The sequence below is a fragment of the Sulfurihydrogenibium subterraneum DSM 15120 genome, from assembly GCF_000619805.1.
GTDB classification, from domain to species: Bacteria; Aquificota; Aquificia; order Aquificales; family Hydrogenothermaceae; genus Sulfurihydrogenibium; species Sulfurihydrogenibium subterraneum.
This window is the reverse complement of record NZ_JHUV01000008.1, coordinates 1-115343: the sequence shown is the minus strand read 5'-3', so window position 1 is coordinate 115343 and position 115343 is coordinate 1. Positions and strand designations below refer to the sequence as shown.

Below are 115343 nucleotides of genomic sequence, written 5' to 3'. Positions count from 1 at the left end.
CTTCAACTATTTCACTGATTTCCTCTTCTGAAAGAGGTTGAGGTAAAAACTCTTGTACTACTTCTACCTCCTTAAGTTCTTTGTTAGCTAAATCTTCTCTTCCTGCTTGTGAGTATTGCTGATAAGCTTCCTTTCTCTGTTTTACGTACTTTTGAAGAATTGATATAATCTCTTCATCGGAAAGTTCTTTTTTTGAATCTATCTGAACTTTTTTAATCTCTGAGATTAACATTCTGATAGTAGATAATCTATCTTTATCGCCGCTTTTCATAGCGGCTTTCATTTCTTCTTGAAGCTTTTTGAAAAGCTCAGCCATTTACAGCAATCCCTTTTTCTTTAATGCCTTTATTAATCTTTTTCTTGCAGCTCTTTCTTTTCTTTTTCTTTTAACAGATGGTTTTTCGTAAAACTCTCTTCTTTTATATTCTGTTAAGATACCTTCTTTTTCAATAATCTTTTTGAATTTCTTTAATGCTTTTTCAAAATCTCCTTCTACTACGACTGTTGCCATTAACTTTCATACCTCCTAAAATTTAATTAATACAGAATATTTTAACCTTTTTAAAAACAAATTGCAACACAAATATTAAAATGATAAAATTTTTTAACAAAAATCAGGAGGAATTGTATGGGTATAGTTTACTTTGAAAATAAATTTGTGGAAGAAGAAGAGGCAAAAATCAGCATTAAAACAAACTCTTTTCACTATGGAACAGCTGTATTTGAAGGGATAAGAGCTTACTACAACAAAGAAAATGATACTATGTACGGTCTATTTTTCAAAGAACATTACCAAAGACTTTTTAAAAATATGAGAATATTGAATATGGAAATAGAAGAGAGTATAGATGAATTAGTGGAGATAACAAAAGAGTTAGTAAAAAGAAACAACCATAAAGAAGATGTTTATATTAGACCAATAGTTTACTTCTCTGACCTTGCAATAGGTCCAAAGTTAATCGGTTATACTGCAAAGATTGCCATATACACACTCCCACTTGGAGACTACATAGATACAGACAAAGGTATTAAAGCAAAAGTCTCATCTTGGGTAAGACTTAACGATAATATGATTCCACCGAGACTGAAAGTTACAGGAGCCTACGTAAACAGCGCTTTAGCAAAAACAGAAGCATTGTTGGCTGGTGCAGAAGAAGCAATTGTCTTAAATAAAAACGGTTTTGTATCTGAAGGAAGTGCAGAGAATATATTTATAGTAAGAGATGGAAAACTTATAACTCCGCCTGTTAGTGATGATATTTTAGAAGGTATAACAAGAAAAGCTGTGATTGATATTGCATCTGACTTAGGAATTTCTGTTATAGAAAGAAGTCTTGCAAGAACAGAGCTTTATGTGGCTGATGAGGTGTTTTTCTGTGGAACAGGAGCTCAAATATCACCTGTGATAGAGATAGACGGTAGAAAAATAGGAAGTGGAACTGTTGGAGAGATAACTAAAAAGATAAAAGATATCTACTTTGACGCAGTAAGAGGAAAGGTAGAAAAGTATAAAAATTGGATTGTTGAGATAAAGTGAAAAAGGTTTTAGATGTTTTTGAAAATATTATAAATTTTAAAGAAGTTAAAAAAGATATTTACTACTGTGATATTGGGTATGGGGAAAAATTTACAACCATCTCCATGCCTGTATCTAATCCAGATAACCTTATAGAGTACTCCTCTTTACAGCTACTTAAAGAGATAATAAATAGATTCTTAAACATTAGAATGCCAAAAGGATTTAGAATTAGAGTATTTATTTACTCTGAAAACGCAAGAGATTACTTTTTAGATTTTTATAACTCTTCTATTGACTTAAATAATATTCTTTACAACATTGATTTAAAAAATGCTGGATCTGGATACAATTATGTAGGTTTATATAAGTTTTTGCATGAAGATTTTAAAAAAGTTATAAAATCTTCTAAAAGTTCTGGTGTAGATGTAATAATAAAAAACGTTAAAACTAAATATAAACCTGATATAAAAACTATCCTTTTTTTGATAGATGATAATTATGCATTTACAGATAGAATGGATAAAACCTTTTTTACTCCTCATCTGATAAATAAGCCTTTAGCGTTTTTGATGGATTTTACAAATAGGGTATTATAATGATATATAAATTAAACTTTATTATAAAACTTTTAATATCATTAACTTTAGTCGGATATGTCTATTTTTTTAACTATGATTACAAATATCCTCTTTTATTTTTAATTTTGGCTTATACGGTTGGATCTTTTTTAATCAGTCCACTTTTACAACATAAATTTTTAAAATTTTTCGTTTATACCTCTGATCTTGTTATGCTTACTTACTTTTCATATGCGACAGGAAACATTTATTTTTTATTATTTTACTATCTTCTTTTGATTCCTGAAAATAACTTAAAACATATTTTATTCTTAAGTTTAATAACTATGCCCGTTGTTGTTTATAATTTTTACCAAACGAACTTCTATGATTTTTTCTATGTATCTTTTGTTATCGGTGTAAATTTGTTTCTTATTAAAAACGTTTATTTAAATAAAAATTTAAATGAATTAGTATCAAAAAAAATTTCTACTGCCCAAGAGAGTTTTTTAAACTTCCTAAAATGTAAATCTAAATCAGAGTTTTATAAAAAATACTACGAAGTTTCAACAACATTAAACCTTTTTAAAAAAGGTAAAATATCTCCTATGTTTTTTGGTAAGTTTTTGTACGATATATTAAACGCTGACTGTATAATAGTGTATGATTTGGAAAAAAATGATTATTTTAAGTATGGTTGTGAGTTGGATTATAGTTTTATTACTGAAAAATTATGTGATGATAAACTTTATGTAAATAATGAAATAAATAAAGAATTAGGTTTTAAATATATTTTTAGTAAAAAATTTGGTAATTTTTGTTTAGTTATTTTCTATAAAGAATTTGTTCTTGACGAAGATGATATACTAAACCTTATTATGATGCAATAAGTTTATCTTTTAGAAAGTCTACTATCAACTTAAATTTTCTATCTTTATCAATTAAATCTTCTACTTTATTGCAAGCACTTATAATAGTCGAGTGATTTTTCTTTTTAAAGTATGTAGATAGTGAGGACAATGACTCTTCTGTAAGGGTCTTTGATAAATACATAGCTATTTGCCTTGCAATGACCAAGTTTTTATTTTTCTTATCACTAAGTAAATCTTTTTTATCAATTTTGAAGTAATTGCAAACTTCATCTATAATAGTTTCTACAGAAATAGGTTTAATTTCTTTCAGCTCTACAATATCTTTTAAAACTGTTTTTGCTGTTTCAAGGTTTAATGGTCTTCCCATTATCTCACAGTATGCCTTTAATCTTTTAACAGCTCCTTCAAGTTCTCTAACACTTGAGTTTACTATTTTTGATAAAAAGATTGCAACTTCTCGGGGTATTGCTATGTTGTATTCACTTGCCTTTTTATTTATTATACTGATTTTTGTTTCTAAGTCTGGCTTTGTTATTTCCACGATTAAGCCGCTATTAAATCTACTTATTAATCTTTTTTCTATACCTCTAAGACTATTTGGTGGCTGATCTGATGATAGTATAATCTGTTTTCCTGTAGTATAAAGAATGTTAAATATGTGATAAAACTCAATTTGAGTTCTCTCTTTACCAACAAGAAATTGAATATCATCCATCAGTAGTAAATCAACATCTTTGTATCTCTTTCTAAACTCTAAAATCATTCCTTTTTGGATATAAGAAAACATCTCAGATGCGAACGTGTCTGCTGTTGTATATATTATTTTTGCATTTTGATTTCTTTTTAGTAAATGGTATGCAGTAGCATGTAACATATGAGTTTTTCCAAGACCAACATCTCCATAAATAAAAAGTGGATTAAATATTTTTCCGGGATTTTCTGCCACTGCTATACATGATTGGTATGCAACCTTATTGTTATTTCCTATGACCAAGTTTTTAAAAGTTAACTTTGGATTTAAAGTTAGATATCCGTAAAAGTTTTTGTCTTCTTGTTTTTTTTCTTCCTCTTTTTTTTGGTTTTTTATCTCTTTTAATGAAATAACTTTGATATTAACATCTTGTCCTATCACTTTTTTAGCAGATGAAGTTATATCTTCTAACAAATCTGCTAAAATCCATGTTTTATATACATTATCTGGTGTATATATATATAAACTGTTGTTTTTGATTTCTACATTATCTAATCCAGAAAGTAAGGAATATGTGTTTTCATCCACTTTTTCCTTCAAATCAGCAAGGACATTAACCCATATTTTGTTTGTGAAAATTTCCTTGCTTTCCATTTTAACCCTTTTATTTTATTTTGGGGTTTTCATTATATTAAAAATTTTTAATAGATAATAGAAAAAAATTTTTGACAATAAAAAATTTTGTGGTAGAATTAATAGGATAAATTTAAGAAAAAAATACTTGAATTTTAATAACTTATATAATATATTTAGTTTTTACATACTCTTTTAACTCTTCTCTTTTATCTGTAATAACAAACACTTCTTGAACAGTTGAACCTTTTTTTATTAGTAGTTTTGCTCCCGATTCTGTATCATACTGGTAAGTTATTACCTTTCTACCGCTTTGTGCTTTCGGACTTGTGTATATTCTACCAGGAATTGCTGATTTTATAAGACCCTCTTCGACGAGGGTCTGTAGGTCTTTCTCAAAATCTTCTATTATTGAATGCTCTCTTTTTATACCTTTTTTTCGGTACTTCATCTTTAAAAAGGTTTTTCTGGTACACTTTCCCAGTCTTTTAAAAATCTTTCTAATCCTATATCTGTTAATGGATGTTTTGCAAGTTGAGATATTACATTGTAAGGTATTGTTGCTATATCTGCTCCTATTATTGCAGATTCAAGAACATGTATCGGATTTCTCACAGATGCTACGATTATTTCTGATTTAAAACAGTAGTTTTCTTTTATTGTCTTTATCTGCCTTATTAAATCCATTCCTGTATGGCTTATATCGTCTAAACGACCTACAAAAGGTGATATGTAAGAAGCTCCTAACTTCATAGCAAGCAGTGCTTGTGCAGGTGAAAAAACAAGTGTTACATTTGTTTTTATTCCTTTGCTTTCAAAATATTTTACAGCTTTTAATCCTTCTACAGTCATTGGTATTTTTATTACTACGTTTTTTCCAAGTTCTGCTAATTTTTCACCTTCTCTTACCATTCCTTGAAAGTCTGTGCTTGCAACTTCAAGGCTCACAGGTTTATCAGGAATTTCACTTAGAATTTCTTTAACAACTTCCATAAATGGTCTTTTTGTTTTTGCTATCAATGTAGGGTTTGTGGTAACTCCGTCTAAAAATCCTAAACTGTTGGCTTTTCTTATCTCTTCTATATCTGCTGTGTCAATGAAAAACTTCATCTACTTTTCACCTCCTATTGTTTTGTATGTATCGTAGAATCTTGTGTTTAGCCATTTTATATCAAACCATTCTACAGGGTTTACTTCTATACCGTTTACTAAAACACCATAGTGTAAGTGGTCTCCCACGGCTAAACCAGTAGCTCCTGTTTTTCCGATAAGTTGTCCCTTGACTACTTTTTGTCCTTCTTTAACATTAATCTGGCTTAAGTGAGAGTAAAGAGTATAGACACATAAACCATGGTCTATTATTACACTGTTTCCGTATATGCCTAAAAATCCTGCAAAAACAACTTCTCCATTGTTAGAAGCTTTAACATTGGCATTTTTTACAGAAGCAAAATCAAATCCTTTGTGATATGCGTCTGCTCCTTCTATTATTTGACCGTTATACCTGTATTTTCTATAGTCTGCAAAACCACCCAGTTTGGCTGAGTTTTCCAAATATATAAATTCTCCTTCAAACATAGGTTTTAAGTTTTTACATTCTGATGATTTTTTGTGTATTAAATCTTCGTTTCTTTTTCTAATTTCTACGTTTACATACCTAAAAAGGTCAACTGGATTGTTAAAGTTTTTATCTGACAATGGTTTTACTTTATTTTCTATAAAGTTATCATCTATATCTAAAATAGATTTTGCATAAGTTATCCATTTTATATTTATTCCTAAACCTTGCTTTATATCATTTCCTGCATAATCAGATACGTTCAAGATTATAGGTTTTACACTATCAAAGTAGTATGGAATGCTAAAAGGACAGATATAAGTCTGATTTATCTTTAAACATTTAAAGTTAACCTCACCTACATTAACATTTGCATCTTTTAGTTCTTCATTAGATTGGAAAAATACAAATCCAGTTCCACCATTTATCATATTTTGAGTGTAATTTACTATTGAGATGGTAGGTGGCGTAAAATCAAAGTTAATTTCTTTTTCTAATATAGCTTTGTTTTTAAGTAAGGATTTATCTGTTGCTTCTACTATTATGCTTCCTTTACCTTCTAAAAATCCATAACTTTTTGGATTTACTTTAATTTTTATCTCTTCCTCTTTTTTACCGTCTAAATTAGTGCTGTATATTTTTACAATTTGATTTCCTTGTTTTAAAAACACCTCTACGCTGTTTAGACCCGGTTTTTCATCTTTTACATTAACATCAATAATACCTTCACTACCTAAAGAGTTTAAACCTTTGTACTCTACTATTGGTTTTGAAAAGTTTAGAATTCCGCTAAAATAAGCTAAACCGAAAATTAAAATAAAAAATAAGAGTACAAATAGCTTTCTCATTTACACTCCTTCTGATATCCTTTTTTGTAAAAATGCCTTTCTTGCAGTGTATTTATTGTAAGCATCAACGTAAGCTTTTAAACTTGCTTCTATAATGTCTGTTGATGTTCCTTTTCCAGAGGCAACATAATCTGTATCATCAAATCTAACCAATACTCTAACTTCTCCCATAGCATCTTTACCTGAAGATAAAGATCTTATAGTGTAATCTAAGAGCTTTCCTTTTATATCCAAGGCTTTCTCTACTGCATTAATTACGCTATCTATCGGTCCATCGCCTGAAGCTGTGGATACAATTTCTTCTCCGTCTTTTTCTATTTTCACTGTTGCTGAAGGTATAACGTTATCTCCACTTACGACGTGGAAGTAGTTTACTTTTACTTTATTTTCAAAGAAAGAAAACTCTTCTAATATCAATGCTTCTATATCTTCATCAAAAACTTCTTTTTTCTTGTCTGCAAGTTTTTTAAACTTTATAAATAGTGAGTCTATCTCTGCATCTGTTAGATTGGTGTATCCCAACTCCTGAAGTCTTGTTTTAAATGCGTGTCTTCCTGAGTGTTTTCCCAATACTATTTTTGATTTAGGAACTCCAACATCTTCAGCTCTCATTATTTCGTAAGTTTCTCTATGCGCCAATATTCCGTGTTGGTGTATACCAGCTTCATGGGCAAAGGCGTTATCTCCTACGATTGCCTTGTTTGGCTGGACAAAACTTCCAGTGATTCTACAAAGTAATCTGCTTGTCTTATATATCTCTTTTGTGTTTACAGTTGTGTAAATACCTTTAAAGTAGTCGTGTCTGACTTTTATAGCCATTACTACTTCTTCTACAGCTGCATTTCCTGCTCTTTCTCCAATACCGTTAACTGTAGCGTGAACCTGCCTTGCTCCGTTTTTTACAGCTGATAGAGAGTTTGCCACTGCTAAACCAAGGTCGTTATGACAGTGAACACTTATAACAGCTTTGTCTATATTTGGAACGTTGTTTTTTATATCTGCTATAAGCTGTCCAAACTCTTCTGGAATGGCATAACCTACAGTATCTGGAACGTTTATAGTTTTAGCTCCAGCTTTTATAACAGCTTCAAAAACTCTGTATAAAAACTCTCTTTCCGACCTAAAAGCGTCCTCTGCTGAAAACTCAACGTCGTCTGTGTATTTTAAAGCGTACTTTACAGCTGCAATAGCCCTCTCTACAACTTCATCTGGTGACATTTTTAATTTATACTGCATATGGATTGGAGATGTTGCTATAAATGTATGTATTCTTCTATTTTCAGCTGGTGTAAGTGCTTCTCCTGCTTTATCTATATCAGACTGTAATGCTCGTGCCAACGAACAAACTTTAGCATTTTTTATCTCTTCTGCTACTCTTTTTACAGCTTCAAAATCTCCTTCTGAAGCTGCAGCAAATCCTGCCTCAATAACATCTACTCCTAACTTTTCAAGTTGTAAAGCCATTTTTACTTTTTCTTCAACTGTCATAGAAAATCCGGGAGCTTGCTCTCCATCTCTTAAAGTTGTATCAAATATAATCAACTTCTCCATAGTATCCTCCAATAATTTAAAAACAATTCTCAATAAGAAAAATATGATACCATAAAAACATTTATCAAGAAATTTGCTTTTTTTTTGCTTTGTGTTAAAATTTTTAATTAACAGATAGAAATTAAAGGAGAATAAACATGGCAGAAATAATCCAAAATTTTGAGCTACTTAATGCAGAAGACAAAAAAGTTTCTTTAAATCAACTTTTAGGGAATGGCAAACCTATTTTCATATACATATATCCAACAGATGAAAAATTTAGATGTAACAGATCTGAATGCCCATTTAAGGAAAACTTGGAAAAAATCTCATCTTTAGGAGTAATTGTTGTTGGGATAAGTGAAGACCCTGTTGAAGTTCATAGAAAATTTAAATCAGATCACAACATAACATTTGAGCTTTTATCAGATCCAACTTTAACTGTTATAAAAGGATTAGGTGCGTATGAAAAGGTTAATGTAAATGGAATAGAGAAGGAAAAGATAGTAAGGACAGGAATACTTGTTAACGAAAAAGGCTATATTGTGAAAATTTGGAAACCAGAAAGAATAGAAGAATCTATTGATGAAGTATTAGAAGAGATTAAAAAGCTTAAAAAAATTTAATTAGGAGGTTTATGATGGGTTCAATAGGATTACCAGAGTTACTTATTATATTTGGAATACTTGTTTTGCTCTTTGGAGCAAAAAAACTTCCCGAGATAGGTAGAGGTTTAGGGGAAGGTATAAGAAGTTTCAAACAAGCTTTTTCAGGTGAAGAAAAGAAAGAAGAAGAAAAAGTAGTTAAGCCAAAAGAAATAGAAGCAGAGGTAGTAAAAAAGGAAAAAGTTGAAGAAAAGATTTAAAAATTTGTTTAAGCTGTCATCAGTTTTATTTTTTTTATTTTCAATAGCTTTTTCCTTAAAAGCTGAAAGTAAAAATTCTTTTTCTGGCTTAATAGATAAAGATGTTGAAATTTTGTATCAACTCAACGAGAATAAACCTTTTTGGGAAGAGAGCGAAAAAGTAGAAAACTTCCTTGCTCTTTTACAAGCAAGCTATCTTAACGGCTTAAATCCCGATGATTATAATGTGAATCTAAAGTCTGATAAAAAGCTAGATGATATAATCCTTACAAAAACACTAATTAAATACTGTAAAGATTTATATTACGGTAATGTAAATCCAAGAGAAATTTTTAACACATGGAATACCGTTGTTAAAAAAGATTTTCCTTACAATGATATTGTAAAAATCTTAAAAACATCTGATATCGCTAAAATCGAAGAGGTTTGCGAACCTAAATTTCAGCAGTATAAAGAATTAAAAAAAATTTTAAGAGAGTATTACCTTATTAAAAATGAGTTACCTAAAATAAGAAGCAAACTTCATCTTAACTCAAAACGTCAAGAAGTAAAGAATTTGAAAAAGATTCTTTTTGTGTATGGAGATTATAAAAACCAGAAAAATTTAGAATCAGACCTTTTTGATGAAGAAGTGTTAGAAGCCGTTAAATCTTTTCAGGAAAGACATCTGTTAGATCCTGATGGAGTAGTTGGTCCTAAAACAAGATATGAACTAAATAGATCTGTCCAGGAAAGAATAGAAATTATAAAAGTCAATCTTGAAAAGTATAGATGGCTACCAGAAACCTTAGCTCCAGAAAGGATAGAAATAAACATTCCATCTTTTTATCTTAAGTATTATCAGAATAATAAAAAAATTTTAGAAATGAAAGTGATTGTCGGGAAAAATTATATTGAAGATTTTAGACCAACTCCAATATATTTTGGGAAGGTAACTGAAGTTATATTAAATCCTTTTTGGTATGTTCCTAAAAAGATAGCGGTAAAAGACCTGCTTCCAAAAATTAAAAAAAATCCAAACTATCTTGAAGAATACAATTTCAAAGTATTGTATGAAGGGAAGTATATAGATTACAAAAAGATAAACTGGTATCTTTATAATGAATACTTTTTCCCTTTTAACCTAGTTCAGCTTCCAGGTGATAAAAACTCTCTTGGAAGAATAAAAATATTTTTTAAAAATCCATTTGGTGTATATCTACATGATACACCCTATAAAGATTTGTTCTTAAAGGTAAAACGTGCTTTTAGTTCTGGATGTATTAGGTTGGAAAATGCATTACTTTTAGCTTCCTACCTTTTAAATGAAGAAGAAAAAAATATTTTAGATATCATTAATTCTGGTAAAACGATGCAATTAAAAATAAATAAGGATGTTATTATTTACATCTTTTACTTTACTACTGAGGTTAAAAATGATAAAATTTTTTTCTATGAAGACATATATAGATTTGATAAAAAAATTCTTGAAAAGTTAAAGAAGGATGATGAATAGAAGAGATTTTTTTAAGTATATGGGTTGTTTTGGAGTATTTTCTTTTTTCCCAAAAAGTTCTTTAGCCAGAGTGATTAATAGTATCTATGATGAAGAAAGATTATTATATTTTTATAATATTCATACTGGAGAGTATTTAAAAGAAGTTTATTGCTTCAGGGGAAATTATAACGAAGAATCTTTAAAAAAAATTTTTTATATTTTAAGAGATTTTAGAGTTAATGAGATTAAACCTATTGATGTAAAACTTTTAGATACTATATATGTATTAAGAAAAGTTTTGGAAGTAGAAAACAAACCAATAAATATAATTTCAGGATATAGATCTCCAAAAACTAACAACCTTTTAAGAGAAAAAAGTTCTGGTGTGGCAAAACATAGCTTACATTTAGAAGGAAGAGCTATAGATATTAATATAGAAGGAATTCCACTTTCTACCCTTAGAGATGCAGCAAAATCTTTAAAAGCAGGAGGAGTGGGATATTACCCATCCTCTGGATTTGTTCATATAGACACAGGCAGGATAAGATACTGGTAGTTATTCTCCTTCAGCCATTTCCTCAGGGATAGGAGTACACATTTCTATAAATCCACATCTTAAACATTTATAACATTCATGAGAATTACCAAGTTCATCAATGATTTCGCTACTTCTTGCAATCCATCCACACTGTAAACATCTTTTTGCATCAGTAAGCAAATCTCCATTTGCATATTCAAAGTCTTTTCCATTAAAATAAATGAAATTTACATTTTCTTTAATAAATGAACCGTCAAAAGCTTGCTCTGGAAGTTCAAAGTTATTTAAAATCGCATATTTAACAGCTTCTGAAACAGTGTTAAACTGACCTTTAATTTCATTTGTTAATGGATTTAAAAGTAAAATTTTTGATTTTTCACGAATTACAATTACTCTTTCCATGACATAAACCCTCCTCTAAATTTTATTCTAATATAGATATAATGACAAAATTATTTTTTGACAAGTGAAATGGTCGGTAGAGGACTTGAACCTCTGACCCCCTGCGTGTCGAGCAGGTGCTCTGCCAACTGAGCTAACCGACCAAAAGAGGATTATCAAAGATTTATATAGAAGATGACCCCAACGGGATTCGAACCCGTGTCGCCGGCGTGAAAGGCCGGTGTCCTAGGCCAGGCTAGACGATGGGGCCATATTCGTTTTGAAGTGAGTCGCCTGGGAATCGAACCCAGGACCACCGGTTTAAAAGACCGGTGCTCTACCGACTGAGCTAGCGACTCACATTAGAGATAAATAATATACCATATCAGTTGATTATGTGCAACTGTTTTATTACAATAAAAGGAAAACTTTTGTGAGGTTGCTTTATGAAAATAATAGATAAGTTAAAAAAAGAAAAAATATCTATATCTTTCGAATTTTTTCCTCCAAAAACAAAAGAATTAGAAGATGCGTTGTTTAAAACTATTGAGGAATTAAAACCTGTCAATCCTACTTTTGTTTCTGTTACTTATGGAGCTGGAGGAAGTACAAGAGAAAAAACAAGAGATACAGTAAAAAAAATTCATGAAGAAACAGGTCTAACAGTTATGGCACATTTAACCTGTGTAGGACATTCAAGAGAAGAAATTAGACAGATACTTGAAGATTATAAAAACATTGGCATTGAAAATATATTAGCTTTGAGGGGAGATATACCTATGTCTTTTGATAAAAAAGATATTCCTTTTGACGGTTGCAAGTATGCATCTGAGTTAGTATCTTTTATTAAATATAATTTCCAAGATTACTTTTGTATAGCTGTAGCATCTTATCCAGAGGGGCATCCAGAGAGTCCAAACCTTGAAAGGGATATTTACTACTTTAAGCAGAAAGTAGAAGCCGGAGCTAGTTTTTCCATTACTCAGATGTTTTTTGACAATGTTTACTTTTACGATTTTTTAGACAGATGTGAAAAAGCAGGTATAAAAATTCCCATTATTCCGGGTATTATGCCAATTACAAACTTTAACCAGATAAGGAAGTTTGCATCTTTATGTGGTGCTACTATACCAGAAGAAGTAGTAAAACTTTTTGAAAAGTATGCAGATAATCCAGAAGAGACTAAAAAAACAGGTATAGAATTTGCTACCAAGCAGTGTGAAGACTTATTGAAAAATGGTGTAAAAGGTTTACATTTTTATACATTAAACAAGTCGGATGCAACTATCCAAATTTATAATAATATAAAAGGTCTGTTATAATTATTTATACTTTTTATATAGGAGGTATTTATTATGGGAATGACAATAACTGAGAAGATAATAGCAGCTCATGCAGGAAAAGATTACGTTGAACCTGGTGAGTTAGTAACAGTAAAAGTGGACTTGGCAATCGCAAACGACATTACAGCTCCACTTGCTATAAAACAACTTGAAAAGTATGGTATAGACAGGGTTTTTGACCCAAATAAAATAGCTTTAGTTATGGATCACTTTTTCCCACCAAAAGATATTCTATCAGCTCAGCAGATTAAGATATCAAGAGACTTTGCAAAAAAAATGGGTATAAAAAACTACTTTGAAGGTCAAGACAGTGGAGTAATGCACACTTTACTTCCGGAAAAAGGTTTTGTTGTTCCGGGAGACCTTGTGATAGGAGCTGACTCTCATACTTGTACATACGGAGGAATAGGTGCTTTTTCTACAGGGGTAGGTTCTACTGATATAGCTTATATATGGGCTACAGGAGAAACATGGCTTAGAGTGCCAGAAACTATGAAATTTACCTTTTACGGAAAACCTCAAAAATGGGTTGGTGGTAAAGATTTTGTTCTTACTGTTATTGGAAAGATTGGTGTTGACGGAGCTCTTTACAAAGCAATGGAGTATCATGGAGAGGCTATAAAAGCTTTAGATATTGATAATAGACTTACAATTGCCAATATGGCAATAGAAGCTGGTGGAAAGAATGCAGTAATAGAAGCTGATGAAAAAACTATAGAATGGGTTAGAAAAAGGGCAAACAGAGAATTTAAAATATACAAATCAGACCCAGATGCAAAGTACTGCTGTGAGTATGAATTTGACGCAAATAAAATAGAGCCTGTTGTAGCTTGTCCAAATCTTCCTTCTAACGTAAAACCTGTTAGCGAAGTTGCGGGAACACATATAGATCAAGTATTTATAGGCTCTTGTACAAACGGGAGACTTTCTGATTTAAGAATAGCAGCAGCTATATTAAAAGGAAAGAAAGTTCATCCTGAAGTTAGATGTATAGTTATACCTGCTTCTGACCAAATATACAAACAAGCACTTCATGAAGGTTTACTCGAGATTCTTGCAGATGCAGGATGTTTAATAAGTACTTCTACATGTGGTCCTTGTCTTGGAGGACATATGGGAATACTTGCAGAAGGAGAGGTATGTTTATCTACTTCTAATAGAAACTTTGTAGGAAGAATGGGTCATCCAAAGAGTCAAGTTTACCTTTCAAGCCCTGCAGTAGCTGCAGCATCTGCAGTACTTGGAAGAATTGCCCATCCTGATGAAGTTGCCAGATACGAAGACGTTGAGACTTTAATTACTTTATAAAGGGGGATAAACAATGGCTTTATGGGATGTTTTAGTAAGAGTTTTAGTAGGAACGATGTTGGTATACCTCGGTGTAGAAAAAGGTGGAATATTTGTTGTTGCTACTTTTGTAGGTGTAGTTTTACTACTTACCGCAATAACAGGTTTTTGTCCGCTTTATAAAATAGCTGGAATATCCTCAAAGGAAGAAACTACAGCATCTTGAGTAGAATCCTAGCTTTAGATATAGGAACAAAAAGAATTGGGGTTGCTGTAAGCGACCCCCTTGGTATAACTGCCAAACCTTTAGATTACATTAAAAATGATGAAAATGTTTTTCAAAATATAAAATCCTTAATTGAAAGTCAGAATATATCTACTGTAGTTATAGGACTTCCAATAACCCTAAAAGGTTTACAAGGTCAACAAGTAGAGTATACAAAAGATTTTGCAGAAAAGCTAAAACAGTACATTCCTAACATAAATATAGTATTCATTGATGAAAGATTTACAACATCTTTAGCAGAAAAACATCTTTCCCAAACTAAAAAGAAGAAAAATATGAAAGAGTATATAGATAGCCTATCAGCTGTTTTCATTCTTCAAACATATTTAGACAGTCTTTTTTTTGGTAAATGAAAAAGGTATTAATTTCATCTTTTATAGTAGTTCTAATTCTTATTTTGTTTTCGTTAACTCTTTTAAACAAAAAGGTCTATATAAACAAAGAAATCACTATTCCAAAAGGTTCATCTACACTTGAAATAGGAGAAATTTTAGAAAAAGAAGGATTAATAATCAACAAGTACTTATTTTTTATCTATACTAAACTTCATAAAGATAAAACTTTAAAAGCTGGAACTTACCAGTTTAAAGGAGAATATTCATTAAAAGATATTTACGAAAAGTTAGCTAAAGGGGAAGTAAAGCTAAGACTTTTTACTATAATACCTGGGGATAATCTTCTTGACATCGCAGAAAAGTTAGAAAAAGAGAAAATAATAAAAAAAGAAGATTTTATAAAGTTTGTCTTTAATAAGGAAAATGTTAAAAAATACGGACTTGTGGGAGATTCTTTTGAAGGGTACTTTCCTCCTGAGAGTTATAGAGTAGATGAAAATGAAACGGCAGAAACGCTTACTGCCAAATTTTTAGAGGTCTTTAAAAAAAAGTACTTACCTTATAAAGAAAAAGTAGAATCAAAAGATTATTCAGAATTTTATAAAAAGAGAATAACTTTTTATGAAGCTATGATAATAGCTTCTTTAATAGAAAAAGAGACCTATTTACCTGAAGAAAAACCAATTATAGCATCTGTGATATTCAACCGTTTAAAAGCTAACATGAAATTAGATATAGACCCAACAGTTATATACGCTTTAAGGTTGAAAAACATTTACTCTGGCAATCTAACGAAAGAAAATATGAAAATTGACTCACCTTTTAATACTTATAAATACAAAGGTTTACCCCCTACTCCTATCTGTAATTTTAGTATCTCATCACTGAAAGCTACACTCAATCCTCGAAAGACAGATTATTTTTATTACGTTTTGTCAAATGATAAAAAAAGGCACATATTTTCAGATAATTACCAAGAACACTTAAAGAATGTTGAAGAAAATATAAAAAACTATTGACAGCATCGTTAAAATGTAGTATTATATTTACCTGTTATTGCTTGGGCGGTTAGCTCAGCTGGCCAGAGCACCTCCCTTACAAGGAGGGGGTCAGAGGTTCGAATCCTCTACCGCCCACTAAATAAAAGAAGACGGAGCCGTAGTTCAGCTCGGCCCAGAACGCCTGCCTGTCACGCAGGAGGTCGCGGGTTCGAATCCCGTCGGCTCCGCTTAATAATACATTAGAGTTGAAAATGCATCGTAAAAGAGAAAAGTCAGATTATATAGTACACAATGTAGATTTAGCTTTTGATGTACTTTTTTATGTTGCAAGAAGACAATCTGTAAGAATCAAAGACTTAGAAGAAAAATTCAATATATCTCCTACAACCTTAGAAAAAATACTAGAAACATTAGTCATAAGAGGATATTTAGACCTTAATAAAAGGAAAAAAATATACTCTCTTGGAATAAAAAATTTTGAACTTGGTCATTCTTATCTGTCTCACTCTGAAATCAGAAGACAAGCAAGGCCATTTTTACAAAGACTTGCAGAAGAATTTCAAGAAAATGTTTATCTTGCTACAAGAAGTGGATTTGAAATAGTTTATATAGATGTTTATGAAGTTGAAAAAAATGTCGTGGTTAAATCTAGGGTAGGAAGATTACTTCCTATGTATGCCTCTGCATCTGGAAAAGTTCATCTTGCATTTATGGAGAAAGAAGAGATTGAAGAGTTTTTTAAAGAAGTAAAATTAGAAAAATTCACAGAAAATACAATTACAGATAAAGATATGCTTTTGAAAGAGGTGGAAGAAGTTAGAAAAAAAGGTTATGCAATTGATAACGAAGAGTGGGAAAAAGAAGTTAGATGTTTATCCGTTCCTATTAGAGATTATAGTGGAGATGTAGTAGCTGCTTTAACCCTATCAGCTCCCTCTTTTAGGTTATCATTTAATCTTTTACACGGTAAGATAAAAGAAAGCTTCTTAAAAGCAAGTGAAGAGTTATCAGAAAAATTAGGATACTCAAAAGAAATTCAATTATGAAAGAAAAACTCGTAAAATACACCATAGACCTTGTTAACATTCCCTCTGTAATAGATAATGAAGAGGAAATAGCAGATTTTGTAGAAAATTTTTTAAAAAGATTCTTAAAAAACATCATAAGACACAACAACTCTATAATTGCTTACAACGATTTAAATTCTGATAAAAAAACTATAACTCTACTTGGACATTTAGATACAGTTCCTGGAATAAATGAATTTACAGGGCAGATTATTGATGGCAAGATATACGGACTTGGCGCAAGTGATATGAAGGGTGGACTTGCCGTTATGATGGTACTGGCTGAATTATTTTCAAAAAAAGAGAGTAAGTATAATCTTATATACGTTTTTTATGAAAAAGAAGAAGGTCCTTATGAAACAAACGGTTTAGAACCTCTTTTAAAGAGATATAATATTATCCAAAAATCTGACCTTGCCTTTGCTTTAGAGCCTACAAATAACAAGATACAGATGGGCTGTCTTGGGACGATGCATGCTTGGGTTAAGTTTAAAGGAAAGAGGGCACACTCTGCAAGACCTTGGGAAGGAGACAACGCAATACATAAAGCTTACAAACTTTTAGAAAAGCTTTACAACTTTGGTAGAAAAGAGTATGACTTTGAAGGTTTAAAGTACTATGAAGTTTTAAACGCTACTATGGTAGAGTATAGTGGAGGTAGAAACATAATTCCAGATGAGTTTAAAATAAATCTAAATTACAGATTTGCACCTGGTAAGACGATAGACCAAGCAAAAAAAGAACTTATAGACTTTGTAGAAGGACAGGCAGAAGTAGAGTTTACAGATGTATCTCCCGCAGGAAAAGTTTGTAAAGATAACCCTATTTTAAAAGAGATGATAAATAGATTTAATTTGGAAGTAGAAGCAAAACAGGCTTGGACTGATGTTGGAAGGTTAAGTATGTATGGGATAGATGCTGTAAACTTTGGTCCTGGAGATACAGCACAAGCACACCAAAAAAATGAGTACATTCCAATTGAAAATCTTGAAAAAAACTTTGAGATTTTTTCTAACTTTTTGTCAGGTACAGAAAAATTAGGTCTTAGACACTAAATGCATCCAAATGACCTAACTTTTCCATCCACCCTGCAAGAGCTAATACCTCTCGCTTACTACCCCCTATCCACATGGACTCGGAGGATACTTTGTAGAAGAAGTCAATCAGTTTAAGTCTTACAGGATTACAGAGCTTTACAAAGAAAATCTTAAGACTTTCATAAAAACCAAGTTTTAGGAGCTTTGCTCCCACCCTCATTATGTTGAGTGCTCCTACAAGGTCTGCATGAAAGACCTTATTCAAGACATTGTCCTTAAATGTGTTTCCCTTTCTCTCACCCTGACACAGTGTTTTATCCTTTGTCTTTCTCACTTTAAATATATCTGCAAAAGGAGAAGTCTTTGAGGTATAACTTTCATCTACCTCCACAACTTCTATTCCAAGTTCCTTAGCTTTATATTTGATTATCTCCGCAAGTCTCCTGAAGGGAATAAAGACAAAGTTTTGATTGGTTTTCTTTCCAAGATTTATTCCATTTTTACTTTCAAGTGCATTCTTACCTATGTAAATGACTTTGTGTCCTGTTTCATAGAGTAAATCTACAAGTTTTCTTGAGAGTTTATGCAAATTGTTCTCTAACCACCTTTTCCTGTGCGCAGATAATACTTTCTCCTTTATCTCAAGTTCTTTTAACTTTCTCTCAAGCCTTTCAGTGTTTTCATAGCTCTCACTCTTTATCTCATTCTTCAGGTAATCTATTTGAGTTCTTAGCTTTGCTCTTTCCTTGTTAAACCACTGATTGAAAGCCTTTATCTCTTTTCCTGAAACAATGAAACTTTTTAGTCTGGGATTTTCACTTACTACAGATAACATTTCATCAAGTCCTATGTCTATGCCTGCTGTGTATTGTCCTTTAGGTTCTATTCTTTTTACTTCTTGCTCATAGACCACATCTACATAAAGGTCATCTCCAAAAAGCTTGAGCCTTATAGAAGAAACTCTATATGAGAAATTTCTGGGAAGTTTAACTTTAAGATATGCACCTTTTTTAAGTCTTATTACTAATTTATCTTTTTCCTGCCTGAAAGTGTTAATGTTTCCTTCAACTGATAAGTTTATCAGATATCTCATTTTCTTAGGTTTAGGGGGTTTAGGTGTTTCTTTGAATTTATGAGGGCTTTCTTTATAACTTTTAAAAGACTTGAAAAAGCTCGTGAAGTCTTTTATTACCTGGCGGATAAGATATTGAATATAGTGAGAGTTATCTATCCTCTCTTTCTGCACCTTCAAGCTCTCAAGAAGGTCTCTTAGTCCTTCCTTTTGGTGGATGTTTCTTAAAACCTCTTCAAACTCTTGTTTATATTTACCTGTATAAACTTTAGCAATAAGCCCATAAAGGATAGACTGATGAAGTGGATATGTTCCATAAAACTCTTTGTATTTCCTGATAAGGATTATTAGCAGGTTTCTGAAGTGGGCAAGATCTAAAAGCAAAGTCCTTACCTTTTTCTTTCTCTCTTTTCCACTTACTCTTACTGTCAGAACTCTTTTACCCGATAACATCCTTTATTGCCTTTTGGTAAACGGATTGCTTTATTTTCCCCTCTTTCCTGAGCCTTCTTAAAGTACTTTGGGATATTCTCAAAGTTTCCATCACTTCCTGTGGTTTCATACAATTAGATATAATCATTTGGCTATATTTTGTCAAGAGGTATTAAAAAATATTAGTCATATTAAGCTGTCTAAATCCATCATAAGTGTAAGTCAAAGTTGACAATACCATAAATAAAAGCGTAATTCCCAGTATAGTATCGTAAAAAACTTCGTTATAAATATTGATATTAATATTTGATAAGAGGGTGTATATTACTGTTGTAATCTGAAAAAAGGTTGTAGCTTTACCAAAAACTGAAGGACTTACTTTTAGGTATCCCTTTATAAAGTAAATTAAAAGACTTCCTGCTAATATATACAAATCTCTTGATATAACTAAAACGACAAACCAAAAAGGAAATTTTATTGGAAGTTGAGAGTTAAATATGAATATAAATGCAGATACAAGCAGAGTTTTGTCTGCTATAGGGTCAACAATTTTCCCAAACTGTGAAACTTGATTAAACTTTCTTGCTATGTAGCCATCAATAGCATCGGTTATTCCTGCAACTGTAAATATAACAAAAGCGATAAAAGGTTTTTGATACCATAAAGCAATTATAAAGACAGGTACAAGTATAAGCCTTATCAATGTTAAGATGTTTGCAAGATTACTTTTAAGCAACGGTTTTAAAAACCTCTAAAAAAACTTAATGTTGATAATATTATTACATACCATTTAATTTTTTGGTGAAAAAAACAGTTAAATAAAATCCTTGTAATTAACATAGAGATTTTGTAATAATTAAAAATTATGAAAAGATACTTGACCATATTTATGCTTTTTTATAAGTTGTGTTTCGCCAGTCAGTTAGATGACATACTTAATTTTGCAGAAAAAAACTCTCCAAAATTAAAAGAATTTAATCACCAAAGAAATATAATCTCTTTGCAACAATCCTACGTTTTATCTTTACCTAATCCTAAATTATATGTCGGATTTAGTAATTTTGAGATTAACAAACCTTATTTATCTTCTAACAACCCTATGGGTAGTTTTTTGATAGGCTTATCTCAGGAGTATCCATTACCTATTAAGAGAAATCTTGACAGTAAGATAGTTGCAAAAGAAAGGGAGCTGATAGATTTAAATAGGACTATTTTTGAAAAGCAGTTAAAAAGACAAATAAAAGAGAATTATGCAGATTTTGTCTATTCTTTTAGAAAAGAAGAAGTTGTAAACCAGCAGATAGATTTATACAGGAAATACAAAAAAATTTTTGAAGAGAATTACAAGTATGGAAAATTACAGCTTAAAGACTTATTAAGTTTGGATGTAAAAATGTTAGAAGCACAAAAAATTTTAGAAGAGATAAGTAAAGAAAGAGAAGTTGTTAAGAATAAGATTTTTTATCTAATAGGGGGAGAGTATCCTTTAAGGGATGATAAAACTTTAGATTTTGAACCTATTCCTGAAAAATCTTACATGGATGAAAGTGTATACCTAAAACAGATTCAAACTGATATAGAAAAAACAGTCCAAGAGATACAAAGGTCTAAAGTTGAGTACTTACCAGATGTTGAGTTTATGGGAGAGTATATGTATAGAAAAGGTTTACCTGATATGTTTACTTTAAAAGTAGGTGTAAGCTTGCCAATTTTTAAATCAAAGAAAGAAGACTTAATCATACTTCAAAAGAAAGAAGAAAAACTGTTAAAACAGCTCCAGCTAGAAAATGAAAAGTTAAGAATCAAAAATGTTTTTCATACTGTAGACATAACTTATAAGAAAAACAAAGAGATTCTTAATATCTATGAAAAAATGCTTCAAGAAAAAGGAAATCAGTTAAATGCGATAGAACTGTCTTTAAAGTATGGAAAGTCAGAATCAGGTGAAATTTTAAAAACTCTTGAAGAGATTTTTCAGATTAAGCTAATGATTTTAGATTTAAAGTTAGAAAATATAAAGTTAAGATTTCATTTAGAGGAAATTTTATGAAAAAGCATTTGATAATTAAGTATTTGATAATTGGCTTTTTAGTGTTGTTAGTTGGTGTTTTACTATATAACCTTTTTTATAAAAAACAAAGTATAAAATTAGAAAACAACGAAAACTATCTTTTTTCTATAAAAGATACAGAAACAGAAATTATCGTGTACGGTACTAAAATATCGTTAGATGTAGGCATAAATAAAATTTTTATAAAGTCTAACAAAAATATAAAAGAAGTTTACTTTTATATGCCTCCTATGCCAGGAATGGGTGAGATGAGGGAAGATGCTCAGCTAAAAAAGACAGGAGAAAATATTTATGAAGCTACAGTAAATATATCTATGGCAGGGGGGTGGCAGGTAATTTTTGTTTTAGATGATAAAAAGTTAACATACAGCCTTAATATTCCATTTTATCCTGGTGGTGAAAAACAAACACAAAATGGTAGTATACAGTTAGATAAACAAAAAATAGGCGTTGAAGTGGCAGAGGTTGGCTATAAAGATTTGACAGAGAGTTTTAACGTCGTTGGTTATGTATCCTACGATTTACCAAAGATAAAGAGTATAACATTAAGGTCTGATGGTTGGGTGATAGATACATTTGAAAGATTTGAAGGAGAAGAGATAAAAAAGGGAACTCCACTTTTAAAAGTTCTTAGTCCTGACTTAGAGATAGTAAAAGAGGAGTTAAAACTTGCTAAAAGCTTAAACAGGGAAGATTTAGAGAAAGCGGTTTTGGAAAAATTAAGGTATCTTGGAAAAGGTGAGGTAATTGTATCTCCAGTAAATGGTGTAATAACTAAAAAAGGAGTTTACGACGGTGGATTTATAAAATCAGGAGAGGTTGCGTATGAAATAGTAGATACTTCTACTTTGTGGATTATAGCAGAAATTCCATACATTTATATATCTTCTGTAAAGAAAAATATGGAAGTTTTAATAACTCCTGTTGGGTCTGAAGACAGTATAACGGGAAAGATAGATTATATTTTCCCTGAGGCGAACAAAGAATCTAAAACGTTTAAATGTAGAATAAAGGTTATAAAACCTAAAGACTTAAAGATAAATCAGCTGGTAGATATTTTAATAGAAAAACCGTTAGGAAAGATTTTAGCTGTTCCAGAATCGGCTGTTGTTGATACTGGTGATAGACAGATTGTATTCTTAGAGACTTCTGATGGAAGCTATGTTCTAAAGAAAGTAAAAATTGGAAGATGTGTTCAAGATTACTGTCAAGTCTTAGAAGGACTTAAAGAAGGAGATAAAGTTGTGGTAAAAGGAAACTTTTTGTTAGACTCAGAAGCTCAAATTAAAAATCTTTACTAAGGAGGTATATAGGTATGAGATGGATTTTAGCTCTTATTTTAGTTGTTATTACTACTTCCTTTGGGCAACCAAAGGATCTTCAGAAAGAAGAAAGATGCCCTATATGTGGCATGAGTGTAAGTCCTAAAGATAAACTTCTATCTCAGGTGAAGCTAAAAGATGGTTCTTACAAATTTGCAGAAAGTCCAAAGCACATTTTGAAATTCTACTTTTTAAATCAAGATAAAGCATCAGAGATTTGGGTAAAAGATTACAATACTGGAAAGTGGATTGATGGAAGATTAGCCTATTACGTAATTATTCAAGATGGACCTATGGGACCTGATTTAGCTCCATTCTCTACAAAACTATCTGCCACAAAATTTTCTAAAAAAGAAAAAGTTTACTCTTTTAAAGACATAACAAGAGATTTAATTGAAAAATTAGATACTCATACTCACTAAAAAAATGGATAGATTAATAGACATTTTAATTAAGTATAGGCTTGTAATCTTATCTTTATGTATTTTTATATTTTTTTACGGGTTATACTCTATTAAAAAAATGCCTGTAGATGCGATTCCAGATTTAACCGATACTCAGGTTATTGTGTATTCAAAATGGATAGGTCAATCGCCTTCAGTAATAGAAAATCAAATTACTTATCCTATTGTTTCAAACTTAATGGGTCTTGCAAAGGTTAAATCTGTTAGAGGCTATTCTATGCCTAACTACTCTATAGTTTATATAATTTTTCAAGATGGAGTTGACCTATACTGGGCAAGAAGTAGAGTTTTAGAGAAGCTGTCTTCTATAAAGGATAGTTTACCACCTCAAGCTAGCATAGAACTCTCTCCAGATGCTACAGGTGTAGGATGGATATATCAGTATGTGTTAGTTTCAAAAAGTATGTCTTTAGATAAACTTTGGTCTATTCAAAACTTTTATCTTAAGTATGGACTGCTTTCAGTTGAAAATGTTGCTGATGTTGTATCAGTTGGAGGCTTTGAAAAAGAGTTTAGAGTTATTTTAGACCCAAAAAAATGTTTACAGTTTAATGTGTCTTTAGAAGAAATAATAAATGCCTTAAAAGAAACAAATAAAGAAACAGGTGGAAAGTATATAGAATATAACTCCAGAGAGTTTATAGTTAGGTCTAAAGGTTATGTATCATCTATGGATGATATGAAAAATACTGTAGTAAAAGTAAAAGATTCAGTTCCAATAAAAATTGGAGATTTTGCTAAGGTTATTGAAACTCCAGCTTTAAGAATGGGTACTGCTGATTTTAATGGTCTTGGAAATACTGTTGGCACAGTTGTTATTATGAGGTCAAATGCAAACGCTTATAAAACAATCCAGCAGGTAAAAGAAAAATTAAATATTCTAAAAAGTGGTCTGCCATCAGATGTAGAAATTATACCTGTTTACGACAGGTCAAAATTTATAGAAGACTCTATAAATCACTTAAAAAAGGTTTTAATTGAGGAATCTTTTGTTGTTGTAGTTGTAATAGGACTGTTTTTGTTGAGTATAACGCTGGGTATTGTAGTTGTAATCTTTTTAGTTTTATCTGTTTTATCTACTTTTATCTTTATGGACTTTTTTAATGTAAGTTCAAACATAATGTCCTTAGGTGGAATAGCTATTGCAATAGGTACAATGGTAGATGCATCAATCGTTTTAATAGAATCATTTGTTAAAAGAAGAGAAGAAGGTAAATCAGTAGTAGAAGCAATAAAAGAATCTTTTTCTGAGGTAGGAAAACCTATATTTTTAGCTTTACTGATTGTTGCTGTTTCGTTTGTTCCTTTATTATCTTTGAAAGGACAGGCTGGAAAGTTATTCGAGCCACTGATTTTAACAAAAACTTTCTCAATGCTTACAGCTTCTGTTTTTTCTTTGATAGTTGTTCCTGTTTTAATCTATTACTTAGGTAAAGGAAAGTTTATTCCAGAAGAAAGACATCCTGTAGTTAGGTTTTTTATAAAAATCTACACTCCTTTATTTTTTCTTGCATTAAAATACAGATATCTAATATTAATGCTGATACCTGTATCCATAGTAGGAAACTATCTTATATATAAAAATTTACAAAAAGAGTTTATGCCTCAGCTAAATGAAGGTGTAATAATGTATATGCCTATTACATCAGCAGGTATATCTATTCAAGAAGCTCAAAGATTACTTACTCTACAAGATAAAATAATAAAAAGTTTTCCAGAAGTTGAGACTGTTTTTGGTAAAGCAGGGAGAGCTGATACACCAACAGACCCTGCACCCTTATCTATGATAGAGACTATTATAGCTCTTAAGCCTACTGAAAAGTGGCGTGATGGAATGACATATGAAAATTTAATTACACAGCTGGATACAGCATTACAAATTACTGGTGTTGTAAACAGCTGGACTATGCCAATTAGAGGAAGAATTGATATGATATCTACAGGTATAAGAACTCCTCTTGGAATAAAAATTTATGGCTCTGATATTAACCAAACCCTCGAATTAGCAAAAAATGTAGAAATGGCTTTAACTGGTATGGAAGGGGTTATTAGTGTCTTTGCAGAAAGAAGCTCTTACTCTACTTATTTAGATATTGCTCCAGATAGAGAAAAATTAGGACTATACGGTTTAAGAGTAGAAGATGTAGCAAAAACTGTTGAGTATTTATTTGGTAATACTCCTGTGTCTGTGTACATATATGGTAGAGAAAGATATAACATCACTCTTGGTATTCCAAGAGATTTAAGACAAAATCCAGAAGAAGTTTTATTACCATTAAATGATAAATTTATTCCTTTGAAAGCCGTTGCAGAGATAAAAAAAACATCATCTCCAGCTGAGATTAAATCAGAAAATGGTCTGTTTGTGTCATATGTGTATATAACACCAAAACAAAATGCAGATATTACTAAAATAGTACAGACCGCTACAGAAAAGATTAATAAAGAGGTAAATTTTCCAACAGGATACTATTATCAATTTAGCGGACAATTTGAGTACTGGCAAGAAGCTTTAAATGACTTAAAGTTAATAATACCTTTAGTGTTAATAACAATTTTTGTTTTAGTTTATTTAAGTTTCGAAAGATTATTTGAAACACTTTTAGTTATAATCACATTACCTGTTTCTGTATTTGGAGGATTCTTAGCAATGTATATACTTGGATACAAATTAAGTATTGCAAGTATTACAGGATTTTTAGCACTCCTTGGTATAGCTGCAGAGATGACAATAGTTATGATTATTTATATAGTTAACGCATTAAAAGAATCTAAAATCGTCAATAAAGAAGAATTTATAAGTAAAATATATTCTGGTTCTGTTAAAAGAGTTAGACCAAAAACTATGACTATGATAACAATCTTAGCAAGCTTAATCCCAGCTGTTTTACTAAAAGGCTCAGGTTATGAGGTTATATCTGTTGTGGCACTTCCAATGCTTGGAGGAATATTAACTTCCTTTATAACATCTTTATTCTTAATCCCTGCTCTGTACAGTTTAAAAATGAGAAATTAAATAAAATCCTGCTACCGCAGATAAAATTCCTATAGTATAACCAGTAATTACATCTAAAGGAAAGTGAGCTCCCATATAAACTCTACCATAACCAACTAAAATCATTAAAATAAATAGTATTACAGATAATGGCAAACTTCCATAAAATAAAGATACTCCAAATATAGTAGCAACGTATCCACTGTCAGCTGAAGGAAAACTTTTTAAACTTACAGGCTCAAGTAGATACACATTTTCAAGTAGTGAAGAAGGTCTTTTATGTCTGAAGATATACTTTAATGTAGGCATAAGTATTCCTGTTATAATAAGGCTTACTATAAGATGTTTGAAGGCAGTTGTATCTGTAAAAATATAAAAAAGTAGAAAGTATAGGGGTAGTGAGTAAGTCTTTCCCATATAAAAAAAGTACTTGTAAAAATTGTCTAAAAATTTAAACCTTTTTTGATTTATCAGATAAAACAGTTTTACATTCCACTTTATAGATACTTCCCAGTCTTTTCTCAATTTATCACCTTAAATTTGTTTGTTAATACTACAGGTCTAAATCCAAAGTAAAGGTTGAAAATTTTAAAATCATACTCGTAAACTTCCAAGTGATAATCCCCTTCTTTCTCAACTTTAAAAGAAAATTCTGAAGTGTCTGTTTTCAAAATTGGAACACAGTTGTGATAGATAATATTAACTGCTTTTTTTAGGGATTTTATGTTTATCTTGCCACCTGATTTTAAACTTTCTCCTAAAATCTTTACTCCTTCTTCATCTTCTCCGTATATATCTATAAAGTTTTGATTGATTGATAGATAAAGATTTCCATCTTCAAGGGCTTTTAAAATCTCTTGTTTTGTCCTTATTGGTTGTTTTGAGTAAACTTTGTTTATTAGCCATTTAAATCCAGCTTTGTAAGAAGGTATTAAAAGTCCGTGAGTTCTCTCTTGATAAACAACTTTTACGTGAAGGTCAAGTCCGCCTATTATGTTTAGATGTTTAGCCCTATCCCAATAAAGTTTTCTCCATTTGTCTATGGGTATAAGACTGTTCCACTTATGGACTATATTCCTTGTAAGAGGATATATTGATATATTTTTTATAAGTGCTAATCCAGTTATAAACTTATTCCACACAACTATATCTTTAATGTCTATAAACTCGTAAAGATGTCCTTCTTTAAACTCTCCTTTCCATCTGTAATGTTCAAAATCAAAGTTGTGAGGATGAGATATAACTGGAAGTGTATTGCCAAGGAGCAGTAATCTTCCGTCAGGGGTGTTTTTTTCTATTCCCGAAAAAATTCTATCATCTTCAAATAGGCTGTAATCTGTATTGTCGTGGTCTGTTATAAAAACAAAGTCTATGCTATTTTCTTCCATAGCTTTTTTTATATCAGAGGGTTTGCCTAATGAATCAAAAGAAAACTGGGTATGGACGTGGGCTATAACGTTGTATTTGTATAAGTTTATTTCTTTAAAGTCTGTTTTTGAAACTTTATCAAGATTTATAATTCTAACTGGTCTAAATTCAAAATATATTATGTATAAAAATAGTAGTAGTAAGAGTAATTCCATTCTTCTCCTAAAGATGAAATTAAACAGAAAGATTATAGCATAAAACAAGTGTGTTATAATAATTGCAAATAATTTGCATTTGCATAAGGAGGAGAATTTTGAAAAGATTACTGGTTATGGCTTTACTTACTTCAAAGTTTGTAATGGCACAGGAAGAGGTAAATATAGTGTCTTCTTACGGGACAGGGTCATCTTTAACTCAAACAACTTCCCCTGTAAATATTATTACCCAAGAGGAGCTTCAAGAGATAAAACCTAAAACGTTAACAGAGGTTATAACTAAAATATCTGATATTTCTTTTGTATCAAATGGTGGATACGGACAAACTACATCTTTATATTTAAGAGGTTTTGGACCAATAAGAACTTTAATTTTATTAGACGGTATAAGACTAAATGATATAACTGGTTTAAATGGGGCTATGATTGAACACATTCTTGCTACAGACATTCAACAGATAGAGATTATAAAAGGGACTCAGTCTGGTGTATGGGGAGCTGACGCAACGGCAGGAGTGATAAACATAATCACGAAAAAACCAAAGAAAGGTTTTTCTTCAAATGCTTACTTTGAATACGGTAGTTATATAACAAGAAGATACGGAACAACTTTTTCTTTTGCAAACGATAAAATATACCTACTTTTTGGCTTACATAGATTAGATTCTCAATCTATATCAGCTGTTGAACCATATGGGAAAAAGTGGAAAGATTTAAAAATGGAACCAGACCCTTACAAAAATGATACTGTAAACTTGAAAATAGGGTTAAATATAACTGAGAATGATAATGTAGAGTCTACAATGAGATTTATTGACGCAATAGTTAACTATGATGGATTTGATTCTATAACGTTTAAACCTGCAGATGCAGAGAATAAAGCTCATATAAATGAAAAGTTTTACACTTTTAAGTACACAAAAACGATAAAAAATTATCAAGCACAAATATATTACAATCAATCAGATTTTTACAGGCAGTATAATGAACCTAAAGGCTGGATAAAAAGTTATGGTTATGAAGGTAGAGTAAAAGAGTTAGGATTTAAGTATAGGTTAGATTATGTAAAAAACTCATTTTTAAATTTAGGATTTGTAAGACAAGACTTTGTAGAAAATGATTCAAATCTTAATAATAGATACCACAACACAGGATACTTTATTACAAACATACTAATGATAAAAGACTTGGTTTTATCCCAGTCTGTAAGGTCAGATAACTACAGTAAATTTTCTGATAAAATTACTTACAAGTTTGGTGGAAAGTACATTTTTAACAAAGATTTTTACATTCTTGCAAACTACGGCACAGCTTACAACGTCCCAACTCTTTATCAACTTTTCAGTCGTGACGGTAATCCTAACTTAAAACCAGAGAATACAAAAAGCTACGATTTAGGCTTTTCTTATAAAGGTTTTTCTTTTGATTACTTTCACTATAAAATTACTGATATGATAGATTTTAATTTAAATACATTTAAGTATGCTAACATATCAGGTGATTCAAAGATAAAAGGTTATGAAATGTCTTACAGGTATATTTTTAAAAACTTTAATATAGATGTTTACATAGGATATACAAACCTTTCTGCAAAAGACAAAAATGATAAAGACCTACCAAGAAGACCTAAAGAAAAGATAGATTTTAACATTACAACCTTCCCTGTAGATAGTATCTCTATAAACTTTAACGGACAGTATATAGGAAAAAGAAAAGATACTAACAATGTTCAAACTGGCTACTATACTATACTTAACACAACTTTAAACATCAAGTTAAACAAATATCTATCCGCATATTTAAAGATTGACAATATTACAAATAAGTACTATCAAACAGTTTATGGTTATGCGTCGTTTGGAAGGTCTATATATGCAGGATTAAACGGAAGTTTTTAAAATATGGACGTTAAAAGTTATATCAGATACAAGTTTTTAAACTCTTTATTTGCAGGGCTGTCTATCGGCTCAGTGTTTTCTATTTACTCTCCTTTACAACCTTCTGTATTTTCTATCGGCGGTATTTTACTTGCATTAGGAATGTTGATAGTAGCAAAGTTTTACGAAAAACTTATGAATGTTAGGCTATTTTTCCTAATATCTCTATTTGTAGAGATTGTAATGTTTTTTGTAATAACAGCTTTTTTATTAAAGCCCTTTTCCTACTCTACAGCCTTGTTTATATACTCAGGTTATCAAATAACCTTTATGTTTGGTTCTTATCTTGTAAGGACTGAAACGATTATTTTAAAAAAGAAAAAACTTTTGTCTATACTTGATGTTTATAAACAGTCAGGATACCTTTTAGGTCTTGGAGCTTCTTTTGCCTTTTATAAATCTTTAGAGTACTTTTTTAACATTACTCAAAATCAACAGCAGGTTTACTATCTTCACTATTTACTTATTGTTTTAGAGCTCTTAATTATTTATTTTCTTGTAAAAGCTTTTCGTCGTTTTTGATTTTTTCTTTACATTCTGGACAGATTCCATAGACTTCTATACTATGTCCTAAAATGTCAAATCCGTGGACTTCTATAAGCTCTTCTTTAAATTTTTCAAAAGGACAGTTATCTATTATCACTATCTTTTTACACTCTTGACAGATTAAGTAATTCTTTTTTGAAGAAAGTCCAAACCTTGCTTTATCTTCGTTTAACATGTAAGCTTTAACAACTAAACCTTGTTTTTGAAGCATATCAAGATTTCTGTATATAGTTGAAAGGCTTATATCTATTCCTTTTTCTTTAAGTTTAAAGTATATTTCTTCTGCATGCATAGGTGTAATATTTTCTTCTAAAACTTCTAAGATAGCCTTTCTCTGTTTTGTAGTTTTATATCCTTGGGGTATTACTAACTTTTTCATAATGTCTCCATATCTAAAATATCTAAAGTGAGTAAATATTATATCATTTAAAGTATTTTGCAAGGTTTTTGCAAATGATTTGCATTTGAATTTAAATTATGGTATACTTTTGCAAATAATTTGCATTTGCAGGAGGTAAAAAATGAAAACAACTGTTTTTGGTTATCCCAAGATAGGTGAAAATAGAGAGTTAAAAAAAGTGGTAGAATCTTACTGGAAGGGTGAGATTACAAAAAGCCAGCTCTTTGAAAAAGCTCATGAGATTAATATAAACAGAATAAAAAAAGTTTTAGAAGCTGGTATAGATATAGTTCCTTCTAATGACTTTTCACTTTACGACTTTGTCCTTGATACAGCTACTATGTTTAACGTTATCCCTGAAAGGTTTAAAAAGATTGAAGACTCCCTTGACCTATATTTTTCAATGGCAAGGGGAAGTGATGATGCTATTGCCTGTGAAATGACAAAGTGGTTTGATACAAACTATCACTACATAGTTCCAGAGCTTGCAGGAGATATAAAACTTGAAAAAAATAGACCATTAGAATCTTACAAAAGTATCAAAGAAAGTCTATCAATAGAAACAAAACCTGTGATAGTAGGACCTTTTACATTTGTTTATCTGTCAAAAGTCTATCAAAGACAGGAAGGCTCTATTTTAATGGAGATGGTAAAAGCTCCAGAAAGTGAGAAGTTTGAGTACTTTTTAGATTACTTTGCAGATCTTTACAACCAAGTTTTAAGACAGCTCCAAGATGAAGGAGTTAAAATAGTTCAACTTGACGAGCCTGCCTTTGTCCTTGATTTATCAGATAAAGAAGTAGACCTTGCATTAAAAATCTATAAAAAAGTAGTTGAAGGTATTGATAAATTAGATGTTATAGTTCAAACTTACTACGAAAGCCTATCTTCGTATGAAAAACTTGTTAACCTTCCTGTAAAAGGTATAGGACTTGATTTTGTGTCAAACACAGAAAACTTTGAAAACATTAAAAGGTATGGATTTCCAAAAGATAAGTTATTAGTAGCAGGGGTTGTATCAGGAAGAGACCCTTGGAAAACAGATTTGAGACAAACAGCAGAGTTTATAAAATCTTTATTTGACTACGTATCTCAAGAAAATATAATCATTTCAAACGCAGCTCCTTTATTCCACCTTCCTGTTAGCCTTAAACCAGAAGTAGGACATTTAAGTGAAGATTTAATAAATCTTCTATCCTTTGCAGATGAGAGATTACAGGAGCTTACAACATTAAAACAGCATTTTACAGAAGGAAAAGAGCTCCCAAAACAAAACCTACAAGATATAAGGGACAAATACAAAAACGAAGAAGTTAGAAAGTTAGTAAACCAGTATAAAAACCAAGGAGTTGGAAGAAAAAAACCGTTTAAAGAAAGATACAAAAAACAGATGGACATATTAAAACTACCACTTTTCCCTACAACGACTATAGGAAGTTTCCCACAAACACAAGAAGTTAGAAAGGTTAGAGCTGACTACAAAGCAGGAAGAATAACAGAAAAAGAGTATAAAGAGTTTATAAAATCTCAAATAGCAAACGTTATAAAAATACAAGAAGATCTTGATTTAGACGTTTTAGTTCACGGTGAGTTTGAAAGAACTGATATGGTTGAGTTTTTTGGTGAAAAGTTAGAAGGTTTTGCATTTACAAAAAACGGATGGGTTCAATCCTACGGAACAAGATGTGTAAGACCCCCTATTATTTATGGTGATGTATCAAGGCCAAACCCTATGACATTAGAAGAGATTACGTATGCTCAATCTCTTACAAACAGACCTGTAAAAGGAATGTTGACAGGACCTGTGACTATCCTAAACTGGTCTTTTTATAGAAAAGATATTCCAAAAGAGGACATTGCTTATCAGATAGCTTTAGCTTTAAGACAAGAGGTGATAGACTTAGAAAAAGCTGGAATAAAAATAATACAGATAGATGAGCCAGCATTTAGAGAAGGACTCCCACTTAAAAAGTCAAAACAAGAACACTACCTAAACTGGGCTGTAAACGCATTTAAACTATCCCACGACACTGTAAAAGACGAAACCCAGATTCATACTCATATGTGTTATTCAGAGTTTAACGAGATAATAGAGTACATATACAAAATGGACGCAGATGTTATATCCATAGAAGCTTCAAGAAGTAAAGGTGAAATACTCACTGCTTTTGAAAAGTTCAACTATGACCACGGTATAGGTATAGGTGTTTACGATATTCACTCTCCAAGAGTCCCAAGGGAAGAAGAGATAGAAGAGATTGTAAGAAGATCTTTGAGATATATTGATAAAAACCTTATATGGATTAATCCAGACTGTGGTTTAAAAACAAGAGGCTGGGATGAAACTATAAAATCTTTGAAAAATATGGTAAACGTTGCGAAAAAGCTAAGAAGTGAAATACAATAGTTTAAATTCTTTTTGAAAGGGGGAAAATGAGAAAGTATTTAGTTGCTACTGGATTATTAGTTCCTTTTGTAGTGAATGCTATGGAGCTTGAATTTTCTGTTGGAGCTGTCCAGCAAAAACCAAGTGGTTATGTTTCTTACAAACCTATAACAGATACTGACAAAATAGACCTTAAAAACGATGCCCACATATCGGACAAAACAAAACCTTGGGTAAGATTGAAAGTAGAGCATCCTTTACCTTTACTCCCAAACGTAAAGCTCAGTTATATGCCCATGAAATTTGACGGAAATGGGACTCTAACAAGAGATATAAAGTGGGGTAATTATACTTTTCAAGCAAATGCTGATTACAACTTATCAGTTAAACTTGATAGACTTGATACAACTTTATACTTTAACGCTCCTTTAGTAAAAACATTAAGCAACGGTGTTTTAGACATTGAGCTTGGACTTAACATAAGGACTGTTTTCTTTGACGGAAAGTTAAACGGTACAGATAAAACCACAGGTCAAAAGGTTAGTGAAAGTAAATCTATCACTTTGCCAGTTCCTATGCTACACTTAGCCACAGAAATCAAACCTATACCTTACTTTTCAGCTGTTGGGTCTGTAAACTACATAAGTTATAACAAAGATACTTATTACGATTACACTGCTGGTGCGAGGTTGTATGCTGCAAATTTAATACCTATAGGAATTTTAAAACCATTTATTGAAGCTGGATATAGATACGAAAAACTAAAAATAGACGAAAAAGACGTTAAAACTGACATTAAGATAAAAGGCGGGTACGCTTTAGTTGGATTAGCTTTTTAACTATTATAAAAGCCACCTGATAAACAGGTGGTTTTTGTGAGTTTTATCATGATTTATATATAAAAATTTTTTTATACTTTTATACATAAAAAAATTTTGAGGTGAAGTTAGATATGGAAAAGAAAAAGCTAAAAGAAATTAGCCAAATAGTTGAAACAGAAGAAGGTATCAAAATCCAAGTTCAAGAAAATGTAAACATAGAAGATGTAAAAGAGATAGTGGATAATTGTAAAACGGGAAAGTGTGATTGTATGTCCCAAGAAATAAAAGCCAAGATTAGTTTTATGAATTTTAGAGTAGAAAATGGAAAGCCTGTGATAGAGATAAGGGGAGATGTAAAAGAAGAGGATATTAGTCAGGCTATGGAGAAATCTCAAAAATTTATAGAAGTAAAACAAAAATGACAGAAAAGGAGCTTCAGCTACTTTTTCATGCACTATCAGACCCTATAAGGCTAAAGATGGTTAAGATGGTTTTAAAACACGGAGAGTTATGTGTATGCAACTTTTTAGATTACTTTAACCTGTCTCAACCGAGAATATCATTTCACCTTAGGATTTTAAGAGAATCAAAGATTTTTAAAGCAAGAAAAGACGGAAGATGGGTTTACTACTCTTTAAATAAAGATAATGAAGGTTTAAATAGAGTTTTACCTCTTATAGATAAAGCTATAAGTGAAAATCTTGATAAAATCTCCTGTGAGGTAAAAGATGGTTAAGATAGCTTTTATTTGTACTGGAAACTCTGCAAGAAGTCAGATGGCAGAAGGATATGCCAAATTTTTTGCTAAAAAGTATGGAAAAAATATTGAATTTTACTCGGCAGGCTCTAACCCATCAGGATACATTCACCCAAAAGCTATTGAGGTAATGAAAGAAGAAGGTATAGATATATCTGACCAATATTCAAAACATATAGATGAAATACCTATAAATCAGATGGATTATGTGATTACGCTCTGTGGTGATGCTGCAGAAAGCTGTCCAGTTGTTCCTGGTGCAAACACTCAACATTGGGGTTTACCAGACCCAGCAAGAGTAATAGGACTAACTGAAGATGCAAAGTTAAACGCTTTTAGAAACGTTAGAGATGAAATAAAAAAACGTGTGGAACAGCTTATCAAAAACTTGTAAAAAAGGATGGAAAAAATAATAGCTTTATTAATTTTTATCTTAACTCTTTTTCTGGTAATAAAAAAGCCAAAAGGTATAGATATAGGTTGGAGTGCCACTTTTGGAGCTGCAGTTTCTCTCTTATTTGGAGTTGTGTCTATAGATGACGTTTATAAAGTAGTTGAGATAGTTTGGGATCCGACACTTGCGTTTATAGGTATCATCTTTATATCTTTAATTCTTGATAAAATCGGATTTTTTGAATGGGCTGCCCTTCATATAATAGATTTTTCTAAAGGAGATGGAGTAAAACTTTTTATATACTTAGTCCTTTTAGGTGCGGGAATATCAGCCTTTTTTGCCAATGACGGTGCAGCTTTAATCCTTACCCCTATTGTGTATCAAAAAATAAAACATCTTGGATTAAGTCAAAGGTATATGCTTCCTTATATTATGGGTAGTGGTTTTGTAGCAGATACAACAAGCCTTCCTCTGATTATATCTAACTTGGTAAATATCCTTACAGCTGACATCTTTAAGATAGGTTTTTTTGAGTATGCCTCTGTTATGGTGTTTGTTAACTTTTTTTCTTTGATTGCAACTATCGTTGTTCTTTACTTTTATTTTAGAAAAGACCTTTTAAAAAGAGTAGATTTAGAAGCTATTGAAGATAAACCACCAAAATACGCTATAAAAGATTGGTTTATCTTTAAGTTAAGCTGGTTTGTATTTTTAATACTGCTTATAGGATTTTTTGTAGGGGAGTATTATCACATTCCTGTTTCTATTATCATAGGTATAGGTGCTTTTATTCTTGGTGTAGCTACTTACAAAGAAGAAATAGTAGATATGAAATCTCTTGTTATTAAAGAAACTCCTTGGAAAATAGTTGTTTTTTCTATAGGTATGTATGTAGTTGTTTACGGTTTGAAAAATACAGGATTTACTGATTTTATCACTTACTTAATAAAACAATCAACATTAATATCTTTAGATTTAGGTATTATAGCAACCGGATTTTTAGCAGCATTTTTATCTTCAATTATGAATAACTTACCTTCTGTGATGGTAGTAAACCTGTCTATATTAGATACTGGATTTGATTTACCAACTATGAAGTATTTGGCTTATGCAAACGTTATAGGCTGTGATTTAGGACCAAAAATGACTCCTATTGGTTCTCTGGCAACTTTACTATGGCTTTACGTCTTAAATCAAAAAGGTATACATATCTCGTGGGGATACTACTTTAAAGTCGGTATTGTCTTAACACTTCCTACTCTTCTTTTTACACTCATCGGGCTTATTCTTACAAGGTTGATATAAATACAAGTTGTATATATAATAATCTTTAAGATTAAGTTGGAGGCTTTAGTATGAAAAAGTTTTTGGCTATTTTATCAGTAATAGCTTTAACAATGCTATTAATAGATGATTCATTTGCAAGAGCAGGAAAAGGCTCTTCATCAGGTTTTAGGTCTTATAAATCATACCAGTTTAACAAACCAAGTAAAGAGACAAACCAACCTTCTTACTATCAACAAAGACAAAATACACAAAATCCTGCATATCAGCAACCTCAACCTAAACCATCTTTCTTCTCAAATCCTATCTTTAAATGGTTAATTGGTGGAATGATATTTGGAGCTCTACTTTCTTTACTGATGGGACATGGTCTTCAGTTTGGAATGCCGGGACTACTTGAGATATTACTTATCATCGGTATTGTGTACTTAATGTTTAAAGTTTTTTTAAAGAAAAGAGAAGAAGAGCCAGCCTACGCTACACCTACAAACGCTAATATACAAAACCTATCTGATTATTACAGTGATTCTACTTTATCAACAGCTTCTTACATAAATGAAGAGCTTATACTAAACCTTGCTAAAAATGCGTTTATAGATATCCAAAAGGCGTGGAGTGAAGGAAATCTATCATCAGTTAGAAATTTTTTAACAGATAGAATGTACGTTTATCTAAACTCTCAGCTGCAAGACTTAAAATCAAAAGGTTTGAGAAACATAGTGGAAGATGTAAAAATTTTAAACGCAGAGATAGTCCACGTTGAAGAAGAAGGGGATAATAAAGTAGCAATATTAGAAATTGAAGCACAGGCAAAAGATTATACAGTTGACAGTAATGGAAACGTTGTAGAAGGAGATAAAGATAATCCAGTGGTATTCAAAGAGTACTGGGCGTTTGTAGGTAAAGCTTTAAACTGGAAACTTGACGACATAAGACAGGTTCAAGATGTATAAAAAAATACTAATTATATGGAGTTTATTAATGGCGTTAGCTATAGCAAAAGCAGAAAGTAAAGAAAAAATTACTATTAAAAAGTTAAAAAACGGTGTGTCTGTAATAATCAAAGAAAGAAAAGACACTCAAGCAGTGGCAGTTCAAGTTTGGTTTGGTGTAGGGTCTGTTTACGAAAAAGACAACGAAAGAGGTCTGTCCCACTTTTTAGAGCATATGTTATTTAACGGTACAAAGTACACAAAACCGGGAGAGATAGAGTTTGAGGTAGAGAAAAAAGGTGGAAGTATAAACGCAGCTACAAGCTTTGATTTTACCTACTACCACATAGAAATTGGAAATCTCTTCTGGAAAGACGCTTTAAAGTATCTTTACTACATGACAACCCAGCCATCTTTATCTGATGAAATGATTGCAAAAGAAAAACCAATCGTTTTAGAAGAGCTAAATAGACATTTAGATAATCCTAAGAGCTACCTTTGGGATACTTACTACAAACTTGCCTATAAAAAGACAAATTACAAACATCCAGTTATTGGGTACAGAGAAACCATCGAAAACTATACTCCTGAATTAGTAAGAAACTACTTTTACTCCCACTATACCTCTTCAAACACTACTGTTGTTGTCGTAGGTAATGTTAACGCCGAAGAAGTTTTAAAAGAGATAAACAATACCTTTTCAACTGTAAAAGGGCAGTACTACAAACCACCGAAAGTAGATTTAGAAGACCCTCAAACAGAGGTTAGAAGAGAAGACATTTACAAACCTCAGATAACAAGGGCTTATGTGGCAATAGGTTGGCAAGCTCCATCTATAAGAGATAAAATCTCTCCTGCTTTAACTGTACTTGAAGAGATACTGTTAAACGGAAAAAGTTCTGTAATGTATCAAGAGTTAAAAGAAAAAGGTTATGTCCAGTCTATAATGGGTGGATACATGGCTCACGTTGGAACAAGTCAGTTTTTATTTTACTTTGTTGCTGACCCAGACAAAGTAGAAACAGCAAAAGCTAAAATTTTTGAAATAATAAAAAACTATCAAGAAAACGGTATTCCAGAAGAAGTTATTGAAAATGCTAAAAAGAGAATAATAAATAGAGAAGTTTTTTCAAGGGAAGAAGTTGAAAACGATGCAGAGTCAGCTGGATACGCTATTACAACAACAGGAGACATAAAGTACGACTTAGAGTTTATACAAAGAATTAAAAAAGTTAGAAAAGAAGATATAGAGAACTATCTTAAAACCTTAAAAGATAATAACTACACAGAAGTAAGATTACTGCCAGAAAAAAACAGTGTCCCTGTAGCTCAGTAGGACAGAGCACTGGATTCCTAATCCGGAGGTCGGCGGTTCAAGTCCGCCCAGGGACACTATTATGGAGAATTTATTAATGGTTGAAAACTTAGAAAGCTTTCTGTCTTCTTACGGTTATTTTGCTGTTTTTTTGGGAACGTTTATAGAAGGAGAGCTGTTTTTATTAGTGGCTGGATTTTTTATTAAACACGGTTTTTTACAGCCTTTGCCAACCTTTATATTTTCGATTTTTGGAGCTCTAACCCACGAGCTTATCTACTTTTTCTTAGGAAGATGGAAAGGAAGGCATATTCTACTTGGAAATAAATACACTAAAAAAAGGTACAGAAAAGCTAAGAAATTGGTAGAAAAGTATGGAATATACTCTTTATTTATAATAAGATTTTTGTATGGAATGAGAGTTGTTCCAATGATGCTTATGGGTGCAACTGGGTTTAACGTTTATAAGTTTCTTTTTTTTAATATTTTATCGTTGATACTCTGGGCTTCAATATTCTTGACAATTGGCTATCTACTGGGACATACAGCTACAGCAATTTTTGGAGACTTAAAGCATTATTACTTTATATTTGGATTATCTATTGTTGTCATTGGATTAATCTTTTACTTTTTATACTTAACTATAACAAGGTTAAAGAAAATTTACTAAATTGTAAAGTGTCCTATATGTTAAAATTTTACATAGCAGTTTTAAATAAGGAAGATATAAAACCGTTAAATGATAAATATTCTAAGTAGTGAGGTTTAATAATGAAAGACCTTTACTCTGTAAACCAACTTGAAAAAAAAGACATTCAAAAAATTTTTCAATTAGCAAAGGATTACAAAAGTAGATTTTTAAAAGGAGAAAAGAAGTTTAACGATTTAAGAGGATATTCCGTTTTACTTGTGTTTTTCGAAAATTCTACAAGAACCAGAACTTCCTTTGAACTTGCCGGAAAAATATTGGGAGCTGATACTATAAACATATCAGCATCTTCAAGCTCTGTAAAAAAAGGAGAGACTCTTTATGATACGGTAAAAACTTTAGAAGCGTTGAACTCTGACTTTATAGTAATAAGACACTATATGTCAGGAGCTGCAAAAATAGTAGCAGACAGTGTAAAAAGTCATGTTATAAATGCCGGTGATGGGACAAATGAACATCCTACTCAGGGATTATTAGATGCATTCACTGTTTTAGAAAAAAAAGGAAGTCTAGAAGGTCTTAAAATAGCCATTGTAGGAGATATACAACACAGTAGAGTTGCAAGGTCTGACGTAAAACTGTTTAAGAAGTTAGGGTCAGAAATTACGTTATGTGCTCCTATGACAATGCTACCAAGGCACTACGAAGCCTTAGGAGCAGATTACATTACAACAGATATTAAAGAAGCAGTAAAAGATAAAGATGTTGTTATATTTCTTAGAATACAGTTAGAAAGACAAGATAAACCTTTTTTCTCTACACTTAGAGAATACTCTATAAAGTATGGATTAAATCAGGAACTGCTAAAAATTATGAAGCCAGATGCTGTTATAATGCACCCTGGACCTGTTAACAGAGGAGTCGAAATTCAAAGTGAGCTTGTATACTCAGATAGAAGTTTAATCCTAAATCAAGTAGAAAATGGCCTTTTTATAAGAATGGCGGTATATAAATATCTTTTAAGTTGACTTCAAAATAAAACAATGTTATATTTTTTATGGAGGTTTTAAAATGGCAAGGAGTTTTATTTCTTTTACAGACCTTAATAAAGAAGAGGTTTTGAACATTATAGAGTATGCAAAAAAGTTAAAAAAAGATAAATTTTTAGACCAATCTTTAAAAGGTAAATCTATAGGTCTTATTTTTATGAAACAGTCAACAAGGACAAGACTTTCTTTTGAAGTTGGCGTTTATCAGATGGGTGGTCAACCTGTTTATATATCTGGTTCATCTACACAGCTGGCAAGGGGTGAAGATATAAAAGATACAGCAAGAGTGATGGCAAGATACTTAGATGGTATAGTAATAAGAACTTTTTCTCATCAAGAAGTTGAAGATTTGGCAAAGTACGGCAATATTCCAGTTATAAATGCATTAACAGACTATCAACATCCTTGTCAAGTTTTAGCAGATTTAATGACGATAACAGAGGTCTTCGGAACATTAGCAGGTAAGAAGATTGCTTACGTAGGAGATGGAAACAATATGGCAAATACTCTTTTACTTGCGTGTGCTGTGATGGGAATGGATATTTCAGTTGCAACACCACCAAATTATGAACCAAACTCAAAAGCGGTCTTAGAAGCTGTAATTATTGCTCAAAAAACAGGTTCAAAAATAGAGTTGACCAACGACCCCAAAAAAGCAGTTTTAGATGCAGATGTAATCTACACTGACGTATGGGTCAGTATGGGTCAAGAAGGAGAAAAAGAAAAGAAAAAAGCGTTTGAAGGTTTTACTGTAAATAAAGATTTAGTTGTACTGGCAAAACCAGACGCAGTTGTAATGCACTGTCTTCCTGCTCACAAAGGAGAAGAAATATCAGAAGATGTTTTTGAACGCTATGCAGATGTTATATTTAACCAAGCTGAAAACAGATTACACGTTCAAAAATCTTTAATGAGTCTTTTATTTAAAAAATAGACTTTAAAAAATAGACGGAGGTTTTGAATGGAAAAGAAAAAAATCGTTTACCGAAGACACGATAGAAATCCTATTCCATTATTACCGCCAGAAATAAGAAAAAATACATTTAAAGAGTACTCTTTAGGTTTGGGGCATACAGCTGCAAAAGATGAAGCAAATAGATGTATACTCTGTAAAAAGCCTCCTTGCCAAGAGCATCAAGGTAAGTATGGTTGTCCTGTTTATGGTGATATAAATCTGTGGATAGAGCAGATTCAGAATAACAACCTTATTGAAGCAATGAGAATCCTCAGGGCAAAGAACCCATTCCCATCAGTATGTGGAAGGGTTTGTCCTCAAGATAGACTTTGTGAAAGTACATGCGTTCTTACATTTAAAGACAATGGTCAGGCTGTAAATATAGGTGGATTAGAAAGGTTTGTAGGAGATTCTATCAGAATGTCCGGAATACAGTGGAAAGACCCTCAAGACCCACCAACTGGTAAAAAAGTTGCAGTAGTTGGGGCTGGACCTGCTGGATTATCAGCTGCTTACTTCTTAGCTAAGAAAGGTCATTCAGTAGTAGTGTTTGAGGCTTTGCCATTTACCGGCGGTGTAATGAGATACGGTATTCCTACAGCAAGGTTAGATAGAGAGGTTTTAGACTGGGAGATTTCATTGATAGAAAAATTAGGAGTTGAAATAAAAACAGGAATAAAAGTTGGAAAAGATATATCTTTAAATGATTTAAGGAAACAATTTGATGCGGTGTTTATAGGTGTTGGTAGTGGAAGAGGGAAAAAGATGGGTATTCCAGGGGAAGATTTAAAAGGGGTGTACACAGCAATATCTTTCTTAATGAAGGCAAATGTTGACAATGTAGATGATATGCTTGCTCCAGAAGTAGATATAGAGCTTCCAAGAAATAAAAAAGTTGCCGTTATCGGTGGTGGATTTACAGCTGCTGACTGTATGTACACATCAATAAGACTTGGTAATGAAACTCACTTAGTATACAGAAGAACGAGAGATACATCTTCTGCAAGGCAGGAAGAATGGGATCACTTAGCTGAAGAAGGAGCGATTTTACGTTGGTTAACACAACCTATAGAAGTTATAGGAAATGAAAAAGGAGAAGTGGTAGGTTTAAAGTGTATAAAAATGGAGCTTGTTCCAGATGAAAAAGGTGGAAGACCAAAACCCGTGGAAGTTCCCGGTTCAGAACATATAATTGAGTGTGATGCAGTTGTTATGGCTGTAGGTCAAGGAGATAACCCTCTTGCCTACAAAGATGTAGAAGGATTAAATATAGACAAATGGAATAATCTATCTACAGTAGATAAAAAGTTTAGAACAAACGTTGAAGGCATATTTGCAGGTGGAGATGTTGTAAACGGCGGAGATACTGTAGTAGTAGCTGTAAGACATGGTAGAGATGCAGCAGAAAGTATTCATGAATATTTAATGACTAACGAATGGAAATACGGAGAAGAGTAATAATCTATAGCTCCCTGGTTGAACAGGGAGTGTTCTCTATAATAAAATTCTGACATTAGCCATTAACTTATATCATATTTTCGTGTAAAATAATCCTTAAAAGATACTTTTTGGAGATTCTGTAAGATGAGCAAACTTTTTTTACTCATGCCTATACTGTTTTACTTTTTATCATCGGTTAGTTTTTGGATATACTTGTTTACAAAAAACAGTAAAGTTCAAAAGTTTGGACATTCCTTTTTTGGACTGGGTTTTACTTTTCAGCTTCTTCTTTTTGTTTTAAATACTCTAAATAATAAAGCTCTTCCTTTACATTCTTTGGAAGAGATTTTAGTTTTTCTTGGACTGATTCTTGCTGCTATCTTTTATGGATTTTCTTTTTTTTATAGAAAACAACTTATAGAGTTTGGTTCTTTAATAGCTCCGTTTGTAATGTTTTTACTAGCTTTTTCTATACCTTTATCACAAGGCACTCAAAACATTTACAATAACTTTTGGTTTTATCTTCATGTTGGGTCTTTAATTCTTGCATATGGTTTAATTGTATTTTCATCTATTGCTGCAATTATATACATTTTTACAGATAGAGATTTAAAAAGAAAGAAAGTGAACTCATTTTTTGTTGTTAAGTTTTCTTCTTCTTTGTCCTTGGTTCAAAATTTGGAGTATAAATCTACAATTTTAGCGTTTATCTTTTTGAGTATAGGTTTAATAGCCTCTTCTCTATGGAGTGCTATTTACGTAGGTAAACATTGGATATGGGATATTAAGCAGGTTCTTTTATTTATTCTGTGGATTTTTTACGGTTTTATTCTTCATGCAAGACTTATAAAACATATAAAAGGAAGGAAAGGGTCTTATCTGACCCTTATAGGAAGTTTATTTGCATTTATCGTTTTTTGGCTTGTAGGACACCCTACTTTTTAAGAAAATGTGAAACTTTAAAAATAGGTATAAGCTCAAATCCTTCTTTTTTTAGATTCTCTTCTCCACCTTCTTCTCTATCAACTATAGCTATTACTCCCAGTACGTTTAAACCAAACTCTTTTGCTACTTTACATGCTTTCAAAGAAGACCCTGCTGTAGTTACAACATCTTCTAATATATAAACATTTTCTCCCGGTTTTACGTTTCCTTCTATCTGTTTTCCTGTTCCGTGTCCTTTAGGCTCTTTCCTTACAACAAAGGGCTTTATAGGGTCATTATTAAGATACGATACAAGGGAAGTGGCATAGGCTATCGGGTCAGCTCCGAGGGTTAGACCTCCTACTGCGTCTGGTTTTTTATCTTTAACCATCTGGTAAACAAGGTTTCCAATTACGTATCCACCTTCTGGGTCTAAGGTTATAGTCCTTAGATCAAGGTAGTAGTTGCTCATTTTTCCAGAAGATAGCTTAAATATTGGTTCATCTGCTACTTTTAAAGCTCTTTCTTTGATTAACTCTTCTAATCTTTTTTTGTAATCCATCTTACAGCTCCATTTTTATTTTATTTCTAACTTTATAAACTTCATCTAAGTCAATGTCTGTCCAAACAACTCCTTCATCGTTTCTCTCTATATCAAGTATATCGCCCCAAGGTGAGTATATACCCGAGTGTCCAGCATACTCTATCTCTCCTATCTTTCCAACTGTATTGCTAACAATAACAAAAGATTGAGTTTCAATCGCCCTTGCCCTGGACAAGATTTTTAGATGTTCTACTCTTTCTTTTCCCCACTGAGCTGGTACAAGAATTATCTCTACATCTTTTTTTCTTAAATGGTAAGCTATATTTGGAAATCTAAGCTCAAAACATATCATAAATCCAAGGTTTCCAGCAGAGCTTTCTGTAATGTCTATATGTATATTTTTTCCCGCTTTAAAGTATTTGTGCTCGTTTGTAGGTGTAAACAGTTTTACTTTAGGTCTTTTTGCCGTTATCTCTCCGTTATCTATTACAAATCCCATGTTGTATATTTCATTTTTTTTCCTTTCAGGAACTGTCCCAGCTATAACTAACTTTTTTTCTTTTGATATTTCTTGAAGCTCTCTGTATATTTTTGGAGTTTTTTTAGCGTGTTCTATGAGATTATCGTTGTCAAAACCACAGCTAAACATCTCAGGAAGTAGTACTAACGAATCTGATTTTATTTTTCTGGAGCTAAGTATATCGCATACTTTTTTCATATTAGAATCTACGTTTCCCAATTCTAAGTTTAGCTGTAAAGCGTATACTAACAACTTTTAACTCCTAGGATTTTTAAGAGTGTATATTTTACCATAGTATCAATCTGATTTTTCTTCTTTACCTTTAAATAACAGTTTTATCGGTGAGTTTTCTAATCCTAAAAGTTTTCTTAAGTTGTTTTCTAAAAATTTTACGTAATTTTCTTTAAAGCCTTCTGCTTTGTTTACAAATAGCAAAAACGCAGGTGGTTTTCCTTCTAACTGTGTTGCATAGTATATCTTTAATGGTTTTCCTTGGTATGAAGGTGGTTGTCTTAATGAAGTAATCTGTTTCAATGCTCTGTTGAGCTGACCTGTACCAATTCTTTTCCATACTTGGTTATAAACGTTGACAATCTGTTTTAAAAATTCTTCTATACCAGTTCTTTTAGATGCAGATGTTAAAACTATCGGTGCATAGTCAATAAAGTAGAGTTTTTCTTTAACGTGTTTTATAACCTTCTCTAAATCTTTTTCTTTTACCATATCTATTTTGTTTATCACTATAACAGCTGGTTTATATTTTCTTTGTATTAATCCGGCAATTTTTTGGTCTTGTTCTGTAGCTCCTGCAGTAGCATCTATTACAAGTACTACTACATCTGCTTTTTCTATAGCCTCTATAGACCTTCCAACTGAGAAAAACTCTACTCCATACTCTACTTTAGACCTTTTTCTTATTCCTGCTGTATCTAAAAATAGAAACTTTTGACCATCTTTTTCAAAAAGAGTGTCAACCGTGTCTCTCGTTGTTCCGGGAATGTCAGATACTAAAACTCTTTCCTCGTTAAGTATTGCGTTTAAAAGAGAAGATTTTCCAGCGTTTGGTTTTCCTACAATTGCTACTTTTATGTAATCCTTTTCTTCTTCCTCTTCTTCGTACTCTATCTCTTTTTCATAGTCTGGAATGTACTGGTATATCTTATCTAAAAGGTCTGCTATGCCTAACTTTTGTATAGTTGAAATAGGAATTACATCTTGAAAACCAAGTTCGTAAAACTCGTAAGCAAGCTTTTCTTTTTCTGGGTCATCTATCTTGTTTACAGCTACTATAACAGGTTTTTCTGTTCTGTGAAGAAGTGTTGCAATCTCTTTATCTAACGGTGTTAAACCGGCTTTTCCATCAACTACAAAAACCAGAAGGTCTGCCTCTTGAAGTTCTTTTTCAACTTGCTTTCTTATGTAAGGTGCAAATTTGTCTTCATCTGAAGTTATATAACCACCTGTATCTACTACTTCAAACCTTGTGCCTCTCCACTCTGTTGTTGATATTATCCTATCTCTTGTAACGCCCGGTATATCTTCAACTATTGCCTTTCTTTTACCTATTAACCTGTTAAAAAGGGAAGATTTTCCTACATTAGGTCTTCCTACTATTGCAACTCTGAACATTTTTTTACTCCTTAGATGTTTTGGATTATATTTATAATTATCTATTTTAACAGAATGTTGATATAAAATAGTTTAAAATAAAGTTTTAGCAAGGTGGCTTTAAAAACGAAGTAGGAGTGTAAAATCTTTAAAAGGGGAAGTAGAATGAGAAAAGTGGGCTACATTTACGATGATATTTACTTAAAACACGATACAGGTATAGGTCATCCAGAATCACCTCAAAGATTGATTTACATTAATAAGTATATTGAGCCACTTAAAGATAGACTTATTCACATAAGCCCAAGAAGATCAACTGCAAAGGAGATAACCCTTATACATGATACTTACTATCCTCAGGAGATTATGGATTTTTGCTCTGCGGGAGGAGGCTACTTAGACCCTGACACTCACGTAGGAATACATTCTTACGATGCTGCTGTAATGGCTGTAGGTGCAGGACTGGAGGCTGTAGATAAAATATTAACAAAAGAGGTAGAAAGGGTTTTTTGTGCAGTCAGACCCCCAGGACACCACTCAGAAAAAGATAAAGCTATGGGATTTTGCATTTTTAACAATATAGCAATCACAGCAAGGTATGCACAAAGCAAAGGTCTTAAAAAAGTCTTTATAATAGACTTTGACGCCCACCACGGAAATGGAACTCAAAAAGCTTTTTACGATGACGATACAGTTTTTTACTTTTCAACTCATGAATATCCATTCTATCCAGGAACAGGCTCAAAAGATGAAAAAGGCATAGGAAAAGGCTATGGATACACTTATAACGTCCCACTACCAGCAGGAACTGGAGATGATGTATATATACAGGTTTACAGAGAAGTACTACCACCTTTGGTAGAATCTTTTAACCCTGATATAATACTTGTATCAGCTGGATATGACTTACACGAAGATGACCCTCTTACGTACTTAGAAGTAAGCACAGAAGGCATAGGAAAAATCGTAGAAAGTATATTAAAGCTAAAAGATGTACCCTACATATTTATGTTAGAAGGTGGATACAACTTAGACGCCTTAGGAGAAAGTGTAAAGCTTACAATAGAAAAGATGTTAGAGGTTTAGATGAAGAAGCTGCAAGATTTACTAACAGATGAAAAAGTTATAAACTTTGGAGAAAGTCAAGTTATAAAAGGTTTGGCTAATAACAGCGACAAAGTAGAAAAAGATTACGCCTTTTTTGCTATCAAAGGAAGCTCTACAGACGGACACAACTTTATAGAATCTGCTATTAGCAAAGGTGCTAACACTATTTTTATTCAAGATACTTCATTAACAGATAAACTTAAAAGAGACTATCCTCACATTAATATAGTATTTTCAGAAAATACAAGAAAAAGTCTTGCTACAGCTTCAAATAAATTTTATGATGAACCTTCAAAGTATTTAAAAGTTATAGGAATTACAGGGACAAACGGAAAGACCACTGTCTCTAACCTTCTTGCCCAGTATTACGAAAAAGCAGGATACAAAGTAGGAGTAATAGGAACGATAAACTACCGTATAGGAGATGAGATTATATCTTCTGGACATACAACACCAGACCCAGTCCAATGGTTTAAAACTCTTAATCTTATGAAAGAAAAAGGTTGTGATGTGGTAGTTGCAGAGGTATCATCTCACGCAGCTGACCAATTAAGAGTCTACTCAACTATATTCTACGGAGGTATTTTTACAAACCTTACTCAAGACCATTTAGACTACCACAGAACTATGGAAAACTACTTTTTAGCAAAAAGAGAGTTTTTCAACCAGATACAGCTTTTCAACGACAAACCCATAGGCAGTATAAATATAGATGACCCTTATGGAAAAAGAATATACAACGATTTTAAAGAAAAGATAGACTTTATAACCTATGGGTTTGAAGGAGAGTTTAAGATAAAAGACTATAAACTGTCTATCTTTGAAACTTTGTTTAACGTAGAGTATAGAGGAAAAAACATAACCTTTAAAACAAAACTAAGAGGACTTTTTAATGTATTTAACCTATCAGCTTCTATATCTTTTCTTATAAAAGATGGATTTGATATGGACTTTTTGCAAAGTACAACCTTAGATTTAAATCCAATAAAAGGCAGGTTTGAGGTTGTAGAAGGGAAAGATTTTATAATTGTGATAGATTATGCCCACACACCAGATGCCCTTGAAAACATTTTAAAATCTTTAAACCAGATAAAACAAAACAAAATAATCACTGTTTTTGGAGCTGGAGGAAACAGAGACAGAACTAAAAGACCTCTTATGGGAAAAGTTGCAGAAGATTTATCAGATGTAGTAATAATTACGTCAGACAACCCAAGATTTGAAGACCCAAATCAGATAATAAACGACATATTAGAAGGAATAACTCAAAAGTCTAAAGTCCAAGTAGAGCCAGATAGAAAAAAAGCTATAAAGTATGCTATAAAAATGGCTCAAAAAGGAGATATAGTCCTAATAGCTGGAAAAGGACACGAAAACTATCAGATAATTAAAGACCAAGTTATACCATTTGACGATAAAGAAGTAGCTATACAAATACTGAAGGAGCTATAATATGGCAATAAAAACACCTTACGTAGCAGTTGACGGAATTATTAAAGTTTTTGATGAAAAAGAAAACTTTAAAGGAATAGTTCTAATAGAGAGAAAAAATCCACCTTACGGTTTAGCTTTACCAGGAGGATTTGTAGATATAGGAGAAAGTGTTGAAGATGCTCTAATCAGAGAGATGAAGGAAGAAACAAACTTAGACGTTGAAATATTAAAACTGTTTAACGTGTATTCAAAACCTGACAGAGACCCAAGATTCCACACTGTTTCTATAGTTTTTGTATGTAAAGCCTACGGGCAACCCATAGGTAAAGATGACGCAAAGAAAGCTGAAGTATACAGATTAGAAGAGATACCTTTTGATAAACTTGTTTTTGACCACGGAAAGATAGTTAGAGACTTTTTAAACAGTTGAACATAACTTTAAAATGGTTATAATAAATTATATAAGTAAATCTTTGTAAAGTTTGGAGGTAGGTAAGAATGATTATAGATGTTAACTCTGATAACTTTTCAGAAGTATTAGAAAAATCATATGAAAATCTTGTAGTTGTAGACTTTTGGGCACCTTGGTGTGGACCTTGTAGAGCTTTAAAACCTATCCTTGAAAAACTCTCAAAAGAGTTTGGATTTATCCTTGCAAAAGTAAACACAGACGAGAACCCTGACATAGCCCAGGAGTTTGGCGTTCACGGTATTCCAGATGTAAGAATAATAAAAGATGGGAAAGTAGTTGATAAATTTGTAGGAGCTCTACCCGAAAGCCAAGTTAGAAACATAATCAGTAAATATATAAAATCCCAAGCAGACAAAATAATAGAAGAAGCAAGTATGATGATACTATCAGGAAACAGAGAAGGAGCTTACCAGCTTTTCAAAGAAGCTGTAGAAAAGTACCCAGAAAATAAAAAACTTATAATAGAAGCTTCTAAGTTTATGATAAAAACTAACCATCTTGAAGAAGCTGAAAAACTTTTAAACTCAATAAAAGAGTACGATAAAGAGTACTTTACACAAGCACAAGCATTAAAAGAGTTTATCCAGCTCAAAAAAGAGTGTGAAAACAAAGAGGTAAACACGGAGTTAGAAAAACTATATGCTCAAGCTTCTTGCTACGCGGTAGAAGAAAATTACGAAGAAGCTCTAAAATTATTCTTAGAGATAGTAAAACAAGACAGAAAGTTTAAAGATGACGGAGCAAGAAAAGCGATGGTTTCTATCTTTACACTCCTTGGAGAGTCCCATCCACTTACAAAAGAGTATAGGAAAAAACTTGCAATGTGGTTATACTAATGAAGTATCTATCTATAATCCTTCTTTTATTTAACCTGTCCTTTGGACAGGATTTTTTATCTGAATTTCAAAAAAAACTAAACGAGATAAAAGGCTTTGAGTCTGAATTCACCCAAAAAACCTATCAAGCAGGCTTTAAAAATCCAGACGTATTTACAGGAGAAGTAAAAGCTTCAAAACCACTGACTATAAAATTAGATTACACAAAACCATATAAGCAAATCATTTTTATGACAAAAGAGAAAATAATTCTCTACAACCTACAAGAAAACCAAGCTGTAATAACATCACCACAAAACAGCCTACTTATAACAGATGTGATAAGCATATTCGTTGACAACAAACCAATAAACAAAGTTTTTAGCGTAAAATCTCATCAAGAGAATAAAAATTCTGTAATATTAGACCTAATACCTAAAAATAGCAACGACGTTAAATCACTTGAGCTTACAATAGAAAAAAATACTTTAAAACTGCAAAAAATATCTGCTATAGACTCAGATGGAAATAAGATAGAGTTAGAGTTTAAATATTTTAAATATCTCAGCACTCCAATAACTATAGACTTTAAACTGCCAAAAAATGTAGAAGTAATCAAACAGTAAGAGGACGTTTATGTTGAAAAAAATTACTTTAACAATAATCTTTCTTTTGTTAGCATTAACTTTTGTCTTCTTAGTAAAAGGAGATACAAAGTATGCTATCACATTTGGCTTTATAGATTTGACAGTGATAGTCTTTTCAATTTTAGTTTGGTTTAACGATAAATATTACAACGAGCAGATATCAGAGAGAGTTGTATCATTTCCTAAAAAAGAGATGATAAAAGATATACTACAAAAGCAAGCAAATATGCTTAGATTTGATAAGCTTGAAGAACTTCCAGACGGATACAAAGTTTATAAAGGAAAACAGCTTGTTATTGATGCAGTCTTTGAAAAAGATGAAAATGGGAGCATTTTACAGATAGATGGAAAGTATGTGGTGAAGCTTAGAGCTCCTGAATACGTTTTACATAACATCGATAACGAAATTTGGAGTCATATAGGTAAATAAAAAATTGTTAAAATTCTCCGATATAAAACCTAAAATAGAAAATCTAACAAAAATCGGTGAAGGTTGGAGAGCTGTAGTTTACAGAGGTAATTTTGAAGGTCAGGACTTAGCATTTAAAGTTGCATCTGAAGACATACACAAACATCCTATCCAAAAAGAAGGGATAATACTACAGCAAGTAAACAAGCACGGTATAGGATCTGTATATAAGTTTTCAGGAGAAGACTTTATAGCCTACCAGTACATAGATGGAAAGCCTCTTAACGAAGTTCTGAATAAAGATAACTACAAACACTTAATAACTCAACTCTTAGACCAAGGGTTTATTTTAGACACCTTAAAGATAGACAAAGGAGAGATGCACCGACCATATACAAACGTCCTTGTTGATAAAAATCAAAAACTTTATCTTATAGACTTTGAAAGAGCTACAAAATCCTTAAAACCAAAAAATGTGTTGAATATAGTCCAGTTTATTAGTAGAGGATTAAAAAATAAAGAAGAGTTAATAAGACTGCTGAAGATTTATAAATCCCAGCAATCCCAAGAAAACTTTGAAAAGTTAAAGAGTTATGTATTAGCAGTATTATTACCTTGATTTTCAACTATTATTAAGTCCAACTTGTCAGAAAATCCAAAAATTATTGTTATAATATACTAAAGCTCTTTTTGGGGGAAATTTGTGAGAATAAAAATAATGTTAGAAGCTCCGATGATTCCATTTTTATACAGACATAGAATACTTTCTCTAATCAAAGAAGCTCTTAAAAATTCAGACAAAGAGTATAAAGATTTTCTGTATGAAAACAAAATAACAAAACCTTTTACGTTTAACTTAGTCCCACCACCAAATAAAGAAATCAAAGAAGCTGAAATTCAGATAGATAACAACTTTACAGTTAAAGACTACTTTTTTTATTCTAAAGATTCATATTTTAGCTTGTTTATATCTTCTGCTGATTACAGATTTGTTATAACGCTATTTAACGGACTAAAAAAACTAAAAAATTTTGACTTTAGCTCTCATGAAAATATGCTGGTAAACGGAGAAAGAGTCATTCTTAAGATAAAAAGAGTTGACGTTTTAAACGAAAAGCCCATAAGAAGTGATACTGTAATTTTTAAAGCAAACGCTCCTATTATTGTAGAAGACAAAAACGACAACCCAGTCCTCTTTTCAGACAAAAATTTTGAAAAAGAATTAAACCAGATAACCGATAGAATACTTTCATCTCCTCACATAAAAGGAAAAGGTCTTGAAAAACCCTTAAAATTTGAACCGATAAAAATGAGTAAACAGGTTGTTAAACACACACTTAAATCTTTTAGAGAAAAAACAGGAAAGCCTGTAATGTATTTAACAGGAAACACAGGAATTTTTAAACTTTCAGGTCATCCAAAAGATTTAGAGCTCTTGTATAAGATAGGTATAGGAAACAGAACAGGTCAAGGTTTTGGAATGGTGGAGGTTTTGGAATGAAATATGTATTAACAGGAAGCTTTCAGTATGATTTGGGTATATACGGTCTAAAAAAGATTTTAGATTTTTTTGAAGAAGAATATGAAACAGATGGAGAATATTATATTAAAGTAAACAAAAAGCCTGAAGAAATACTAGAGCTTATAATACTAAAGCTTGTATATCAGAAAACACCCGTTTAGACAGCATAGCAAATACGACACGAACAAGCTTATTAACAACAGCAATCATAGCTTTCTTCCTACTTTTAAACTGCTCATACTTCCTCCTGTAATACTCCTTAAACACATCATTCCACATAACAACACCAGTAGCCATCTGATAAAGAATATTCCTCAAATGAGGATTACCCTGTTTAGATATACTCATTCTAACTTTCCACCTACCAGACTGCTTAACAACAGGGTCAGTCCCAGCATAACTAATAAGCTTCTTAGCATTTTCAAACCTACTTATACTTTCAATCTCAGAAATAAAACTACACGCAAGCTTTTCAGAAACACCAGCTATAGAAGAAACAATCTCTACATCTTCACAAAAAAAATCCTTCATCAAATCAACAAAAACATCCTCAAGCTCTTTAACCTGCTTTTCAAGGAACAAAAGTCTTTCAATATCAACCTTAAGAGAAACCTTCAAAGCAACAATATTAACACCAACAGAGTTTTTAGCCAAATTAATAACATCCTCTGCAGATATAGATACCTTTCTACCTATAGAAGAATAGAAGAACTTTTCAACATCCATAACATCAGCCTTAGCGATAACATAAGCAGAAGGGAAAGAGAACAGAAGATTCAAGACAGCCTTAGAGAAAACATTAACATGGTTATCAAGCTCAGGGAACAACACATCAAGAGCATGAATAATTTGAGTTTTAGTTTTAGCAATTTCCTGAGAGATAGATTCAATCTTACGAGCAATAAGCTTAAGATAATCAGAGATAGAATAAGGTTTAATATTTTTAGACTCATACTTAGCAAACAGAGCGATAAGGAAAGCATCTTTAGTATCAGATTTAGAAGGATTATTAGGGGATTTAAACTTAATGAAATTAAAGACAGTTTTAGGATTAGCGATGTAGACAGGGATATTATGAGAGACGAGGAAAGAAGAGAGAGGGATGTGATAACGGGAAGAAGATTCGATAAGGACAACAGGGTTATTAAGAGAGGATACAATTTTAAGGAGAGAATTAAAACCATCTTTAGAGACAGAGTGTATAAGTTCATATAGACAGTGAACACCTACCTCTGTAAAATAAATTTACTAAACAGGAGGTAGGTAAAATGAAAGGCATTATAGGAACGCCAATGTATATAACAAAACTCTTTCCAAAAAAACTATCAAACAAAAGTAATAAAAATCAGGAAAGAAAATCCCACATGGAGTAAAGAGAAAATATCAGCATACCTACAAGCAAAGAAAAAAGACAATAGAAGAGGAATTATGGTTAATAGAGAAAATGGAATATACGATAGATGAGATGAATAGAAGATTAAGTAGTTATGTGGAAAAATACAATTTTATAAGACCGCACTACTCTTTAGGATATAAAACTCCTGCAGACATGCTTAATAAAATGTGATAAAATTTTTTAGGTGTGGGTGTTCATGATGTATAGAACTTATACAAAGACTTGATTTTTCCCAGAAAATTGTATATAATATATATTCCGAATATGCGAGAGTAGCTCAGTTGGTAGAGCGATTCCTTGCCAAGGAATAGGTCGCGGGTTCGAGTCCCGTCTCTCGCTCTCTTTATCCCCTTAAACTCAAATCCCCAACATAAATAACTTCTTCACCTTCTTTAGTAGAGAGAATTAAAGATCCATCACTGTTTAAACCTTTTAGAACCCCCGCCGCAACTACCTTACCATCTTCGTAAATAGAAACATTTTCCCCAAGCCACAGAAGATTTTTTTCTATTTCTTTAACGTCTAAGTATTTGTCTTTTATAAATTTTAAGTAATCTTTTTCTAAGTTTGAAAGTATCTTAAGAAAAATTTCTTTTCTAGAAAATTCTTTACCTTCTTCTATCTTCAAAGATGTGGCTATCTGATTTATATCTTCAGGAAAGTCTTGTAAATCTTGATTAATATTAATACCTACTCCTACTATAAGTTTTGTAAGAATGTTGTTTTCTATGGAGCTCTCTATCAAAAAGCCTGCTAACTTTTTACTGTTTAGATACAAGTCATTAGGCCACTTTATTTTTAAATCTGAATTTATAAAAGATTTTAAAGTTTTAAAAATACTGTAAGGAAAAAGTAGTGAAAACTTTGATAAATGAATAACTTCAATCTCAGGTTTTAAAACAATTGAAAAGTAAAGACCTTTATATTTTGAACTTATCCAGCTTCTTCCTTTTCTTCCTTTCCCTTGGGTTTGATACTCTGCAAATATAACAGACCCATCTGGAAGGTCTTTTGATTTTGCATAAGTGTTAGTTGAGTTTATCTCTTCAAAGTAATAATAACTTTTTCCTAAAAATTTTGTGTTTAAATCTGGCAAAATTTCTGCAGATAGTGGTTTATCTGGAGATTTTTCTATTTTATAACCATCTTTATCTGTAAGTATTTCATAACCTAATGATTTTAGCTTGTTTATCTTTTTCCAAACTGCTACCCTTGAAGTGCCAAAGTGTTTAGCTATCTCTTCACCCGATATTTTTCTACTTTTTAAAAGTTTAACTAACTCTATTTCATCTATCATCAGTCTGCCTTAAGTATGCTTAAAAATGCTTCTTGAGGAAGCTCCACTTTACCAAACTGTTTCATTCTCTTTTTACCTTCTTTCTGCTTTTCAAGGAGTTTTTTCTTTCTTGTAATATCTCCACCATAACACTTTGCCAAAACGTCTCTTCTTAGGGGTGCAACTCTTGCAGATGCTATTACCTTTGAGCCTATCGCAGCCTGTATTTTTACTTCAAAAAGTTGTCTTGGAATAACTTCTTTCATCTTATCAACAAGGTTTCTACCTACTCTGTAAGCTTTGTCTTTATGGACAATGAAAGATAGAGCGTCAACAGGCTCATCGTTGATAAGAATATCCATTTTGACAAGGTCTCCTTCTCTGTATCCTATAAACTCGTAATCAAAAGATGCGTATCCTTTCGTTGCAGTTTTTAACTTATCGTGAAAGTCAAAAAGAACTTCTCCAAGAGGTATCTCGTACCTAAGTAAAACTGTTTTTGGGTCTATATACTCAAAACTTTTTTGAATACCTCTTTTTTCTTGAACAAGTTGCATTATTGCTCCCACATACTCAGAAGGAGTAATAATACTTGCTTCTATGTATGGCTCTAATATTTTGTCAATATAGGTAGGAGGAGGAAGCTGAGATGGGTTTCTTACTTCTATCTCTTCTCCTTTTGTTGTGATGACTTTGTATATAACGTTTGGAGCTGTTGTGATTAGCTCTATGTTATATTCTCTTTCTAACCTTTCTTGAACTATCTCAAGGTGAAGCAGTCCTAAAAATCCACATCTAAAGCCCATTCCAAGAGCAGGAGATGACTCTACTTCGTAAGTTAACGCTGCATCATTTATAGAGTATCTTTCTAAAGCATCTCTCATATCTTCAAAGGTTGTTGACCCTGTTGGGTAAAGTCCAGCATATACCATCGGTTTTGCAGGTCTAAATCCTTCAACAGGCTTATCTGTTGGTCTTTTTGCATCTGTAATAGTATCTCCAACTCTAATATCTCTAACATCTTTTATCGCAGCTGCTACATATCCAACATCTCCAGCTTGGAGAGAGTCTAACTTTGTCATCTTAGGAGTTTGAGCTCCTACTTCCGTAACTTCAAACTCTTTTCCTGTTGACATAAGCCTTATTCTCATTCCAGGTTTTATCTGACCGTCAATAACTCTGATAAAGGCAACAGCTCCTCTGTAAGGGTCATAGTAAGAGTCAAATATTAAAGCTTTAAGAGGTTTGTTTTCATCTCCTTTTGGTGGGGGAATCCTCTTTACGATAGCTTCTAATATATCTTCTACACCTATACCAGCTTTCCCAGATGCAAGTATAGCACCTTCTGGGTCAAGTCCTAAAACCTCTTCTATCTGTTTTTTTATTCTTTCTACATCAGCAGAAGGAAGGTCTATTTTATTTATAACAGGAATAATCTCAAGGTTTAGATTTAAAGCTTGCCAAAAGGTTGCGATAGTTTGAGCTTCTATTCCTTGAGTTGCATCAATTAAAAGGAGAGCTCCTTCACAGGCAGCTAAAGAACGAGATACTTCATAGCCAAAATCAACGTGTCCTGGCGTATCTATAAGATGAAGAGTATAATCCTTATACTTAAGCCTTACAGCTTGAAGTTTTATAGTAATACCTCTTTCTCTTTCTATATCAAGTGTGTCTAAAAGTTGGTCTTTCATCTCTCTTTTATCAACTCCACCTGTAAACTCTATAAGTCTATCTGCCAATGTAGATTTTCCGTGGTCAACATGGGCTATTATAGAAAAGTTTCTGATTTTCTCCATTCTTTCACTCAAGACCAAACACCTCTTTAAAATCTGTTTAGAATTTATATTTTAACATAGCCATAGTTAATTTGATTTTTTTAAATAGCTAGTATTATAATAATTTTTAGATTTTAACAGAGGAATACACAATGATAGAAGCTGTAAAAAATTTAGGGGAGTTTATATTACGGAAAGAAAATAAAAGTGAAATAGACATTTTACTAGAAAATCCTAATTCAGGAAATTACAATAAAGTTGTTGTATTAGAATTCGATAAAGATTTTAACTTTTCAAACATTACAATAGAAGATTTTAAAAAAAATAACTGGAGAATCTATCTTTATAGAAGGAAATCTTCTAACGGTTCAGATTTTACACCAACTTCAAGAATTACCGAGCCTAAAAAAACATTAGAAAATAAAATAATTAAATGGTTTGAATCTCGGAAAAAAATTACTCCTTTTGACAAAATATACAATCAACTCAAATCCAACAAAGATAAGATATTGAAATATATAGAAGAGATAAAAAATAGTATCAAAAAAGACGAGGGACTAATCATAACAGTTAAATTTGATAATAAGTATCTCTATGAAATAGAAAGTCCAAACTTTAAAGGAATTTTTCTAACAGAATACTTGTCAGATTTAAGAAAATTCTCTGCTAAGAACTATCCTTGTAGTTTATGTGGCGAGATAAAAGATGAGGTTTTTACAACGTCAAGAATGTATAAATTTTATACTTTAGATAAACCTGGATATATAGCTGGAGGATTTAAAGAAGATAAAGCTTGGAGAAATTTTCCTGTATGTAAATCTTGTTATTTGAAAGTAGATTATGGTAGGAAATACATAGAAGAAAATTTAAAGTTTAGTTTTTACGGGAAAAGTTATTATCTAATTCCAAATATTATCTTAAATACAGAAGAGATTTTAGGGGAGTATGTAGATATTCTATCTAAAACGAGAAAAAATATCACTTTAAAAGATAAAAACTTAGCAAAAAGTCATGTTGAAGATGAAAATTATATTTTAGACCTACTTAAAGACTATAAGGATGGTTTAAGTTTTTATTTTCTTTTCTTAGAAAAAGATAACAGTGCAGAAAAGATTTTACTTTTAATAGAAGATGTTTTACCATCACGAATTCATTATATTCTTGATACAAAAGCAAAAATAGATAAAATTTACGGACAGAATTATACACTTGAAAAAGTTATAAAATTTTTAGAAAAGTTTAATAAATTATTTTTTGAAGTATTAGATAAGATTTTCAGAGGTGGAAAGCTTGATTTTCAAACTCTCCTTCAGATTTTTAACAGAAAAATAAGAGATGAATTTTTAAATGGAAATAATATCACTAACACAGTAATAGATGCCCTTATGAATGTCAGATTTTTTGAAGAACTTGGTTTATTAAAAATTGAGGAGGAAAAGATGGAGAAAACAAAATTCGATGAAGTTTATGAAAAAACAGGAAAATCTTTGAATACTCTCGCAAAAAGAGGAATTTTCTTACTTGGAGCTTTAACACAAATGCTTTTGGACATTCAAGGGTATGAAAGAAAATCTACTCCATTTTTTAAGAATCTAAAAGGTTTAAAAATTAATGAAAAAGATGTTAAAGGATTGTTTCCGAAAGTAGTAAATAAACTTATGGAATATGAAAGGTTTGACAGAGGAAAACAAGAACTTGCACAAGAGATATCTAAGAACCTTTTATCTCAGGAAAAATTTGGCTTATCAATAGATGAGATAAATTTCTACTTTGCTTCTGGAATGGCACTACACAAGGAAGTTGAAAATATAATTTATACAAAATGGGAAAACGATGAAGCCGAAAGTAAGACTGTCTGAAGAGGAAATAAAAATAATAAAAGAAGCTGCAAAAGAAATTTTTGGTGAAAATGCGAAAGTTTATATCTTTGGTAGTAGAACCGACCTTAATAAAAAAGGTGGAGATATAGATATTTTTATAGAAACTGATAAAAATGTATCTTTAGAGGAAGAGCTAAAATTTTTGGCTAAACTTGAGATTAAAGGAATAGAAAGAAAAGTTGATTTAGTTGTAAAAACTCCTTATAAAAAGGAAAAAACTATTTATAAAACAGCCAAAGAAACAGGAGTTTTAATTTGAGGACATTAAAAGAAAATTTAGAAAAAGCAAAATTAATTTGAAAAATAAAAACTTACTATAAAGGAGAGAAACCATGGGTGAAACAATTAAAAATCGTAGAGAATATCTATTCCTATACGATGTTAGCTTTGGTAATCCAAACGGAGACCCAAACGATGATAACAAACCAAGAATAGACGAAGAAACAGGAAGAAACATAGTAACAGATGTAAGACTAAAAAGAACAGTAAGAGACTATCTCTATAACTTTAAAAATTTAGAGATTTTTATAAGGGAAGGATTAGAAAACGGTAATCTTCAAGATGCAAAAGCAAGGGCAAAAAATTTTGAAAATAATCCAGTAAGAATACTAAATGAGTGTATTGACGTTAGACTCTTTGGAGCAACTATTCCTGTTGAAACTGGAAAATCAAAAGACAATTCTGTAACATTTACAGGTCCTGTACAGTTTAATATGGGACAGTCTTTACATAGAGTAAAACTTGAGTATATCAAAGGAACAGGAGCTTTTGCTTCCGATAAAGGAAAAAGTGGAAAAACTTTTAGAGAAGAATGGATATTACCTTATTCCTTTATTGCTTTTCACGGTGTAGCAAACGAAAACGCTGCTAAACATACAAACTTAAAAGATGAGGACTTAGAACTGCTAAAAGAAGCTTTATGGTATGGAACAAAAAACTTAATAACGAGGTCAAAAACAGAACACAGTCCAAGATTATTAATAGAGATTATTTACAAAGAAAACCTCTACTATCACATTGGGGAGCTACACAGATATATAAAAATAGAGTCTGACAAACAGGACGAAGAAATAAGGTCAACCGATGACTTTATACTCAACATAGATAAACTTTTAGAAGTTATAGAGGAAAATAAAGACAAGATTGAAAAGGTTCTTTTTAAAGTGGATAGAAATTTAAAATTAAACAGAGAGTTAAAATTAGATTTTGTAAAGTTTGAAGAAATTAATTTATAAAGGATTAGAATAATGCAAGTACTTGTTTTTGATATATGGGGAGACTTTGGACATTTTAAAAAGTTTTATACTACTTCATCTCCTCTGACATTCTCCATACCTCCCCCTACTTCTATTTTTGGTATGATAGGAGCTGTTCTTGGACTAGATAAAAATGTATATTTAAAGTATATAAACGCAAATACTTCAGATATCGCAATACAGATTATAAACCCTGTAAAAAAAACTAGAATTACATTAAACTACATAGACACTAAGGAAAATTTTACAAAAATAAAAAATAGAACTCAGATTAGAACAGAATTTCTAAAAAATCCACATTATAGGTTATATATAAACCTAAAAGATGAGTCTCTCTTTAGGGAATTAAAAGAAAAAATACAAGAGGGGAAAAACTTTTATACTCTATCATTAGGACTTGCAAATCTTATTTCAAACTTTAGATATGTTGGATTATATGAAATTCAGCCTTTACCTCAATCTGACTATGTAAACACTGTCATATTAAATGAAAATATTGAAAGTATAGAAATAACTGAAGGTAAAAGATACTTCAAAGAAAAAATACCTTTGGATATGGAAGAAAACAGAATAGTTAGAAGCTATAAAGATGTTGTTATGGAGTTAAAAGGAGACAGTATAGAAGGTAGATTTAAAAATGTTTATAAAGTAGAAAATAAAATCATATCATTTTTAAAGCCATGAATTCAGGTTTATTTTCTCATCCTGAAAGATTTATGGAAGAACATATATCAAATGTTTTAGAACTTGGATTAAAATTTGCACAGAATATTGAAAAAAATAAAGTATTAAACGACGTCCTTTCTATAATCTTATTCTCTCACGATTTAGGAAAAGCTACAGAATACTTTCAAAAATACATTCAAGGAGATAATTCTGTAAATAAAGAATTAAGAAAACATTCACTTTTAGGAGCTATAATAAGTTTATACCTTACAGATAGATATTTAAAAAGTCAAAACATTAATGATAAATTCTTACTTATACTATCTTATATACTACCTAAAAGACATCACTCAAACTTAGAAGATTTTATGTATGACCTTACGTTAGATGATAGCGAAGTAGAAATTTTAGAAAAACAGATAAAATCAATAGATAAGGAGAAGTTTAAAAAATTTTTTAGTAATCTAACATTTGAAAATAAAGAGATTTTTCTTTTTGATTTCAACGAGATTGACTTAAAACAGATACAAAAATTATTAAGAGAATTAAAAACATTTGTAAGAAAAGAAATAAGAGAAAAACAAAACTTAGAATATTATATAGATACTTTGCTTTTTTATTCTTTGCTTTTAGATGCTGATAAATCTGATGTAGGAATAAAAACAGACAAAAGTATTTTATTTAAACAACAAGATATAAAACCATTTATAGTTGATAATTACGTAAAAACTTTAAATAAGCAAAACAACTCGTTATACAAACTAAGAGAAAAAGCCTACAACGAGATAGAAAATCAAGAAATAGACTTAAATCAGAAAATATATACCCTTAATCTACCAACAGGAATGGGTAAAACTCTTCTTTCTTTTAAATATGCTCTAAAAATAGCAGATAAGTTTAAACAAGAAAAAGGTAAAGATTTAAGGATAATTTATGTTTTACCGTTTTTATCCGTAATAGAACAAAATCATAAAGTTATAGAGAATGTTTTAATGAATAATAGTATCAATATAGACAACAGTATTTTACTTAAGTATCATCATCTAACTGGATTTGATTATAAAGATGAAGAACAGACTTTAGATTATGACAGCTCCAGAATACTTATAGAAGGATTTAACAGTAAAATAACTATAACCACATTTATGCAATTTTTTTACTCATTATTAGGAAACAAAAACAAAATGATAAGAAAGTTTCATAAGTTTACAAATTCAGTAATAATTTTAGATGAAGTCCAGAGTATTCCCACACGTTCTTGGTTATTAATTAAACAGCTACTTAACTCTTTATCAGAAAAGTTTAATTTTTACGTAATTTACACTACCGCAACTTTACCTAATATGTTTATAAACGGCAGAAATCTTATACGCGAAGAAAGTTATTTTAATCAAGTAAACAGGTACAAAATAGAAGTAGATTTAAAACCTAAAACTATATTGGAATTTTGCAACTCTCTACATCTTCAGAATGACAAAAGTTATCTATTTATTTTAAATACAGTTTCATCAGCTAAAGAGGTTTATAATTATCTAAAAGAATTATATCCAGAAGAAGTTATATACCTATCTACCCACGTAGTCCCTAAGGAAAGATTAGAAAGGATAGAAATTCTTAAAGCTAAAAATAAGAGAATAGCTGTTTCTACTCAGCTTATAGAAGCAGGTGTAGACGTTGATTTTGATGTTGTTTACAGAGATTTTGCACCTCTTGATAGCATTATACAGTCTGCAGGTAGATGTAATAGAGAAGCTTTAAAAGAAAAGGGTATTATTTACATTATAAATCTTTATGATGGAAAAAATAATCGGTATTACTCTTCTTATATCTACGATATTGTTTTACTTAATGCAACTAAAAAAATATTAACTAAAAGCTCATACGATGAAAGAGAGATAAAAGATTTAGTCAGCAGGTATTACGAAATTGTAAATCAAAAGATATCTCAAGCAGAATCTATAGAGTTAATAAAACTTGCTTCTGGATTGGTATTTTTAGCAGAAAAAGAAAAGAATAAAATTACATCTATTAAAGACTTTGTTCTAATAGAAGAAGATGATTATAAACAAGATGTGTTTATTCAACTTGATGAAAAAGCTGTTGAGATATGGAACAAATATAAAGCAATCTGGGATATAAAGGATATTTTTGAAAGGAAAAAAGCATTTGATATTATCAAAAAAGATTTTTATGAATATGTAGTATCAGTTCCTGTAAAAGACAACTCTCCACACCAAGAAAACTATTTTTATTATGTTCCATTATCAGAACTAGAAAACTATTACGATAGAGAAACAGGATTTAAAGTAAAGGGAGATTTATTTTTTGAGTATTGAAACAAGCAAAATAAACGGAACACTTATATGGTATTATTATATTTGTCAAAGAGAAGTTTGGCTAATAGGTCATTCAATAGAAGCTGATCAAGAAAATGATTTTTTAATTTTAGGAAAACATATTCATGAGTTGTTTTATAAAGGTGAAAAGAAAGAAATTTTTATAGATAACACAATAAAAATAGATATTCTCTCCAATAAGAAAGTTATTGGTGAAATTAAAAAATCTTCAAAATTTATTCAAAGTGCCAGAATGCAAATTGCATTTTATTTGTACTATCTTAAAAAAGAAAAAGGTATAGAATTTGTAGGGGAGCTTTTAATTCCAGAAGAGAGGAAAAAAGAAAAAATAATTCTTACAAAAGAGATAGAATATAAGATAGAAAAAGCAATAAAAGATATAACAGAAATTTTAAAACTTCCTAAACCTCCTAAACCTGAAAAAATACCCTACTGTAAAAATTGTGCCTATAAAGATATGTGCTGGAGCTAAAAATGAAGAAAGCTGTATATCTGTTTAATAATGGTGTTTTACGAAGAAAAGATAATACAATTTATTTTGAAAGAGAAAATGATAAAAGAATAATTCCAGTGAATACCATTTCTGAAATACATATATTTGGAGAGGTTGATTTAAACAAAAGAGTTTTAGAATTTTTTACAAAAAACAGCATACCACTTTTCTTTTATAATTATCACGGATACTATGTGGGAGCTTATTATCCAAGGGAATATTTGAATTCTGGTTTGTTAACACTTAAACAGGCAGAATTTTATTTAAAAATAAAAGAAAGATTATTTTTAGCAAAGAGTTTTGTGAAAGGTGCAGTAGAAAACATACTGAAAAATCTGAAATACTATCAAAAATCAAAAGATGATATAAAAGATTATGTAAAGTTTATAGAAGAAAAGAAAAATGAAATAGATTTAAAACAAGACATTCCTTCACTTATGGCATTAGAAGGAGAAATAAGAAAATCATATTATGAATCTTTTAATATTATTCTGAATTCTGAAAGCTTTTATTTTGACAAAAGGACAAAAAGACCACCTAATAATCCTTTAAATGCTTTAATAAGCTTTGGAAATTCTCTGCTCTATACAACCGTTCTTAGTCAAATATACAGGACACATTTAGACCCAAGAATTGGCTACCTTCATGAAACAAATCAGAGAAGTTTTACTCTAAATTTAGATATTTCTGAAATTTTTAAGCCTATAATTGTTGATAGAGTGATTTTTAGTTTAGTTAATAAAGGAAAAATAAAAATAGAACATTTTGAAGAAGATGTTGAATTTTCTTATTTGAATGAAAAAGGAAAACAAATTTTTATAAAGGATTTTGAAGAAAAGTTATTTACAACAATAAAGTATAAGAATCTTGGAAATGTATCTTACCGAAGATTAATAAGGCTTGAATGCTATAAACTCTATAAACATTTTTTAGATGAAGAAATTTACAAGCCCTTTATAGCAGAGTGGTGATATGTTTATCATTTTAGTTTACGATGCTAATGAAAAGAGAGTTAGTAAGTTCCATAAAATTTGTAAAAAATATCTGACTCACGTTCAAAACAGTGTATTTGAAGGGGAGATAACAGAGGCAAATTACAGAATACTTATAGATGAGTTAAAGTCCATTATGAATAAAGATGAAGACTCTGTATTGGTTTATAAATTTAGAACTAAAAAATATTACGAAAGAGATGAATTTGGTATTAGCAAGCCTTCATCAGAAGATATTTTCTTTTAAACCGAATTGCAGTCGTCGTCCTATCGAAATTGGCAGTTTTTGAGTCTCAATTAGAAATAGCTAATTGAGATTAATCAATCTAAGTAATTGAAAAATAATAACTGTCGATCTCCAGGGATTTTTGCAGGATTGGAGGTCGACTGGAATTTTTACATTTCTGTTGCATTTTTTAAAAAAGTGTAGTATACTATCTAATAGTTGATAATAAACGATTTTAACCTTGACAACCGAATAAGGTTAAAGAAGGGGTTTTTAGCGTGCCTATGAGGAATTGAAACATATACTAAGTAGTGCGAAATTAGATACATCTATTGAAACAAGTTTTTAGCGTGCCTATGAGGAATTGAAACGATAATCTTGATAAGTATAGAACAAATAAAATTTACGTTTTTAGCGTGCCTATGAGGAATTGAAACTATGTAAACAAAGATAAACCAATAGTTATTATTGATGGTTTTTAGCGTGCCTATGAGGAATTGAAACATAGCTCAAATGTTTGGAGCTGAATATTCTGACGAGTTTTTAGCGTGCCTATGAGGAATTGAAACTATAGACAACGATGGACTTCAAAAAGATGAAAGCGAGTTTTTAGCGTGCCTATGAGGAATTGAAACTTTCTGTGGCACTTTCAATAGAGCTCCCTTGAAAGAGTTTTTAGCGTGCCTATGAGGAATTGAAACCGGAATAACAGTTATCTATGTCTTCGACTTCTATTTTGTTTTTAGCGTGCCTATGAGGAATTGAAACAATATTCTAAAGTTTCCTTTGAAGCTGGGTCTGCATAGTTTTTAGCGTGCCTATGAGGAATTGAAACTTGACGACAGTTTAAAAGTAGAGTATGAGAAAACTTGTTTTTAGCGTGCCTATGAGGAATTGAAACCTACCCAATTGGTGTTTTGTGTGTCAACTGCAATCCGTTTTTAGCGTGCCTATGAGGAATTGAAACAATTGTTATCAATTGTCTTATCAAGGAATGTAGCTAGGTTTTTAGCGTGCCTATGAGGAATTGAAACTTGACGACAGTTTAAAAGTAGAGTATGAGAAAACTTGTTTTTAGCGTGCCTATGAGGAATTGAAACTTACTACTCTGTAGCTCAAGCTGAAAAAGAAAGCCAGTTTTTAGCGTGCCTATGAGGAATTGAAACATGATTGTAGAAGAATGCTAATTGAGACAATAGATTTAGTTTTTAGCGTGCCTATGAGGAATTGAAACGAAAACGAAAAAGAACACTACTACGCAGAACAGGCAGTTTTTAGCGTGCCTATGAGGAATTGAAACTTCCTGCGTTTGAAGAAGCTATTTACATAGAAAGTCTCGTTTTTAGCGTGCCTATGAGGAATTGAAACTGTATGCCCTAATTCTTTTAAATGCATTTGTGAATGTTTTTAGCGTGCCTATGAGGAATTGAAACTCAAAGTAGAAAGTGAGTATTTTATAGAGATGAACTGTTTTTAGCGTGCCTATGAGGAATTGAAATATTTTTTATTAAATCTTTAAAAAAATTTGCTATAATATCTCAAAACAAAATAAAAAACAGGATAAAAAGGTGAGGATCAAGATACAGCTGATTTCAGATAGAGATTACATCACTCTTCCGATACATCACAATCATATAGTTCAAAGTATGCTTTATAATAATCTCCCAAAAGAAATAGCTAAATTCCTTCACGATATAGGATTTTTTTATCATAAAAGACAGTTTAAACTTTTTACATTTTCAAAAATACAATCTCAACATTACACTCTCATAAAAGAAAACAATAAAACAAAAAGCATAAAATACAAAACTCCAATCTCTATATACATATCTTCAGCTATAGGCGATTTTACAAAAAACTGGGGAGAAACTTTTTTAAAAAATGAAGAAGTTATGTTAGATAAAAATACACTTTACCTTGAAAGTATAGAAGTCCTTCCAAACCATGATTTAAAAGAAGAATTCACAATAAAAACCCTATCTCCAATAACAGCCTACAAAACATTTGAAAACAGTAAAAAATACTACAGATACTATTCTCCATCTGAACAAGAATTTAAACAGCTGTTAAAAGAAAATCTAAGAAAAAAATACCAGATAATAACTAACAAAGAAATTGGAGATTTTCCTTTTGAAATAGAACCTATAACCACAAAAAAAGTATTATTAAAATACAAAGATTTTCCAATAGAAGCATACGAAGGAACATTCAAAATAAAAACCAACCCAGAACTTTTTAAAGTTGTTTTTGATGCTGGATTAGGTGCAAAAAATTCACAAGGTTTTGGAATGATAGAGGTGTTAAACAATGGCAAAAAAACAAGTTGAAATAACTTTTAAAACCATTACTCCTCTCTGGACTGGAGATGCGTGGGGAGATAACAAGGAGATAAAACCATCTTCATTGATAGGGAGCTTAAGATTTTGGTTTGAAGTAATTTGCTACTTTTCAGGATTATGTGAAATTAAAAGAGATAAAAATGGGGTCATTTCTTTTAAAGAAGGAAGGTTTGAAAAAGAAGTTAATAGAAAAGATTTTCAAGATTGTCTTCTAAGAGAAGGAAGCGATTTTCAAGCAAAAATAAAATGTTTATTGGAACAAGAAATTCCATTACCTTCCATTATTTTCGGAACTACAAACTGGAAAAGTCTGATAGAAATTGAAAATATTGAAAATATAAAGGAATTTGATAATTATAGATTTCCTACTGGAAAAATAGATTTTCCTGAATTAGAACATAACAATAGAATCCCAGTTTGGTATTTCGAAAAAGGTTTTTACGGAGACTTTACTGTAATTTTTAATGTGGAAGAAGAAATTATAGAGCCAATCTTTTTCCCACTCTTAACCTTTATGGATAAATATGGATTTTGGGGAGGTAAATGGAACATTGGATATGGGAGATTGGAAATAAAAAGGATAGAGGAAAATGAAGAAGAAATAGAGGGTTGGAGAAGAGAAGAGCTTAATTTTTCAATATTTCACAAGTATAAAAAAATAAATTTTACAGAATTTATTGAATTTGAAAATGAATTTGAAAATCTAACAAAAAAAGAAAATAAAATAAGAGTTCTACACCCTATAGGCTCAAATAGTGATTTTAAAGAAATTATAAAAATTCTTATTCAACAAAAATCCCAAGAAAGAGCTAGTTTTAGAGAAAACGATGAAGAAAGACATAAAATTTTTGGTAAAACGGGTAATCCAAAACAAATGCCTTATGTCCCTCAAGGCTCAAAAATCCTTCCTTATATTTACAAAGAGGGGAAAGAATTTAAAGGTGGATTTTTATCTATTGTGGGGTTATTAAATTTAGATTAGAGAAAACAGGTGATAAAGATGGCTAAATTTGAAGCACTGTTAGAAATAAATCCAAAAAATGTTCAGAGTTTAGCAGAGTATATAGCTTATTGTAAGTATTATTTCAAACCAAAAAGTGAAGATAAAATAAAAAATTATAGCGACTTTTACTCATTGAAGAATGATTTTCCTTTTATCAGGCAAGATATTAGAAAAAATTCGACATATAAATCAAACGAAACTCTAAAAGATTTTCCCTTAAACTGGCTAAAAAATGAGATTATAGGTAAAGAAAAGAAATATGTAGAATTTGATAATAAAGACATTCAAATCATTCAAAAAATCTCTGGAATTTACGAAGAATCTCAGCTAAACAATCTTCAAGAGTATGTTAATAAACTTCCTAAATACTCCTTTGCTATTTGGTTTAAATTTCAGTTAGAAGCTCCTTATTTCTCCAAAGATGACGATGAATTTTACATTATCCAAAATCCCATTTTAAAAGAAACAAACTTTAAAGTTCCAATGGTTAGAGGCTCGGGGTGGAAGGGAGCTTTAGCAAGTGCCTTTAGAGAGTTGTTTAGAGAAGATTTTCAAAATAATAAAGAAAAAATAGAGAGCTTCTTAAGAGTATTTGGAGCTGGGTCGGAAAGTATTAAAACTATTGAGAGTTATGTATTTGGCAAATCAGGAGACCTAAATAAAGCCAAAGATAGTTTATTAAAATTTATGCTATTTGAACTCGGACTTAAGATAGATAGTAATTTAATAAAAGAAGTTAAAGGAAAGAACAATAAAGAAGAGCTTTTTCAAATACTTAGAGATAAATTATCTGCAAAAACAAGCGATAGTAAATTACCCTCCGAATTCCAAACCCACAAAGGAAGAGCTATTTTCTATCCAACTTACTTTGATAGGCTTTCACTTGAAATAATAAACCCTCACGACAGAAGAAAAAGAGCTGGAACCAACCCTATACATTACGAGGTTGTCCCAAAGGGAACTGAAGGAATTTTCCAGCTGATTTACATTCCTTTTGATGGAGTCTTAAAACCTGATGAAGAGCTAAAAGCTGAAGCTGAAAAAGATTTAAACAATCTATCTGTAGCTGTTGCAATTTTGTCCAAACAAGGAATAGGAGCTAAAATTAAACTCGGTTGGGGAAAGTTTAAGATAGAAAACAAAAAAGTTTTCTTAAACGAAGAATTAGACATTCCTGAGGAGTGGAAAAAATGTCAGGATTAGATAGGATAAAAAATAATAAAGATGAAATTTTAAAAGCGGAAATTGGAGCTTTACTCTTTAATTTAGGTAAAACACATATAGGTTTTTGGAAAGAAAAAGACAAAATTCCTCATTTTTCTGTTGATGAGAATTGTTTTAAAAGCACTTTTGGATTTAAAGTCTTTAATAGTTATGAAGATTATCATGAAAATCAAACAGAAATTAATAAAACTCCCTTTGAACATGAGATAGAAAAATATCATTTAGATAATTTCATAAAAAACACAAAAGTCATTTTTCCTTTTATTGTTAGAAAAGATGAAAATAATAAGGATACAAAAGAAGTTAATTGGGTTGAGTTTTTTAAAGGTAATGCTTCAAAAAAGGAATTTATCAAAAAAATTTTTTTCAGAGGTTGTGAAAATATAAACTCTGGTATAGATAAAGGAGCTCCAAATATACAATTAAAACCGCCATTGTGGTTATCAAATGCATTTGGAAGTTTTAAAAAGCAGATTGAAGAAAAGGATTTTGACATAAGAAGACAAACTTTTTTTCAGAATTTCTATGATTTTCTATCAAAGAACACCTACTTAAATAATCCTGATTGGGCAAAAATAAGGAATTTTATTATAAGTGAAATTAAAATATGGTATTCTAATCTACTTAGCGACAGTAGATTTCCCATAAATGATGTAAGTCTTTGGGATCAAGCTTATATGACTGCTTCTATGTTTAAGGCAGTGTTATCTCAGTTAGTGATGGAAACAAGTTTACAGAATATAAATACTCATAATTATTTTATAAATCCTTCTTCCATAAAATGGAGAATATTAGGAATTCAATACGATAAATTAGGCTTGGCAGAGAAAGGTTTTAAACTTGCTTCTATTGAATGGTATAGAGAAAGAGCCAAAGAAATAGATAATGAGATAAAAGAGCTTTTAGAGGTCGAATATCCGATAGGAAATGAAATTTATAGAGATGAGACTGGGATTTATTTTATTGTTGGAGAAAATATAGGGCAAGATGGAAGTAATGATTTAGCTTCTTTGAAACCAGATTTGAATGATATTGAGAAAAGGATAGTAGAAATTTTTAATAGAAAGTTAGAAGGTGAGGTTTATCCTGCTATAGTTTTAACAAAAGCTTCAAGAGGTTTAATGAACTTAGGCTATCTACTTGAAGAGGCTAAGAAGAACTTTTTAAAATTAAAGATTAATGACGATATAACTAAAGATATAACTAAAACATTAATGCAAAATATAAATAATACTTCAAATGCCATTGGTATCTGTCCTCTATGTAAAATTCGTTTGATTTATGAAGAAGATAAGAGTATTAAAAGCTCTCAAACTGTTTGCGATGTTTGTAGTGAAAGAGTATATAACACTCAAGTGAAAAATTGGATACAGAATTTAGACTCTGAAACAATATGGGTTGGTGAAATAAAAGACAAAAACGATAGAATAGCTCTGGTATCGTTAAAGTTTGAGCTTAAGGATTGGCTAAATGGAAATATGCTGAATAGTTTGCTGATTAATCAAGCTAACTGGAGTTTAGTTTTATCTGACTTGGCTAATGACTTACAAAATCAAAACAATAGACAAAAAAAACTGGAAAATACAGTTATCAAAGATTATGTAGATAAAAGTTTAAGAAATAGAATAACTTTAGAAGATTTTATTAAAAGTATTCTTTTGGAAAGAACAATCGGTAATGAATGGGAAAAGTTTATTATAAGCAACTTATCAAATAAAAACCTTATAGATTTTGGAAATAGAACTATTGATTGGCAAAATCTAACAGATAAAGATATAGAATTTTTAGCTACCTTATTGCTCCAATTTTTACTTAGAAAAAATCCATCTCCTGCAAGATTAAGAAGAATTTGGGAAACTACACAGGAGTTTTTTGAAAATATAAAAAAACAAGTGTTAGATGAAAACAGGTTAGACATTCCTGAGTGGAGAAGAAAAAGATTAGCTTTCCAAGCAGATTTACAAAAGCTTGATAAAAGCAGAGAGCTAATTGATGAAAAAGGTTTATTATATTGGGCAGAAAAAAATGAAAATAAAATATATCTCATAAGCTCTATAGAAGACTTTTTAGATGCTTACAACTTAGATTCTTACAATAACAAGAAATTACTTAAAGAACTTAAAAATAGTAAAACAAACTCAGAAAAAACAGAAGAAATTAACTCACAACTCAATCAAATCGTAGAAAGTTTAAAAAATAACACCAATCCTATAAATATCAATTTTTATACTTACAACGAAAAAGAAAACAAAAAAGACGAGTCACTGGAAGAAATCAACATAAAAAGTATAGAAATCGTTTCTTACAAGCCATATGCCTCAATCACAGACCCAACTCCTGCTGGTTGGCAAGTAATTATCCCTGCTGAATATGTCCCAAAATTTATAGATTTAGTGATACAAGAGTATAACAAAGAATTTAAATATGTATACGGAAAACTTCCTATCCACATAGGCATAATTATCCAAGACTACAAAAAACCTTTATACATTGGATTAAGTGCATTACGAAAAATAAGAAGAGACGTCAAAAATATAGATAAACTTTATCAAAAAATTGATAAATTCTGTTTAAAATACCATACAAAAGTATCAAATTATTCAAAGCCAGAAGAGTTTTGTAATTCTACTCAAAAATATTACTCTCTGTATTGGGAAAATCAGCAAAATATAGATTACAATTTTTACATAAAACCAGACGAAAATTGGAAAAAGTGGATTTCAGATGTAGACAAATTTATAAATGACAAGAATATACAAGCAATACCAAATACTTTTGATTTTGAGTTTTTAGACACAAATACAAGAAGAAATGATATTTTTTATCTTGAGAAGGAAAACTATAAAAGAGCTTTCCAACTTAAATCAAACAGACCTTACGAAATAGAAGAATATTGGGATAAGTTTAAAAAATTTAAAGAGATTTTCCAAGACAAAACAAACACGGCAAAATTACACAAATTGATTACTATCTTTTATGATAAAGTCCAACATTATGATAAAGATATAAATCCCTTACTTGCCTCAGCAATTATTAACATTTTAGAACTTGGTAAAAACAAAAATTTACAAAAAGATATCAGATTTATTTTTGACTTAGAAGAAAATAAAGACATTCACACAGAACTTGTAGGTAAGCTAAGTATAGAAAAAATAAAATTATTTTTAGATATGTTTGAATTTTGGTCTAAAGCTCTAAAGGAGGTATAAAAAAATGGTAAAAACATTAGAAGTTTATGCTATGGCTACAGACCCTATCTATATAGGAACAGGTGGATATAACATAGGGAGAGTGGATAACACAATAGTTAGAGACCCTATTACAAATATTCCTAAGATTCCTGGTAGCAGTTTAGCTGGAACCTGGAGGTATTATGTAGTTTTAGAAGCATTAAAAGATTTAAAAGGCAAACAACCATCTTTTGACAAAATTAAAAATCAAAGTGGCAATACAATAGCAGAAAAATTAAAAAATTATAATTGGAATAATTCTCAACCTAACGGCTGGAAAGGTTTTGTAGGAAATCAAATTTTAAAGATTAGTTGTGCGGGACAAGACGACGCTCCTCAATTAGAGAGAGATGATGAGAATAATACAGGACATTGTGGACATTGTATAGTTTGTAAAGGATTTGGTTTTTCTAAAAAGGACATAAGCTGGCAAGGGATGATTTTTTTCAGTGATTTAAACATCCTCTTCTTTCCTGTCTTTACTATGAAAGGAACAAAATGGATAACAACAGCTTCTATCTTAAAAGAAATAAAAATAAATGAAAGTCTTCCTGAAGAAAATAAAATTAAAACTAAAAATGGAAATGAAGGACATTTAAACTTAGGTTGGCTTTACTTGGAAGTTAGTGGTAGTCATAATATCAATGATTCTCAAATTAGTAATTTTTCAATTAAATCTGAAGACATTATTATCGTTTCAGAAAGTCTTTTTTCTCACATTGTAAACTCAAATCTTGAAGTTAGAACTTCTGTTTCCATTGACCCAATAACGGGAGCTGCAAAAGAAGGAGCTCTATTTACAAGCGAAGCTATTCCAAGAGGGACTATTTTTTACGGAAGTATTAGAATTTTTAATAAAGAATTTGGAGAATTAGATAGTAAAATAGAACCTTTACCTACTGCTGATGATTTGGAACAAGCTCTAAAAGATAGTGCTCATTACTATGAAAGTTTAGGTATTGGTGGAATGACTACCAGAGGTTTTGGAAGGTTAAAAATTCAACTAATCAATGGCAATTCTCAAACAGGAGGTAGCCAAGATGAGCAACCAAACCAATAACTTAAATATAGAGTCTCTTATTGCTAAAGTATCTTATGAGCTGGTAAGTGAAATTCAAAATTCGCAAAATAAAAAGAAATTAAAAAATCTTATAGATAAAGCTTTGGGAGTATTAAATAATAATGGAGTATATGCTTATTATGTTTATATAATTTCTCAGAATGGTAAAGATAATAAAGAACCTGAAAAGATATTTTTAAACAAGTTAAAAGATTTATTCAAAATTCTTGATATTAGCTTTGATGAAAATAATAAACAACAATACTTTCAAAATATTTCAAACGACCTACACAAACTCCTTTTCTTAAAACAGCTCCTTGAAAAAACCCTTATTTATGCTCGTTATCACGCTAAGGCACTGGGGGATTAAAATGACTTGGTATAAACTTATTTTTAAACAAAATCAACCTATTCATATAGGCTCTACCAAGTGGGGAGTAGTGAAAGAAACGGATTTATTTATCTCTGGACAGACAATGTGGGGGGCTCTAACAAATGCTCATTATCAAGAAAATGGTACATACGATGAAAATAAATTTAAAACAATATCAAACTTCTTCCCAAGCCTTGATGGAGAGATTATTCTTAAACCTTCTTATGAAAATGGAGAGTTTTACTTAGGTAATGTTTCGGAAGAAGAATTTAGAGCCTATTTTGTAGATACTTACGTTCAAACAGCCATTGAGCCAACCAGTAGAAAAGCTAAAGACAAAAGCCTTCACGAAATTGACTTTATATTACCAAGATATAAAAAAGATTTCCAAGGTATAGAAAAATTAGAACTCTTAAAAAATCAACTTCACTGGATAGGAATAATTAAAACAGATGATAATTTTTTGAAAAAGAGATTTAAAATTTATGTCGGTTCAGATGTTAGATACGGTTATGGAGAATTAGAGTTAGTAGATGTCAAACCATTAACTGAAGAAGACAAAAAATTTTGGTGGATAGATGATGAAAATATTACAATACAAACCAATAAGCCTTCTCCTTATTTTATTGAATTAGACAATAACTCAAATTTTGAGTTTGAAGGAGAAATTTTACTACTTACAGAAATGAATTTTCAAAAAAACACACCAGAAGTAAACAACGCAAAATTTTATATAGCGGTGGGAAGTAAAGTTATTTCTTCTAATGGAGCGCAAAATCAAGTTATGTTAGAAAAGGGAAAAATTAAATTTTCAAGCAATAATCAGCAATTAAATAACCAACAGTTAGCTCCTTAAATTTTGGTAAAATAATTTATAGTTAATTTTTTTAAACTTAAAAAACGAGGTTAAATTTATTTTGAATAGAGTTGCACTTATAGGACTATCTATTTTCTCTTTACTTTTTCTGGTTTTCGGAGTTTATGTGTTTATTATAACAAGAGGCCTTCCTGACGTAAGACAGCTTGAAAACTGGAAACCACCTGAAGCTTCCGTAATACTTGATTATGAAGATAAAGTTTATAACGAGCTTTATGTTCAAAAAAGATACTACGTTACGATAGACAAAATTCCAGACTACGTAAAAAAAGCTTTTATAGCTACGGAAGATAAAACTTTTTATTCTAATCCCGGTATAGACATTCTTGCAATTATTAGAGCTATGATAAAAAACATTATAAAAATGGGCAAAGCAGAAGGCGGTAGCACAATCTCGCAACAACTTGCAAAAAATCTATTTTTAACTCCAGAAAAAAGTCTATCCAGAAAAATAAAAGAAGCTGTTTTAGCAATCAGATTAAACAAGGTATATTCAAAAGATAAAATTTTAGAGATGTATTTAAATCAGATATACTTAGGGCAGGGAAGTTTTGGTGTTGAGGCAGCTGCAAGGACTTACTTTGGTAAAAGTATATCTCAGGTAGATTTATGTGAAGCTGCCGTTTTAGCCGGACTTCCAAAAGCTCCATCTAAATATAATCCTTACGTTAATCCAGATTTAGCAGAAAAAAGAAAGCAGGTTGTCCTTCAAAGAATGTTAGAAGAGGGCTACATTACAGAAGCTGACTATAAAAGATGTGTAGAAAAACCTATTAGATTAGCAAAAATCATAAGGTCTGATAATTTTAACGATTACTTTACAGAAATCATAAGACAGTGGGTGATAGACAACTACGGTGAGGAAGCTGTAAGTCAAGGTGGACTTAAAATATACACAACTATAGACACAGCATTACAGATGTATGCTCAAAAAAGAGTTCAACAATGGTTGGAAGACCTGCAAAACAGAGTAGGATTTCCAAAGTTATCAAAAGACGATATAGATTATTTAAAACAAAGGTATGAAAGTCAAAAAGTTAGTCCAGACACTATTATTAAAAACTACATATATGTAGCTGAAATTAAAGCTATATCAAAAGGAAAGATTAAATTTAATATTGACCAAGTTGAAGCAGAAGCTCCCGTAAAAAATCCAGCAAATCTTAAAATAGGGGATTATGTATATGTAAGATATCAAGAAGATAATACTTTTAAAGTTTTACCGTTTTTAGAGTCTGCGGTAGTTTCGATAGATTCAAAAACAGGTGGTATTAGAGTTTTAATAGGTGGATATGAGTTTAGAAAATCTCAGTTCAACAGAGTTTTCCAGAGTAAAAGACAACCCGGTTCTGCTATAAAGCCTATTATATACATGGCAGCTCTTTTAAACGGATATACTCAAATATCCACTTTAGAAGACAAACCTATCGGTTTTTGGGATTACAGCCAAAATAAAGAGTGGGTTCCTAAAAACTACGATGGAAACTACTACGGAACCGTTACTCTAAGAAAAGCGTTGGCAAAAAGTTTAAACGCAGCTACCGTTTATCTTCTATCTCAGATAGATTTTGACCCTGTTTTATCAGTAGCTTACAAAGTAGGAATAAAACAAAAACTTCCAAGATACTACTCTTTAGCACTTGGGTCTGTAGAGATAACACCTATTGAGCTTGCAAACGCTTTTGCAACCTTTGGAAACTACGGAACAAGATGTGAACCTTACTTTATAAGAAAGGTCGTAGATAAAGAAGGTAATGTCCTTTACAGACAAGACCCAAAATGTGAAGAAGTCCTTTCAAAACCAGAAACTGCCGTAATGGTAGACCTTTTAAGAGCTGTTGTCCTTGAAGGAACGGGGGTTAAAGCATCTTCAATGTCAGTCCCTGTTGCAGGAAAAACTGGAACTACAAACGATTACTCTGATGCTTGGTTTGCCGGATTTGACCCTGATATTACAATGATTGTATGGGTAGGATACGACAAAAGAAAACCTATAGGAAAAGGAATGGCAGGAGCAGAAGCCGCATTGCCATTATGGATAGATATAATGAACTACGCAAACAGGTCAGGAAAATACAAAGAATTCCAAAGAGTAGAAGGTACCGTTTACATTCCTATTGACCCAATTACAAACAAAGTTGCCAATGAAAATTGCCCTGGAAGATATATATTGTTTGTAGAAGGGACATATCCTACAGTAGACTGTGATGGAAATCAGGTTGACTTTTCTCAACTATTTAAAAAACCAGAGGAAAATCCACAACCTCAAGGAGAATCTCCACCAACTGAAGAAACAAATCCTCAACCTCAAGAAAACCAACCTACAAAAGAAAGTCAAGAGATATTAGATATATTAAAAAATAGGTAAGGAATTAGGAATGGATAGAAGGTATAAAGATGGAAAAAATAGGTTTAACAATGTTTGTTTTGGCTGTTTTAACAGCTTTAATATCTTTTGGAACTATTGCTTTTTTAACAGTTAAAGACTATTATGAGGAAAGAAAAAAATTAAAATAATTTTTAAAACAAAAAAGGAGCTGAGATGAAAAAATACACATTTCCTGATGAAAAAGGATACTACGGACAGTTTGGAGGAAAGTATTTACCAGAGACCTTAATTCCAGCGTTAGAAGAGTTAGAACAGCAGTATTTAAAGATAAAAAACGATGGAGACTTTAAAAGAGAGCTGGTTTATTACCTAACAGAGTATGCAGGAAGACCTACACCGCTGTATTTTGCTCCAAGACTTACACAAGTTGTAGGTGGAGCAAAGATATATTTAAAAAGAGAAGACCTACTTCATACTGGAGCTCACAAGATTAACAACACTTTAGGTCAAGTTTTACTTACAAAAAGAATAGGTAAAAAAAGAATAATAGCAGAAACAGGAGCAGGACAGCACGGTGTATCTACTGCAACAGCTGCATCACTTTTTGGACTTGAGTGTACAATCTATATGGGAGAAGAAGACGCAGAAAGGCAGGCATTAAACGTCTTTAGAATGAAGCTCCTTGGAGCTAACGTAGAGATAGTAAAATCAGGAAGTAGAACTTTAAAAGATGCAGTTAACGAAGCTTTAAGAGACTGGGTTACAAATGTAAGGACAACTCACTACATAATAGGCTCGGCATTAGGACCTCATCCATTCCCAATGATTGTAAGAGATTTTCAGTCAGTTATAGGAGAAGAAGTAAAAAATCAAATACTTGAGATAGAAGGAAAACTTCCTGATGTGATAGTTGCTTGTGTTGGTGGTGGAAGTAATGCAATTGGTATATTCTACCCGTTTATAGAAGATGAAGAGGTTAAATTAGTAGGAGTAGAAGCGGGAGGATACGGACTTGAGACTGGAATGCACGCAGCAAGTATCGTTGGAGGGTCTGTTGGCGTTTTACACGGGATGAAATCATACTTTTTACAAGACCAGTGGGGACAGATAGAAACAACCCACTCAATATCCGCAGGATTAGACTATCCTGGTGTAGGACCAGAGCACGCTTACCTAAAAGAGTCTGGAAGAGCTACGTATATAACCGCTACAGATGAAGAGGCGTTAGAAGGATTTCTACTACTTTCAAGAACAGAAGGTATAATACCAGCATTAGAGAGCTCCCACGCAGTAATAAAAGCTGTAGAAATTGCACAGCAGTTAGACAAACACCAATCAGTAGTTATAAACCTATCTGGAAGAGGAGACAAGGACGTCCAATCAGTCAAAAACCTGTTAGATACAGACAAAGACCTTTACGAAAAACTTTTAAATAAACTAAAGGAGAAGTATAGAATATAATGGATATACTTCTTCCTATTGCAAATGTTGAAGTAAATATACTACACGTCCTTGTCTTAGGTTTTGTGGTTGGTGTTTTGTCTGGAATGCTGGGAATAGGTGGTGGTATTATCCTTAACCCAGTTTTACTAAATATGAACATTCCTTCTGTTGTTGTAGTAGGCTCATCTATCAGTCAGATATCGGGAGCTTCTTTGTCTGGATTTTTAACGTATTTAAAGTCAAAGGTTGTAGATATAAAAATGGGACTTTACATAGTCGTTTTTGGGTTTGTTGGTGGGTCTTTTGGCGTTTTCTTGATAAATCTTCTTAAAAGTCTTGGATATGTTAAAAAGTTTGTTTTAAGTGTTTACGTTGTGTATCTATTAATCTTAGGACTTTTTATATTTGTAGAAAGCATTAAAAACAGACACAAAAGTGAGCCTAACGAGATTCCTAACTTTATTAAAAATCTACCTTTTAAAACACAATTTAAAAATAGAGAAATATCTATTTTACTTCCTGCATTTATTGGATTTTCTTCAGGATTTTTAGCCGCTATAATGGGAATAGGAGGAGGAAATCTTATCACTCCTGCATTGATGTACCTTGGAGGTTATGAGGTTATAAGTGCTGTATCTATAAGTATTTTTCAAATGGTTTTTGTAGCTTCATTCTTGGCATTCTTTCACTCTTATGTAAATCATGGAGTTGACATAGTCTTAACGATTATTTTAATCTTTGGTTCGTCTTTTGGAGCTGTGTTTGGAGCCATATTAGGTCAAAAGATAAATAAGTTTTACATAAAGATGATGCTTGCAGTTTTAATGATTACCGTTGCCCTATACAGCTTTTATCAGCTAATAAAAGCACCGCCAAAGGAAATTTTTCAACTTACAGCTTCAAACTACTTTGCTAAATTACTGTTAGAGCACCCTTTTATTTACTCTTTTCTTGTAGTTGTGTTTAGTTTATTGATTGGATTTGTGGTAAGCATTGCAACCCTTAGATTAAAAACATTTATTTTAGAAAGACTAAAATGAAAGTAGGTTGGATAGATTACTTAAATACCCTTCCCTTTGGCATAGAAAAATTTAAAGGCATTACAATTGTAAAAGACTATCCAGCTAATCTAAACAAATTTTTAAAAGAAAAAAAGATAGATGCAGGAATAGTCTCAACAGCTGAGTATTTAGAAAATTTTTTCCAGTATTTAATCATTCCAGATTTATCTATCAGCTCCTACAAAGAGGTTAACTCTGTAATAATAGGCTCAGACATTCCACTACAGGACATAGAAGTTATATACCTTACAAAAGAGTCCAAAACCTCTGTTTATCTGACAAAAGTTATATTTGAGATTTTTTTAGGAAAAAAGCCTGTTTATAAATACTTTGATACTTACAAAAAAAGAGAATCTGTTTTATTGATAGGAAATAAAGCGATAGAGTATCAAAAAGATTATAAGTATGTTTATGACCTTTCAAAGTTATGGTTTGATAAAACAGGATTACCTTTTACATTTGCCCTGTGGTGCGTTAATAAAGACTTTTTTCTACAAAACAAAGAAAAAGTTTTAGAGTTTGCTAAAAGGTTAAAACAGAATGTAAAAGAATTCTTTGAAAAGATTGACAGTTTAGATTTAGAAGTAAATAAGAAAGAGTATTTAAAAAATCTTAAATACGGATTAGACAGTAAAAACATAGAGGCCATAAAACTTTTTGCCAAGTATTTACTTGATTTAAAGATAATAAAAACCTACCCTGATTTAAGATTTATAGATGGTAAAGTTATAACAGCTGACGGAACTCAAACTTTTTATAACTTTGAGTATAACGAAGCATACCACAGCACAAAAGCGGGAGCTTACACAGAAAGTCTTTACAAGTTTATCCTCCCTTGTAAAATAGATAGATTGGCAAAAGAAAAGCACCAGATAAACATTTTAGACGTAGGATTTGGACTTGGTTATAATGTTGCAGTTGCTATAAACGTTGCAAAAAATAACAATCCAGATGTAAAAATAAGCATAATCTCAATAGAAAAGGACAAAAACTTTTTAGATAGAATAAATCAGATGGAAATTCCAGAGAATCTTAAAGATGAGTATGACTTTATAAAATCTTTAAAGCCTGCAGAGATTAAACTAAACGAAAATCTATACCCATCTTACATAGTATCATCTGATACAGTAAGCTTAACTGTAGTTATAGGAGAAGGAAGAAAAATACTTTTAGATTTATCAAAATCTGGATACAAGTTTGACGCTGTGTTTTACGACCCATTTTCACCAAAAGTTAACACTGAAATGTGGACTTTAGACTTGTTTAAAGTAGTAAAAACTCTTATGACAGATAAGGCTATCTTAGCTACTTACTCAGCTTCACTACCAGTTAGAAAAGGCTTGATAGAGGCAGGGTTTAAAATAGGACTTGTTGAGCCAGTAGGAAGAAGGAGCTATTCAACCGTTGCAACTATAAATGGCGATATTCCAGTCTTACCAGAAAAAGAAAAGCAAAGGTTAGAAACCTCTCCACTTGCAAAACCCTACACAGACCCTTGCCTGTGTAAGACAAAAGAGGAGATTTTTAAAGAGTATCAAAAAACAGCTTTTTAGGGTGCTTATTTGTTGAGTAAAAGTTTTTTCCGTGAAAAAGTGTAAATCTAACCTTGTTTGGTTTAATATATCCTTTTTTGTAATGTTTCATTACTACTTTTCCAAAAAATAAACAGTGGTCTTCAAACTCTATGTGTTTTAACTTTTTACATTCGTAAATGATAAGTGAGTCTGTTATTATGTAAGACTCTATCATCATACCCTTTTGATGTTTTAAATTTGTAATCTGCCACTTATTAACTTCATTTCCATGGGTTTTTCCTATTTTGTGGATTTGTTCTACAAATTCAAAAGGTAAAAAGTTTATACTAAAATCTTGACTTTCAAGCAGAAGGCTGTAGCTGTAATTTGTCTTATCTACTGAGATAGCGTATGTAAAAGGGTCTTTGTTAACAGGCGTGTGGTGGGCAACTGTAAATGGATTGTTTTTTACACACACTACAGCTGTAGGCCTTGGAATAAGACCGTGGGTGTAATTTCCTTCAGGAAGGCTTTTAAATATTTTTTCAAATTCCATGCTTGGCTCCTATAAACTTACAAAAGGTTAACTTTAAACACATATGCCTTTATATCAAACTTTCTCTCTAATCCTTTGTCGTTCATGTACCTTATCTTTCCAAAAACTTTTCTTTCTTGCCAAGGTCTGTCAAAAGTGCCAAAACACCAAGATATTCCTCCATAACCGTTAGGGTCTCTCCCATCTAAAGCGTATTTGTCGTTAAGATAGCATGCAATATCAAACGCCTGTTTTGGATTTTCTGTCCACTCAATTATCTTTTTAGCCCAGTACATTCTCATATAATTATGAATTCTTCCTGTTTTTAACAACTCTTTTTGTGAAGCGTTCCAGTAAGGGTCGTGAGTTTTAGCTTCTTCAAACTCTTGCAGAGAGTATAAGTAATCTCTCTTGTCTTTTTTATGCTCTTCTAAGGTTTCCTTTGCCCACTGGGGAATGCCTTCATACTGGTTATACAGTGGATTGTACCAGCAGAAATTCCTTGACAGCTCCCTCCACACTATAAGCTCGTTGAAAAACGACACAACATTCTCATCGTTTTTGTCGTAATGTTTTAAAACATCTAAAACCACTTTTAGTGGTGAAATCTGACCAAAGTGTAAGTATGGACTAAGGTTTGAGGTATAATCCTTTGAAGGGTCTGACCTAAATTCTTTGTATCTATGAAGCTTTTTCTCAATAAACTCTTTAAGCCTTGTTTTCAGCTTCTTTCTCTACTACTTTAAACTCTATTATATACGCTCTATCTTGATAAAATACAGTTAAGTCTATCTTTCCAATGTTAGTCGTATCTTCTGCCTTTGTGTTTAATCCGCTTCCTGTAAACAGTGCATACACCACAGATGCGTAAAATCCTTCGTAGTTGTCTAAATCGTTTCTCCTATACCAATCGTTTGGTATGCTTGCAAAGAAGCTGTGTAAAGCTGTCTTTAATTTTTCTAAGTCATTTTGTAATATTGCTTTTGTTAGTTCTATTTCTGTCGTGTTTTTTAGCGGTGGTGGTGTTAAGTGAGTTAAAAATGCATCGTTAAAACTTGTTTTTACTTCAAAGTTTGGATATGTTAGTTTATAGTACCACTTACCCAGTAGTTGCTGAGTTTCTTTTATTGTTAAATAACCTGACTGAAATAAAAGGTTTTCTGGATATATGTAATCTATGTCAAGGTTAGAAAGAAGCTCCTCTCCTACTTCTAACTCTTCTATTTTTGGAAGGTAATATTTATTTTGTTTTAGGAGTTTAATTAAAAAGGTTGGCGTTCCTGTTTCAAACCAGAAAGGTCTAAATTCTCTCTTATCAAAAAATAGTAAAATATCAAAAGGATTATAAACTTTATCACCAAGCCAGTTATAACCGTTATACCAATATTTTAGCTCTTCTAAATTTACTCCTTCTAACTGTTCTGCAAATACAGTTTCAAGCTCTGACTGAGTATATCCGCAAATAGTTGAAAATCTTGAATCTATAGTAATATCATTTAGCTGATTTAAACCGCTAAATATAGATACTTTTGAAAACCTTGACACACCTGTTAAAAATACAAACTTTAGATAAGGCTCAGCTGTCTTTAAGACGCTGTAGAAGTCTTTTAAAATATCTCTAATTTCTATGGCTTTTTCTGTGTTTTCTATGTTATCAAGTATTGGTTTATCATACTCATCCACCAACACTACAACTTGAGTTTTATATTCTTGGTATAGCTTTAAGATTAACTTTCTAAATAAAAATCCGTAATCGTCTTCTTCTTCTATTTTAACGTTATAGATTATAATGTGCTCTTTAAGTTGCTCTATAATCCATCTTTTCAATAAATTAACATCTTTTATATTTCTACTTCCAAAATCAATGTGTATAACAGGATACTTTATACTCCAGTCCCAATTTTTCTCTAAATACAGTCCTTCAAACAGCTGTTTATTGCCTAAAAAAGCCTGCTTTAGAGTATCTACAAACAGAGATTTTCCGAATCTTCTTGGTCTGCTTAAAAAGAAGTACTTTCCATTATCTACTAACTTTTTGACAAAAGGAGTTTTATCTACATAGTAGCAGTTGTCTTTTTTTATTGATTGTAATGTGGTTATGCCTATTGGTAGTCTTTTCATTGTTTTAAAACCTGTATAAGTTTTTTATATCGTGAATATTTACAAAAAATTTTATCACATTTTATTAAGCGTGCTTGTATGAGTTTTGCATCTTATTATATTTTTTTTAGATTTCTATAAAAAGCTGTTGGATAGTAATAAATGACTAACTTACTTACTTCCACAGAGATAGCAGACACCTTCTTCTGTTTTTGCCCAGTGTTTAGTGCCTGCTTTTACTTCTAAAATATCGCCTTCTTTTAAGTGATATACTTCATCTTCTGTGCCTATTATTATTGAGCCTTTGAAAACTAACCTAACTTCGTCATATCTATGAGTGTGCCAGTCGTAGTAAGTCTCTGGCTCATCACACCAAGAGTAGATGTTTCTATATCCCATATCTTCAAGTTTTTTAATAAGCTGTTTTAAATCCATAACTTTAATTATAAACAGTGTTCTGGATAATTTTCAAGTAAGTTCCATACGTACTCAGTGTATTTTTTTTCTTTTGGATTTTCATAGACTATTAAAGGACTTTCTACTGTTTCTCCACCTTCTTTAGCCTGCTTTATTGCTTCTACCATAAAATGAGTTGCTTTTTCTTTTATAGAAGGATGTACAAATCTATATCTTTTAGGTTGAATATTATTATTTTTCAAATACTTAACTGTTTCAGATAGTCTCTCACAAGGCACTATCATAAAAAGTTTTCCTTTATTTTTAAGTAGATACCAAGATGCCTTTATAAAATCCTCTAAAGTTGCCAGAGCTTCAGACCTTGCTATCTTTTCTTGGATGTTTTTATAATCTCCTGATTTAAAATAAGGTGGATTTATCACAACATAATCAAAAAATTGATGTTCGTAAAACTTCTTTACCTCTTTAACGTCTCCCAATTGCAGATTTGCATTTAAGTTGTTGATTTTAAGATTCTTCTCAGCCAGTTGATACAAATTTTCTTGAACTTCTAACCCATAAAATTGCAGATTTTTATACTTTAAAGACAAAAGAATCAATATTATTCCACTGCCTGTCCCAAGGTCTATCAGCTTCCCAGAAGATTTTATGTTTACAAAATCAGCAAGTAATAGACTGTCTATGTTGAATCTGTAGCCGTCCTTTTTTTGAATTATAAAAACCTTTCCCCTGATGAAAGGAGAAAGGTCTTCATCTTCTTGAAGATTTATATTAAACTTTTGCAGATGCAAGATTTAAAAGTGTTTCAGCTCTGTATTTTTGTTTTTCGTAATGCTTTCTTTCTTCTTCCGTTAAGTTTTCTGATTGGAGTTTTGAGTTTGCTTCTTCAAGGAGCTTCTTTTCGTTTTCTGTGTCTATCTCGTTTAATTCGTAAACTTCTTCAATTAATGCGATAACTTTGTCTCCTGCTACGTCTAATATACCGTAAGTTATAGCCATCTCTTTTACTTCACCGTTTGCCTTCTCAATCCTTAACTTTCCTGGAGTGATGTTTGTAAGAAGTAGCATGTGGTTTTCTAAAATACCTATTTCTCCGTCAGCTGTTGTTATAACAGTTTGATAAACTTCTCCACTAAAAACATTTCCAAGCGGAGTTACAACATCTAATTTATACATAATGCCTCCGATGTTAAAGTTTTGATATAATTATAACATAAAACAAACTAAGGAGATACTGATGACAGACCAGCTTAGAGACTTTAAAAGAGATTACTATTGTGGAGATTTAAACGAAGGTAATATAGGAGAAGAAGTTAGACTACTTGGATGGGTTGATACTGTAAGAGACCACGGAGGTGTTTTATTTATAAATCTAAGAGACAGAGAAGGAATAGTTCAGGTTGTATTTGACCCTTCAAAAATATCCCAAGAAGTTTACAACAAAGCAAAAAAATTAAAATCTGAGTATGTAATAGGCGTTAAAGGTATTGTAGGCAGAAGACCTACAGGAACAGAAAACCCAAAAATGAAAACAGGAAACATAGAAGTTTTAGCAGATTATTTGATTATTCTAAATACAAGTGAAGTTTTACCTTTCCAAATAGAAGACAACATAAAAGTAAGCGAAGAAGTAAGGCTAAAGTACAGATACTTAGACCTTAGAAGACCATCAATGCAAAGAAACATAATACTAAGACACGAGGTTTATCAAGCTGTAAGAGAGTTTTTAGTAGGAAATGGATTTATTGAAGTTGAAACGCCAATGTTAACAAAATCAACACCAGAAGGAGCAAGAGACTTTTTAGTCCCTTCAAGGTTAGAAAAAGGCAAATTTTATGCACTTCCACAATCCCCTCAGCTCTTTAAACAGATTCTTATGGTTGCAGGTTTAGAAAGATACTTTCAAATAGTTAAGTGTTTTAGAGATGAGGATTTAAGAGCGGATAGACAGCCAGAGTTTACCCAGATAGACTTAGAGATGTCTTTTGTGTCAGAAGAAGACGTTATGAGTTTATCAGAAGCTCTTATTCAGCACGTTTACAAAAAAGTGTTAGGTATTGATGTAAAAATTCCTTTTAGAAGAATGTCTTACGAAGAGGCTATAAACAGATACGGAACAGATAAACCAGACTTAAGATATGGTTTAGAGCTTATAGATATTACAGATATAGCCTCAGAGGTTGAGTTTAAAGTATTTAACGATGTAGCAAAGTCAGGAGGACTTGTTAAAGGTATTAACGTAAAAGGTGGTGCTAAGTTTTCAAGAAAAGAGATAGATGACCTTACAGAGTATGCTAAAAAGTTTGGTGCTAAAGGAATGGCTTGGATAAAGCTTGAAAACGGTGAGGCAACATCTCCTATTTTAAAATTCTTTACAGAAGACCAAAAACAAAAACTTTTCCAAAGAATGCAAGCCCAAGACGGAGACCTGCTTGTATTCATAGCAGATAAAAAAGACATAACCCACAGAGTTTTAGGATTTTTAAGAAAGCATTTAGCAGAAAAGTTAAACTTAATAGATAAAAATAAGTTAGAGTTTTTATGGGTGGTTGACTTTCCTTTATTTGAATGGGACGAGGAAGAAAACAGGTTAGTTGCAATTCATCACCCATTTACAAGCCCAAAAGATGAAGACATAGAAAAGTTAGACCAAGCATTAGAAAATCCAGAAATTGCCTTATCTTTCAAATCAAAGGCATACGATATGGTTTTAAACGGAGAAGAGATAGGCGGAGGCTCTATCAGAATACACACTCCATACTTACAGCAAAAAATATTTAAACTACTAAACATATCAGAAGAAGAAGCAAAAGAAAAATTTGGATTTTTAATAGAAGCTCTAAGCTACGGAGCTCCACCTCACGGAGGACTTGCTTTTGGATTGGACAGAATCCTCGCACTTATGACAGGAAGTGAAAGCATAAGAGACGTAATAGCATTTCCTAAAACTCAAAAAGGAGTATGCCCTCTAACAGGAGCTCCTGATTATGTAGCGGAAAAACAGTTAAAAGAGTTAGGAATAAAAATAGAAAAGGATGAAGAATGAGAAAATTAATATTTGCTATACTACTAAGCTTTGTATTTGCCTATGCTTATCAGGATTTAGATTCAAAGGCGTTTTATGAAAAGATTCAAAAGGAAAAAGATGTGATTGTTTTAGACGTTAGAACTCCTATAGAATATGAAAAAGATGGACACATACCAGGCTCTATCTTAATACCAGTCCAAGTCCTTCCTCAGTACATAAAAGATTTGGAAAAGTTTAAAGATAAAAAAATACTCGTTTATTGCAGGTCTGGAAACAGAAGCGTTATGTCAAGTAAGTTTTTAGAACAAAATGGATTTAAAAATGTTTACAACTTAAAAGGCGGAATAATAGACTGGAAGAAGAATAATCTTCCAGTAGAGTTTGGAATGAAAAAGTAAATGGTTTTGAAGTAGAAAAGTTGCATTTTTTGAAAAAGTTTTGTATAATGTTTTTAGTGGTTAATGGTTAAAATTTAAATACCTTGACAACTGAATAGGTTTAAATCCCACTTAATTTTTTGAAAATTAGCTAAAATTAGCTTATTGATAACAATTATCATTAAATTTTGCATCGTGATAACAGAAAATATATTATTGTAATAATCAAGTAGTGATAAGGGTGAAAGTGGGAATATAACAGAAAATATATTTGCATTATGTGAGGTTTGATGCAATTAACCTCAATTTGCGAATGGTTAACGAAAATAAAAACTGCCAGCAAACCAGCGTCATTACTTGGTTATTTAATTTTTTTATTTTTGAAAATTAACGGGTTTTGTCTGAACTATGTGGGATAGAAAGACTCCTTTTCTGTTTAACATTAGTATGTATGAGTCAAGTTTTGTCTGAACTATGTGGGATAGAAACTCTTTAAGGTCTATCTGTTTTGCTTTCTCTTTAGCTTCTTTCTTTGTTTTTCCCCAACTATGAGGGAATTGAAGTAATTTCTTGCAGGAGGATTAAGTTATGAGCGATGCAAAAAAACTTGTAGACTTTGTAAAACAAGAAATCCCCAATTTCCGTAATTATGGTTCACCTCCAATACAGAATCATATGGGAGCACTTATTATGGATGCCTGTATGCAAGCTGGACTGAATTACGATAGAGTAGTTAAGCCAAGGGTTGAAGAAATAGCAAGATATCCAGATTTACCCACCACGACAGGAGTTTATCAAAACATGAATAAAATGATAGAAGTAGCTGTTGAAAATAGTGCAAAAAGAGAATGTATTCAAGAACTTACACAGTTTTTTTTACAAAAAGGTATTGATACTGTTAGTGATTTAAGGAAAAATTATTGGAGCATAAGAGATAAGCTATTAAGTTTAAAGAATATTGGGCGCAAGACCAGAGATTACATAGGGATTCTCGCAGGCGTGCCAGATGTGGTAGCCATAGACAGATTACTAACACAGTTTGCAGAAAAAGCGGGAATTCATGTCGGAAATCCTTCTGATAGTGCGAGTGACTATGATAGGTTATTTAATATTTATAGAGAAGCAGCTTACTTACTTGGAATATCACCAGCGGAATTAGACAATGCTGTGTGGAAATATATGAATAAATAAAGTTCTGATATTCTAAATGGAATTAGAGCTTTTTTGTAACTACTTTAGAAAATCTTCTATAATTTTTTTACTATCTTCTTTAAAATCACAATAACCTATGTACAATTTGTCATCTTGTTTTTTCAACATAGTGATTTTACGTTTAAACCGCTGTGTGCAAGAAAGTTGCGTTTATCATTTATGGATACATAACAGCCAGTTCTTCTACCTGTTTCTAACTCTTCTATGTTTTTCTCTTTTCCTTCTTTTAACATATTTTTCAGATTTTCCTCAAAATTTTCGATGTCTCTTTCTAACATTATTTTGTTAGCTAAAAGTCCGTGTATAAGTTCTATACATCATGAACACCCACACCTAAAAAATTTTATCACATTTTATTAAGCATGTCTGCAGGAGTTTTATATCCTAAAGAGTAGTGCGGTCTTATAAAATTGTATTTTTCCACATAACTACTTAATCTTCTATTCATCTCATCTATCGTATATTCCATTTTCTCTATTAACCATAACTTCTTTAACACCTTTCATTTTGCCTTCTGTTTAGTAAATTTTTTATTTCACAGTGGGTAGGTGTTCACTGTCTATATGAACTTATACAGGTAAAAATATTATTTTTTATTTTATGATAAAATGGTAAAGACAAAGTTTGTTTAAAAAACTATGGAGTTATAAAAAATGGTAAAGTTAGCTTTACCTATCACGGATGATAATGTAGAAGATACATTATCAAAAGCACTTTTAGAAGATATTGATATAATTGAATTGAGGATAGATCAATTTAAAATCAGAGATTTTAAACATATATTAGATGTAATAAAAAAAGTAAAAGAAAAAGGATTTATAGCACTTGCAACTGTAAGAAGTAAACTTGAAGGGGGAGCCGATATACCAGATGAAGGAAGATTTGAAATATTTAGCCAAATAGCAGATTATGTAGATATGGCAGATATAGAATATACTTCATTTAAAATAAATAAACAAGTAATAGACTTTTATCACTCAAAAGGAAAATCTGTAATAATGTCCTACCATGATTTTGAAAAAACTCCTTCTGATGATTATATCCAAACTATAATAAATGAAAGTAAGCTGATGGGAGCTGATATAGTAAAGTATGCCTTTAAAGCAAGAAGTTTTGAAGATGTAGCAAGGGTTATGTGTATCACACACAAAAACAGAGAGAAAAATTTGGTAGCAATACTTATGGGAGAAATAGGAAAAGTTTCAAGAGTAATAGCACCTGTATTTGGAAGTTTAATAACCTACACATTTATAGGTCAGTCTTTTGCACCAGGACAGTTGGAAGCAAAAAAATTAAATGAACTTTTAGAGTTTTTTAACATACAAAAAGGATGGAAATTAGATTGAAAAGGTATAAATTAATCAAAAATTTGAAACGGAGGTTTTAAGAATTTTAAAGTTAGAAGTGCAAATACCTGTAGAAGCCTTTTTTAATGTAGTTGGAACCAGAGACGAAAATCTAAGATACTTTGAAGAACTTTTTAACCTAAAGATCTTTGCAAGGGGAACATCAATAATAGCTTCTGGTGAAGAGGAAAATCTAGATAAATTTGAAGAGTTTATGGAAAAAGTATCATCATATTTTGAAGTAGGACATATACTATCACCTCAAGACATAAGAAACCTTGCAGTTGGATTTAAACTTGAACTAGAAAAAGAAGAAAAATTAGAAAGAGAACAAGAGAAAGTAAAAGTAGCAGATACAATTTTATTCTCATACAAGAGAAAGCCTATTATGGCAAAAACACCTACTCAAAAGTTATACGTTGAAACGATAAAGAAAAATGATATCACTTTTGGAATAGGACCAGCCGGAACAGGTAAAACATATCTTGCAATGGCAGTTGCTGTTTCTTATCTAAAACAGAATAAAGTAAGTAGGGTAATTCTAACAAGACCTGCGGTAGAAGCTGGAGAAAAGTTAGGATTTTTACCAGGAACATTAGAAGAAAAAGTTGACCCGTACTTAAGACCACTATACGATGCACTTTACGATATGGTTGACCCGGAAAAAGTAAACGATATGATAGAAAAAAAAGTTATTGAAGTTGCACCTTTGGCGTTTATGAGAGGTAGGACTTTAAACGATGCTTTTATAATCCTTGATGAAGCACAAAATACAACAAAAGAGCAGATGAAAATGTTATTAACGAGGATAGGGTTTGGTTCAAAAGCTGTGATAACAGGAGACGTAACCCAAATAGATTTACCAAAAACAAGTCAGTCCGGATTAATAGAAGCTATAAAAATTTTAGATGGTGTAAAAGGAATAGGATTTACAAGATTTTCTGAAAAGGACGTAGTAAGACATCCTATAGTTCAAAGGATAATAGAAGCTTACAATAAATACGAAGAAGAAAATCAGAATGAAAAATAGAATACTTATAAATAAGGAAGTTTATGATAGAGAAATAACAAAAGAATTTGTAAAAAAGGTAGTAGATCAAATTTTAAACAACCTTCAGCTGGAAAATGTAGAGGTAAGTATAACACTTACAGATAACGATACAATAAAAAGTATAAATAAACAGTGGCGTGGTAAAGATAAACCTACAGATGTTTTATCCTTTCCTCAAGGATATACCATAGGCTATAAATACAGAGTTTTAGGTGATGTAATAATATCTCTGCCGTATGCAAAAAATCAAGCTAGAGAAATAGGTCATTCTTACAAAGCCGAGATAGTAAGATTATTAACCCATGGTATTTTACATCTTTTAGGTTATGACCATGAAACAAACGAAGAAGATGCAAAAATAATGTTTGACCTGCAGGATAGAATATGCGAAAAAGTTATCTACGAGCTACAAGTCCCATAGATATTAAGGCGTTGTAAACTTTGTAAGCGTAATCTTTTCTACCGTTATAACGCCATATTGCATCCCAAGTTAAACCGTACTTGTTAATGTTTTCTCTTAAAATGTATGCAGAAACTTTTATGTTGTTGCAAGGGTCTAAAAGCTGTTCAGGTTGAAGCTTCAATCTTTTTATATTCCATACATTTATCTGACCTATTCCAACATCGTAATTATAACCGTTATCATGTAAATATCTAACATACACTAAAGCTTCTGTTAAAGATTTTGGATTTATAACTTTAACTGACTTACCATTTTGATTTATGTTTATAACCCAAGGTCTAAATCCAGACTCAACTTTTGCAATTGCAATAAGCAATCCCTGAGGAACATTATAACTAACAGAGGCTTCGTAAAAGCAACGATTTAAATCCTCATTTAATGCGAAAGTTGGCTTAACAAAAAGTGTAAACATTAAAAGACCTATTAAAAAGTTTAGGAATTTTTTGCTTGCCATTAAACTCTATTATACCAAAAAATTTTGCTATACTATTAACTAACTTATCGGTATTTAGGAGGAAAAGATGAGAAGTGATGAAATAAAAAAGGGAATAGAAAGAGCTCCCCATAGAAGTTTACTTAGAGCATGTGGACTTAAAGAAGAAGACTTTGGAAAACCGTTTATAGGTGTCGCTAACTCTTACATAGATATAATCCCTGGGCATGTTCATCTTCAAGAGTTTGCACAACACGTAAAGCAGGCTATTAGAGAAGCTGGAGGAGTTCCATTTGAATTTAATGTTATTGGCGTTGATGACGGAATAGCAATGGGGCACTCTGGTATGTTTTACTCTCTTCCAAGTAGAGAATTAATAGCAGACAGCGTAGAGACCGTTGTCCAAGCTCACAAGTTAGATGGACTTGTCCTTATACCAAACTGCGATAAGATTGTCCCCGGTATGATAATGGCAGCTGCAAGGGTAAATATTCCTACTATTTTAGTCAGTGGTGGTCCTATGGCAGCTGGTCATACCCAAAACGGAAAACCTATAGATTTAGCAACAGTTTTTGAAGCCGTTGGTTCTATAAAGAAAGGATTGATAAAAGAAGAAGAACTTTTAGACATTGAGTCCCATGCTTGCCCTACGTGTGGGTCTTGTTCTGGAATGTTTACAGCAAACTCTATGAACTGTCTTGCTGAAGCTTTGGGAATTGCTCTTCCTGGAAATGGTTCGATACTTGCAATAGACCCAAGAAGAATAGAACTCGCAAAACAAGCAGGAAGACAGATAGTAGAGCTTGTTAAAGCCAACCTAAAATTCAGAGATATAGTAAACTATCAAACTTTTGAGAACGCTTTCACACTTGATATAGCAATGGGAGGGTCTTCAAATACAGTTTTACACCTTTTAGCTATAGCTCACGAGGCAGGAATTGAGTTTCCTATGGAAAAAATAGATGAAATCTCAAGAAAAACACCAACCCTTTGTAAACTAGCTCCCGCGTCTCAATATCATATGGAAGATTTGGATAGAGCTGGTGGAATCTATGCAATATTAAAAGAATTATCTAAAAAGAATCTACTGCATTTAGGCAGACCTACAGTTTTAATGAAAACTTTGGGAGAGGCTATAAGAGATGCAGAAATTAAAGATTACAATGTTATAAGACCTATAGACAATCCATACAGTGAAACTGGAGGGCTTGCAGTACTATTTGGAAACATAGCACCAGATGGAGCAGTAGTCAAAGCTGCAGCAGTTGACCCTAAAATAATGGTTCACAAAGGAAAAGCGGTTGTATTTGATAGTGAAGAAGAAGCTATAAAAGGCATAACAAATGGAAAAGTAAAAGAAGGAAACGTAGTTGTTATCAGGTACGAAGGCCCAAAAGGTGGACCTGGAATGAGAGAAATGCTTGCTCCAACGTCAACAATAATGGGAATGGGACTTGGAGACAAAGTGTCTCTTATAACAGATGGAAGATTTTCTGGTGCCACAAGAGGAGCTTGTATAGGACACGTATCTCCAGAAGCTGCAGCAGGAGGACCTATAGGTATAATTCAAGACGGAGACGAGATATTAATAGATATTCCAAATAGAAAGATAGAGTTGTTAATACCTCAAGAAGAGTTTGAAAGAAGAATGAAAGAGTTCAAACCTAAGAAAAAAGAAATACCAAGTCCTTGGCTTAGAAGATACTCAAAGTTCGTAACCTCTGCAAATAAAGGTGCTATCTTATCAGATGAATGTAGTTAAGGAGTAAAGGTATGAGAACTATAAAAAGTGCAGAGAGTGTGTGTCAGGGGCATCCTGATAAAATAGCAGATATAATAGCAGATGCCATATTAGACGATTTAATATCAAAAGATCCTTATACCAGAGCTTCTATCGAAGTTTTAGTCACTATGGGTCTTGTTCACGTAGCAGGCGAGATATCTACCGATGCATATTCGGACATTCCTACAATAGTGAGAAACACGCTTATTGAGATAGGATATACTAAGCCAGAGTACGGTTTTGATGGATATACAGCAGGAGTAATTACAACTATAAACGACCAAAGCCCAGAAATTTCTTTAGGACTACCTTCAGATAGAGCAGGAGATAGCTGTATTGTTGTAGGATACGCAACAAACGAAACAGAAAACTACATGCCTCTTCCATGTAATGTAGCAAGTGAGATAACAGAAAAACTTACCATTCTGAGAAAAGACGGCACCTTACCATTTTTAAGACCTGACGGTAAAGCTTTGGTCAGCGTTGAGTATGAAGATGAAAAGCCTGTTAGAGTAAAAAACATAGCTATTATGGTTCAACACGAACCATATATCACAGAAAGAGAATTAAAAGAAGCAATTATCGAAGAAGTAATAAAAAAACTAAAGTATAAAGATTACATAAGCGAAAAAACAAATATAGTTATAAATCCTATTGGTAGATTTATAATAGGTGGACCAATGGCAGATACAGGACTAACTGGAAGAAAAATTGCTGCAGATGCTTATGGAACAGCCTGTCCAAACGGTGGAAGTGCATTTTCTGGAAAAGACCCAACAAAAGTAGATAGGTCTGCTTCATACTTTGCAAGGTTTATAGCAAAAAACATAGTTTCAAGAGGACTTGCAGACAGGTGTAAAGTTGAGATGGTTTATGCAATAGGTTCAGAGTATCCATTAATTATAAACTTAGATTGTGAAAATGGAGAAAAAATTGAAAAAAATCTTTACAAATTCAGTGTAAGTGATATAATAGAATTACTAAAACTTAGAAAGCCTATATACAAAAAAACAGCATTAGAAGGCCACTTTGGGAAAGAAGATGAAGAATTATTATGGGAAGAAACAGAAGAACTTTTTGACTACTTTTTAAAGGAGGGGAAAAATGCAGGCTAACCAAGAATTAAAAATTTATGATTTCGAAGTCTTTAAAGCTTTAGTAGAGATAGAGATAGAAAGGATTAAAAGGTACGGAAAAAGTAAACATTTTTCAATAGCATTTTTATACTTTCCTTCTATTACAAAACTTTTAATAGAAAATAAACCAAAAGATATAGATATATTCTTTAAACTCAGAGAGAACATTAGGAGTGTGGATGTTTTATCTCCTGTTGATGAAGATTTTGTTTTTTTATTCTTCCCAGAAACAGATAAAAATCAGGTAGAAAAAGCAATAGAAAGATTGAAAAAGTCTATTAAATTGGAATTAGTTGAAGGTGTTGCTTCATATCCAGAAGATGGAAAAACTGCAAGAGACCTTTTTGACCAGATGGTTAAAATAATGAACGACAAACTTTTACCTATTATTGAGATTTAGCTTGTCAATTTTTAAAAAGTGGGTTGCGCAAGATATACAAGGGTCAAAGTCTCTTATTATAGATTCTCCATAATTTATTAATGTTAACTCATCTTTTAAATTATCGTTTATTATTAATCTTTTTAGTAACTCCTCTATTACAGATTGATTTTGGGATGTAGGTGGTATTATATTTGCTATTTCTATTATTCCTTTTGAATTGAGTTTATAGTTATGCCATAGTATTCCCCTTGGAGCTTCGGACACACCCGTCCCTTCTCCTTCTAATATTTCGTACTTTTCATTTTTAAGTCTGTTTCTTTGATAGAGTTTTATTAATTCTATAGACCTTTCTATACTATCTAAAATCTCAATCATCCTTATTATTATTGTTTTAGACATGTTACTTTCTATCGGTTTTACTCCATACTTCAAAGCTATCTTTTTAGAATTTTCTGTTAAATTATCAAAACTGTTGTTAAATCTTGCTATAGGTCCTACAATATAAGTTTTTCCCTCTTTTGTTTTACTGTACTTTGCTGTTGAGTAAGGTTTTTCAAACTCGTAAAAGTATTCTAAAAACTCATCTTTATCTATAGTCAAGCCTGTTGACAAGTATATTTTGCCTTTTAGTATTGGATAGTAATCTTCCTCTTTTAATGAGACAAAGACTATGCCTTCAGGAATAAGATGTTTTGGAAAATTCAACTTTGACAAGAAGTCTACTGTCTCTAAAGAATAATCATAAGATTTTTCCAAGTATGGTATTAACGATTTTATCTCTTCATCTTTTGGAAAGTGAGTAAAACCTCCTACACATGCCGTTACAGGATGAACATCTCTTCCTCCTATTACTTCTAATATCTTCTGTCCTGTTTGTTTTATAAAAAGAGCTTTTTTAGATAAATCCGGATTTAGCTTAATAAATTCAAAGAAAGAACTTAAACCTAAAAAATCCGGAAGATGCATAAAGAAAACGTGTATTGCATGACTGTGAATCCACTCACCGTAATAAAAGATTCTCCTTAAATTTTCAACCTCCTTACTAACCTTTATATTAAATATACTTTCAATAGCTTGAACACTACTGATTTGATAAGCGACAGGACAAATTCCGCATATCCTCGCTGTTATATCCGGTATAACTTCAAATTTTTTACCTTTTAAAATAGTTTCAAAAAATCTCGGCGGTTCAAATATGTTTAAGACTACATCTTGAACTAAATTATCCTTTAATATCAGCTTTAAAGTACCTTCTCCCTCTACTCTTGTTAAAAGTTTTGTTTCCATATTTTTTCCCTAAAGATAGGATTGTAAGGATTTAAACTGTTTTCAATAAACTCTTTTATATCCCAATTTTTTTCCTTAAAAATATTATATAACGCCTCAATATTTGCATCTTTGTAAGGCCCGAAACAGCCGTAACATCCTCTACTCAGAGATGGACATAGAGCATTACATCCTGCCATTGTAATAGGACCTAAACATGGATTATTCAAAATAAGTAAACAGACGTTGCCTCTCCTCTTACATTCAAGACAAACAGGATAATTGTAATTATGAGGACTTTTACCTATTAAAATAGAGTTTATAAAATCTTTTATTACATTTGTTGATACTGGACATCCTCTAATTTCAAAATCAACTTTTACCACCTGAGATATAGGAATAGCATTTTCAGGAACATTTTGAGTAATGTCTTGAATTTTATACACAGTTTTAATATCGTCTATATTCCTAAAGTTCCTGATAGATTGAACACCTCCTGAAACAGCACAAGCACCAATACTGACAAGAACTTTACTTTTTTCTCTAATATCCTTTATCCTCTCAATTTCTTCATTTGTAGATACAGACCCTTCTACAAAAGAAACATCAAAGTAGTCATAATTGTTTACAGACTGGGCTTCCAAAAAGTAATCTATATTAAAGTTTTCTAACTCAGCCAACTCTCTGGAAAGATTTATAAAGGATAGTTGACAACCATCACAAGAAGAGAACTTAAATATACCTATTTTCATCAAACACCTTTTTTTGTATAAAAGTATTCAATTTCTTTGTAGTTAAACACTGGACCATTTTTACAGACAAAGTAGGGACCAATCATACAGTGTCCACATGTACCAACAGCACATTTCATATGCCTTTCTAAAGATATGTAAATATTTTCTTTTTTTACACCTTTACTTTCAAGTATTTCAATAACAGCGTTTACCATAGGATCAGGACCACACATAAAAACAACACTATTACTGTCTATGTCTGTATCGTTTATCAAATCTGTGATTAATCCCACTTTTCCTTTCCATCTTTCATTTCCTGTATTCAAAATCGTCTTAAAATCTATTTCCTTTTCCCATTCCTCAATTTTTTCTCTATAAAGGATATCATCGTAACTTTTGGCACCATATAGTGAAATTACATTCTTAAATCTATGCTTTTGTTTTAAAGCTTCTTCTAAAATCCATCTTGTGGCAGCAAGTCCTAAACCACCGGAAACAATAAAAAGATTTTTTCCAAAAGCCTTATCAATAGGCCACAGATTACCGTAAGGGCCACGCAAGTATATACTATCACCTTCTTTTGCTTTATCAAAGTATCCAGTAACGTCTCCTACTATTCTGATAGTATTAACCATAAAACCATCTTTGTAATCAGCTATTGTAATCGGAGCCTCTCCTCTACCGATTGCATAAAACATAACAAACTGTCCTGGTCTTGGGTCTTTTAAATTTACTTCTACGATTACAGTTATTGTATTGTAATTCTCCTGATAAACTTTTAAAATTTTTCCTTCTATTAAATCATACGGTTTCACGCAAAATCTCTCACTTTGTTAGTTTCTATCTCAATATCTATTTTAGCCGGACACCATGTAATGCATCTTCCACATCCTACACAACCGATATCATCAAATTGATCTTGCCAATAAGCCATTTTATGTAGTAACCAATGTCTGTATCTAAAAAAGATTTTATCTCTAAGGTTAAACTTATGAACCGTTGCGAAATTTGGATTAAAGCAAGAGTCATAAATTCTTACTCTTTCAGAATAACTACCATCTAAAGAATTTTTCTCAATTATATCAAAACAGAAACATGTAGGGCAGACTTGTGTACAACTCGTACATCCAAGACATCTGTTTCCTATCTCTTCCCAGTAAGGATGATTTATCTTTTTATATAGTTCTTCTTTTAAGTTTTCTTTATTTAAGCTTTTTTTGATTTTAGTGTAAGTTTGAGTTAGAATTTCATTTTTTTCTTTTAAATCATCTTCATCCGCTTCCTTTAAACTCAATCCTTCTAATAATCTCTTTCCTTTGTCTGTTTTAACTTCTAACAAAAACCCTTTTTTTAATTCTGTTAAAACTATATCAGATCCATAATCATTGTTAAAATTTACGTTCATAGAACTGCAAAAGCAAACATCTGACACTTCACTGCAGTTGACTGCTACTATAAATAAATTTTCTCTGAGTTCCTTGTAATATTCATCAGGATAGTTATTTTTATTTATAAAAACTTCATCTAATATAGACAAAGCCTTTAAGTCGCATTTCCTAACGTCAAAAAATGCCATAGGCTTTTTGGTATGTTTATTTTCACTTTCAAAGTAGAGTTTTCCATCTTTAATATAAACCCTGTATAGTACCTCCTCCGCTGGTCTTAGGAAGTTTTTTAAAGTATTATAAGGCCTTACATAACTGAAATACTTTCCGATATTATCGGATACAAAATAGCTTCCTGCATACTCCATCTGAGCTTTACCAAAAGGGATTGCATCAAAGTCTGGATTTTTTCTATACTGTATTACTCCATTATCGTAAACGGGCGAAATAACCTCATAAACTTCTTTTAATCTCTTATAAATCTGTCTCAATGTTGTAATATCACATTTAAAAACCATTTAAAAAACCTTAAATTGATTATATTTCTAAGTATAACCTCTTTCATTTAAAAAGACAATAAAAAATGGTAAAATTATCTTTAAATTTTTTGCAGGAGGATAGTATTATGAGAAAAGTTTTAGCACTTACAATAACGCTTTTAATCACAGCTTCTTCTTTTGCTATTACTAAGCAAGAGGCAGAAAAGAAGATACAGGCTTACATAGGAAATACAAAGGATTATGTTATAAACGTGTGTGAAAATGATAAGTACTTTATTGGAGAAGTTAATTTAAAAGGATATGAAAATCTTTCCACAATAAGAAAAGTTTATGTTAATAAGCAAACAGGCGATTTAATACCGGAAATGGCTCAGGCTTCTGATTTTTGTTATATGCAAAAGTAATGAAGAGGATTGGATTACTTACAAGTGGTGGAGACTGTCCCGGGCTTAATGCCTGTATAAGGGCAGTTGTCCGAACAGCAAACTACTATAAAATCGAAGTTATAGGCTTTATAAGAGGATTTAAAGGTTTAATAGAAAAGGATTATAAAGTTTTAGATTATAAGAGTGTCGCAGGAATACTTCAAAGAGGTGGAACTATACTACTTACAGCCAGAGAGCCAAGGTTTAAAGAGTACGATTATAGAAAAATAGCTTTTGAAAACATAAAAAACTTAGGTATAGATGCTTTGTTTGTGATAGGTGGAAACGGTAGTTTTCAAGGTGCTTACCTTTTAAATAAAGATTTTGATTTAAATGTTATTGGAATACCAAAAACCATTGATAATGATATATATGGTACTGAGTATGCAATAGGCTTTGATACTGCTGTTAATAATGCAATGGAAGCAATAGATAAAATAAAAGATACCACTATGTCTCACGAAAGAGTTTTTATAGTAGAAGTAATGGGTAGAGACAGTGGTTTTATAGCACTGGAAGTTGGAATGGCTACAGGAGCTGAAATAACACTTATACCAGAATACCCTCTTCCGCTTCATGTAATAGAAGAAAAGATTTTAAAAGCAAAAGCTATGGAAAAAGGGTTTGCTATCATCGTCCTTGCAGAAGGTGTTGCATCTGCAAAAGAGCTTGCAGAAATACTAAATCAAAGGTTAAAGGATAAATCTATAGGCGAGATAAGGTATCAGGTTTTAGGCTACATTCAAAGAGGCGGAAGTCCTTCTGCTTACGATAGAATTATGGCTTCTAAGTTTGGTGTTTTTGCAGTAGAAAAATACGTAGAAGGGCATAAAAACTTTATGGTTTCATACGAAGATGGTCAGTTAAAAATAAAACCTCTTCAAGTTTCTTTTGGAAAAGTAAGAGTACCTAACATTCAAGAGTACGAAATAAATAACATACTTTCACTATGAAAATAACAGACGTAAAAATTTATCCTTTTGACACAGGAAGAATCGGCGGAAGAGTTAGAGCCGTTGCAGAGGTAATTATAGATGATACTATTTTAATCCGAGACATAAAAGTTATAGAGTCAAAACATGGAGGACTTTTTATAAACTTTCCTAAGAAAAAAAGTAGTTCTAACAGATTTTTAGAGATAGTAGAGCCTTTATCAAAAGAGTTTGCAGAAGAAGTAAGAAGAGCTGTAGTTGATAAATACAAAGAGATGATGAATATAAATTCGGAGGAAAACTTTGATTAAAAAAATACTCTCATTTTTAGGAAATGTAAAATTAGGTGTTATCTACCTTATCCTTCTTGCAATACTATCAGTTTTAGGTTCTACCTACATAAAACAAGGTGAGACTTACATAACTTATTACAAAGAATACGGTGAAATACCAGCAAAAATAATATGGATTACTTGGCTAAACAACGTATTTCATTCTTGGTACTATCAGCTTTTAATAGTATTAGTTGCTATAGCGGTTATTTTTGCAACTATAGAAAGATTTCCTGCCATTTACAAAACCGCTTACGGTAAGGTTGAAAAAAAGCTCCCTGAAGGACTACTTAAAAAACCTTCAACTATTAAGTTAAATTACAGTAAACCTTTAGATGAAGTTTTAAATTACATAATCAGCGTAATACATAGACTTGGATTTAGAAAGGTTGAAGCTATAAAAGAAAATGATAATGTTGTTTATCTTTATGCAGAGAAAGGTAGAATATCAAGGATGGGAATGCTTGTAACCCACATAGGTATTATAGTTTTCTTGATAGGTGCTTTTATGGGTTCCGTTTTAGGTGTAAGAGGTCAGATAGAGATTCCAGAAGGTGATTCTGCGGACTACATAAGAAAATACAGAGAAGGCTCCTTAGTTCCCGGAAATGAGACTTATAAATTACCTTTTACTATATACCTTAAAAAGTTTGAACTTGAGTTTTATGATAGTAAAGAGTTTGCAGGTGCAGTAAAGTCATACAAAAGTACGGTAGACATAATAAAAGGTGGAAAAGCAGTAAAATCCGGTGTAATAGAAGTTAACAAACCTATAGAAGTAGAAGGACACAGAATATTCCAAACATCTTACGGTAAAACAGGAGAGATAAAAGAAGCAAAATTAGTTGTGTTTAAATATGATGATTTGTTATCTTTTATGAACGAAGGAATGCTAATAAACCAAAAACTTGCCCAAGAAATAGACGAAGAAAAGAAAAAAGAGTATGAAAAACAACTTAGAGATTTAGACAGAAAATGGATGGAATTTATATCAAAAGCTCCTAAACTTGATTACACTTACAAAAACCCAAATCTAAATTTTGATTCTGTACAACTTCAAATAAAAAATACAACGCTTAACTACAAAAACCCAATGCTTGCTCAGCAAGATGTTTATGACCCTTTGATAATAGCTCAAGTAAATTACAATCAAAAAGAATTTAACATTCCTATACCTGCTGACCCGTTTGTTGCTATTCCTGCTTACGAAAAATTTGCTAAACCTTACGGCCTCCCTTATATTCTGCTTATTGACTCATTTCAACCTAGATACTTTTCAGGATTACAAGTTAGTTATTTCCCAGGAACTAACCTTATATGGATTGGAACAGTTATAGTAGTTTTAGGAACTATGCTTGCATTTTATACGATTCATAGAAGAATATGGTTAAAACTGGAAAAAAATAATGAAAATCAAACAGAAATTTACATTGCATTTTACTCTCAAAAGTTTAGAGAGTCTTTCCACGAGAAATTAAAACAAGAGTTAGGAATATGATAAAATACTTAAACCTTAAAGTAGAGATTCTATTGTCAAAAAGGGAGTGATTAGTATGGAGAAAAAAGTTATAGAATTTACTGATGTTACTCTAAGAGATGGTCAGCAGAGCCTTCTTGCAACAAGAGTAAGAACAGATGACCTTTTACCAGCACTTGAAAAGTTAGACGATGCAGGATTCTGGTCTTTAGAAGTATGGGGAGGAGCTACCTTTGACGTATGCCTTAGATACCTAAAAGAAGACCCATGGGACAGATTAAAGAAATTTAAACAAGCAGCCAAAAATACAAAACTTGAGATGCTTCTCAGAGGTCAAAACTTAGTAGGATATAGACACTATCCAGATGATGTTGTGGAAGCTTTTGTGAAAAAGGCAGCTGAAAATGGAATAGATGTATTTAGAATATTTGATGCGTTAAATGACGTAAGAAATATGGAAGTTGCTATATCTGTTGCAAAAGAGTGTGGCAAGATTGTAAAAGGAGTTTTATCATACACAATAAGTCCTATCCATACTGTTGATTACTATGTAAATATAGCTAGACAGCTTAAAGACTTAGGTGTTGATATTATATCCATAAAAGACCAAGCAGGAATACTATCTCCCAAAGTAGCTTACGACCTTGTAAAAAGATTAAAAGAAGAGATAAAACTTCCTGTTCATGTCCACGCTCAATCTACAGCTGCAATGGCGGAGATGACCCTTTTAAAAGCAGTTGAAGCAGGTGCAGACATAATAGATACAGATGTTTCAACGTGGTCTTGGCTTACAGCTCATCCACCAAACGAGACAATGGTATACGTTTTAAAAGAGTTCGGATATGAAACAAAGATTGATTTAGATATCGTAGTTGAAGTTGCAGAGTATCTTAAAGAAGTAAGGAAAAAGTACGCAAAATATGATACAGTCGATAAATGGCCAGACTGTCAGGTTCTAATACACCAAATACCGGGTGGAATGATGTCTAATTTTATAAATCAGTTAAAAGAAAACAATGCATTAGACAAATTAGAAGAGGTTAAAAAAGAAGTAGCAAGAGTAAGAGAAGATTTAGGTTATCCTCCACTTGTAACACCTACAAGCCAAATAGTAGGAACTCAAGCACTTTTAAACGTACTACAAGGAGAAAGGTATAAAGTTGTAACAAAAGAAACAAGAGATTATGTAAAAGGATTGTACGGAAGACCGCCTGCTCCTATAAAACCTGATGTTATGAAGAAAATCTTAGGAGATGAGCAACCTATACAGGTAAGACCAGCAGATTTATTAGAACCAGAGCTTGATAAATGTACAGAGAAAGCTTACCAATCAGGAGCCAGAAACGAAGAAGATGTATTATCATACTGTTTATTCTCTCAAGTGGGAGTAGAGTTCTTCCAATGGAGAGAAAAGTTTGAAAAAGGAGAAGTTTTACCACCTGAAATAGAAGAGCTTACAAAGGAAGAAATGAAACACCTTGCTCCTATAGAGTTTAACATTACAGTCCATGGAGAGCAGTACCACGTTAGGATTGCAGGAGTAGGAAGTCCAGTAGAAAACAGAAGACCATACTTTATCAGAATAGACGGTAGATTAGAAGAAGTTTTAGTCCAACCTATTAAAGAAATAGAAGTGGGTGCAGCGGAAGTTTCTCTACCTGAAGGTGGAAAAATAATTGGAGAAAGACCAAAAGCTATGGGTTTAGGAGACGTATCATCTCCTATGCCCGGAAAGGTAACTTCTATAAAAGTAAACTTAGGGGATAGAGTGAAAAAAGGAGATGTTGTTCTTACTGTTGAAGCGATGAAGATGGAAAACGAGATTCACGCTCCAATAGATGGAACTGTAAGCGAAATATTTGTAAAGGTTGGAGATAACGTAAATCCAGATGAGTGTTTAATAAGAATTACGCCAGATTAATATGAAAAAAATTTTTATAAGCGTAGGTGAGATTTCTGGAGATAACTACGCTTGTGAGATAGTAAAAAGATTAAAAAACTACCAAATATACGCAATAGCAGGTCCAAAGATGGAAGCAGCCGGAGTAATTCCGGTTGCCTCAATAAAAGATATATCCGTAGTAGGTCTAACAGAAGCTCTTTCAAAATACAGTAAAATCAAAGAAGTTTTTAAAAAGTCAGTAGAGATACTAAAAGAAGGTGTTGACCTTCTTGTAGTGGTAGACTTCCCCGGATTTAACATAAAACTTATAAAAGAGGCCAAGAAACTTGGAATAAAAACAGTTTACTTTATATCTCCACAGGTTTGGGCTTGGGGTAAGAGTAGGATTAAAGATATAGTTGAAAATACAGATGTTTTAATATCTATCCTTCCATTTGAAGAGGAGATTTACAAACCCTTTGTAAGTAATAAGTTCAAATTCTTTTTTGTTGGACACCCTCTTTTAGATATAGTTAAAACTTACGAAACAGAAGAAAGTTTTAAACAAAAACTGTCAATACCAAAACATAAAAAAATAATTGGGTTGCTTGCAGGAAGTAGGGAAAGTGAAGTTAATGTTTTACTTCCTATTATGCTTCAATCTGCCAGACTTTTATCTAAAACACTGGAAAATGCTCACTTTGTAATTCCTGCAACTGTAAATATGGTTGAAAAAGTTTTAGAAAAAACAAAAGATTTTAAAGATTTACCTTTAACTGTAATAACGTCAAATCTTTCAGAGTTTGACATTCCAAAGTTTGAAAATCCTTCTTACGAAGTTATGAAACATAGCGTGTTTTCTATTATAGCCTCAGGTACTGCAACCTTAGAAGCTGCGATAATTGGAAATCCATTTATATTGGTTTATAAAGTAAGTCCTATTACATACTTTATAGGCAAAAGGTTAGTATCTATACCTTTTCTTGGGCTACCTAACATTATAGCAGGCAAAGAAGTTGTCCCAGAGCTCCTGCAAGAAAGATGTACCCCTCTTAACATTGCAAATAAAACATTAGAATTCCTTTTTGATGAAAAACTTCAAGAAAAACAGAAGCAAGACCTTTTAGAAGTTAAGTCTAAACTTGGAGAAAAGAAAGCTATAGACAAAGCAGCTGAGATAATTAGCACACTACTTGAGAAAGGTCAAGTATAAAGACATTTTCTCCGTCCTCATAACTGTAGTCTATCTTAACTTTATGAAAGTCTAATATAAATTTAGTTATGTACAGACCAAGTCCTAATCCTGTCTGGTTTTTTAGAGAAGTCTCTTTTATAAAAGGTTCAAACAAAAGTTCTTTATCAAAAGGAGGTTTACTACCTTTGTTTTTAAAGTAGATTTTTTTATCTTTCACAATTACCTCTACTTTTCCATCTTCACTAAATTTAAGCCCGTTATCTAATAAATTTTTTATTGCGATAGAAAATATGTTTACATCTACGTTTATTTTAATGTTTTCCTCAAAAACTGTGTAGACATTTGGCTTTTCATAGGATAAAAGTAGAGAGATTGCACTGTCTATAACCTTTTTAACATCAACACACTCAAACTTTAGTTTCAAATCTTTTGAAGCTATTTTTTCCATAGTCATCAGCTGATTTACTAAAAATTCAAGTCTGTTAAATATCTTCTCAAAATGCTGTTTTCCCTTTTCATCTTCTAAAAGTTCTATTGCTATTTTACCTTTTGTGATAGGAGTTTTTAGTTCGTGGGCTATGTTTCGCAAAAACCACTTTCTTATTTCTTCATTTTTTCTTAAGGTATTTATTGCTTCGTTAAACTCTTTCGCTATAAAACCTATCTCGTCATTATTTTTAATATCTATACTTACGTTAAGGTTTCCAGACTTTAAGGCTTTTATTTTTTCTCTTAAAACTTTTAAAGGATAAAATGATTTTACGATACCTATGTATATACCTAAGATAATAAGATTAAACATAATCCAGCCGATAACTACAAACCTGTGTAGGCTAAACTCTCCTTTTTTCTTAACAAGGTAGCTTATTCCAAATTGGTTTACTAAAACATAATGAGTATTTTCGTATTTTATAAGGAAAATTTTTATAGTTAAAAACTCTCTTTCAAACTCTATATATCCTTTTGTGTAAACGGTGTATATAAATTCTGGGTCTTCTATCAGTTCATAGTTGGATTCAATATTTTTAGATATTCCAGCTCTGTCGGAAGATACAAGTAAAACTGCATTTTTTACAAGTTCTCTCAGTTCTGTTTCTTTTGCATTTCTGTAAAGAATGTAAAAAAATACAGATGATAAAACTATGATTAATAAAAAGGCTAAACTTATCCTAAATAAGATTGAGTTTCTTTCAATGTTTAACATTCAAACTTGTATCCAAGCCCTCTGACAGATATAATGTATTTCGGATTTTTAGGGTCATCGCCTATTTTTTTTCTTATTCTTCCTATTATAACGTCTACTGTTCTATCTATACTATCATAACTCAGATGAATTGTATTATCTAATATGTAATCTCTTGTTAAGACTCTTCCTCTATTTTTAATTAGCATTGATAAAAGTTCAAACTCTGCAGATGTTAGATTTAAAGGCTCTCCGTTTTTCTTTATTGTAAAACCTTCTTCGTCTAACTCAAACTCTCCACAAATAATTGTCCTTGGTTTTTTCTCTTTTCTTCTTAAAACTGCTTGGATTCTTGCAACTAACTCCCTTGGGTTGTAAGGCTTTGCTAAATAATCGTCAGCTCCCACTTCCAAAGCAACTATCTTGTCAGTATCATCACTTCTTGCAGAGGATATTATTATTGGAATGTCTTGTTCTTTAGCTACTTTTTTACATACCTCTATTCCGTCCATCTGGGGAAGAGATAGGTCTAAAATCATAAGGTCATAATTTTTGTTTTTTTCTAATTCTTCTAATGCTTTTATAGGATTTTCAAAGTTTTTCACAGATATATTAAACTTAGCTAAGTACTGTGTCAGTAGCTCTGCAAGTTCTCTGTCATCTTCTATCATTATTACCTTTATCATCTTTTACCTCTTAAAAATAAAAAAGGGGAAGACCTTTGACGGTCTTCCCAGTTAATGGAGGGGAGGAGGTTAAGCCATGAGGAGGGCTCGGGATAAAACTGTTAAAATTCTTTATGCATCTTCTCATGCATTCTTTCTATCCTTTCTTTCATTATTTCTAAAAATTTCTTTTTCTGGTCTTCATTTAATATTGAAAACATTTTTTCTAAGTATTTTGCTCTTATTTCTGCCATATTTTTAGCGTTTTCTACAACGGTGTTTTTAAACACTTCTTTATCAAAGTTGCCATTTTTTGTAGCTTCTAAAATAGGGTTTTTGTGTTGTTTCATAAACTCTTTCATCTCTTCTCTTTCAGCTTGTTTGAGTTGTTTTATCTTTTCTACTTGGTCTTGTGTTAAGTTAAGGTCTTTTTGTAATTTTTCAATATATCTCTCTTTGTTTTGATAGTGCTCGTGTGCATTTGCTGTATAATTTGATCCTGCCATAAAACTTGCTGCTACCAATACAGCTGTGATTAACTTTTTCATCTTTCTTACCTCATTTTTAGTTTGATTATAATATATACCTCTATTGTAAATATAAAATAAACAAGCAGTTAATGTTTTACAAAGCAAAAAGGAAAAATTATTAAAATTTGCAAAAGAATTATACAACCAAAAAAATATAGGAGGCTTAGAGAAGAAATAGAAAATAGAAGGAAAGAAATATCTAAAGGAGAAGTTTTAAATCATAAGGAAGTGTGGAAGTGAAGTTCAAACAATTTCAATAAATTTTAAATTGGTTTATTTTCTCTCTTGCTATTTCTGTTATCTCTTCATAAGATAGATTATCAGGATAAACAGCTTCTAAAAATTTGACTTTTATTGGATAGGGTTTAGGAATCTTTGCATTTATCGGGTAGCTTTCAAAAGCTCCACTTATAACTATTGGAATAACAGGAATGTTTAACTCTTTAGAGAGTATTGCAAAACCTTTTTTAAACGGAAGTAAACTACCGTCTCTCGTCCTTGCACCTTCTGGGAATATGACTAAATTTTTACCATTTTTTAAAACAGCTGCCGATTTTATAAGAGATTCTTTTAGATTTTTATTTATGTTAACTGGTATTATGTTAAAGTTTTTTGCTATAAACTTTCTAAATTCTGTTTGAAAGTAGGTTTCTTCTGCTAAAAAGTAGGTGTCTTTCAAAACATCTTTTGGTAAAGAGGCAATTAGTAAAAAGCCGTCAAGATAGCTTTGATGGTTTGGTGCGAATATAACAGGTTTTTCTTTTATGTTTTCTAATCCCTCTACTTGTAATTTGTTATAGATTTTGAAAAATGTTTTTAGTATAGGTTTTAAGTATGTGATGTACCCTTCTTTTATCTCAACTGTGGATTTTTGATTGAGTATTTCCTTCCAATTTACAGCTTGCGTTTCTACTTTCGTCTTTCTATCTTCTATCAGCTTATATAGACTTTCAACTGTTATGTTTTCTGCTAAATCTTTTTCTGTGATAGAGACTCCAAAGGTTGTTTCTATAAATGTAAGAAGCTCTACTTTTCCAAGGGAATCTAAGGCTAAATCTATCTCTATATGGGAATCTGGGTAAACAGGTAAATTGGTATAAGATTTCAGATAATCTTTAAGTATTTGATATACCTGACTGTCTGGCTCTTTTATCGGTTTTGGTTTTTGTTCTGCTTTTTCTAAAAAGTCTTTTAACATAAATCTTCTTATCTTACCAAGTCTTGTTTTAGGGAGCTCCTGATTTACTATTTTAAATCCGCCTATCCTTTTGTAAGGTGGTTGGGTTAGGTTATACTTGTCTATAACGCTCCACTTTATCGCTTCTTCAAGGTTTACAATACCTTTTTTCTTTACAGATTCAAAATCTGGATAGATTATTGCAAAAAGTGAGTTATCTTTTTGAATTATCGCAACTTCTTTTACAATGTCTGATATCTTTAAAATGTGGTTTTCTATCTCTTCTGGGTTGATGTTTTTACCGTTTGGTAGGACTATTATCTCTTTTTTTCTTCCTGTGATGTAAAGATAACCTTCATCGTCTAAGTAGCCTAAATCCCCCGTCATAAAGAAACAGTCTTTAAAGCTGTTTTGTGTTTCTAATGGTTTGTTGTAATAGCCTTTAAAGACATTGTCTCCTTTTACAAGTATCTCACCATCTAATATTTTTACTTTTACACCTTCTATTGGTTTTCCGACTGAGCCTAACTTTATCCTGTTTGGAGGATTGAAAGAGACTATCGGAGATGTTTCTGTAAGTCCGTATCCTTCAACTACTCTAAATCCTAAAGCCCATATGTCTTTTGCTACGTCTAAATCAAGTTTTGACCCACCACTTACAAAGTATTTTATATTTCCACCAAAAACTTGATGGACTTTTTTAAAGATTAATCTACTTAAAGGTTGATAGTTTAACGCCTTTACTACTTTAAAAATCGTTTTTGCAAAGCTGTTTTTATTTATTTCTTGAAAAATTCTTCTGTGAAAAAGGCTATAAACTCTGGGAACTGCTATTAAGATGGATACTTTGTAAGTTTTCAGCTTCTCTAAAATGTCTTCAGGAGTAAGTTTATCTAAAAATACTATTGTAGCTTGTAAGTTTAGAGGAATAATCATAGACACAACTAACGGATAAGAGTGATGAAATGGAAGCAGTGCAAGGGTTGAATCTTTTTCAGATGCTATACCTACCTTTTCTACAGCTCTTACATTTGAAAGAATGTTTTTATAAGTAAGCATCACACCTTTTGGGCTACCTGTTGTCCCAGAAGTGTAAAGTATCACTGCTACATCCTCTAAATCTCTTTTTATTTCTTGAGAGTCTTTTTTAAGATTAAAATCTAACTCCTCAAAAACAAATATCTGTATTTGATAATCTAACTTATCCTTTACAGCTAAAACTTTTTCTTTATTTTCTTTTGAAGTAAAGATAAACTTTGGTTTACAATCTTTTAGAATGTAAAGGAGGTCTTCTTCGTTAGACATAAAGTCTATGGGAACATTTATAGCACCTTTTTGCCAGACTGCAAAAAATGTGTAAATCCATTCGGGGCGGTTTTCTGAAAAAATAGCCACTTTATCATCTTTGTCTACACTTATTAATGAAGAAAATTTATCTATCTGGTCTAAAAGCTGATTGTAGGATATTTCTTTTCCTGCGTATATTAATGCAGTTTTTTCAGATGGTTTTATAGTAATCATAGGGATATATTATAACAAAAGCTTTTATGGTAAAATGTTTAAAAGCAGAAAATTAGAGGTTTATTAATGGAGTTTATGACTGCAGATGAAATAAGAGAGAGTTTTTTAAAATACTTTGAAAGTAAAGGGCATACTATTGTAAAATCAGCTCCCATCATTCCAGAAAATGACCCTACACTTTTATTCGTAAATGCTGGAATGGTTCCTTTTAAAAATGTTTTTTTAGGATTGGAAGAGAGACCTTACAAAAGAGCTACGTCCTGTCAAAAGGTTTTTAGAGTATCAGGAAAACACAACGACCTTGAAAATGTAGGATACACACCAAGACACCATACATTCTTTGAAATGCTTGGAAACTTTTCATTTGGAGATTACTTTAAAAAAGAAGCTATAGAGTTCGCTTGGGACTACTTAACAAACTACTTAAAAATTCCAAAAGAAAGGCTTTTAGTATCAGTGTTTGAAGAAGATAACGAAGCGTTTGAAATCTGGAACAAAATTATAGGTCTTCCTCCAGAAAAAATAAAAAGAATGGGATATAAAGATAACTTCTGGTCTATGGGAGATACAGGACCCTGTGGTCCTTCTTCTGAGATTTACTATGACAGAGGAGAAAAGTTTGGTAATCCAGAATTTGGGTCTGATGAAGACTTTAGATATTTAGAAATTTGGAACTTGGTATTTATGCAGTACAACAGAGATGAAAGTGGTAATCTTACACCCCTTCCAAACCCAAGTATAGACACAGGAATGGGCTTAGAAAGAATAGCCTCTGTTATTCAACAAGTTGACAGCAACTACGATACAGACCTTTTTAAACCTATAATAAGGTTTGCTGAAGAAATCTCAGGAAAATCCTACGGCAGTAATGAAAAAGATGACATTGCGATGAGAGTTATAGCAGACCACCTAAGAGCTATCACATTTTTAATATCAGACGGAGTTTTACCGTCAAACGAAGGAAGAGGCTACGTACTAAGAAGAATCCTTAGAAGAGCTCTCAGATACGGAAGAAACTTAGGGATAGATAGACCTTTCCTATATGAAGGAGTTGACGTTGTAATAGAGAAAATGAAAAATGCTTATCCAGAACTTGTGCCAAATAGAAATTACATAAAGAAAATAACAAAGTCAGAAGAAGAGAAGTTTATAAAAACCCTCAGAAGGTCAATGGACATTCTATATCAGATGATAGAATCTGCAAAAAAAGAAGGAAGAAAGTTTTTAACAGGAGAAGAAGTATTTAAACTTTACGACACTTACGGATTCCCTGTAGACCTTTTACAAGATATTTTAAGAGATGAAAGTATGACTTTTGATATAAAAGAGTTTCAAGAACTTATAACACAGCAGAAAGAAAGGTCAAGAAAAGCATTTAAAACATCAGCAAAACAAGTAAAACCAATATACTTACAGCTAAAAAGTAAACTTCCAGAAAACGAGTTTATCGGTTATACAACTTTAACGTCAGAAAGTTCCAGAGTTTTAGCAATAATTAAAGAAGACCAAACTGTAAATCAGGCAAAAGAAGGAGAAGAAGTTGAGATAATACTTGATATTACACCATTCTATCCTGAAAAAGGTGGTCAGGTTGGAGACAGAGGAATAATAGAAGGAGAAACCTTTTTAGCAGAAGTGATAGACACTCAAACGCCAACAGAAGGATTAATCGTCCACAAAGCTAAAATCCTGTTTGGAACTGTAAAAGAAGGAGACTTTGTAAGGGCAAAAGTTGATAAAGAAAGAAGAGAAAATATAATGAGACATCATACCGCTACCCACCTTCTTCACTCAGCTTTAAGAAACATACTGGGAGACCACGTAAAGCAGGCAGGGTCTTTAGTATCAGATGAGTACTTAAGATTTGACTTTACCCACTTTGAAAGTCTCTCTGATGAAGAGATAAAGATGGTAGAAGAGTTTGTCAACAAAGAGATTATGAAAAATGAAGAAGTTGTCTGTCAAGAGATGAGCTACGAAGAAGCATTAAATAGCGGAGCAATTGCGATATTTGAAGAAAAATACGGAGACGTTGTAAGGGTAATATCAGCAGGAGTATCTAAGGAGCTGTGTGGAGGAACCCACGTAAAAAGAACGGGAGACATAGGATACCTTAAAATACTTTCAGAGTATGCAGTATCATCTGGGACAAGAAGAATAGAAGCTGTAGCAGGAATAAAAGCGGTAGAACAAGGACTAAAAGAACATTTCTTACTAAAAGACCTATCAAGACTACTTACAGTAAAAGAAGATGAGTTGATTGACAGAGTAGTAAAACTTCAAAATCAGCTTAAAGAAAAAGAAAGAGAGCTTGAAAACTTTAAGAAAAAGTTAGCAATAGAAAAGTTAAACCAAACATTAAACATAATAGAAAAAGAAGATTACAAAGTAGCCTACGGAGAAATTGAAAACGTATCTCCAAACGAGCTAAGAGAAATTGCAGATAACATAAAACAAAAGTTAGGAAAATCTGTAATACTACTTATATCAAAAGATAAAGAAAAATCAAAAGTCAACATTGTTGCCTTAGTATCAAAGGAGCTTACAGATAGATATAAAGCATCTGAAATATTGAAAAAGTTGGCACCGATAGTTGAGGGAAGTGGCGGAGGAAAACCAGACTTTGCCCAAGGTGGAGGAACAAACTTAGAAAAAATCCCACAGCTTCTACAAGAATTTAAAAATCTTATATAGAGGAGGACTTTCATGCAAGGAGAACCGATGACCAGTTTAATAAGCGCAATAGTATGGATGGTCTTACTTATTGGTATATTCTACTTTTTACTTTACAGACCACAACAACAACAAAGAAAGAAACACGAAGAGTTTTTAAAGAACCTAAAAAAAGGCGATAAAGTAATAACAACAGGCGGTATAATAGGAGAAGTCAAACAGATAGATGAAAAAACAATAATATTAAAGGTGTGTGAAACATGTAGCATAAAAGTTTTAAAACCATCAGTAGCTACCTACTACACAGAAGAAGAAAAAAGCCAAAGCTAAAAGAGGTAGTTGATGTTTAAATCTATTTTTGAAAAAATAAAATCAGGCTTAGAAAAAACAAAAAAACAGCTTATAGAAGGGTTCAGTAGAATATCCTTTGGAAGAAAAATTGACGAGTCTCTTTTTGAAGAGATTGAGACAGTCCTTTTAAAAGCTGACGTAGGAGTAAGTGCTACTACTGAAATAATTGAGTTTTTAAGAAAAGAAAGTAAAAAAAGAGGTATCACAGAAGGAGAGCAGTTAAAAGAGCTCCTGAAAGAAAAACTTTACGATATTCTAAAAGACTGTCAAAGTCCTCTTAAACTTTTAGGAGAAAAGCCTGACGTAATATTATTTTTAGGTATAAACGGAAGTGGTAAGACCACCACAGTCGGAAAACTTGCTTATATGTTAAAAAATGAAGGAAAGTCAGTAGTTTTAGCAGCAGCTGATACTTTCAGAGCTGCAGCGATAGACCAGCTTGAAGTATGGGCAAACAGAGTAGGAGTAAGAATAATAAAACACCAGCCAGGAGCTGACCCTTCCGCAGTGGTCTTTGACGCAATAAATAGTGCAAAAAGCAAAGGGGATGATGTAGTAATAGTAGATACAGCTGGAAGACTCCACACAAAAGAGCATCTAATGAAAGAGCTTCAAAAGATAAAGAGAACCATTCAAAAGTTTTCACCAAATCAACCAGTTGAAACAATTTTAGTGTTAGATGGAACACTAGGTCAAAACTCTATAAATCAGGCAAAAGTTTTTAAAGAAGCTACTGACGTAAGTGGTATAGTTATAACAAAACTTGACGGAACTGCAAAAGGTGGTGCAATAATCCCTATATGTAGGGATTTAAAGATACCTGTTAAGTTTATAGGTGTTGGAGAAGGTATTGAGGATTTACAACCTTTTGACGCTAAAATGTTTGTTGACGCCTTGTTTGATTAAAATTCTGGTATAATATATATCTCTGTTTGCGGGTGTGGCGGAATTGGCAGACGCGCGGGACTTAGGATCCCGTGGTGGCAACACCGTGTGGGTTCAACTCCCACCACCCGCATATCTAAGATTTCAAATTGTCCTTGTTTGATTTACCTACCTTTGTGTATACTTGACTTTTTAAAAATTTTACGTATATTAAATACGTAAATAAATTGCGTAGAGGCAGGCTATGAAAACCCTTACTATCAAGGAAGCTGTAAAAAAACCTTCAAATATATCTAATCCAAAAGAAATTACATATATTCTTGATTCAAAAGAAAAAAAGATTAAAAGTGTAATTATCCCATATGAAATATACTTGAAAGTTAAAGAAGAGTTGGAAGCAGAAGAATTTTTAAAAAGGAACTACAAAACTTTAATGAGTGAAGAGAATTACCAAATCTTTAAAGAAACTACAGACAATGTCGCAGAGGACTTATAAAGTTGATAAAAATAAAAAGAGGGGTGTATAAGTTCATATGTACAGTGAGCACCTACCTCTTGCCAAAAAA

Annotated in this window: 118 protein-coding genes, 8 tRNA genes and 1 CRISPR repeat array (1 of these 127 running past the window's edge); of the genes, 86 read left to right on the top strand and 40 right to left on the bottom strand. The window is 31.7% G+C overall.

Annotation, left to right across the window (positions count from 1 at the left end; translation table 11 throughout):
• Both Q385_RS0101330 and rpsU read right to left on the bottom strand, forming a co-directional pair.
• Positions 1–316, bottom strand: the 5' portion of a protein-coding gene (locus Q385_RS0101330; RefSeq protein ID WP_028949932.1) for a GatB/YqeY domain-containing protein. 131 nt of this gene lie to the left of the window's left edge; the window shows 316 of its 447 coding nt (coding positions 1–316); the start codon lies at positions 314–316; the stop codon falls past the left edge of the window.
• Positions 317–511 carry a 30S ribosomal protein S21 gene (rpsU, locus tag Q385_RS0101325; protein WP_028949931.1) on the bottom strand — a complete coding sequence of 65 codons (195 nt, stop codon included), beginning with the start codon at positions 509–511 and terminating at the stop codon, positions 317–319.
• A 117-nt stretch (positions 512–628) separates the two neighbouring features.
• Here rpsU and Q385_RS0101320 point away from each other — a divergent pair, with 117 nt between their 5' ends.
• From Q385_RS0101320 to Q385_RS0101310, 3 genes are read left to right on the top strand one after another with little or no spacing between them, the layout of a single operon-like run.
• The gene (locus Q385_RS0101320) at positions 629–1537 is read left to right on the top strand and encodes a branched-chain amino acid transaminase (RefSeq protein ID WP_028949930.1); all 909 of its coding nucleotides are present in this window, start codon (positions 629–631) and stop codon (positions 1535–1537) included.
• Positions 1534–2115 carry a hypothetical protein gene (locus Q385_RS0101315; RefSeq protein ID WP_028949929.1) on the top strand — a complete coding sequence of 194 codons (582 nt, stop codon included), beginning with the start codon at positions 1534–1536 and terminating at the stop codon, positions 2113–2115. The genes Q385_RS0101320 and Q385_RS0101315 overlap by 4 nt, the downstream gene beginning before the upstream one ends.
• Entirely contained in the window at positions 2115–2966 is an 852-nt protein-coding gene (locus Q385_RS0101310) for a hypothetical protein (RefSeq protein WP_028949928.1), read from the top strand. The genes Q385_RS0101315 and Q385_RS0101310 overlap by 1 nt, the downstream gene beginning before the upstream one ends.
• On the opposite strand, the gene dnaA is transcribed toward Q385_RS0101310, so the two are convergent.
• The 5 genes from dnaA to Q385_RS0101285 form a co-directional block, all read right to left on the bottom strand.
• Positions 2953–4293 (bottom strand): chromosomal replication initiator protein DnaA, encoded by a 1341-nt coding sequence (gene dnaA, locus Q385_RS0101305; RefSeq protein ID WP_028949927.1) that lies wholly within the window; start codon positions 4291–4293, stop codon positions 2953–2955. The genes Q385_RS0101310 and dnaA overlap by 14 nt on opposite strands.
• Before the next feature lie 142 nt (positions 4294–4435).
• On the bottom strand, positions 4436–4723 hold the full coding sequence (locus Q385_RS0101300) for a DUF2103 domain-containing protein (RefSeq protein ID WP_028949926.1): 288 nt from the start codon (positions 4721–4723) through the stop codon (positions 4436–4438).
• Positions 4724–4725: 2 nt separating this feature from the next.
• The gene (fsa, locus tag Q385_RS0101295; RefSeq protein WP_028949925.1) at positions 4726–5382 is read right to left on the bottom strand and encodes a fructose-6-phosphate aldolase; all 657 of its coding nucleotides are present in this window, start codon (positions 5380–5382) and stop codon (positions 4726–4728) included.
• Positions 5383–6678: a M23 family metallopeptidase gene (locus Q385_RS0101290; RefSeq protein WP_028949924.1), complete on the bottom strand. Its 1296-nt coding sequence runs from the start codon at positions 6676–6678 to the stop codon at positions 5383–5385.
• On the bottom strand, positions 6679–8229 hold the full coding sequence (locus Q385_RS0101285; RefSeq protein ID WP_028949923.1) for a 2-isopropylmalate synthase: 1551 nt from the start codon (positions 8227–8229) through the stop codon (positions 6679–6681). It abuts the gene before it with no gap.
• A gap of 137 nt (positions 8230–8366) precedes the next feature.
• Between Q385_RS0101285 and Q385_RS0101280 the strand changes: the two genes are divergently transcribed.
• From Q385_RS0101280 to mepK, 4 genes are read left to right on the top strand one after another with little or no spacing between them, the layout of a single operon-like run.
• The gene (locus Q385_RS0101280; RefSeq protein ID WP_028949922.1) at positions 8367–8834 is read left to right on the top strand and encodes a peroxiredoxin; all 468 of its coding nucleotides are present in this window, start codon (positions 8367–8369) and stop codon (positions 8832–8834) included.
• A 14-nt stretch (positions 8835–8848) separates the two neighbouring features.
• A complete protein-coding gene (gene tatA, locus Q385_RS0101275) occupies positions 8849–9073 on the top strand; it encodes a twin-arginine translocase TatA/TatE family subunit (RefSeq protein WP_028949921.1) in 225 nt (74 codons plus the stop codon).
• The gene (locus Q385_RS08795; protein WP_051524370.1) at positions 9057–10568 is read left to right on the top strand and encodes a L,D-transpeptidase family protein; all 1512 of its coding nucleotides are present in this window, start codon (positions 9057–9059) and stop codon (positions 10566–10568) included. The genes tatA and Q385_RS08795 overlap by 17 nt, the downstream gene beginning before the upstream one ends.
• The gene (gene mepK / locus Q385_RS0101265; RefSeq protein WP_028949920.1) at positions 10561–11106 is read left to right on the top strand and encodes a peptidoglycan L,D-endopeptidase MepK; all 546 of its coding nucleotides are present in this window, start codon (positions 10561–10563) and stop codon (positions 11104–11106) included. Before Q385_RS08795 ends, mepK begins: the two co-directional genes overlap by 8 nt.
• Here the strand turns inward: mepK and Q385_RS0101260 are convergent, their stop codons facing one another.
• The 4 genes from Q385_RS0101260 to Q385_RS0101245 form a co-directional block, all read right to left on the bottom strand.
• Positions 11107–11490: a hypothetical protein gene (locus Q385_RS0101260; RefSeq protein WP_028949919.1), complete on the bottom strand. Its 384-nt coding sequence runs from the start codon at positions 11488–11490 to the stop codon at positions 11107–11109.
• A 70-nt stretch (positions 11491–11560) separates the two neighbouring features.
• Positions 11561–11633 (bottom strand) — tRNA-Val (locus tag Q385_RS0101255).
• Between the two features lie 32 nt (positions 11634–11665).
• A tRNA-Glu gene (locus tag Q385_RS0101250) sits at positions 11666–11740 on the bottom strand.
• 15 nt (positions 11741–11755) lie between these two features.
• Positions 11756–11828: transfer RNA gene (locus Q385_RS0101245), tRNA-Lys, on the bottom strand.
• Between the two features lie 87 nt (positions 11829–11915).
• Here Q385_RS0101245 and metF point away from each other — a divergent pair.
• The 9 genes from metF (at position 11916) to dapE (ending at position 17843) form a co-directional block, all read left to right on the top strand.
• Complete coding sequence (gene metF / locus Q385_RS0101240; RefSeq protein WP_028949918.1) at positions 11916–12791, top strand: methylenetetrahydrofolate reductase [NAD(P)H]; 876 nt, start codon at positions 11916–11918, stop codon at positions 12789–12791.
• A 33-nt stretch (positions 12792–12824) separates the two neighbouring features.
• Positions 12825–14120, top strand: coding sequence for a 3-isopropylmalate dehydratase large subunit (leuC, locus tag Q385_RS0101235; RefSeq protein ID WP_028949917.1), 1296 nt, complete (start codon positions 12825–12827; stop codon positions 14118–14120).
• 13 nt (positions 14121–14133) lie between these two features.
• Complete coding sequence (locus Q385_RS0101230) at positions 14134–14325, top strand: YgaP family membrane protein (RefSeq protein ID WP_028949916.1); 192 nt, start codon at positions 14134–14136, stop codon at positions 14323–14325.
• Complete coding sequence (gene ruvX / locus Q385_RS0101225) at positions 14322–14738, top strand: Holliday junction resolvase RuvX (protein WP_028949915.1); 417 nt, start codon at positions 14322–14324, stop codon at positions 14736–14738. The genes Q385_RS0101230 and ruvX overlap by 4 nt, the downstream gene beginning before the upstream one ends.
• A complete protein-coding gene (gene mltG / locus Q385_RS0101220) occupies positions 14735–15739 on the top strand; it encodes an endolytic transglycosylase MltG (RefSeq protein WP_028949914.1) in 1005 nt (334 codons plus the stop codon). The genes ruvX and mltG overlap by 4 nt, the downstream gene beginning before the upstream one ends.
• Before the next feature lie 43 nt (positions 15740–15782).
• Positions 15783–15856, top strand: a tRNA-Val gene (locus tag Q385_RS0101215).
• Between the two features lie 16 nt (positions 15857–15872).
• A tRNA-Asp gene (locus Q385_RS0101210) sits at positions 15873–15948 on the top strand.
• 24 nt (positions 15949–15972) lie between these two features.
• Positions 15973–16767 (top strand): IclR family transcriptional regulator, encoded by a 795-nt coding sequence (locus tag Q385_RS0101205; RefSeq protein WP_028949913.1) that lies wholly within the window; start codon positions 15973–15975, stop codon positions 16765–16767.
• Positions 16764–17843 carry a succinyl-diaminopimelate desuccinylase gene (gene dapE / locus Q385_RS0101200; protein WP_028949912.1) on the top strand — a complete coding sequence of 360 codons (1080 nt, stop codon included), beginning with the start codon at positions 16764–16766 and terminating at the stop codon, positions 17841–17843. Before Q385_RS0101205 ends, dapE begins: the two co-directional genes overlap by 4 nt.
• Here the strand turns inward: dapE and Q385_RS0101195 are convergent.
• The 3 genes from Q385_RS0101195 to pgsA are packed head-to-tail and all read right to left on the bottom strand — an operon-like array spanning position 17833 to position 20065.
• Positions 17833–19281 carry an RNA-guided endonuclease InsQ/TnpB family protein gene (locus Q385_RS0101195; protein ID WP_245596344.1) on the bottom strand — a complete coding sequence of 483 codons (1449 nt, stop codon included), beginning with the start codon at positions 19279–19281 and terminating at the stop codon, positions 17833–17835. The genes dapE and Q385_RS0101195 overlap by 11 nt on opposite strands.
• A gap of 55 nt (positions 19282–19336) precedes the next feature.
• Positions 19337–19459: a helix-turn-helix domain-containing protein gene (locus Q385_RS09580; protein ID WP_425427183.1), complete on the bottom strand. Its 123-nt coding sequence runs from the start codon at positions 19457–19459 to the stop codon at positions 19337–19339.
• A gap of 42 nt (positions 19460–19501) precedes the next feature.
• Positions 19502–20065 (bottom strand): CDP-diacylglycerol--glycerol-3-phosphate 3-phosphatidyltransferase, encoded by a 564-nt coding sequence (gene pgsA / locus Q385_RS0101190; RefSeq protein ID WP_028949910.1) that lies wholly within the window; start codon positions 20063–20065, stop codon positions 19502–19504.
• Positions 20066–20218: 153 nt separating this feature from the next.
• Between pgsA and Q385_RS0101185 the strand changes: the two genes are divergently transcribed.
• The 4 genes from Q385_RS0101185 to Q385_RS0101170 are packed head-to-tail and all read left to right on the top strand — an operon-like array spanning position 20219 to position 26202.
• Positions 20219–21379, top strand: a complete 1161-nt coding sequence (locus Q385_RS0101185; protein ID WP_169733156.1) for a TolC family protein — start codon at positions 20219–20221, stop codon at positions 21377–21379.
• Positions 21376–22701, top strand: a complete 1326-nt coding sequence (locus Q385_RS0101180; RefSeq protein WP_028949908.1) for a FixH family protein — start codon at positions 21376–21378, stop codon at positions 22699–22701. Before Q385_RS0101185 ends, Q385_RS0101180 begins: the two co-directional genes overlap by 4 nt.
• A 14-nt stretch (positions 22702–22715) precedes the next feature.
• The gene (locus Q385_RS0101175; RefSeq protein WP_028949907.1) at positions 22716–23144 is read left to right on the top strand and encodes a nitrous oxide reductase accessory protein NosL; all 429 of its coding nucleotides are present in this window, start codon (positions 22716–22718) and stop codon (positions 23142–23144) included.
• A gap of 4 nt (positions 23145–23148) precedes the next feature.
• The gene (locus Q385_RS0101170) at positions 23149–26202 is read left to right on the top strand and encodes an efflux RND transporter permease subunit (RefSeq protein WP_028949906.1); all 3054 of its coding nucleotides are present in this window, start codon (positions 23149–23151) and stop codon (positions 26200–26202) included.
• Here Q385_RS0101170 and Q385_RS0101165 read toward each other — a convergent pair.
• Complete coding sequence (locus Q385_RS0101165) at positions 26185–26706, bottom strand: phosphatase PAP2 family protein (RefSeq protein WP_028949905.1); 522 nt, start codon at positions 26704–26706, stop codon at positions 26185–26187. The genes Q385_RS0101170 and Q385_RS0101165 overlap by 18 nt on opposite strands.
• On the bottom strand, positions 26703–27764 hold the full coding sequence (locus Q385_RS0101160; protein ID WP_028949904.1) for a PHP domain-containing protein: 1062 nt from the start codon (positions 27762–27764) through the stop codon (positions 26703–26705). The genes Q385_RS0101165 and Q385_RS0101160 overlap by 4 nt, the downstream gene beginning before the upstream one ends.
• Positions 27765–27862: 98 nt before the next feature.
• Between Q385_RS0101160 and Q385_RS0101155 the strand changes: the two genes are divergently transcribed.
• Both Q385_RS0101155 and Q385_RS0101150 read left to right on the top strand, forming a co-directional pair.
• The gene (locus Q385_RS0101155; RefSeq protein ID WP_028949903.1) at positions 27863–29662 is read left to right on the top strand and encodes a TonB-dependent receptor plug domain-containing protein; all 1800 of its coding nucleotides are present in this window, start codon (positions 27863–27865) and stop codon (positions 29660–29662) included.
• A 3-nt stretch (positions 29663–29665) separates the two neighbouring features.
• Positions 29666–30223: a hypothetical protein gene (locus Q385_RS0101150; protein WP_028949902.1), complete on the top strand. Its 558-nt coding sequence runs from the start codon at positions 29666–29668 to the stop codon at positions 30221–30223.
• Here Q385_RS0101150 and Q385_RS0101145 read toward each other — a convergent pair.
• On the bottom strand, positions 30186–30626 hold the full coding sequence (locus Q385_RS0101145) for a Fur family transcriptional regulator (protein ID WP_037919383.1): 441 nt from the start codon (positions 30624–30626) through the stop codon (positions 30186–30188). The genes Q385_RS0101150 and Q385_RS0101145 overlap by 38 nt on opposite strands.
• Before the next feature lie 142 nt (positions 30627–30768).
• Here Q385_RS0101145 and metE point away from each other — a divergent pair, with 142 nt between their 5' ends.
• The 14 genes from metE (at position 30769) to ccsA (ending at position 43574) form a co-directional block, all read left to right on the top strand.
• Entirely contained in the window at positions 30769–33054 is a 2286-nt protein-coding gene (gene metE / locus Q385_RS0101140; RefSeq protein WP_028949900.1) for a 5-methyltetrahydropteroyltriglutamate--homocysteine S-methyltransferase, read from the top strand.
• Positions 33055–33080: 26 nt separating this feature from the next.
• Entirely contained in the window at positions 33081–33872 is a 792-nt protein-coding gene (locus tag Q385_RS0101135) for a TIGR04219 family outer membrane beta-barrel protein (RefSeq protein WP_028949899.1), read from the top strand.
• Between the two features lie 113 nt (positions 33873–33985).
• Positions 33986–34276, top strand: coding sequence for a hypothetical protein (locus tag Q385_RS0101130; RefSeq protein WP_028949898.1), 291 nt, complete (start codon positions 33986–33988; stop codon positions 34274–34276).
• A complete protein-coding gene (locus Q385_RS0101125) occupies positions 34273–34590 on the top strand; it encodes an ArsR/SmtB family transcription factor (protein WP_028949897.1) in 318 nt (105 codons plus the stop codon). The genes Q385_RS0101130 and Q385_RS0101125 overlap by 4 nt, the downstream gene beginning before the upstream one ends.
• Entirely contained in the window at positions 34583–35005 is a 423-nt protein-coding gene (locus Q385_RS0101120) for an arsenate reductase ArsC (protein WP_028949896.1), read from the top strand. The genes Q385_RS0101125 and Q385_RS0101120 overlap by 8 nt, the downstream gene beginning before the upstream one ends.
• 6 nt (positions 35006–35011) lie before the next feature.
• On the top strand, positions 35012–36310 hold the full coding sequence (locus Q385_RS0101115; protein WP_028949895.1) for an arsenic transporter: 1299 nt from the start codon (positions 35012–35014) through the stop codon (positions 36308–36310).
• Between the two features lie 50 nt (positions 36311–36360).
• Positions 36361–37242: a Tim44 domain-containing protein gene (locus tag Q385_RS0101110; RefSeq protein ID WP_028949894.1), complete on the top strand. Its 882-nt coding sequence runs from the start codon at positions 36361–36363 to the stop codon at positions 37240–37242.
• Positions 37243–37270: 28 nt separating this feature from the next.
• Positions 37271–38557 (top strand): M16 family metallopeptidase, encoded by a 1287-nt coding sequence (locus Q385_RS09200; protein ID WP_245596343.1) that lies wholly within the window; start codon positions 37271–37273, stop codon positions 38555–38557.
• A tRNA-Arg gene (locus Q385_RS0101100) sits at positions 38540–38613 on the top strand. Before Q385_RS09200 ends, Q385_RS0101100 begins: the two co-directional genes overlap by 18 nt.
• A gap of 20 nt (positions 38614–38633) precedes the next feature.
• Positions 38634–39206, top strand: coding sequence for a DedA family protein (locus tag Q385_RS0101095; protein ID WP_028949892.1), 573 nt, complete (start codon positions 38634–38636; stop codon positions 39204–39206).
• Between the two features lie 101 nt (positions 39207–39307).
• Positions 39308–40213, top strand: a complete 906-nt coding sequence (locus tag Q385_RS0101090) for an aspartate carbamoyltransferase catalytic subunit (RefSeq protein WP_028949891.1) — start codon at positions 39308–39310, stop codon at positions 40211–40213.
• Between the two features lie 43 nt (positions 40214–40256).
• Complete coding sequence (argF, locus tag Q385_RS0101085; RefSeq protein ID WP_028949890.1) at positions 40257–41168, top strand: ornithine carbamoyltransferase; 912 nt, start codon at positions 40257–40259, stop codon at positions 41166–41168.
• A 27-nt stretch (positions 41169–41195) separates the two neighbouring features.
• Positions 41196–42647 (top strand): NADPH-dependent glutamate synthase, encoded by a 1452-nt coding sequence (gltA, locus tag Q385_RS0101080; RefSeq protein ID WP_037919379.1) that lies wholly within the window; start codon positions 41196–41198, stop codon positions 42645–42647.
• Positions 42648–42773: 126 nt separating this feature from the next.
• Complete coding sequence (gene ccsA / locus Q385_RS0101075) at positions 42774–43574, top strand: cytochrome c biogenesis protein CcsA (protein ID WP_028949888.1); 801 nt, start codon at positions 42774–42776, stop codon at positions 43572–43574.
• On the opposite strand, the gene pyrE is transcribed toward ccsA, so the two are convergent.
• The 3 genes from pyrE to der are packed head-to-tail and all read right to left on the bottom strand — an operon-like array spanning position 43564 to position 46291.
• Complete coding sequence (pyrE, locus tag Q385_RS0101070; RefSeq protein WP_028949887.1) at positions 43564–44115, bottom strand: orotate phosphoribosyltransferase; 552 nt, start codon at positions 44113–44115, stop codon at positions 43564–43566. The genes ccsA and pyrE overlap by 11 nt on opposite strands.
• Position 44116: 1 nt before the next feature.
• Complete coding sequence (locus Q385_RS0101065; protein WP_028949886.1) at positions 44117–44869, bottom strand: nitrilase-related carbon-nitrogen hydrolase; 753 nt, start codon at positions 44867–44869, stop codon at positions 44117–44119.
• Between the two features lie 45 nt (positions 44870–44914).
• The gene (der, locus tag Q385_RS0101060; RefSeq protein WP_281169356.1) at positions 44915–46291 is read right to left on the bottom strand and encodes a ribosome biogenesis GTPase Der; all 1377 of its coding nucleotides are present in this window, start codon (positions 46289–46291) and stop codon (positions 44915–44917) included.
• A gap of 99 nt (positions 46292–46390) precedes the next feature.
• On the opposite strand from der, the gene Q385_RS0101055 reads away from it, so the two are divergent.
• The 9 genes from Q385_RS0101055 (at position 46391) to Q385_RS0101015 (ending at position 52792) form a co-directional block, all read left to right on the top strand.
• The gene (locus tag Q385_RS0101055) at positions 46391–47311 is read left to right on the top strand and encodes a histone deacetylase family protein (RefSeq protein ID WP_028949884.1); all 921 of its coding nucleotides are present in this window, start codon (positions 46391–46393) and stop codon (positions 47309–47311) included.
• On the top strand, positions 47312–48784 hold the full coding sequence (locus Q385_RS0101050; protein ID WP_028949883.1) for a UDP-N-acetylmuramoyl-L-alanyl-D-glutamate--2,6-diaminopimelate ligase: 1473 nt from the start codon (positions 47312–47314) through the stop codon (positions 48782–48784).
• A 1-nt stretch (position 48785) separates the two neighbouring features.
• The gene (locus tag Q385_RS0101045; protein WP_028949882.1) at positions 48786–49196 is read left to right on the top strand and encodes an NUDIX domain-containing protein; all 411 of its coding nucleotides are present in this window, start codon (positions 48786–48788) and stop codon (positions 49194–49196) included.
• 68 nt (positions 49197–49264) lie between these two features.
• Positions 49265–50074 (top strand): thioredoxin, encoded by an 810-nt coding sequence (trxA, locus tag Q385_RS0101040; RefSeq protein ID WP_028949881.1) that lies wholly within the window; start codon positions 49265–49267, stop codon positions 50072–50074.
• On the top strand, positions 50074–50679 hold the full coding sequence (locus tag Q385_RS0101035) for a LolA family protein (RefSeq protein ID WP_028949880.1): 606 nt from the start codon (positions 50074–50076) through the stop codon (positions 50677–50679). The genes trxA and Q385_RS0101035 overlap by 1 nt, the downstream gene beginning before the upstream one ends.
• A gap of 10 nt (positions 50680–50689) precedes the next feature.
• Positions 50690–51130, top strand: a complete 441-nt coding sequence (locus Q385_RS0101030) for a hypothetical protein (protein WP_028949879.1) — start codon at positions 50690–50692, stop codon at positions 51128–51130.
• Positions 51131–51134: 4 nt separating this feature from the next.
• Complete coding sequence (locus tag Q385_RS0101025; protein ID WP_028949878.1) at positions 51135–51728, top strand: serine/threonine protein kinase; 594 nt, start codon at positions 51135–51137, stop codon at positions 51726–51728.
• A gap of 84 nt (positions 51729–51812) precedes the next feature.
• The gene (gene cas6, locus Q385_RS0101020; protein WP_028949877.1) at positions 51813–52610 is read left to right on the top strand and encodes a CRISPR-associated endoribonuclease Cas6; all 798 of its coding nucleotides are present in this window, start codon (positions 51813–51815) and stop codon (positions 52608–52610) included.
• Positions 52607–52792, top strand: a complete 186-nt coding sequence (locus Q385_RS0101015) for a hypothetical protein (RefSeq protein ID WP_028949876.1) — start codon at positions 52607–52609, stop codon at positions 52790–52792. The genes cas6 (Q385_RS0101020) and Q385_RS0101015 overlap by 4 nt, the downstream gene beginning before the upstream one ends.
• Here Q385_RS0101015 and Q385_RS09280 read toward each other — a convergent pair.
• On the bottom strand, positions 52752–53792 hold the full coding sequence (locus tag Q385_RS09280; RefSeq protein ID WP_245596352.1) for an IS110 family RNA-guided transposase: 1041 nt from the start codon (positions 53790–53792) through the stop codon (positions 52752–52754). The two genes, Q385_RS0101015 and Q385_RS09280, sit on opposite strands and share 41 nt — an antisense overlap.
• A gap of 196 nt (positions 53793–53988) precedes the next feature.
• Between Q385_RS09280 and Q385_RS09195 the strand changes: the two genes are divergently transcribed.
• On the top strand, positions 53989–54198 hold the full coding sequence (locus Q385_RS09195; RefSeq protein WP_425427186.1) for an integrase core domain-containing protein: 210 nt from the start codon (positions 53989–53991) through the stop codon (positions 54196–54198).
• 95 nt (positions 54199–54293) lie between these two features.
• Positions 54294–54366 (top strand) — tRNA-Gly (locus Q385_RS0100995).
• Between the two features lie 4 nt (positions 54367–54370).
• Here Q385_RS0100995 and Q385_RS0100990 read toward each other — a convergent pair.
• Entirely contained in the window at positions 54371–55324 is a 954-nt protein-coding gene (locus Q385_RS0100990) for a biotin--[acetyl-CoA-carboxylase] ligase (RefSeq protein ID WP_028949875.1), read from the bottom strand.
• Positions 55324–57099, bottom strand: coding sequence for a translation elongation factor 4 (gene lepA, locus Q385_RS0100985; RefSeq protein WP_028949874.1), 1776 nt, complete (start codon positions 57097–57099; stop codon positions 55324–55326). Before lepA ends, Q385_RS0100990 begins: the two co-directional genes overlap by 1 nt.
• Before the next feature lie 131 nt (positions 57100–57230).
• Here lepA and Q385_RS0100980 point away from each other — a divergent pair, with 131 nt between their 5' ends.
• The 19 genes from Q385_RS0100980 to Q385_RS0100885 all read left to right on the top strand — a co-directional run bounded on the left by Q385_RS0100980 (position 57231) and on the right by Q385_RS0100885 (position 81440).
• A complete protein-coding gene (locus Q385_RS0100980; RefSeq protein WP_028949873.1) occupies positions 57231–58937 on the top strand; it encodes a TIGR02556 family CRISPR-associated protein in 1707 nt (568 codons plus the stop codon).
• A complete protein-coding gene (locus Q385_RS0100975; RefSeq protein ID WP_028949872.1) occupies positions 58912–59217 on the top strand; it encodes a nucleotidyltransferase domain-containing protein in 306 nt (101 codons plus the stop codon). Before Q385_RS0100980 ends, Q385_RS0100975 begins: the two co-directional genes overlap by 26 nt.
• Positions 59218–59290: 73 nt before the next feature.
• Complete coding sequence (gene cas7b, locus Q385_RS0100970) at positions 59291–60193, top strand: type I-B CRISPR-associated protein Cas7/Csh2 (protein WP_028949871.1); 903 nt, start codon at positions 59291–59293, stop codon at positions 60191–60193.
• A gap of 12 nt (positions 60194–60205) precedes the next feature.
• Positions 60206–60898, top strand: a complete 693-nt coding sequence (cas5b, locus tag Q385_RS0100965) for a type I-B CRISPR-associated protein Cas5b (RefSeq protein ID WP_028949870.1) — start codon at positions 60206–60208, stop codon at positions 60896–60898.
• Positions 60899–60930: 32 nt separating this feature from the next.
• Positions 60931–63216 (top strand): CRISPR-associated helicase Cas3', encoded by a 2286-nt coding sequence (gene cas3 / locus Q385_RS0100960; RefSeq protein WP_245596342.1) that lies wholly within the window; start codon positions 60931–60933, stop codon positions 63214–63216.
• Complete coding sequence (cas4, locus tag Q385_RS0100955) at positions 63206–63709, top strand: CRISPR-associated protein Cas4 (protein WP_245596341.1); 504 nt, start codon at positions 63206–63208, stop codon at positions 63707–63709. Before cas3 ends, cas4 begins: the two co-directional genes overlap by 11 nt.
• A gap of 2 nt (positions 63710–63711) precedes the next feature.
• On the top strand, positions 63712–64701 hold the full coding sequence (cas1b, locus tag Q385_RS0100950) for a type I-B CRISPR-associated endonuclease Cas1b (protein WP_028949867.1): 990 nt from the start codon (positions 63712–63714) through the stop codon (positions 64699–64701).
• A 1-nt stretch (position 64702) separates the two neighbouring features.
• Positions 64703–64969 carry a CRISPR-associated endonuclease Cas2 gene (cas2, locus tag Q385_RS0100945; RefSeq protein WP_028949866.1) on the top strand — a complete coding sequence of 89 codons (267 nt, stop codon included), beginning with the start codon at positions 64703–64705 and terminating at the stop codon, positions 64967–64969.
• A gap of 248 nt (positions 64970–65217) precedes the next feature.
• Positions 65218–66447: direct repeats of the CRISPR family, unit length 30 nt; unit sequence GTTTTTAGCGTGCCTATGAGGAATTGAAAC.
• 69 nt (positions 66448–66516) lie between these two features.
• Positions 66517–67275: a CRISPR-associated endoribonuclease Cas6 gene (cas6, locus tag Q385_RS0100940; protein ID WP_028949865.1), complete on the top strand. Its 759-nt coding sequence runs from the start codon at positions 66517–66519 to the stop codon at positions 67273–67275.
• Positions 67256–68269 (top strand): RAMP superfamily CRISPR-associated protein, encoded by a 1014-nt coding sequence (locus tag Q385_RS0100935; protein ID WP_028949864.1) that lies wholly within the window; start codon positions 67256–67258, stop codon positions 68267–68269. The genes cas6 (Q385_RS0100940) and Q385_RS0100935 overlap by 20 nt, the downstream gene beginning before the upstream one ends.
• Positions 68270–68287: 18 nt before the next feature.
• On the top strand, positions 68288–69493 hold the full coding sequence (locus tag Q385_RS0100930) for an RAMP superfamily CRISPR-associated protein (protein ID WP_028949863.1): 1206 nt from the start codon (positions 68288–68290) through the stop codon (positions 69491–69493).
• A complete protein-coding gene (locus Q385_RS0100925; protein ID WP_028949862.1) occupies positions 69481–72723 on the top strand; it encodes a CRISPR-associated protein Csx11 in 3243 nt (1080 codons plus the stop codon). The genes Q385_RS0100930 and Q385_RS0100925 overlap by 13 nt, the downstream gene beginning before the upstream one ends.
• A gap of 4 nt (positions 72724–72727) precedes the next feature.
• On the top strand, positions 72728–73804 hold the full coding sequence (locus Q385_RS0100920) for an RAMP superfamily CRISPR-associated protein (protein ID WP_028949861.1): 1077 nt from the start codon (positions 72728–72730) through the stop codon (positions 73802–73804).
• Positions 73785–74174 carry a type III-B CRISPR module-associated protein Cmr5 gene (locus Q385_RS0100915; RefSeq protein WP_028949860.1) on the top strand — a complete coding sequence of 130 codons (390 nt, stop codon included), beginning with the start codon at positions 73785–73787 and terminating at the stop codon, positions 74172–74174. The genes Q385_RS0100920 and Q385_RS0100915 overlap by 20 nt, the downstream gene beginning before the upstream one ends.
• Position 74175: 1 nt before the next feature.
• Positions 74176–75033 (top strand): hypothetical protein, encoded by an 858-nt coding sequence (locus tag Q385_RS08785; RefSeq protein WP_051524367.1) that lies wholly within the window; start codon positions 74176–74178, stop codon positions 75031–75033.
• Positions 75034–75094: 61 nt separating this feature from the next.
• Positions 75095–77422: a penicillin-binding protein 1A gene (locus Q385_RS0100905; RefSeq protein WP_028949859.1), complete on the top strand. Its 2328-nt coding sequence runs from the start codon at positions 75095–75097 to the stop codon at positions 77420–77422.
• A gap of 174 nt (positions 77423–77596) precedes the next feature.
• Complete coding sequence (trpB, locus tag Q385_RS0100895; RefSeq protein WP_028949858.1) at positions 77597–78844, top strand: tryptophan synthase subunit beta; 1248 nt, start codon at positions 77597–77599, stop codon at positions 78842–78844.
• On the top strand, positions 78844–79866 hold the full coding sequence (locus tag Q385_RS0100890) for a sulfite exporter TauE/SafE family protein (RefSeq protein ID WP_028949857.1): 1023 nt from the start codon (positions 78844–78846) through the stop codon (positions 79864–79866). Before trpB ends, Q385_RS0100890 begins: the two co-directional genes overlap by 1 nt.
• Positions 79863–81440 carry an MqnA/MqnD/SBP family protein gene (locus Q385_RS0100885; RefSeq protein ID WP_028949856.1) on the top strand — a complete coding sequence of 526 codons (1578 nt, stop codon included), beginning with the start codon at positions 79863–79865 and terminating at the stop codon, positions 81438–81440. Before Q385_RS0100890 ends, Q385_RS0100885 begins: the two co-directional genes overlap by 4 nt.
• On the opposite strand, the gene Q385_RS0100880 is transcribed toward Q385_RS0100885, so the two are convergent.
• The 6 genes from Q385_RS0100880 to atpC form a co-directional block, all read right to left on the bottom strand.
• A complete protein-coding gene (locus tag Q385_RS0100880) occupies positions 81412–81957 on the bottom strand; it encodes a flavin reductase family protein (protein ID WP_051524366.1) in 546 nt (181 codons plus the stop codon). The two genes, Q385_RS0100885 and Q385_RS0100880, sit on opposite strands and share 29 nt — an antisense overlap.
• 17 nt (positions 81958–81974) lie before the next feature.
• A complete protein-coding gene (locus tag Q385_RS08780; RefSeq protein ID WP_245596340.1) occupies positions 81975–82529 on the bottom strand; it encodes an FAD-binding domain-containing protein in 555 nt (184 codons plus the stop codon).
• A gap of 115 nt (positions 82530–82644) precedes the next feature.
• The gene (locus Q385_RS08775; protein WP_084609394.1) at positions 82645–84057 is read right to left on the bottom strand and encodes an ATP-binding protein; all 1413 of its coding nucleotides are present in this window, start codon (positions 84055–84057) and stop codon (positions 82645–82647) included.
• A gap of 150 nt (positions 84058–84207) precedes the next feature.
• Positions 84208–84471 (bottom strand): cupin domain-containing protein, encoded by a 264-nt coding sequence (locus Q385_RS0100865; RefSeq protein ID WP_028949854.1) that lies wholly within the window; start codon positions 84469–84471, stop codon positions 84208–84210.
• Between the two features lie 8 nt (positions 84472–84479).
• A complete protein-coding gene (locus Q385_RS0100860; protein WP_028949853.1) occupies positions 84480–85244 on the bottom strand; it encodes a tRNA1(Val) (adenine(37)-N6)-methyltransferase in 765 nt (254 codons plus the stop codon).
• Positions 85225–85629: an ATP synthase F1 subunit epsilon gene (atpC, locus tag Q385_RS0100855; RefSeq protein ID WP_028949852.1), complete on the bottom strand. Its 405-nt coding sequence runs from the start codon at positions 85627–85629 to the stop codon at positions 85225–85227. The genes Q385_RS0100860 and atpC overlap by 20 nt, the downstream gene beginning before the upstream one ends.
• 61 nt (positions 85630–85690) lie before the next feature.
• On the opposite strand from atpC, the gene aspS reads away from it, so the two are divergent.
• The 3 genes from aspS to Q385_RS0100835 all read left to right on the top strand — a co-directional run bounded on the left by aspS (position 85691) and on the right by Q385_RS0100835 (position 89049).
• Positions 85691–87499, top strand: coding sequence for an aspartate--tRNA ligase (gene aspS / locus Q385_RS0100850; RefSeq protein ID WP_028949851.1), 1809 nt, complete (start codon positions 85691–85693; stop codon positions 87497–87499).
• A complete protein-coding gene (locus tag Q385_RS0100845) occupies positions 87496–87879 on the top strand; it encodes a rhodanese-like domain-containing protein (RefSeq protein ID WP_028949850.1) in 384 nt (127 codons plus the stop codon). The genes aspS and Q385_RS0100845 overlap by 4 nt, the downstream gene beginning before the upstream one ends.
• A gap of 567 nt (positions 87880–88446) precedes the next feature.
• Complete coding sequence (locus tag Q385_RS0100835) at positions 88447–89049, top strand: HhH-GDP family DNA glycosylase (protein ID WP_028949848.1); 603 nt, start codon at positions 88447–88449, stop codon at positions 89047–89049.
• A 122-nt stretch (positions 89050–89171) separates the two neighbouring features.
• Here Q385_RS0100835 and Q385_RS09540 read toward each other — a convergent pair whose 3' ends face one another.
• Together Q385_RS09540 and Q385_RS09190 are read right to left on the bottom strand one after the other, a co-directional pair.
• Positions 89172–89348 carry a TM1812 family CRISPR-associated protein gene (locus tag Q385_RS09540; protein ID WP_425427180.1) on the bottom strand — a complete coding sequence of 59 codons (177 nt, stop codon included), beginning with the start codon at positions 89346–89348 and terminating at the stop codon, positions 89172–89174.
• A gap of 68 nt (positions 89349–89416) precedes the next feature.
• Positions 89417–89569 carry an integrase core domain-containing protein gene (locus Q385_RS09190; RefSeq protein WP_084609393.1) on the bottom strand — a complete coding sequence of 51 codons (153 nt, stop codon included), beginning with the start codon at positions 89567–89569 and terminating at the stop codon, positions 89417–89419.
• Positions 89570–89723: 154 nt separating this feature from the next.
• On the opposite strand from Q385_RS09190, the gene aroD reads away from it, so the two are divergent.
• The 3 genes from aroD (at position 89724) to ybeY (ending at position 91888) form a co-directional block, all read left to right on the top strand.
• Positions 89724–90416 carry a type I 3-dehydroquinate dehydratase gene (aroD, locus tag Q385_RS0100825; RefSeq protein WP_028949847.1) on the top strand — a complete coding sequence of 231 codons (693 nt, stop codon included), beginning with the start codon at positions 89724–89726 and terminating at the stop codon, positions 90414–90416.
• Positions 90417–90630: 214 nt separating this feature from the next.
• Positions 90631–91446, top strand: a complete 816-nt coding sequence (locus Q385_RS0100820) for a PhoH family protein (protein WP_245596351.1) — start codon at positions 90631–90633, stop codon at positions 91444–91446.
• Complete coding sequence (ybeY, locus tag Q385_RS0100815) at positions 91436–91888, top strand: rRNA maturation RNase YbeY (RefSeq protein ID WP_028949845.1); 453 nt, start codon at positions 91436–91438, stop codon at positions 91886–91888. Before Q385_RS0100820 ends, ybeY begins: the two co-directional genes overlap by 11 nt.
• Here ybeY and Q385_RS0100810 read toward each other — a convergent pair.
• Positions 91863–92384 (bottom strand): lytic transglycosylase domain-containing protein, encoded by a 522-nt coding sequence (locus Q385_RS0100810; protein WP_028949844.1) that lies wholly within the window; start codon positions 92382–92384, stop codon positions 91863–91865. The two genes, ybeY and Q385_RS0100810, sit on opposite strands and share 26 nt — an antisense overlap.
• A 67-nt stretch (positions 92385–92451) precedes the next feature.
• Here Q385_RS0100810 and ilvD point away from each other — a divergent pair, with 67 nt between their 5' ends.
• The 3 genes from ilvD to Q385_RS0100795 are packed head-to-tail and all read left to right on the top strand — an operon-like array spanning position 92452 to position 95682.
• Entirely contained in the window at positions 92452–94125 is a 1674-nt protein-coding gene (gene ilvD, locus Q385_RS0100805; protein ID WP_028949843.1) for a dihydroxy-acid dehydratase, read from the top strand.
• An 11-nt stretch (positions 94126–94136) separates the two neighbouring features.
• Entirely contained in the window at positions 94137–95261 is a 1125-nt protein-coding gene (gene metK / locus Q385_RS0100800) for a methionine adenosyltransferase (protein WP_028949842.1), read from the top strand.
• Complete coding sequence (locus tag Q385_RS0100795; RefSeq protein WP_028949841.1) at positions 95251–95682, top strand: nucleotidyl cyclase domain-containing protein; 432 nt, start codon at positions 95251–95253, stop codon at positions 95680–95682. Before metK ends, Q385_RS0100795 begins: the two co-directional genes overlap by 11 nt.
• On the opposite strand, the gene Q385_RS0100790 is transcribed toward Q385_RS0100795, so the two are convergent.
• Genes Q385_RS0100790 through Q385_RS0100775 form a run of 4 tightly spaced genes read right to left on the bottom strand, consistent with a single transcriptional unit; the run spans position 95662 to position 99567 of the window.
• Positions 95662–96951 carry a Ni/Fe hydrogenase subunit alpha gene (locus Q385_RS0100790; protein ID WP_028949840.1) on the bottom strand — a complete coding sequence of 430 codons (1290 nt, stop codon included), beginning with the start codon at positions 96949–96951 and terminating at the stop codon, positions 95662–95664. The genes Q385_RS0100795 and Q385_RS0100790 overlap by 21 nt on opposite strands.
• Positions 96933–97682 (bottom strand): NADH-quinone oxidoreductase subunit B family protein, encoded by a 750-nt coding sequence (locus Q385_RS0100785; RefSeq protein ID WP_028949839.1) that lies wholly within the window; start codon positions 97680–97682, stop codon positions 96933–96935. The genes Q385_RS0100790 and Q385_RS0100785 overlap by 19 nt, the downstream gene beginning before the upstream one ends.
• On the bottom strand, positions 97682–98479 hold the full coding sequence (locus Q385_RS0100780; RefSeq protein ID WP_028949838.1) for an FAD/NAD(P)-binding protein: 798 nt from the start codon (positions 98477–98479) through the stop codon (positions 97682–97684). The genes Q385_RS0100785 and Q385_RS0100780 overlap by 1 nt, the downstream gene beginning before the upstream one ends.
• Entirely contained in the window at positions 98476–99567 is a 1092-nt protein-coding gene (locus tag Q385_RS0100775; RefSeq protein WP_028949837.1) for a 4Fe-4S dicluster domain-containing protein, read from the bottom strand. The genes Q385_RS0100780 and Q385_RS0100775 overlap by 4 nt, the downstream gene beginning before the upstream one ends.
• A 107-nt stretch (positions 99568–99674) precedes the next feature.
• Here Q385_RS0100775 and Q385_RS0100770 point away from each other — a divergent pair, with 107 nt between their 5' ends.
• The 6 genes from Q385_RS0100770 to lpxB are packed head-to-tail and all read left to right on the top strand — an operon-like array spanning position 99675 to position 105810.
• Positions 99675–99953: a hypothetical protein gene (locus Q385_RS0100770; RefSeq protein ID WP_028949836.1), complete on the top strand. Its 279-nt coding sequence runs from the start codon at positions 99675–99677 to the stop codon at positions 99951–99953.
• Complete coding sequence (gene pfkA, locus Q385_RS0100765) at positions 99953–100927, top strand: 6-phosphofructokinase (RefSeq protein ID WP_028949835.1); 975 nt, start codon at positions 99953–99955, stop codon at positions 100925–100927. Before Q385_RS0100770 ends, pfkA begins: the two co-directional genes overlap by 1 nt.
• On the top strand, positions 100924–101217 hold the full coding sequence (locus tag Q385_RS0100760; RefSeq protein ID WP_028949834.1) for a SpoVG family protein: 294 nt from the start codon (positions 100924–100926) through the stop codon (positions 101215–101217). Before pfkA ends, Q385_RS0100760 begins: the two co-directional genes overlap by 4 nt.
• A complete protein-coding gene (resB, locus tag Q385_RS0100755) occupies positions 101210–102736 on the top strand; it encodes a cytochrome c biogenesis protein ResB (protein ID WP_028949833.1) in 1527 nt (508 codons plus the stop codon). Before Q385_RS0100760 ends, resB begins: the two co-directional genes overlap by 8 nt.
• 55 nt (positions 102737–102791) lie before the next feature.
• Positions 102792–104636: a sodium-extruding oxaloacetate decarboxylase subunit alpha gene (gene oadA / locus Q385_RS0100750; protein WP_028949832.1), complete on the top strand. Its 1845-nt coding sequence runs from the start codon at positions 102792–102794 to the stop codon at positions 104634–104636.
• A gap of 1 nt (position 104637) precedes the next feature.
• The gene (lpxB, locus tag Q385_RS0100745; RefSeq protein ID WP_028949831.1) at positions 104638–105810 is read left to right on the top strand and encodes a lipid-A-disaccharide synthase; all 1173 of its coding nucleotides are present in this window, start codon (positions 104638–104640) and stop codon (positions 105808–105810) included.
• Here the strand turns inward: lpxB and Q385_RS0100740 are convergent.
• The 4 genes from Q385_RS0100740 to Q385_RS08770 form a co-directional block, all read right to left on the bottom strand.
• The gene (locus tag Q385_RS0100740; RefSeq protein ID WP_028949830.1) at positions 105779–106996 is read right to left on the bottom strand and encodes an ArsS family sensor histidine kinase; all 1218 of its coding nucleotides are present in this window, start codon (positions 106994–106996) and stop codon (positions 105779–105781) included. The genes lpxB and Q385_RS0100740 overlap by 32 nt on opposite strands.
• A complete protein-coding gene (locus Q385_RS0100735; protein ID WP_028949829.1) occupies positions 106990–107661 on the bottom strand; it encodes a response regulator transcription factor in 672 nt (223 codons plus the stop codon). Before Q385_RS0100735 ends, Q385_RS0100740 begins: the two co-directional genes overlap by 7 nt.
• Before the next feature lie 101 nt (positions 107662–107762).
• The gene (locus Q385_RS0100730) at positions 107763–108188 is read right to left on the bottom strand and encodes a Spy/CpxP family protein refolding chaperone (protein WP_028949828.1); all 426 of its coding nucleotides are present in this window, start codon (positions 108186–108188) and stop codon (positions 107763–107765) included.
• A 235-nt stretch (positions 108189–108423) separates the two neighbouring features.
• Positions 108424–110868 carry an AMP-binding protein gene (locus Q385_RS08770; RefSeq protein ID WP_037919347.1) on the bottom strand — a complete coding sequence of 815 codons (2445 nt, stop codon included), beginning with the start codon at positions 110866–110868 and terminating at the stop codon, positions 108424–108426.
• Positions 110869–110934: 66 nt separating this feature from the next.
• On the opposite strand from Q385_RS08770, the gene alaS reads away from it, so the two are divergent.
• From alaS to Q385_RS0100700, 5 genes are all read left to right on the top strand, one after another.
• Positions 110935–113562 carry an alanine--tRNA ligase gene (alaS, locus tag Q385_RS0100720; RefSeq protein WP_028949827.1) on the top strand — a complete coding sequence of 876 codons (2628 nt, stop codon included), beginning with the start codon at positions 110935–110937 and terminating at the stop codon, positions 113560–113562.
• 12 nt (positions 113563–113574) lie between these two features.
• Positions 113575–113871: a preprotein translocase subunit YajC gene (yajC, locus tag Q385_RS0100715; protein WP_028949826.1), complete on the top strand. Its 297-nt coding sequence runs from the start codon at positions 113575–113577 to the stop codon at positions 113869–113871.
• Between the two features lie 12 nt (positions 113872–113883).
• A complete protein-coding gene (gene ftsY, locus Q385_RS0100710; RefSeq protein ID WP_028949825.1) occupies positions 113884–114798 on the top strand; it encodes a signal recognition particle-docking protein FtsY in 915 nt (304 codons plus the stop codon).
• Positions 114799–114826: 28 nt separating this feature from the next.
• A tRNA-Leu gene (locus Q385_RS0100705) sits at positions 114827–114910 on the top strand.
• Between the two features lie 111 nt (positions 114911–115021).
• Complete coding sequence (locus Q385_RS0100700; protein WP_028949824.1) at positions 115022–115273, top strand: hypothetical protein; 252 nt, start codon at positions 115022–115024, stop codon at positions 115271–115273.
• The last annotated feature ends 70 nt before the right edge of the window (positions 115274–115343 follow it).

What these genes read in the sequence shown, in the direction of transcription:
- ybeY (WP_028949845.1), top strand. Translation starts at nt 91,436, where the DNA reads ATGAAAAATAGAATACTTATAAATAAGGAAGTTTATGATAGAGAAATA.
- Q385_RS0101280 (WP_028949922.1), top strand. Translation starts at nt 8,367, where the DNA reads ATGGCAGAAATAATCCAAAATTTTGAGCTACTTAATGCAGAAGACAAA.
- metE (WP_028949900.1), top strand. Translation starts at nt 30,769, where the DNA reads ATGAAAACAACTGTTTTTGGTTATCCCAAGATAGGTGAAAATAGAGAG.
- atpC (WP_028949852.1), bottom strand. Translation starts at nt 85,629, where the DNA reads ATGTATAAATTAGATGTTGTAACTCCGCTTGGAAATGTTTTTAGTGGA.
- Q385_RS0101145 (WP_037919383.1), bottom strand. Translation starts at nt 30,626, where the DNA reads ATGAAAAAGTTAGTAATACCCCAAGGATATAAAACTACAAAACAGAGA.
- Q385_RS0100915 (WP_028949860.1), top strand. Translation starts at nt 73,785, where the DNA reads ATGAGCAACCAAACCAATAACTTAAATATAGAGTCTCTTATTGCTAAA.
- Q385_RS0101135 (WP_028949899.1), top strand. Translation starts at nt 33,081, where the DNA reads ATGAGAAAGTATTTAGTTGCTACTGGATTATTAGTTCCTTTTGTAGTG.
- cas7b (WP_028949871.1), top strand. Translation starts at nt 59,291, where the DNA reads ATGGGTGAAACAATTAAAAATCGTAGAGAATATCTATTCCTATACGAT.
- Q385_RS0100980 (WP_028949873.1), top strand. Translation starts at nt 57,231, where the DNA reads ATGATAGAAGCTGTAAAAAATTTAGGGGAGTTTATATTACGGAAAGAA.
- Q385_RS0100735 (WP_028949829.1), bottom strand. Translation starts at nt 107,661, where the DNA reads ATGATAAAGGTAATAATGATAGAAGATGACAGAGAACTTGCAGAGCTA.
- Q385_RS0101125 (WP_028949897.1), top strand. Translation starts at nt 34,273, where the DNA reads ATGACAGAAAAGGAGCTTCAGCTACTTTTTCATGCACTATCAGACCCT.
- Q385_RS0100925 (WP_028949862.1), top strand. Translation starts at nt 69,481, where the DNA reads ATGTCAGGATTAGATAGGATAAAAAATAATAAAGATGAAATTTTAAAA.
- dnaA (WP_028949927.1), bottom strand. Translation starts at nt 4,293, where the DNA reads ATGGAAAGCAAGGAAATTTTCACAAACAAAATATGGGTTAATGTCCTT.
- Q385_RS09580 (WP_425427183.1), bottom strand. Translation starts at nt 19,459, where the DNA reads ATGAAACCACAGGAAGTGATGGAAACTTTGAGAATATCCCAAAGTACT.
- tatA (WP_028949921.1), top strand. Translation starts at nt 8,849, where the DNA reads ATGGGTTCAATAGGATTACCAGAGTTACTTATTATATTTGGAATACTT.
- dapE (WP_028949912.1), top strand. Translation starts at nt 16,764, where the DNA reads ATGAAAGAAAAACTCGTAAAATACACCATAGACCTTGTTAACATTCCC.
- Q385_RS0100760 (WP_028949834.1), top strand. Translation starts at nt 100,924, where the DNA reads ATGAAAATAACAGACGTAAAAATTTATCCTTTTGACACAGGAAGAATC.
- Q385_RS0101260 (WP_028949919.1), bottom strand. Translation starts at nt 11,490, where the DNA reads ATGGAAAGAGTAATTGTAATTCGTGAAAAATCAAAAATTTTACTTTTA.
- Q385_RS0101160 (WP_028949904.1), bottom strand. Translation starts at nt 27,764, where the DNA reads ATGGAATTACTCTTACTACTACTATTTTTATACATAATATATTTTGAA.
- Q385_RS0100790 (WP_028949840.1), bottom strand. Translation starts at nt 96,951, where the DNA reads ATGGAAACAAAACTTTTAACAAGAGTAGAGGGAGAAGGTACTTTAAAG.
- Q385_RS0100700 (WP_028949824.1), top strand. Translation starts at nt 115,022, where the DNA reads ATGAAAACCCTTACTATCAAGGAAGCTGTAAAAAAACCTTCAAATATA.
- Q385_RS0100885 (WP_028949856.1), top strand. Translation starts at nt 79,863, where the DNA reads ATGAAAGTAGGTTGGATAGATTACTTAAATACCCTTCCCTTTGGCATA.
- Q385_RS08775 (WP_084609394.1), bottom strand. Translation starts at nt 84,057, where the DNA reads ATGAAAAGACTACCAATAGGCATAACCACATTACAATCAATAAAAAAA.
- Q385_RS0100835 (WP_028949848.1), top strand. Translation starts at nt 88,447, where the DNA reads ATGAGCGATGCAAAAAAACTTGTAGACTTTGTAAAACAAGAAATCCCC.
- Q385_RS0101130 (WP_028949898.1), top strand. Translation starts at nt 33,986, where the DNA reads ATGGAAAAGAAAAAGCTAAAAGAAATTAGCCAAATAGTTGAAACAGAA.
- Q385_RS0100820 (WP_245596351.1), top strand. Translation starts at nt 90,631, where the DNA reads ATGGAAAAAGTATCATCATATTTTGAAGTAGGACATATACTATCACCT.
- ilvD (WP_028949843.1), top strand. Translation starts at nt 92,452, where the DNA reads ATGAGAAGTGATGAAATAAAAAAGGGAATAGAAAGAGCTCCCCATAGA.
- Q385_RS0101230 (WP_028949916.1), top strand. Translation starts at nt 14,134, where the DNA reads ATGGCTTTATGGGATGTTTTAGTAAGAGTTTTAGTAGGAACGATGTTG.
- Q385_RS0101205 (WP_028949913.1), top strand. Translation starts at nt 15,973, where the DNA reads ATGCATCGTAAAAGAGAAAAGTCAGATTATATAGTACACAATGTAGAT.
- Q385_RS0101150 (WP_028949902.1), top strand. Translation starts at nt 29,666, where the DNA reads ATGGACGTTAAAAGTTATATCAGATACAAGTTTTTAAACTCTTTATTT.
- Q385_RS0100990 (WP_028949875.1), bottom strand. Translation starts at nt 55,324, where the DNA reads ATGATAGATGAAATAGAGTTAGTTAAACTTTTAAAAAGTAGAAAAATA.
- mepK (WP_028949920.1), top strand. Translation starts at nt 10,561, where the DNA reads ATGAATAGAAGAGATTTTTTTAAGTATATGGGTTGTTTTGGAGTATTT.
- Q385_RS0101120 (WP_028949896.1), top strand. Translation starts at nt 34,583, where the DNA reads ATGGTTAAGATAGCTTTTATTTGTACTGGAAACTCTGCAAGAAGTCAG.
- aspS (WP_028949851.1), top strand. Translation starts at nt 85,691, where the DNA reads ATGACAGACCAGCTTAGAGACTTTAAAAGAGATTACTATTGTGGAGAT.
- metF (WP_028949918.1), top strand. Translation starts at nt 11,916, where the DNA reads ATGAAAATAATAGATAAGTTAAAAAAAGAAAAAATATCTATATCTTTC.
- Q385_RS08785 (WP_051524367.1), top strand. Translation starts at nt 74,176, where the DNA reads ATGACTTGGTATAAACTTATTTTTAAACAAAATCAACCTATTCATATA.
- Q385_RS0100775 (WP_028949837.1), bottom strand. Translation starts at nt 99,567, where the DNA reads ATGGTTTTTAAATGTGATATTACAACATTGAGACAGATTTATAAGAGA.
- fsa (WP_028949925.1), bottom strand. Translation starts at nt 5,382, where the DNA reads ATGAAGTTTTTCATTGACACAGCAGATATAGAAGAGATAAGAAAAGCC.
- Q385_RS0101300 (WP_028949926.1), bottom strand. Translation starts at nt 4,723, where the DNA reads ATGAAGTACCGAAAAAAAGGTATAAAAAGAGAGCATTCAATAATAGAA.
- pfkA (WP_028949835.1), top strand. Translation starts at nt 99,953, where the DNA reads ATGAAGAGGATTGGATTACTTACAAGTGGTGGAGACTGTCCCGGGCTT.
- leuC (WP_028949917.1), top strand. Translation starts at nt 12,825, where the DNA reads ATGGGAATGACAATAACTGAGAAGATAATAGCAGCTCATGCAGGAAAA.
- Q385_RS0101290 (WP_028949924.1), bottom strand. Translation starts at nt 6,678, where the DNA reads ATGAGAAAGCTATTTGTACTCTTATTTTTTATTTTAATTTTCGGTTTA.
- Q385_RS0100845 (WP_028949850.1), top strand. Translation starts at nt 87,496, where the DNA reads ATGAGAAAATTAATATTTGCTATACTACTAAGCTTTGTATTTGCCTAT.
- pyrE (WP_028949887.1), bottom strand. Translation starts at nt 44,115, where the DNA reads ATGGATTACAAAAAAAGATTAGAAGAGTTAATCAAAGAAAGAGCTTTA.
- aroD (WP_028949847.1), top strand. Translation starts at nt 89,724, where the DNA reads ATGGTAAAGTTAGCTTTACCTATCACGGATGATAATGTAGAAGATACA.
- Q385_RS0101170 (WP_028949906.1), top strand. Translation starts at nt 23,149, where the DNA reads ATGGATAGATTAATAGACATTTTAATTAAGTATAGGCTTGTAATCTTA.
- Q385_RS0101310 (WP_028949928.1), top strand. Translation starts at nt 2,115, where the DNA reads ATGATATATAAATTAAACTTTATTATAAAACTTTTAATATCATTAACT.
- Q385_RS09540 (WP_425427180.1), bottom strand. Translation starts at nt 89,348, where the DNA reads ATGTTAGAAAGAGACATCGAAAATTTTGAGGAAAATCTGAAAAATATG.
- cas5b (WP_028949870.1), top strand. Translation starts at nt 60,206, where the DNA reads ATGCAAGTACTTGTTTTTGATATATGGGGAGACTTTGGACATTTTAAA.
- cas1b (WP_028949867.1), top strand. Translation starts at nt 63,712, where the DNA reads ATGAAGAAAGCTGTATATCTGTTTAATAATGGTGTTTTACGAAGAAAA.
- Q385_RS0101115 (WP_028949895.1), top strand. Translation starts at nt 35,012, where the DNA reads ATGGAAAAAATAATAGCTTTATTAATTTTTATCTTAACTCTTTTTCTG.
- Q385_RS0100770 (WP_028949836.1), top strand. Translation starts at nt 99,675, where the DNA reads ATGAGAAAAGTTTTAGCACTTACAATAACGCTTTTAATCACAGCTTCT.
- trxA (WP_028949881.1), top strand. Translation starts at nt 49,265, where the DNA reads ATGATTATAGATGTTAACTCTGATAACTTTTCAGAAGTATTAGAAAAA.
- cas3 (WP_245596342.1), top strand. Translation starts at nt 60,931, where the DNA reads ATGGAAGAACATATATCAAATGTTTTAGAACTTGGATTAAAATTTGCA.
- ccsA (WP_028949888.1), top strand. Translation starts at nt 42,774, where the DNA reads ATGAGCAAACTTTTTTTACTCATGCCTATACTGTTTTACTTTTTATCA.
- Q385_RS0100975 (WP_028949872.1), top strand. Translation starts at nt 58,912, where the DNA reads ATGAAGCCGAAAGTAAGACTGTCTGAAGAGGAAATAAAAATAATAAAA.
- Q385_RS0100935 (WP_028949864.1), top strand. Translation starts at nt 67,256, where the DNA reads ATGGCAAAAAAACAAGTTGAAATAACTTTTAAAACCATTACTCCTCTC.
- Q385_RS0100920 (WP_028949861.1), top strand. Translation starts at nt 72,728, where the DNA reads ATGGTAAAAACATTAGAAGTTTATGCTATGGCTACAGACCCTATCTAT.
- Q385_RS0100930 (WP_028949863.1), top strand. Translation starts at nt 68,288, where the DNA reads ATGGCTAAATTTGAAGCACTGTTAGAAATAAATCCAAAAAATGTTCAG.
- Q385_RS0100810 (WP_028949844.1), bottom strand. Translation starts at nt 92,384, where the DNA reads ATGGCAAGCAAAAAATTCCTAAACTTTTTAATAGGTCTTTTAATGTTT.
- Q385_RS0101320 (WP_028949930.1), top strand. Translation starts at nt 629, where the DNA reads ATGGGTATAGTTTACTTTGAAAATAAATTTGTGGAAGAAGAAGAGGCA.
- Q385_RS0100785 (WP_028949839.1), bottom strand. Translation starts at nt 97,682, where the DNA reads ATGAAAATAGGTATATTTAAGTTCTCTTCTTGTGATGGTTGTCAACTA.
- Q385_RS0101090 (WP_028949891.1), top strand. Translation starts at nt 39,308, where the DNA reads ATGAAAGACCTTTACTCTGTAAACCAACTTGAAAAAAAAGACATTCAA.
- argF (WP_028949890.1), top strand. Translation starts at nt 40,257, where the DNA reads ATGGCAAGGAGTTTTATTTCTTTTACAGACCTTAATAAAGAAGAGGTT.
- Q385_RS0100730 (WP_028949828.1), bottom strand. Translation starts at nt 108,188, where the DNA reads ATGAAAAAGTTAATCACAGCTGTATTGGTAGCAGCAAGTTTTATGGCA.
- Q385_RS0101175 (WP_028949907.1), top strand. Translation starts at nt 22,716, where the DNA reads ATGAGATGGATTTTAGCTCTTATTTTAGTTGTTATTACTACTTCCTTT.
- Q385_RS0100880 (WP_051524366.1), bottom strand. Translation starts at nt 81,957, where the DNA reads ATGGAATTTGAAAAAATATTTAAAAGCCTTCCTGAAGGAAATTACACC.
- Q385_RS0101055 (WP_028949884.1), top strand. Translation starts at nt 46,391, where the DNA reads ATGAGAAAAGTGGGCTACATTTACGATGATATTTACTTAAAACACGAT.
- Q385_RS0100890 (WP_028949857.1), top strand. Translation starts at nt 78,844, where the DNA reads ATGGATATACTTCTTCCTATTGCAAATGTTGAAGTAAATATACTACAC.
- Q385_RS0101030 (WP_028949879.1), top strand. Translation starts at nt 50,690, where the DNA reads ATGTTGAAAAAAATTACTTTAACAATAATCTTTCTTTTGTTAGCATTA.
- Q385_RS0100795 (WP_028949841.1), top strand. Translation starts at nt 95,251, where the DNA reads ATGCAGGCTAACCAAGAATTAAAAATTTATGATTTCGAAGTCTTTAAA.
- lpxB (WP_028949831.1), top strand. Translation starts at nt 104,638, where the DNA reads ATGAAAAAAATTTTTATAAGCGTAGGTGAGATTTCTGGAGATAACTAC.
- mltG (WP_028949914.1), top strand. Translation starts at nt 14,735, where the DNA reads ATGAAAAAGGTATTAATTTCATCTTTTATAGTAGTTCTAATTCTTATT.
- Q385_RS0101015 (WP_028949876.1), top strand. Translation starts at nt 52,607, where the DNA reads ATGAAATATGTATTAACAGGAAGCTTTCAGTATGATTTGGGTATATAC.
- Q385_RS0100740 (WP_028949830.1), bottom strand. Translation starts at nt 106,996, where the DNA reads ATGTTAAACATTGAAAGAAACTCAATCTTATTTAGGATAAGTTTAGCC.
- Q385_RS0101045 (WP_028949882.1), top strand. Translation starts at nt 48,786, where the DNA reads ATGGCAATAAAAACACCTTACGTAGCAGTTGACGGAATTATTAAAGTT.
- trpB (WP_028949858.1), top strand. Translation starts at nt 77,597, where the DNA reads ATGAAAAAATACACATTTCCTGATGAAAAAGGATACTACGGACAGTTT.
- Q385_RS0101095 (WP_028949892.1), top strand. Translation starts at nt 38,634, where the DNA reads ATGGTTGAAAACTTAGAAAGCTTTCTGTCTTCTTACGGTTATTTTGCT.
- Q385_RS08770 (WP_037919347.1), bottom strand. Translation starts at nt 110,868, where the DNA reads ATGATTACTATAAAACCATCTGAAAAAACTGCATTAATATACGCAGGA.
- gltA (WP_037919379.1), top strand. Translation starts at nt 41,196, where the DNA reads ATGGAAAAGAAAAAAATCGTTTACCGAAGACACGATAGAAATCCTATT.
- cas2 (WP_028949866.1), top strand. Translation starts at nt 64,703, where the DNA reads ATGTTTATCATTTTAGTTTACGATGCTAATGAAAAGAGAGTTAGTAAG.
- Q385_RS0101285 (WP_028949923.1), bottom strand. Translation starts at nt 8,229, where the DNA reads ATGGAGAAGTTGATTATATTTGATACAACTTTAAGAGATGGAGAGCAA.
- lepA (WP_028949874.1), bottom strand. Translation starts at nt 57,099, where the DNA reads ATGGAGAAAATCAGAAACTTTTCTATAATAGCCCATGTTGACCACGGA.
- Q385_RS0100865 (WP_028949854.1), bottom strand. Translation starts at nt 84,471, where the DNA reads ATGGATTTAAAACAGCTTATTAAAAAACTTGAAGATATGGGATATAGA.
- rpsU (WP_028949931.1), bottom strand. Translation starts at nt 511, where the DNA reads ATGGCAACAGTCGTAGTAGAAGGAGATTTTGAAAAAGCATTAAAGAAA.
- Q385_RS0101180 (WP_028949908.1), top strand. Translation starts at nt 21,376, where the DNA reads ATGAAAAAGCATTTGATAATTAAGTATTTGATAATTGGCTTTTTAGTG.
- Q385_RS0101110 (WP_028949894.1), top strand. Translation starts at nt 36,361, where the DNA reads ATGAAAAAGTTTTTGGCTATTTTATCAGTAATAGCTTTAACAATGCTA.
- ftsY (WP_028949825.1), top strand. Translation starts at nt 113,884, where the DNA reads ATGTTTAAATCTATTTTTGAAAAAATAAAATCAGGCTTAGAAAAAACA.
- metK (WP_028949842.1), top strand. Translation starts at nt 94,137, where the DNA reads ATGAGAACTATAAAAAGTGCAGAGAGTGTGTGTCAGGGGCATCCTGAT.
- oadA (WP_028949832.1), top strand. Translation starts at nt 102,792, where the DNA reads ATGGAGAAAAAAGTTATAGAATTTACTGATGTTACTCTAAGAGATGGT.
- alaS (WP_028949827.1), top strand. Translation starts at nt 110,935, where the DNA reads ATGGAGTTTATGACTGCAGATGAAATAAGAGAGAGTTTTTTAAAATAC.
- Q385_RS09200 (WP_245596343.1), top strand. Translation starts at nt 37,271, where the DNA reads ATGGCGTTAGCTATAGCAAAAGCAGAAAGTAAAGAAAAAATTACTATT.
- Q385_RS0101185 (WP_169733156.1), top strand. Translation starts at nt 20,219, where the DNA reads ATGCTTTTTTATAAGTTGTGTTTCGCCAGTCAGTTAGATGACATACTT.
- yajC (WP_028949826.1), top strand. Translation starts at nt 113,575, where the DNA reads ATGCAAGGAGAACCGATGACCAGTTTAATAAGCGCAATAGTATGGATG.
- Q385_RS0101050 (WP_028949883.1), top strand. Translation starts at nt 47,312, where the DNA reads ATGAAGAAGCTGCAAGATTTACTAACAGATGAAAAAGTTATAAACTTT.
- Q385_RS0101035 (WP_028949880.1), top strand. Translation starts at nt 50,074, where the DNA reads ATGAAGTATCTATCTATAATCCTTCTTTTATTTAACCTGTCCTTTGGA.